The sequence below is a fragment of the Bradyrhizobium sp. USDA 326 genome (assembly GCF_049739485.1).
Lineage (GTDB): Bacteria > Pseudomonadota > Alphaproteobacteria > Rhizobiales > Xanthobacteraceae > Bradyrhizobium.
Map to the genome: position 1 here is coordinate 7,496,607 of NZ_JBMGQA010000001.1, position 111,640 is coordinate 7,608,246.

Annotated in this window: 109 protein-coding genes, 3 tRNA genes and 5 pseudogenes (2 of these 117 only partly in view); 47 read left to right on the plus strand and 70 right to left on the minus strand. The window is 62.9% G+C overall.

Annotation, left to right across the window (positions count from 1 at the left end):
* From ABIG06_RS35605 to ABIG06_RS35630, 6 genes are all read right to left on the minus strand, one after another.
* A protein-coding gene (locus tag ABIG06_RS35605; protein WP_370140345.1) for a PQQ-dependent sugar dehydrogenase crosses the window boundary here: on the minus strand, positions 1-126 show its 5' portion. 1,209 nt of this gene lie to the left of the window's left edge; only the first 126 of its 1,335 coding nucleotides appear in the window; it begins with the start codon at positions 124-126; its stop codon lies off the left edge, out of view.
* On the minus strand, positions 123-575 hold the full coding sequence (locus ABIG06_RS35610; protein ID WP_370140346.1) for a DUF2231 domain-containing protein: 453 nt from the start codon (positions 573-575) through the stop codon (positions 123-125). The genes ABIG06_RS35605 and ABIG06_RS35610 overlap by 4 nt, the downstream gene beginning before the upstream one ends.
* 163 nt (positions 576-738) lie before the next feature.
* A complete protein-coding gene (locus tag ABIG06_RS35615; RefSeq protein ID WP_246790101.1) occupies positions 739-912 on the minus strand; it encodes a hypothetical protein in 174 nt (57 codons plus the stop codon).
* A 128-nt stretch (positions 913-1,040) separates the two neighbouring features.
* Positions 1,041-2,753, minus strand: a complete 1,713-nt coding sequence (polX, locus tag ABIG06_RS35620) for a DNA polymerase/3'-5' exonuclease PolX (protein ID WP_124157636.1) — start codon at positions 2,751-2,753, stop codon at positions 1,041-1,043.
* 168 nt (positions 2,754-2,921) lie between these two features.
* Positions 2,922-4,172: a nicotinate phosphoribosyltransferase gene (locus ABIG06_RS35625; RefSeq protein WP_370140347.1), complete on the minus strand. Its 1,251-nt coding sequence runs from the start codon at positions 4,170-4,172 to the stop codon at positions 2,922-2,924.
* A 40-nt stretch (positions 4,173-4,212) separates the two neighbouring features.
* A complete protein-coding gene (locus ABIG06_RS35630; RefSeq protein ID WP_370140348.1) occupies positions 4,213-4,878 on the minus strand; it encodes a phosphoribosyltransferase in 666 nt (221 codons plus the stop codon).
* Between the two features lie 101 nt (positions 4,879-4,979).
* Between ABIG06_RS35630 and ABIG06_RS35635 the strand changes: the two genes are divergently transcribed.
* The gene (locus tag ABIG06_RS35635; RefSeq protein WP_370140349.1) at positions 4,980-6,047 is read left to right on the plus strand and encodes a hypothetical protein; all 1,068 of its coding nucleotides are present in this window, start codon (positions 4,980-4,982) and stop codon (positions 6,045-6,047) included.
* A 16-nt stretch (positions 6,048-6,063) separates the two neighbouring features.
* On the opposite strand, the gene ABIG06_RS35640 is transcribed toward ABIG06_RS35635, so the two are convergent.
* Together ABIG06_RS35640 and ABIG06_RS35645 are read right to left on the minus strand one after the other, a co-directional pair.
* Positions 6,064-7,092: a ribose-phosphate diphosphokinase gene (locus tag ABIG06_RS35640; RefSeq protein WP_370140981.1), complete on the minus strand. Its 1,029-nt coding sequence runs from the start codon at positions 7,090-7,092 to the stop codon at positions 6,064-6,066.
* A 29-nt stretch (positions 7,093-7,121) separates the two neighbouring features.
* The gene (locus ABIG06_RS35645) at positions 7,122-7,688 is read right to left on the minus strand and encodes an HPF/RaiA family ribosome-associated protein (RefSeq protein ID WP_124157633.1); all 567 of its coding nucleotides are present in this window, start codon (positions 7,686-7,688) and stop codon (positions 7,122-7,124) included.
* 174 nt (positions 7,689-7,862) lie between these two features.
* On the opposite strand from ABIG06_RS35645, the gene ABIG06_RS35650 reads away from it, so the two are divergent.
* From ABIG06_RS35650 to ABIG06_RS35665, 4 genes are all read left to right on the plus strand, one after another.
* The gene (locus ABIG06_RS35650; protein WP_194393317.1) at positions 7,863-8,291 is read left to right on the plus strand and encodes a DUF2267 domain-containing protein; all 429 of its coding nucleotides are present in this window, start codon (positions 7,863-7,865) and stop codon (positions 8,289-8,291) included.
* Between the two features lie 18 nt (positions 8,292-8,309).
* Positions 8,310-8,975 (plus strand): dienelactone hydrolase family protein, encoded by a 666-nt coding sequence (locus tag ABIG06_RS35655; RefSeq protein ID WP_370140350.1) that lies wholly within the window; start codon positions 8,310-8,312, stop codon positions 8,973-8,975.
* 138 nt (positions 8,976-9,113) lie between these two features.
* Entirely contained in the window at positions 9,114-9,542 is a 429-nt protein-coding gene (locus tag ABIG06_RS35660; RefSeq protein WP_124157630.1) for a universal stress protein, read from the plus strand.
* A 160-nt stretch (positions 9,543-9,702) separates the two neighbouring features.
* Positions 9,703-10,239, plus strand: a complete 537-nt coding sequence (locus ABIG06_RS35665; protein ID WP_370140352.1) for a flavin reductase family protein — start codon at positions 9,703-9,705, stop codon at positions 10,237-10,239.
* A 48-nt stretch (positions 10,240-10,287) separates the two neighbouring features.
* Here the strand turns inward: ABIG06_RS35665 and ABIG06_RS35670 are convergent, their stop codons facing one another.
* The 5 genes from ABIG06_RS35670 to ABIG06_RS35690 all read right to left on the minus strand — a co-directional run bounded on the left by ABIG06_RS35670 (position 10,288) and on the right by ABIG06_RS35690 (position 13,987).
* Positions 10,288-10,479: a hypothetical protein gene (locus ABIG06_RS35670; protein WP_124157628.1), complete on the minus strand. Its 192-nt coding sequence runs from the start codon at positions 10,477-10,479 to the stop codon at positions 10,288-10,290.
* 120 nt (positions 10,480-10,599) lie between these two features.
* The gene (locus tag ABIG06_RS35675; protein WP_370140354.1) at positions 10,600-10,872 is read right to left on the minus strand and encodes a hypothetical protein; all 273 of its coding nucleotides are present in this window, start codon (positions 10,870-10,872) and stop codon (positions 10,600-10,602) included.
* 226 nt (positions 10,873-11,098) lie between these two features.
* The gene (locus ABIG06_RS35680) at positions 11,099-11,908 is read right to left on the minus strand and encodes an N-acyl homoserine lactonase family protein (protein ID WP_370140355.1); all 810 of its coding nucleotides are present in this window, start codon (positions 11,906-11,908) and stop codon (positions 11,099-11,101) included.
* Between the two features lie 104 nt (positions 11,909-12,012).
* On the minus strand, positions 12,013-12,402 hold the full coding sequence (locus ABIG06_RS35685) for a carboxymuconolactone decarboxylase family protein (protein ID WP_008557256.1): 390 nt from the start codon (positions 12,400-12,402) through the stop codon (positions 12,013-12,015).
* Positions 12,403-12,442: 40 nt separating this feature from the next.
* Positions 12,443-13,987, minus strand: a complete 1,545-nt coding sequence (locus tag ABIG06_RS35690) for an MmgE/PrpD family protein (protein WP_370140356.1) — start codon at positions 13,985-13,987, stop codon at positions 12,443-12,445.
* 40 nt (positions 13,988-14,027) lie between these two features.
* Between ABIG06_RS35690 and ABIG06_RS35695 the strand changes: the two genes are divergently transcribed.
* The 12 genes and pseudogenes from ABIG06_RS35695 to ABIG06_RS35750 all read left to right on the plus strand — a co-directional run bounded on the left by ABIG06_RS35695 (position 14,028) and on the right by ABIG06_RS35750 (position 26,065).
* The gene (locus ABIG06_RS35695; RefSeq protein WP_370140357.1) at positions 14,028-14,921 is read left to right on the plus strand and encodes an NAD(P)-dependent oxidoreductase; all 894 of its coding nucleotides are present in this window, start codon (positions 14,028-14,030) and stop codon (positions 14,919-14,921) included.
* Between the two features lie 30 nt (positions 14,922-14,951).
* Entirely contained in the window at positions 14,952-16,346 is a 1,395-nt protein-coding gene (locus ABIG06_RS35700; protein ID WP_424578551.1) for an MmgE/PrpD family protein, read from the plus strand.
* Positions 16,347-16,425: 79 nt separating this feature from the next.
* Entirely contained in the window at positions 16,426-17,361 is a 936-nt protein-coding gene (locus ABIG06_RS35705) for a branched-chain amino acid ABC transporter permease (RefSeq protein WP_024341824.1), read from the plus strand.
* 2 nt (positions 17,362-17,363) lie between these two features.
* Entirely contained in the window at positions 17,364-19,133 is a 1,770-nt protein-coding gene (locus ABIG06_RS35710; protein ID WP_370140359.1) for an ABC transporter permease subunit, read from the plus strand.
* Positions 19,120-19,827: an ABC transporter ATP-binding protein gene (locus ABIG06_RS35715; protein WP_370140360.1), complete on the plus strand. Its 708-nt coding sequence runs from the start codon at positions 19,120-19,122 to the stop codon at positions 19,825-19,827. Before ABIG06_RS35710 ends, ABIG06_RS35715 begins: the two co-directional genes overlap by 14 nt.
* A gap of 32 nt (positions 19,828-19,859) precedes the next feature.
* A complete protein-coding gene (locus tag ABIG06_RS35720) occupies positions 19,860-21,092 on the plus strand; it encodes an ABC transporter substrate-binding protein (RefSeq protein ID WP_370140361.1) in 1,233 nt (410 codons plus the stop codon).
* A 30-nt stretch (positions 21,093-21,122) separates the two neighbouring features.
* Positions 21,123-22,349, plus strand: coding sequence for an ABC transporter substrate-binding protein (locus ABIG06_RS35725; protein ID WP_370140362.1), 1,227 nt, complete (start codon positions 21,123-21,125; stop codon positions 22,347-22,349).
* 41 nt (positions 22,350-22,390) lie between these two features.
* Positions 22,391-22,771, plus strand: coding sequence for a carboxymuconolactone decarboxylase family protein (locus ABIG06_RS35730; RefSeq protein WP_008557226.1), 381 nt, complete (start codon positions 22,391-22,393; stop codon positions 22,769-22,771).
* Between the two features lie 17 nt (positions 22,772-22,788).
* The gene (locus tag ABIG06_RS35735) at positions 22,789-23,559 is read left to right on the plus strand and encodes an SDR family oxidoreductase (RefSeq protein WP_370140363.1); all 771 of its coding nucleotides are present in this window, start codon (positions 22,789-22,791) and stop codon (positions 23,557-23,559) included.
* 24 nt (positions 23,560-23,583) lie between these two features.
* Entirely contained in the window at positions 23,584-24,324 is a 741-nt protein-coding gene (locus tag ABIG06_RS35740) for an SDR family oxidoreductase (protein WP_370140364.1), read from the plus strand.
* Positions 24,325-24,348: 24 nt separating this feature from the next.
* Entirely contained in the window at positions 24,349-25,065 is a 717-nt protein-coding gene (locus ABIG06_RS35745) for a GntR family transcriptional regulator (protein WP_370140365.1), read from the plus strand.
* 24 nt (positions 25,066-25,089) lie between these two features.
* Positions 25,090-26,065, plus strand: a pseudogene (locus tag ABIG06_RS35750) (tripartite tricarboxylate transporter substrate-binding protein).
* Between the two features lie 605 nt (positions 26,066-26,670).
* Here the strand turns inward: ABIG06_RS35750 and ABIG06_RS35755 are convergent.
* The 18 genes from ABIG06_RS35755 to ABIG06_RS35840 all read right to left on the minus strand — a co-directional run bounded on the left by ABIG06_RS35755 (position 26,671) and on the right by ABIG06_RS35840 (position 44,308).
* Positions 26,671-27,867: an NADH:flavin oxidoreductase/NADH oxidase gene (locus tag ABIG06_RS35755; RefSeq protein ID WP_370140367.1), complete on the minus strand. Its 1,197-nt coding sequence runs from the start codon at positions 27,865-27,867 to the stop codon at positions 26,671-26,673.
* Between the two features lie 27 nt (positions 27,868-27,894).
* Positions 27,895-28,932, minus strand: a complete 1,038-nt coding sequence (locus ABIG06_RS35760; RefSeq protein ID WP_271529203.1) for a LacI family DNA-binding transcriptional regulator — start codon at positions 28,930-28,932, stop codon at positions 27,895-27,897.
* 117 nt (positions 28,933-29,049) lie between these two features.
* Positions 29,050-29,937, minus strand: coding sequence for an MBL fold metallo-hydrolase (locus tag ABIG06_RS35765; RefSeq protein WP_370140368.1), 888 nt, complete (start codon positions 29,935-29,937; stop codon positions 29,050-29,052).
* Positions 29,934-30,758 (minus strand): aspartate/glutamate racemase family protein, encoded by an 825-nt coding sequence (locus ABIG06_RS35770; protein ID WP_370140369.1) that lies wholly within the window; start codon positions 30,756-30,758, stop codon positions 29,934-29,936. The genes ABIG06_RS35765 and ABIG06_RS35770 overlap by 4 nt, the downstream gene beginning before the upstream one ends.
* Positions 30,755-32,128 (minus strand): MmgE/PrpD family protein, encoded by a 1,374-nt coding sequence (locus ABIG06_RS35775; protein ID WP_370140370.1) that lies wholly within the window; start codon positions 32,126-32,128, stop codon positions 30,755-30,757. Before ABIG06_RS35775 ends, ABIG06_RS35770 begins: the two co-directional genes overlap by 4 nt.
* Before the next feature lie 10 nt (positions 32,129-32,138).
* Complete coding sequence (locus tag ABIG06_RS35780; protein WP_370140371.1) at positions 32,139-33,341, minus strand: acyl-CoA dehydrogenase family protein; 1,203 nt, start codon at positions 33,339-33,341, stop codon at positions 32,139-32,141.
* A gap of 11 nt (positions 33,342-33,352) precedes the next feature.
* On the minus strand, positions 33,353-34,288 hold the full coding sequence (locus ABIG06_RS35785) for a hydroxymethylglutaryl-CoA lyase (RefSeq protein ID WP_370140372.1): 936 nt from the start codon (positions 34,286-34,288) through the stop codon (positions 33,353-33,355).
* Positions 34,289-34,301: 13 nt separating this feature from the next.
* The gene (locus ABIG06_RS35790) at positions 34,302-35,096 is read right to left on the minus strand and encodes an enoyl-CoA hydratase/isomerase family protein (RefSeq protein ID WP_370140373.1); all 795 of its coding nucleotides are present in this window, start codon (positions 35,094-35,096) and stop codon (positions 34,302-34,304) included.
* Entirely contained in the window at positions 35,086-36,252 is a 1,167-nt protein-coding gene (locus ABIG06_RS35795; protein ID WP_370140374.1) for a CaiB/BaiF CoA transferase family protein, read from the minus strand. Before ABIG06_RS35795 ends, ABIG06_RS35790 begins: the two co-directional genes overlap by 11 nt.
* Before the next feature lie 58 nt (positions 36,253-36,310).
* Positions 36,311-37,096, minus strand: a complete 786-nt coding sequence (locus ABIG06_RS35800; protein ID WP_370140375.1) for an SDR family NAD(P)-dependent oxidoreductase — start codon at positions 37,094-37,096, stop codon at positions 36,311-36,313.
* Positions 37,097-37,124: 28 nt separating this feature from the next.
* Entirely contained in the window at positions 37,125-37,934 is an 810-nt protein-coding gene (locus tag ABIG06_RS35805; protein ID WP_370140376.1) for an SDR family NAD(P)-dependent oxidoreductase, read from the minus strand.
* On the minus strand, positions 37,931-39,322 hold the full coding sequence (locus tag ABIG06_RS35810) for an MmgE/PrpD family protein (RefSeq protein ID WP_370140377.1): 1,392 nt from the start codon (positions 39,320-39,322) through the stop codon (positions 37,931-37,933). The genes ABIG06_RS35805 and ABIG06_RS35810 overlap by 4 nt, the downstream gene beginning before the upstream one ends.
* Positions 39,322-40,017, minus strand: coding sequence for an ABC transporter ATP-binding protein (locus ABIG06_RS35815; RefSeq protein ID WP_370140378.1), 696 nt, complete (start codon positions 40,015-40,017; stop codon positions 39,322-39,324). Before ABIG06_RS35815 ends, ABIG06_RS35810 begins: the two co-directional genes overlap by 1 nt.
* Positions 40,014-40,775: an ABC transporter ATP-binding protein gene (locus ABIG06_RS35820; RefSeq protein ID WP_370140379.1), complete on the minus strand. Its 762-nt coding sequence runs from the start codon at positions 40,773-40,775 to the stop codon at positions 40,014-40,016. The genes ABIG06_RS35815 and ABIG06_RS35820 overlap by 4 nt, the downstream gene beginning before the upstream one ends.
* Positions 40,772-41,821, minus strand: coding sequence for a branched-chain amino acid ABC transporter permease (locus ABIG06_RS35825; RefSeq protein WP_370140380.1), 1,050 nt, complete (start codon positions 41,819-41,821; stop codon positions 40,772-40,774). The genes ABIG06_RS35820 and ABIG06_RS35825 overlap by 4 nt, the downstream gene beginning before the upstream one ends.
* 3 nt (positions 41,822-41,824) lie before the next feature.
* Entirely contained in the window at positions 41,825-42,691 is an 867-nt protein-coding gene (locus tag ABIG06_RS35830) for a branched-chain amino acid ABC transporter permease (protein WP_370140381.1), read from the minus strand.
* A gap of 10 nt (positions 42,692-42,701) precedes the next feature.
* Entirely contained in the window at positions 42,702-43,886 is a 1,185-nt protein-coding gene (locus ABIG06_RS35835) for an ABC transporter substrate-binding protein (protein ID WP_370140382.1), read from the minus strand.
* A 107-nt stretch (positions 43,887-43,993) separates the two neighbouring features.
* Positions 43,994-44,308: a hypothetical protein gene (locus tag ABIG06_RS35840; RefSeq protein ID WP_370140383.1), complete on the minus strand. Its 315-nt coding sequence runs from the start codon at positions 44,306-44,308 to the stop codon at positions 43,994-43,996.
* Here ABIG06_RS35840 and dctP point away from each other — a divergent pair.
* From dctP to ABIG06_RS35865, 5 genes and pseudogenes are all read left to right on the plus strand, one after another.
* Entirely contained in the window at positions 44,274-45,293 is a 1,020-nt protein-coding gene (dctP, locus tag ABIG06_RS35845; protein ID WP_370140384.1) for a TRAP transporter substrate-binding protein DctP, read from the plus strand. The genes ABIG06_RS35840 and dctP overlap by 35 nt on opposite strands.
* Positions 45,294-45,304: 11 nt before the next feature.
* A complete protein-coding gene (locus ABIG06_RS35850; RefSeq protein WP_370140385.1) occupies positions 45,305-45,808 on the plus strand; it encodes a TRAP transporter small permease in 504 nt (167 codons plus the stop codon).
* Between the two features lie 103 nt (positions 45,809-45,911).
* The gene (locus ABIG06_RS35855; protein ID WP_370140386.1) at positions 45,912-47,195 is read left to right on the plus strand and encodes a TRAP transporter large permease; all 1,284 of its coding nucleotides are present in this window, start codon (positions 45,912-45,914) and stop codon (positions 47,193-47,195) included.
* 38 nt (positions 47,196-47,233) lie between these two features.
* Entirely contained in the window at positions 47,234-48,757 is a 1,524-nt protein-coding gene (locus ABIG06_RS35860; RefSeq protein ID WP_370140387.1) for a class I adenylate-forming enzyme family protein, read from the plus strand.
* A 70-nt stretch (positions 48,758-48,827) separates the two neighbouring features.
* Positions 48,828-49,088, plus strand: a pseudogene (locus ABIG06_RS35865) (transposase); the annotation flags it as partial.
* Positions 49,089-49,196: 108 nt separating this feature from the next.
* Here ABIG06_RS35865 and ABIG06_RS35870 read toward each other — a convergent pair.
* From ABIG06_RS35870 to ABIG06_RS35880, 3 genes and pseudogenes are all read right to left on the minus strand, one after another.
* Positions 49,197-49,270 (minus strand) — tRNA-Gly (locus tag ABIG06_RS35870).
* A 344-nt stretch (positions 49,271-49,614) separates the two neighbouring features.
* Positions 49,615-49,819 (minus strand): annotated as a pseudogene (locus ABIG06_RS35875) (hypothetical protein).
* A 28-nt stretch (positions 49,820-49,847) separates the two neighbouring features.
* Complete coding sequence (locus ABIG06_RS35880) at positions 49,848-50,033, minus strand: hypothetical protein (RefSeq protein ID WP_370140388.1); 186 nt, start codon at positions 50,031-50,033, stop codon at positions 49,848-49,850.
* A gap of 199 nt (positions 50,034-50,232) precedes the next feature.
* On the opposite strand from ABIG06_RS35880, the gene ABIG06_RS35885 reads away from it, so the two are divergent.
* Positions 50,233-50,613 (plus strand): YciI family protein, encoded by a 381-nt coding sequence (locus ABIG06_RS35885; protein WP_370140389.1) that lies wholly within the window; start codon positions 50,233-50,235, stop codon positions 50,611-50,613.
* Between the two features lie 3 nt (positions 50,614-50,616).
* On the opposite strand, the pseudogene ABIG06_RS35890 reads toward ABIG06_RS35885, so the two are convergent.
* Positions 50,617-51,206: pseudogene (locus tag ABIG06_RS35890) on the minus strand (TMEM175 family protein).
* Between the two features lie 126 nt (positions 51,207-51,332).
* Here ABIG06_RS35890 and ABIG06_RS35895 point away from each other — a divergent pair.
* The 5 genes from ABIG06_RS35895 (at position 51,333) to ABIG06_RS35915 (ending at position 57,469) form a co-directional block, all read left to right on the plus strand.
* Positions 51,333-53,390 carry an ATP-dependent helicase gene (locus tag ABIG06_RS35895; RefSeq protein WP_370140390.1) on the plus strand — a complete coding sequence of 686 codons (2,058 nt, stop codon included), beginning with the start codon at positions 51,333-51,335 and terminating at the stop codon, positions 53,388-53,390.
* 56 nt (positions 53,391-53,446) lie between these two features.
* Positions 53,447-54,427, plus strand: coding sequence for an NADPH:quinone oxidoreductase family protein (locus ABIG06_RS35900; protein WP_370140391.1), 981 nt, complete (start codon positions 53,447-53,449; stop codon positions 54,425-54,427).
* 95 nt (positions 54,428-54,522) lie between these two features.
* On the plus strand, positions 54,523-55,554 hold the full coding sequence (locus ABIG06_RS35905; RefSeq protein ID WP_370140392.1) for an LLM class flavin-dependent oxidoreductase: 1,032 nt from the start codon (positions 54,523-54,525) through the stop codon (positions 55,552-55,554).
* A 382-nt stretch (positions 55,555-55,936) separates the two neighbouring features.
* A complete protein-coding gene (locus ABIG06_RS35910) occupies positions 55,937-56,806 on the plus strand; it encodes an integrase arm-type DNA-binding domain-containing protein (protein ID WP_424578552.1) in 870 nt (289 codons plus the stop codon).
* Positions 56,807-56,851: 45 nt separating this feature from the next.
* Positions 56,852-57,469, plus strand: a complete 618-nt coding sequence (locus tag ABIG06_RS35915) for a hypothetical protein (RefSeq protein WP_424578553.1) — start codon at positions 56,852-56,854, stop codon at positions 57,467-57,469.
* A gap of 108 nt (positions 57,470-57,577) precedes the next feature.
* Here ABIG06_RS35915 and ABIG06_RS35920 read toward each other — a convergent pair whose 3' ends face one another.
* Positions 57,578-57,913 carry a hypothetical protein gene (locus tag ABIG06_RS35920; RefSeq protein ID WP_370140394.1) on the minus strand — a complete coding sequence of 112 codons (336 nt, stop codon included), beginning with the start codon at positions 57,911-57,913 and terminating at the stop codon, positions 57,578-57,580.
* A gap of 339 nt (positions 57,914-58,252) precedes the next feature.
* On the opposite strand from ABIG06_RS35920, the gene ABIG06_RS35925 reads away from it, so the two are divergent.
* From ABIG06_RS35925 to ABIG06_RS35935, 3 genes are all read left to right on the plus strand, one after another.
* Positions 58,253-59,245, plus strand: coding sequence for a hypothetical protein (locus ABIG06_RS35925; RefSeq protein ID WP_370140395.1), 993 nt, complete (start codon positions 58,253-58,255; stop codon positions 59,243-59,245).
* A gap of 115 nt (positions 59,246-59,360) precedes the next feature.
* The gene (locus tag ABIG06_RS35930) at positions 59,361-60,008 is read left to right on the plus strand and encodes a hypothetical protein (RefSeq protein WP_370140396.1); all 648 of its coding nucleotides are present in this window, start codon (positions 59,361-59,363) and stop codon (positions 60,006-60,008) included.
* 179 nt (positions 60,009-60,187) lie between these two features.
* Positions 60,188-60,517: a hypothetical protein gene (locus ABIG06_RS35935; RefSeq protein WP_370140397.1), complete on the plus strand. Its 330-nt coding sequence runs from the start codon at positions 60,188-60,190 to the stop codon at positions 60,515-60,517.
* A 578-nt stretch (positions 60,518-61,095) separates the two neighbouring features.
* Here ABIG06_RS35935 and ABIG06_RS35940 read toward each other — a convergent pair.
* The 13 genes and pseudogenes from ABIG06_RS35940 to ABIG06_RS36000 all read right to left on the minus strand — a co-directional run bounded on the left by ABIG06_RS35940 (position 61,096) and on the right by ABIG06_RS36000 (position 80,504).
* Positions 61,096-61,386 (minus strand): hypothetical protein, encoded by a 291-nt coding sequence (locus ABIG06_RS35940; protein WP_370140398.1) that lies wholly within the window; start codon positions 61,384-61,386, stop codon positions 61,096-61,098.
* Between the two features lie 424 nt (positions 61,387-61,810).
* A complete protein-coding gene (locus ABIG06_RS35945) occupies positions 61,811-62,761 on the minus strand; it encodes a hypothetical protein (protein ID WP_370140399.1) in 951 nt (316 codons plus the stop codon).
* A gap of 541 nt (positions 62,762-63,302) precedes the next feature.
* Entirely contained in the window at positions 63,303-66,608 is a 3,306-nt protein-coding gene (locus ABIG06_RS35950) for a DUF499 domain-containing protein (RefSeq protein ID WP_370140400.1), read from the minus strand.
* A gap of 26 nt (positions 66,609-66,634) precedes the next feature.
* Complete coding sequence (locus ABIG06_RS35955) at positions 66,635-69,535, minus strand: DUF1156 domain-containing protein (RefSeq protein WP_424578554.1); 2,901 nt, start codon at positions 69,533-69,535, stop codon at positions 66,635-66,637.
* A 75-nt stretch (positions 69,536-69,610) separates the two neighbouring features.
* Positions 69,611-73,117 (minus strand): helicase-related protein, encoded by a 3,507-nt coding sequence (locus ABIG06_RS35960; RefSeq protein WP_370140402.1) that lies wholly within the window; start codon positions 73,115-73,117, stop codon positions 69,611-69,613.
* A 73-nt stretch (positions 73,118-73,190) separates the two neighbouring features.
* The gene (locus ABIG06_RS35965) at positions 73,191-74,084 is read right to left on the minus strand and encodes a hypothetical protein (protein ID WP_370140403.1); all 894 of its coding nucleotides are present in this window, start codon (positions 74,082-74,084) and stop codon (positions 73,191-73,193) included.
* Positions 74,085-74,091: 7 nt separating this feature from the next.
* Positions 74,092-74,706, minus strand: a complete 615-nt coding sequence (locus ABIG06_RS35970) for a hypothetical protein (protein WP_370140404.1) — start codon at positions 74,704-74,706, stop codon at positions 74,092-74,094.
* Positions 74,707-74,862: 156 nt separating this feature from the next.
* A complete protein-coding gene (locus tag ABIG06_RS35975) occupies positions 74,863-76,431 on the minus strand; it encodes a UvrD-helicase domain-containing protein (RefSeq protein ID WP_370140405.1) in 1,569 nt (522 codons plus the stop codon).
* 52 nt (positions 76,432-76,483) lie between these two features.
* Positions 76,484-76,687 (minus strand): annotated as a pseudogene (locus ABIG06_RS35980) (UvrD-helicase domain-containing protein); the annotation flags it as partial.
* 3 nt (positions 76,688-76,690) lie between these two features.
* Positions 76,691-76,927 (minus strand): hypothetical protein, encoded by a 237-nt coding sequence (locus ABIG06_RS35985; RefSeq protein WP_370140406.1) that lies wholly within the window; start codon positions 76,925-76,927, stop codon positions 76,691-76,693.
* Positions 76,928-76,948: 21 nt separating this feature from the next.
* Positions 76,949-78,463, minus strand: coding sequence for an ATP-dependent nuclease (locus ABIG06_RS35990; protein WP_370140407.1), 1,515 nt, complete (start codon positions 78,461-78,463; stop codon positions 76,949-76,951).
* A gap of 394 nt (positions 78,464-78,857) precedes the next feature.
* Complete coding sequence (locus ABIG06_RS35995; protein ID WP_370140408.1) at positions 78,858-79,928, minus strand: PIN domain-containing protein; 1,071 nt, start codon at positions 79,926-79,928, stop codon at positions 78,858-78,860.
* 490 nt (positions 79,929-80,418) lie between these two features.
* A tRNA-Tyr gene (locus ABIG06_RS36000) sits at positions 80,419-80,504 on the minus strand.
* 207 nt (positions 80,505-80,711) lie between these two features.
* Between ABIG06_RS36000 and rlmB the strand changes: the two genes are divergently transcribed.
* The gene (gene rlmB, locus ABIG06_RS36005) at positions 80,712-81,542 is read left to right on the plus strand and encodes a 23S rRNA (guanosine(2251)-2'-O)-methyltransferase RlmB (RefSeq protein WP_370140409.1); all 831 of its coding nucleotides are present in this window, start codon (positions 80,712-80,714) and stop codon (positions 81,540-81,542) included.
* Between the two features lie 62 nt (positions 81,543-81,604).
* Here rlmB and ABIG06_RS36010 read toward each other — a convergent pair whose 3' ends face one another.
* A complete protein-coding gene (locus ABIG06_RS36010; protein WP_370140410.1) occupies positions 81,605-82,111 on the minus strand; it encodes a hypothetical protein in 507 nt (168 codons plus the stop codon).
* Between the two features lie 41 nt (positions 82,112-82,152).
* Positions 82,153-82,632, minus strand: a complete 480-nt coding sequence (locus tag ABIG06_RS36015; RefSeq protein WP_370140411.1) for a hypothetical protein — start codon at positions 82,630-82,632, stop codon at positions 82,153-82,155.
* Between the two features lie 282 nt (positions 82,633-82,914).
* On the opposite strand from ABIG06_RS36015, the gene ABIG06_RS36020 reads away from it, so the two are divergent.
* A complete protein-coding gene (locus ABIG06_RS36020; protein WP_370140412.1) occupies positions 82,915-83,388 on the plus strand; it encodes a hypothetical protein in 474 nt (157 codons plus the stop codon).
* 161 nt (positions 83,389-83,549) lie between these two features.
* A tRNA-Thr gene (locus ABIG06_RS36025) sits at positions 83,550-83,624 on the plus strand.
* Positions 83,625-84,125: 501 nt separating this feature from the next.
* Here the strand turns inward: ABIG06_RS36025 and ABIG06_RS36030 are convergent.
* Together ABIG06_RS36030 and ABIG06_RS36035 are read right to left on the minus strand one after the other, a co-directional pair.
* Positions 84,126-84,812 carry a class I SAM-dependent methyltransferase gene (locus ABIG06_RS36030; protein WP_370140413.1) on the minus strand — a complete coding sequence of 229 codons (687 nt, stop codon included), beginning with the start codon at positions 84,810-84,812 and terminating at the stop codon, positions 84,126-84,128.
* Between the two features lie 73 nt (positions 84,813-84,885).
* Positions 84,886-85,605, minus strand: coding sequence for a class I SAM-dependent methyltransferase (locus ABIG06_RS36035; protein WP_124158308.1), 720 nt, complete (start codon positions 85,603-85,605; stop codon positions 84,886-84,888).
* Between the two features lie 364 nt (positions 85,606-85,969).
* Between ABIG06_RS36035 and ABIG06_RS36040 the strand changes: the two genes are divergently transcribed.
* The 3 genes from ABIG06_RS36040 to ABIG06_RS36050 all read left to right on the plus strand — a co-directional run bounded on the left by ABIG06_RS36040 (position 85,970) and on the right by ABIG06_RS36050 (position 87,395).
* Positions 85,970-86,197, plus strand: a complete 228-nt coding sequence (locus ABIG06_RS36040; protein ID WP_370140414.1) for a hypothetical protein — start codon at positions 85,970-85,972, stop codon at positions 86,195-86,197.
* Positions 86,198-86,315: 118 nt separating this feature from the next.
* On the plus strand, positions 86,316-86,840 hold the full coding sequence (locus ABIG06_RS36045; RefSeq protein ID WP_370140415.1) for a hypothetical protein: 525 nt from the start codon (positions 86,316-86,318) through the stop codon (positions 86,838-86,840).
* 300 nt (positions 86,841-87,140) lie between these two features.
* Complete coding sequence (locus ABIG06_RS36050; RefSeq protein ID WP_124157540.1) at positions 87,141-87,395, plus strand: hypothetical protein; 255 nt, start codon at positions 87,141-87,143, stop codon at positions 87,393-87,395.
* A 24-nt stretch (positions 87,396-87,419) separates the two neighbouring features.
* Here ABIG06_RS36050 and ABIG06_RS36055 read toward each other — a convergent pair whose 3' ends face one another.
* From ABIG06_RS36055 to ABIG06_RS36070, 4 genes are all read right to left on the minus strand, one after another.
* Positions 87,420-87,662, minus strand: coding sequence for a DUF6719 family protein (locus ABIG06_RS36055; protein WP_124157539.1), 243 nt, complete (start codon positions 87,660-87,662; stop codon positions 87,420-87,422).
* Positions 87,663-87,911: 249 nt separating this feature from the next.
* On the minus strand, positions 87,912-88,619 hold the full coding sequence (locus ABIG06_RS36060) for an outer membrane protein (RefSeq protein ID WP_370140416.1): 708 nt from the start codon (positions 88,617-88,619) through the stop codon (positions 87,912-87,914).
* Positions 88,620-88,904: 285 nt separating this feature from the next.
* Positions 88,905-89,300, minus strand: a complete 396-nt coding sequence (locus ABIG06_RS36065) for a hypothetical protein (protein ID WP_370140982.1) — start codon at positions 89,298-89,300, stop codon at positions 88,905-88,907.
* 231 nt (positions 89,301-89,531) lie between these two features.
* Complete coding sequence (locus ABIG06_RS36070) at positions 89,532-89,900, minus strand: His-rich protein BRANT (RefSeq protein ID WP_370140417.1); 369 nt, start codon at positions 89,898-89,900, stop codon at positions 89,532-89,534.
* A gap of 250 nt (positions 89,901-90,150) precedes the next feature.
* Between ABIG06_RS36070 and ABIG06_RS36075 the strand changes: the two genes are divergently transcribed.
* Together ABIG06_RS36075 and ABIG06_RS36080 are read left to right on the plus strand one after the other, a co-directional pair.
* Positions 90,151-90,693 carry a tetratricopeptide repeat protein gene (locus tag ABIG06_RS36075; RefSeq protein WP_370140418.1) on the plus strand — a complete coding sequence of 181 codons (543 nt, stop codon included), beginning with the start codon at positions 90,151-90,153 and terminating at the stop codon, positions 90,691-90,693.
* Between the two features lie 105 nt (positions 90,694-90,798).
* On the plus strand, positions 90,799-92,181 hold the full coding sequence (locus tag ABIG06_RS36080) for a serine hydrolase domain-containing protein (RefSeq protein WP_199751236.1): 1,383 nt from the start codon (positions 90,799-90,801) through the stop codon (positions 92,179-92,181).
* A 50-nt stretch (positions 92,182-92,231) separates the two neighbouring features.
* Here the strand turns inward: ABIG06_RS36080 and ABIG06_RS36085 are convergent, their stop codons facing one another.
* Entirely contained in the window at positions 92,232-93,800 is a 1,569-nt protein-coding gene (locus ABIG06_RS36085; RefSeq protein ID WP_124157534.1) for a S10 family peptidase, read from the minus strand.
* A 257-nt stretch (positions 93,801-94,057) separates the two neighbouring features.
* On the opposite strand from ABIG06_RS36085, the gene ABIG06_RS36090 reads away from it, so the two are divergent.
* The 3 genes from ABIG06_RS36090 to ABIG06_RS36100 all read left to right on the plus strand — a co-directional run bounded on the left by ABIG06_RS36090 (position 94,058) and on the right by ABIG06_RS36100 (position 96,089).
* Complete coding sequence (locus ABIG06_RS36090) at positions 94,058-94,837, plus strand: NAD kinase (RefSeq protein WP_124157533.1); 780 nt, start codon at positions 94,058-94,060, stop codon at positions 94,835-94,837.
* 99 nt (positions 94,838-94,936) lie between these two features.
* A complete protein-coding gene (locus ABIG06_RS36095) occupies positions 94,937-95,482 on the plus strand; it encodes a response regulator (RefSeq protein ID WP_011088265.1) in 546 nt (181 codons plus the stop codon).
* 28 nt (positions 95,483-95,510) lie between these two features.
* Positions 95,511-96,089 carry an Hpt domain-containing protein gene (locus ABIG06_RS36100; RefSeq protein ID WP_124157532.1) on the plus strand — a complete coding sequence of 193 codons (579 nt, stop codon included), beginning with the start codon at positions 95,511-95,513 and terminating at the stop codon, positions 96,087-96,089.
* A 114-nt stretch (positions 96,090-96,203) separates the two neighbouring features.
* Here ABIG06_RS36100 and ABIG06_RS36105 read toward each other — a convergent pair whose 3' ends face one another.
* The 4 genes from ABIG06_RS36105 to folE all read right to left on the minus strand — a co-directional run bounded on the left by ABIG06_RS36105 (position 96,204) and on the right by folE (position 99,984).
* Entirely contained in the window at positions 96,204-97,379 is a 1,176-nt protein-coding gene (locus ABIG06_RS36105; RefSeq protein WP_124157531.1) for a DUF2336 domain-containing protein, read from the minus strand.
* A gap of 274 nt (positions 97,380-97,653) precedes the next feature.
* A complete protein-coding gene (locus ABIG06_RS36110; RefSeq protein ID WP_370140419.1) occupies positions 97,654-98,694 on the minus strand; it encodes a transglycosylase SLT domain-containing protein in 1,041 nt (346 codons plus the stop codon).
* Positions 98,695-98,841: 147 nt separating this feature from the next.
* Entirely contained in the window at positions 98,842-99,264 is a 423-nt protein-coding gene (gene hisI, locus ABIG06_RS36115) for a phosphoribosyl-AMP cyclohydrolase (protein WP_124157529.1), read from the minus strand.
* Between the two features lie 27 nt (positions 99,265-99,291).
* Positions 99,292-99,984 (minus strand): GTP cyclohydrolase I FolE, encoded by a 693-nt coding sequence (gene folE, locus ABIG06_RS36120; RefSeq protein WP_124157528.1) that lies wholly within the window; start codon positions 99,982-99,984, stop codon positions 99,292-99,294.
* Between the two features lie 253 nt (positions 99,985-100,237).
* Here folE and ABIG06_RS36125 point away from each other — a divergent pair, with 253 nt between their 5' ends.
* A complete protein-coding gene (locus ABIG06_RS36125) occupies positions 100,238-100,693 on the plus strand; it encodes an iron-sulfur cluster assembly scaffold protein (RefSeq protein ID WP_124157527.1) in 456 nt (151 codons plus the stop codon).
* Positions 100,694-100,814: 121 nt separating this feature from the next.
* Here ABIG06_RS36125 and ABIG06_RS36130 read toward each other — a convergent pair whose 3' ends face one another.
* Positions 100,815-101,708, minus strand: coding sequence for a hypothetical protein (locus tag ABIG06_RS36130; protein ID WP_199751235.1), 894 nt, complete (start codon positions 101,706-101,708; stop codon positions 100,815-100,817).
* 239 nt (positions 101,709-101,947) lie between these two features.
* Between ABIG06_RS36130 and yidD the strand changes: the two genes are divergently transcribed.
* Together yidD and ABIG06_RS36140 are read left to right on the plus strand one after the other, a co-directional pair.
* Complete coding sequence (gene yidD, locus ABIG06_RS36135; RefSeq protein ID WP_124157526.1) at positions 101,948-102,286, plus strand: membrane protein insertion efficiency factor YidD; 339 nt, start codon at positions 101,948-101,950, stop codon at positions 102,284-102,286.
* A 91-nt stretch (positions 102,287-102,377) separates the two neighbouring features.
* Positions 102,378-102,584, plus strand: coding sequence for a hypothetical protein (locus ABIG06_RS36140; RefSeq protein WP_370140420.1), 207 nt, complete (start codon positions 102,378-102,380; stop codon positions 102,582-102,584).
* Position 102,585: 1 nt separating this feature from the next.
* Here the strand turns inward: ABIG06_RS36140 and ABIG06_RS36145 are convergent, their stop codons facing one another.
* The 3 genes from ABIG06_RS36145 to ABIG06_RS36155 are packed head-to-tail and all read right to left on the minus strand — an operon-like array spanning position 102,586 to position 105,429.
* Entirely contained in the window at positions 102,586-103,542 is a 957-nt protein-coding gene (locus ABIG06_RS36145) for a PDR/VanB family oxidoreductase (protein WP_370140421.1), read from the minus strand.
* Complete coding sequence (locus tag ABIG06_RS36150) at positions 103,539-104,060, minus strand: MOSC domain-containing protein (RefSeq protein WP_124157523.1); 522 nt, start codon at positions 104,058-104,060, stop codon at positions 103,539-103,541. Before ABIG06_RS36150 ends, ABIG06_RS36145 begins: the two co-directional genes overlap by 4 nt.
* 55 nt (positions 104,061-104,115) lie before the next feature.
* A complete protein-coding gene (locus ABIG06_RS36155) occupies positions 104,116-105,429 on the minus strand; it encodes an MFS transporter (protein WP_370140422.1) in 1,314 nt (437 codons plus the stop codon).
* Between the two features lie 357 nt (positions 105,430-105,786).
* Here ABIG06_RS36155 and ABIG06_RS36160 point away from each other — a divergent pair, with 357 nt between their 5' ends.
* On the plus strand, positions 105,787-106,344 hold the full coding sequence (locus ABIG06_RS36160; RefSeq protein ID WP_370140423.1) for a helix-turn-helix domain-containing protein: 558 nt from the start codon (positions 105,787-105,789) through the stop codon (positions 106,342-106,344).
* 121 nt (positions 106,345-106,465) lie between these two features.
* Here the strand turns inward: ABIG06_RS36160 and ABIG06_RS36165 are convergent, their stop codons facing one another.
* Positions 106,466-107,668, minus strand: a complete 1,203-nt coding sequence (locus ABIG06_RS36165; RefSeq protein ID WP_370140424.1) for a hypothetical protein — start codon at positions 107,666-107,668, stop codon at positions 106,466-106,468.
* 14 nt (positions 107,669-107,682) lie between these two features.
* A complete protein-coding gene (locus tag ABIG06_RS36170) occupies positions 107,683-109,050 on the minus strand; it encodes an APC family permease (RefSeq protein ID WP_370140425.1) in 1,368 nt (455 codons plus the stop codon).
* Positions 109,051-109,362: 312 nt separating this feature from the next.
* Between ABIG06_RS36170 and ABIG06_RS36175 the strand changes: the two genes are divergently transcribed.
* The gene (locus ABIG06_RS36175) at positions 109,363-110,676 is read left to right on the plus strand and encodes an alpha/beta hydrolase (protein WP_199751234.1); all 1,314 of its coding nucleotides are present in this window, start codon (positions 109,363-109,365) and stop codon (positions 110,674-110,676) included.
* A 50-nt stretch (positions 110,677-110,726) separates the two neighbouring features.
* On the opposite strand, the gene ABIG06_RS36180 is transcribed toward ABIG06_RS36175, so the two are convergent.
* Together ABIG06_RS36180 and ABIG06_RS36185 are read right to left on the minus strand one after the other, a co-directional pair.
* Positions 110,727-111,095: a hypothetical protein gene (locus ABIG06_RS36180; RefSeq protein WP_124157517.1), complete on the minus strand. Its 369-nt coding sequence runs from the start codon at positions 111,093-111,095 to the stop codon at positions 110,727-110,729.
* Positions 111,096-111,185: 90 nt separating this feature from the next.
* A protein-coding gene (locus ABIG06_RS36185; RefSeq protein ID WP_370140426.1) for an MFS transporter crosses the window boundary here: on the minus strand, positions 111,186-111,640 show its end. 718 nt of this gene lie beyond the right edge of the window; the window shows 455 of its 1,173 coding nt (coding positions 719-1,173); its start codon lies off the right edge, out of view; it ends in the stop codon at positions 111,186-111,188.

The window sequence follows — 111,640 nt, forward strand, 5'->3', positions numbered from 1 at the left end:
TTGCTGGATGTCGGGGAGTGTCGGGTTGGCGCCGACTTGCGCACTGGGATCGCCGCTGCCGTCATTGCAGCCGGCCAGAAACAGCAGCGACGAGCACAGCAGCGCGTGGGTGAACAAGTGCTTCATCGCGCAACTCCCACGCCGTGGCGATAGACCATGGCCCAGCCGAGCCAGCCCGTGACCGGCAGGATCAGCACGGTGATCGCGGACAGAACGAGCCCGCTCGGCCACACCGAGGTCCAGGCATCGCGCGTGTGGATCATCGTGTTGAAGATCGCCAGGATCAGCACCACCGCATTGCCGATCAAATGCGGCCAGGCCGGCGCCTGCGCCCGCACCAGCCGGTTACCGAGGAAATCGGTCAGGCCCGCGATGGCCGCCAGCACGCCGAAGATGACGCCGACGAGCAGAAGCCAGGCCGAAAAATCCGCCCACATGATCTCGGCGCTGACGACATAGGCGATGTCGGTCAGCAGCGCCCCGACAAAACACGCGATCGGGATCGGCACCAGCATCGGATGAATGGGATGACCCGCGATCTGCGCGGTGCTGCGCACGCGCACGTCTTCTTGCACGATTGGCCTCGTGTGACCTTTGGCCCCTGCCCGTGCGGCCAACTCAGGCTAGCGATGAAGGTTCCTACCGTTGTGCAGCAAGCCTTGCGCAGACCTCACACGCCGCCCCTGCGCGCTTTTTGTCGCGAGTTTCAGGCCCCAGGGCATGAAACTCGACGCAGCCTCATCCGCTGATCGGCTTGACGTCGATAACATCTCCGTCATCGACGTGGTCCCGAATCGCTTCGAGCTCTGCCGCATTGATCTCAAGCAGCCACTTTCTCCACTCCCGCGGATGTCCCTCCGGGGCGGCGAGTTCGCCGCCCGCCGTGTACCGGTACTTCGCCAGCGCGCCCATGGCCCGTTCCATTGCGCTCCCGTCCCTCAAGGTTACAACGCACCGCATCAGAAACCTCACGTGTTTCAATTATTGATAAGGATTCCACGGCGGCCCGGCGTCACATTGACGGGGATCAAAGAGTCAAATCAGCGCCTCAACCGTCTTCGCAGACTGGACAAAGGCAGCGTATTGATCACGTCGGATGGCCCTAGCCAGCCGCGGCGTGCCTGATCGACACCAAATCGCATGTTGTCGAAACCAGCCACCGCATGCGCGTCGGTCGAGATGGCGAGCTTGACGCCCGCCGATTTGGCCGCATGGGCGTGAATGTCCATGAGGTCCAGCCTGTCGGGATCGGCGTTCAGCTCGAGACAACAACCGCGAGCGGCGGCGGCCGCGACCATCGCCTCGACATCCACCTCGTAGGGTTCGCGCTCGCCGATGAGCCGCCCAGTCGGGTGGGCAATGATGGACACGTGCCCGTTGTCCATCGCACGGATGATGCGCTCGGTCTGCAGTTTGCGAGACATATCGAACTTGTAGTGCACGGCCGCGACGACGATATCGAGCCGCGACAGGATCTTGTCCGGCAGATCGAGGTGCCCATCGGCAAGGATGTCGACCTCCGCTCCCTTGAGGACGACAAAGCCGCCCAGTTTCTCGTTCAGTCGATCGATTTCATCGATCTGCCGGCCCAGCCTTGCGGCATCCAGACCATGCGCCACCGTGACATGTTGGCTGTGGTCCGTGATGGCGATGTAGTCGTAGCCTCTGGCTTTCGCCGCGGCCGCCATGTCCGCAACCGGCGCCGTACCATCGCTCCAGTTGGAATGGACATGCAGGTCGCCCCTGATATCGCCTAGCGCAATCAGCCTGGGAAGCTTACCGGCTCTTGCGAGCGCGATCTCGCCGCGGTCCTCGCGCATTTCCGGCGGAATCGCTGCAAGGCCGAGCTTGCGGTAGATCTCCTCCTCGCTCGCGCCTGCAATGCGCCGCTCGCCGTCGAACAGGCCGTATTCGTTGAGCTTCCAGCCACGATCGTTGGCAAGGCCGCGCAGGGCAATGTTATGCGCCTTCGACCCCGTGAAATACATCAGCGCCGCCCCGTAACTCGCCTTTGGGACGACCCGCAGATCGACTTGAAGGCGAGAGCGAAGGACTACTGTCGTTCTGGTCGGGCCGTGCGCGAGGACCTTGGCGACATTCTCGTACCTGGTAAGCTTGTCGCCGATCGCCGCGCCGCCGTGCGCGGCCACGACAATGTCGAGATCACCCACGGTATCGCGCCTGCGGCGATAGCTTCCGGCAACCGCGATCTGATCCGGCTTGGTACTGCGCAGATAATTCAACAGCGCCTCCGCTTCAGCCTCGGCCTCTGAGAGCTTAAAGCGCCTTTCCGCCTGCGGCTTGGCCAGCGCAGCCGCGAGCTTCTCCTCGCTCTTGGCTCCGAAGCCTTTCAGCTCCCGCAATCGTCCCGACCTGATCGCCCGGCGCAAATCCTCGAGCGAACGGACACCCAGCTTGTCGTACAGCAGCTTCACTCGCTTGGGACCGAGCCCGGGAAGCGCGGCAATCTCACCGAGATCACCCGGCAGCTCGCGCTTGAGCCGGTCGAGCACATCGAATTTGTGCGTCGCGACGATGGTTTCGATCTTGCCCGCGAGATCCTTGCCGATCCCCGGTAGCTCGGAAAGATCCTCGCCTGCTTTCAGCAAACTCGTGATGCTCTTCGGCAGGCGCTCGATCAGACGGGCCGCATTTCGATAGGCGCGGGAACGGAAAGGATTGTCGCCCTTGATCTCCAGGAGCTCGGCGGTTTGGTCGAACATCTCGGCGATTTCAGCGTTCTGAACCGGCACAGGCGCTCTCCATGCCGTAATACGCTAGGCGCACACCGGGCGTTCGCTTTGATCCAGATCAGAAGGACTTGCGGCAGAGGCCTATCTCATTCTCAGGTCGACAGCGGCTGCCATTTGTTGGAGCCGGGGCGCCACCTGGACGGGATACGACGAGCGGCTTTGAAGGCCTTAGAAACCTCTCGGCAATCGTTCCAACTGCGTCCGGGCGTAGGCGCGGATGTCCTGGAGCGGCGGCTGACGCGCGATCGGACGACCCTGTTGCAGCACAGGGACGATCAGGGCCTCTCCTTCTTGAACGTCGTCTTCTGTCGACAGAACGTCCGACGCCATATAGCCGTCGGCATCGTAGCGGCGCCACACCTGCTTGCGGCCGGGCCAGGTCGCCTTGCCGGTCGAACGCTTCCGCCGCGGCTCGCCGGCATATTCCTGCAGCTTATAGGCGCAATCGAGCGCCGGTACGTCGGACGACGTCGCCAGGCTGGTGCCGATCCCGATGCCGTCGATGGGAGCGGCCTCGTGGACAAAGGACAACAACGTTTCTTCCTCGATGCCGCCGCTGACGAAGATGGTGACGTCGTTGAGGCCACCCTCATCAAGGATCTGCCTCACACTTCTCGAGAGCGCCACCAGATCGCCGCTGTCGATCCGCACCCCGCGGATCGTAATTCCGAGCGCCCGCAGCCGCGGAGCCAAGGTCACGACCTTCCTGGCCGCCACCTCGGTGTCGTATGTGTCGATCAACAGCACGAGGTCCTTCGGACGCGCGCGCGCAAACGCTTCGAAGGCGGCCATCTCGTCGTCGAACGACTGGATGAATGAATGCGCCATCGTGCCATAGGCAGGAATCCCGAAGCATTTTTCCGCGAGAACTGTGGCGGTGCCGGCAAAGCCCCCGATATAGCTGGCCCGCGCAGCCAGAAGACCGGCTTCGGCGCCATGGGCCCGGCGCAGCCCGAAGTCAACCAGCAGCTTGTCCGGTGCGAGCAGCGCCATGCGGGCGGCCTTGGACGCGATCAGCGACTGGAAATGCAACACGTTGATCAGCCGGGTTTCGAGAAGCTGAGCTTCGGGGAGCGGCGCCGTGACGCGGAGGATCGGTTCGTTGGCGAAGAACACCGTGCCTTCCGGCATAGCATGAACGTCGCCGCTGAACTGGAAATCGGAGAGATAGTCGATCAGGCGCGCGCTGAACCTGCCGCTGCGGATGAGCCAGCTCAATTCGTCATCGGAAAAGCGCAGACCTTGGAGGAATTCCAGCGCCTGCTCGAGCCCTGCCGCCATCAGGAAATTGCGCTGCGGCGGAAGCTTGCGGACGAAGAACTCGAAGACCGCGGTCCCGGTCTGTCCCGCCTCCAGGTAGGCCTGCACCATGTTCAACTGGTACAGATCGGTCAGGAGTGCGCTTGGTGACGTGTCCATGCCAATCCCGGAAATTCTCGTCTCCCGGCAGCCTGAAAGCTCACGAGGTTGGTGCCGTCGTCTTCTTAGCCGGGAACCGCTTCAGGATTGCGACGACTTCGTCATCGCTGACCTGGCTGAAATCACGGTAGTAGTAGCCGATCGCGCCAAAGTCGCGCGGCGTATCCAGGCAAACGATCGCGTCGACCTCTCCGTGCAGTCGCTGCAGCGTCTCGAGAGGCGCCACCGGTACTGCGAGGATCAGTTCCTTTGGCCCCCGATTTCGCAGCGCCCGGATCGCTGCGAGGGTCGTCGCGCCTGTCGCAATGCCGTCGTCGACGATGATCGCGACCTGTCCCTTGACGTCGGACCGGGCGCGATTGCCCAGATAACGTTCGCGTCGCCTGTCGATCTCGACAAGCTCCTCCTTGCAGATGGCGTCGAACGTCTCCTCGCTCACGCCGGTCAAATCGACGACGTCCTGGTTGTGAACGATGACAGGCTCCTCCCCGTCCACGACCGCGCCCATCGCAAGTTCCGGCTGCATGGGCGCGCCAATCTTGCGCACCAAAACCAGATCGAGGGGCGCTTCCAACCGTTCCGCCACCTCCGCCGCCACGGGAACGCCGCCGCGCGGCAGTGCCAGGACCACGGGATGGCGGTTCTTGTACTTCACCAAGGCTTCGGCCAACTGGCGGCCGGCATCGTTTCTGTCTCGAAACAGCATATCGGCAGATCCGCTTGAATTCGGCTCAGACTATTGCGCAAGCGGCAGGGATCGTTGATCAGCGTCAAACCGTATCGCTGTTCGTTTGGCAATAAGTTGTCATGCTGGAGCGTCAGGACGAAGTTTCGATCGAGGATGCCGCGAACGACAGCATCTCTGCCTTGATCCGCAAGGTCGCTTTCCTGAGCCGACCCGAGAGCTACAGCCCCGTTCCCGACCGCCTTCAGGTGCGCGAGACCCACATGTCCTGGGTCTTCATGGACGGCGCGCGGGTCTACAAGCTCAAGAAGCCGGTGCGCTTTCCCTATCTCGATTTCTCCACGTCGGCTCGCCGAAGGACCGCGTGCCTGGCGGAAGCCAGCCTCAACCGCCGGCTTGCGCCTGACGTCTATCTCGGCGTCGTGCCCCTGACGGAAAGTGCCTCGGGCTACGCGATCGGCGGCCACGGTCCAGCCGCTGACTGGCTTGTCGTGATGCGCCGGCTGAACGAGGATGAAACGCTCGAAGCCATGCTTCGCAGCGTCAAAGCTCGCAACGCCGACGCCGAGCAGCTGGCGACCGTTCTCGCGCGCTTCTATTCGCATGCCCCGCGGGTCCTGATCGAGCCGGAAACTTACCTCGCCTCGCTGCACGAAGCCGCCATCCTTGATTGGCGAGTTCTCCTGAACAGAAGCTTCGGCCTGCCGCATGGCACGATCCTGCGTGTCGCGTCCGCTCAACGGCGATTTCTCGAACAGGATTCTCAAACACTTGTCGAACGGGTCTCGCGAAGGCTCGTCGTCGATGGTCACGGCGACCTGAGGCCGGAGCACATCTGGCTGACGCCTCCTTATTCCATCATCGACTGTCTCGAGTTCAATTCCCGTTTGCGAGCCGGCGATGCATTGGACGAGATCGCGTTTCTGCATCTGGAATGCGAGCGGCTCGGCGGCCGATGGTTCGGTGACGCGATCCGCCGACGGTTGGCACGCACGCTGCAAGACGATCCCGCGAGCGGCGTATTCCTGTTTTATCGAATTGGTCGCGCGATGCTGAGGGCACGCTTGTCCATCGCGCATTTGCTCGATGAGCACCCGCGCACACCCGATAAATGGCCCCGCCTCGCGCGTGCCTATCTCGCCCTCGCCGAAGCCGACGCAAGGCGGCTCGAACGGCTGCTCGTCCCATGATCGAAGCAAGGCTCCGTCAGGCCTGGTACATCAACAGATCGGCCAGAGATTCGTTCTGATGTAGCCGTCTGATGGCTTCGGCGAGCAGCGGAGCCGCCGAGATCACCTCGAGCTTGGCACGCACAGGCCCGGGAGGAAGCCTGAACGGCGGAACGGTGTCCGTGGCGATGATGTGATCGATCGAGACGTCCGCAAGTGTCGTCTCGGCCCCCGGCATGAACAAGCCGTGGGCAACACACGCAACGACGGTTGTCGCGCCATGCGCCCGCGCCGCTTTTGCCGCACGGACCAGGGTTCCCCCGCTGCTGATCAGGTCATCGACCACGACACAGAATGCATCCGTCACATCACCGGCAAACAGGTCGCCGGACACCCGGCCCGAGCTGCGATGCTTCTCGACGAAGGCCTTTCCTATTGGCCTCCGCAACGCCTTCTCAAGAGCCTCGCGCAACAGATCGGCTCGCTTTCCACCACCCAGATCCGGGGACACGACGCTGATTGGCCTGTCGCCTGCGATCGACCTGATCTTTTCGATCAGCAGCGGCGCCGTCGTGAGTGCAACGGAAGGACAGCGAAAGGCGTTCTCGAAGGCAGCTTCGTTGTGGACGTCCAGCGTCACGATCCTGCTCGTACCGACGGCCTCGAACAGGGACGCCAGATAGCGGATGGTCACGGGATCATTATCCTTGGTTCGGCGATCCTTTCGCGCATAGCAAAGATATGGCGTGACCGCAGTCACGCTCGTGGCGCCCGCGTCCTTCAGCGCGCCGACCAAGAACAGCAGACGACAAAGCTTGTCATTCGGGCTTTCGACGGGGCCACCATGAAGACTGTGAACGACATAGACGTCGCAACCGGCCACCACATCGAGCGGACGGATTTTGTGCTCGCCGTCGCCAAAGCTGCGCTCTTCATGAGCAGCCAGCGTGCAGCCCAACGATGTCGCGATGCGCTCGCCCAACTCGGTGCTGCCGTCCAGGGCGAACAGGCGCAGCCGATCGCTACGGGTCAATGCGGTCCGAGGCATCCAGCTACTATCCATCATGGGCACTCCACAATGCGATGATGGAGCACCTAGGTCCGCAAGCCGTGCTTGTTCAGAACCCTGACTGTGCTGGCCTGCGGCCCCTTGTCTCCGAGCTCCTCAACAAAGCTGACTTGCGAGCCAACCGCGATGTTCGCGCGCCCCTCCACAACGCTGTTGCAATTGAAATAAATCTCTTGGCCGTCGGTCCCTTCCAAAAAGCCGAACTCGCCGCTGGGATCGATACGCACGACGGTTCCAACCGGCTCTCCGTCGTGGAGCTTAGTCTGGCCTTGCATCACACGCACCTGGTCCTGCAGCTGCCGCCGCGCGCGCTTGAATGCATCGTCCACCGCAAAGGTGAGATCGGCGTACCGCTCGTCCTCCTTGGGTGTCCGTCCGACATTGACCTCGCGCCCTTCGGGAAGGGACAGCCGGATGCTCACCTGGTACTGACCGCCTGTCTTGTGACGGTTACCGGGGCCTCTCACGATAATGCGGCCCGCTGTCGCTCGACCGTAGCGCTTTTCCAGCTCGGCGATGTGCCCGTCGATCGCAGCTTGCAGCTTCGGGGACGGCATCACGTGTTCGAATTCGATTTGAGCCGGGGTTTGCATGGTTACGCTCCTCCTGTCAGGCGATTAGTCTGAGCACACGATGCGTCCAGAGCTTTGCGCGAGATCAATCCGATGCGACTGGCAATCCAGGTGGGGAACCTTGCGGCACATCAAAGCAGGCCGGCCCGAGCCTGCAGATAATCGCCGACCTGTCTCTGATCCGGGAGCAACATCATGAGCACATCCACGGGTGTGACTGCGTTGGACCATTCGGTCCAGGAAACAAATGTCTGGCTCAAGGCCATCGACGAGCAGCTGGCCCTGGAAAACCGTCATCAAGCCTACAATGCGTTGCGAGCCGTCCTGCATGCGTTGCGCGATCGCCTGCCGCCGGAAGTCGCTGTCAAGCTCGGGGCTCAGCTGCCGATCATGGTGCGCGGCATCTACTACGAGGGCTGGCACATGGCGGCAACGCCGACCAAGGAACGGCACATCGAGGAGTTTGCGGCACATGTCGCCAGGGAGCTTCCGCCGCAGTTCCCCATCACTGCGCTCGGGGCAGCCCGCGGCGTTTACGAAGTGCTGTGGGAGAAGTTGGATCCCGGCGAATTCGAGAAGTTGATGGCCCATCTTCCGGCGCCGCTCAAAAATCTGCAGGGCTGACCGGACCGTGGACGATTCATGAAACGCGACCGATCGCTCGACGTTCTCATTCCGCCGCTGGGGCTGGCAGGAACGCTGACGCTGCCGGAAAAGGCTCGTGGCCTGGTCGCGTTTGCGCACGGCAGTGGCTCGAGCCGGTTCAGCACCCGGAATATTGCGGTCGCGCAGGGACTGAACGCACGCGGCTTCGCGACATTGCTATTTGATCTTCTCGCCCCGCAAGAGGAGCAGGACCGCTCGAACGTCTTCAATGTTGCAATGCTTGGACAACGGCTGGTCGCGGCTGTCGACTGGCTTCAAGGCCTTGAACCTGCGGTTGCCTGTCTCCCTGTCGGATTGTTCGGCGCCAGTACCGGCGCCGCGGCCGCCCTCATCGCGGCAGCTCAGTTGCCTCGCCGAATTGCCGCGGTGGTCTCTCGTGGCGGACGTCCGGATCTTGCCGGCGAAGCTCTGCCCCATGTTCGCGCGCCGACCCTGTTGATCGTCGGCGGCGCCGATCTCGGCGTGATCGAGCTCAACAAGGAGGCGCTCTCCTGGCTTGGCGGACCGTCGGCACTGGAAATCATTCCCAATGCAACGCACCTGTTTCCCGAGCCGGGCGCCATGAACGCCGTCATCGAACATGCCGGCCGATGGTTCGAGCGGCATCTGCAGGCGCCAACGTCAGTCCGCGTCGCAAGCTAGGGGAGAGACCATGCAGCTCCTGTCCAGTGCTTTTGCCGACCGATCGGCTATTCCGCGGCGCCCGGCACGGCCTGAGCAGGATCAGTTCGGTGCCGATCAACCGCCACAGAATGCTCAAAATGCCCAGGGGACTTTCTCATGACGAACATCATGGTGGCAACCGACGGATCGAGCGGCGCATGCCGCGCGATCGACGTGGCAGCAGAGCTCGCCAGAGCGTTGGCATGCGATCTCCTGATCGTCACGGTTGCCGATCGACTTCTGGGGGAAGAGGTTCGCCAACTTCCGCACACCGGAGCCACCGCCGGTGACCTATTGGAAGCGTTGACGGGGCAGACCCTCAAGGCCGCGCAAGCTCGTGCGCGCGAAGCAGGACCCATCCGCATTGAAGTTCGAACATGTTGGGGTGACGTCACGCAATCCCTGATCGATCTCGCGGCCCAGACGTCGACCAAGATGATCGTCGTGGGACGGCGCGGACGCGGCCAGCTGGCAGGCTTGCTGCTCGGCAGCGTCTCCCAGAAGCTCGTCAGCCTCGCTCCTTGCGCAGTCGTCGTCGTTCCCTAAAGCACGATCCGGAAACGTGCGAAGCGGTTCTCCGAAAGGATCATGCTCAAACAATAACCTAAAGCACGATGACGTTTCATCCGAATCTTATCGCGCTTTAGAGCCGAACGGCCGCAAACCGCGTCAATGCTCTCAGGCCGATCGGAAGGTGGCAGCCGGGATGGTTTTTCGACAACGCGCACTTTCGAAGGTCTACCAGCTGATCGAGCCCGGCCCCGTCGTTCTGCTGACGACGGCCAGCCGCGGGCGCCCCAATGTCATGACCATGTCGTGGCACATGATGGTGGAGTTCGAGCCGCCGCTCATCGCGTGCATCGTCAGCGAAGCCAATTTCAGCTTCGCCGCGCTCCGCTCGACTGGGCAAGCCGTGATCGCAATTCCGCCACGCAGCCTTGCCGATACGGTCGCCGGGATCGGCAATTGCTCGGGCCGCAACAGCGACAAATTCGAGCGCTTCGGGCTAACGCCTCTGCCGGCGACCCTGGTCGACGCCCCTCTGGTCAAGGAATGCTTCTGCAATCTCGAATGTCGCGTGACGGACACCAGCATGGTCGCGCGCTACAATCTGTTCGTTCTCGAGGTCCTCCGCGCATGGATCGATCCCGCCCGGAAGAATCCCAAGACGCTTCACCACCGCGGATACGGCGCCTTCGCCGTGGACGGCGCCACGATCAAGACGCAGTCCAAGATGAAGTAGTCGCGCAACGCGCGAGTCCGGAGCAACTCAGGCCGCGGGAGCGATGCTTCAGCGGTACCAGCAATGACCGCGCCGGCAGACGCGATGATGAGGATAGATCCAGCGCGGGCCCCAGCAGGAACGATACCAGTGATAGCCGGTCTCGCCCAACCGGTAGCAGCCGGCCACCGCGCTCGTGGGAGCTAACGCGCCGGTCGCTACGATCACAGCGGCGGCGGCGAACATGACAAGTTTCCGCATCTTGTTCTCCTCGAAGAGCCCAGAAGCGATGTATTTGTCTCGATTAACCGACGTTGCGCGTTGAGTTAAGTCAACCCATGAGAAAGCCTCGCCGCCGCTCGTTCATGGCCCCTCCGGACACTAGACATTATCCGCGGCAGGCGAGTTCAGCGCCAAGGGGCCCATCCGATCATCGCGTAGCGTCGCCAGGCGAAAGGGCAGATTGGAGCGGGTGAAGGAAATCGAACCCTTGTATTCAGCCAGAAAATCTTCGATTTTCTTTGCAGTCTCAATGCAATTCTGACAATTCACGGCTTTTTCGCTCGTTGAGATCGTTGGAGAATTCTTCGTTGTCAGAATGCCGTCGTGCCGGCTGTAGACCCGCAACACGGCGTACGCCTTGGTACGATCCACGACTTCACCTTAGCTCTGAACTTTCGGAAGTGGGCTGGGGATCTCAGCGAAGGGGACCAGTCCGCGCGCTTGCTGCAAGGGGCCCGTCATCTCCACCTAGCGAGAGCCAGCGTTAGCCAGCTAGCTCCAGCAATCGATATCCAATTGGAGCCAAATATCGAAAGATCTGTCCATCACTCTGGGAGAGAAGTTCGACAAGGATGCGCTGCGTGGTCCTCTCGCCGCCCTAGGAATGAGCAGGTCCGGACGGCGCTACATCCAAGCGGACCGCGATACCGTCCAGATCCGGGGTCGGCGCTGGATAATGCATCATGACGAGCGGATCGTGACCTGGAACGATGTGGTCCGCATCGGGCGCTGCGGCGCGCAGCTTGTCGAACCCCACCAGCATGTCGCCGACATGAAACGCCGTCGTAAAGGGACGCTCGCTAGTCAGGTTTTCGTAGAAGTGACTGACGTCGGAAGCGAGCACGACCGGACCGCGGCGCGTGTTGACCCGGACGAATTGAAGCCCGGCGGAATGTCCGCCCGCCGCATGGACCGTCAACCCGGGAGCGATCTCAGCATCGCCATCGTAGAACAGGACTCGGCGCGCATAGCTCAGCCGCACAATGCCGCAGACGTCCTCGACCTCGAAAGAATGCGACAACCTCGGATATTGCATGTAGCAGCCCGTGGCGTAGGCAAGCTCGCGCTCCTGGAGATGAAATCGTGCGTTCGGAAAGCGGTCGAAATTGCCGGCATGGTCGTAGTGCAGATGGGTGAGGACCACGTCCTTGATCTCGGCCGGCTCGATATCGAACGCCCCAAGAGCCTCCACCGGGCAGCGCAGGAATGTCCGCCTGCGCTGCTCCGCAATTTCGGCGTTGAACCCGGTATCGATGACGAAGGTGCGCCCACCTCCCCGCGCCAGCCACATGAAATAGTCCATCGGCATCGGCCCGTCATGCGGATCGCCGCCGATGAAGTGGTCGCTCCGCCTCGCGTCCCGCGTTGCGTAGCGGATCGCAAAGAGTTCGTATTCCGGATCAGCCATAGGGTCTTCCAATTGGGCAGCGGCGCTGCCTAAAGTGCGACGCAATTTTGATAATTGCCATCGCGCTGTTGTTTACGCATGATCGCACTTTTCCGGATCATGCTTCAGGAGCCTGCCGCGTCGACCTCGTTGAAGGCCTCGCGCGCGTTGCGGAAAGCGTCGATACCGGCAGGCACCCCGCAATAGACGGCAACCTGGAGCAGTATCTCCTTGATCTCCTCCTTGGTGAGCCCGTTCTTCAGCGCGCCCTTCACATGCAGCTTCAATTCGTGCGGTCGGTTCAACGCGCCCAGCATCGCGAGGTTGACGATCGAGCGCGTGCGCCGGTCGACGCCGGGCCGGGTCCACAGCGCGCCCCAACAGAACTCCGTGGACCACTCCGCCATCGTTCGCGTGAACTCGTCTGCACCGGCGATCGACTTGTTGACGTAGTCCTCGCCGAGGACCTCTTTGCGAACCTTGAGGCCTTTTTCGAACAGTTCGGTCTTGCTCATGATCGTCCCTTTCAGGTCTTGAGAGATTTAGGTTAGAAATTTATGCGGGCGACGTCGAAGCTGGCCGCAACGATCGGATGAGCTCGGCGACGTCATCCACCGCATCGAGGCGCCAGACCGCGTCAATGACGCGGTCGGCGTTCCAGTCGCTTCGACCGGTCCGTACGGCTTCGCGCAGCTTGGCTTCCAGATCGCGGTCTCCGAGCGGCGCGGCCTGACTGCCGCGCGGCGAGACGACGGTCTCGGTGAAGGCTTCCCCCGACGATAGGCGCAAGGTTACGCGCGCGGCGCCGTCTGGAATGTCGTCATCAAGCTGCGCCCTCACTTTCTGCCGCAGCTGGGCGATATCGGGCTGGACCACCGTCTCGCTTGCAAATTCAGCGACCCCGGCCCTGCCGAGCAGCAAGCCACACGCCACACAATGATGGATACTGACGCGCGCATCGCGCCCGTTGTTGACAGGACGATCGCCGCGGGCAAGCAGCAGAGCCGAGCCCTGGACGGTCACGGCGTCAATCTGGTCGAGCCGCCGGCCGATCTGCTCCCGCAATCTCAGACAGGCATCGATGACGGAATGGAAGACGATGCCGGCAGGATAAGGCTTGTAGGTATTCTTGGCGATCTCCCAGGTCTTGCCGAGACCATCAAGCAGGCGAGCAATATCCGGCTCATCACCCATGGTACGGGCCCAGCCGAGCGGGCCTTCAATGGCGCGCTGGGCCGCCTCATAACCCTGCTGGGCCAGCAATGCAGCAAACAGCCCGTTGCGCGCTGCGTTACCAACGCTGACATTTTTGGCGGCGCTCGGCAGGTTCTCGACATTGCCCGCCGACTGGCTCGCTGCGATTCCAATCGCGTTCGCAATCCCTTCCGCAGGTAGATCCAACAACTTTGCGCAAGCCGCCGCCGCACCAAAAATCCCGCAGGTCGAGGTGATGTGCCAGCCGCGCGCATAATGGCGCGGCGAAACGGCGTTGCCGATGCGGCACTCGACATCCACGCCGAGGACGAAGGCCGTCAGCACCTCGCGTCCCGACAGCCTGCGCGTCTCCGCTAGCGCCAGGATAGGAGCTGCGACCGGCGCTGCCGGATGGATGATTGTCTCCGGATGCGTGTCGTCGAAATCGAGCAGATTGGCCGAGACGGCGTTGAGAAACGATGCGCACATCGCGTCCATCGGCTGCGAATGACCGATGACCGTCGCGGTCGCGGCGCCGCTGAACGGCGACAGGGTCCGCATCGCCGCCATCACCACCGGATCGCGTGCGGAGCCGAGTGCCGTGGCGAAGAAATTCAGAATCGAGCGTCGCGCCTCGCCGCTCTGCGCCTCCACGTCCGCCCACGACGTCGCCGCGACGAAATCGGCGAGCGTCCTGCTCACGCTGGGAATCGGGTCTTGCGGCACGCGGGGCGTCTTCCTCGTTTTTCGGACCTTATGCCGATCCGCGGCAAACTGTCGACCCCAAATGTTATGCTTGACAGCTTGTCTGACAATCATAACAATCCGAACGCTGGCGCGGGGTCCCGCCGCCACAATGACGGCGGCCGTCCAGAACGGCCGGCGAACAGACAACGAAAAGATCAAGACGGCGCACCCTGCTGGGGCGCGCTACAGGGAGTGAACGATGGCGGGAGAGACGCTCGGTGTGATCGGAACGGGCCGCATGGGCGGCCCCATGGCGGCGCGGTTGATGGACGCGGGCTATTCGCTCGTCGTCTACGACACACAGACCGACGCCACGCAGCCGCTGGTCAGGCGCGGCGCCCTCGCCGGCAAGTCGCCCGCGGACGTCGCCTCCCGTGCCGACATCGTGCTCGCCAGCCTGCCGACACCTGACATCGTGAAGGCGGTGACGCTCGGCCAGGACGGCATCAGCAGCGGCAGCCGCGCGAAGATCGTGATCGACCTCTCGACCTCCGGACCAGGCGCGGCGAAGTTCGTCGCGGAAGGCTTGAAAGCGAAAGGCATGACGCTGGTCGATGCGCCCGTGAGCGGCGGCATCAAGGGCGCCGTCAACGGCACGCTGGCCGTGATGGTGTCGTGCCCGCAAGCGACCTATGAGACCGTGCAGCCGATCCTGAAGAATTTTGGCAAGCTGTTCTACACCGGCGACAAGCCCGGCGTGGCGCAGACGGCCAAGCTCGCCAACAATCTGATGGCGGCGGCGGCGCTGGTGATCACGTCGGAGGCCGTCGCCATGGGCGTCAAGGGCGGCGTCAACGCCAAGGTGCTGATCGACATCATCAACGCCAGCAGCGGCCGCAACAGCGCCTCCGAAGACAAATTCCCCCGCTCGGTGCTGCCGGGCACGTTCGATTTCGGATTCACCACCGGCCTTTCCTACAAGGATGTCCGTCTCTGCGTTGACGAGGCCGAGGCCATGGGCGTGCCGATGGTCTGCGGCGCGGTGGTACGGCAGATGCTGGCGATCACCAACGCCAAATACGGCGCGTCATCCGATTTCACCTCGATCGCCAAGGTGCTCGAGGAGTGGGCCGGGGTCGAGATGCGCGGCTGAGCGCAAGAGCCTTTGGGAGAAACACTTGCGATGACGAACGGCCCGACCGGATCCGGCAAGGTATCGCTCGCGCGCCAGATGGCGCGGAGCGCACTTGCTGTCGATCTCGGCGATTTCGGGTCCGAAGTCGTCGCCAAGGCCAAGCTCTGCCTGTTCGACTTCCTGTCTTGCGCTTTCGAGGCCGGCCGTCATCCGTGGAGCCGTCAGGCGGTTCAAATCGCATATGACGGCGGTTGCGCGACCATCATCGGGACCTCGCAACTCTCCTCGCCGGCCGACGCGGCGTTCGCCAACGCCGTGATGGGCCATGGTCTCGTGCGGGAAGACATGCATGCCGCCAGCATTGCGCACCACGGCGTGGTGATCTGGCCGACATTGCTCGCGCTGTCCGAACAGTCGCAGCTGCACGGCTCAAGGCTGCTCGCAGCGGCCATCATCGGCTATGAGACCGGCGCGCGGATCGGCCGCGCGTTGCTGACCTCCGATCTCGCCCGGCTCTATCGTCCGACCGGCCTCGTGGCCCCTCTGGGCGCGGCGCTCGCCGGAAGTTTCGCGCTCAACCTGTCCGAAGACGCAGCGACCAGCGCCATCGCGATTGCGGCCAACACGTCCAGCGGCCTGAACGAGTGGCCGCATGCCGGCGGCTCCGACATGTATTTTCATCCGGGCTTCGCCGCCGGCAATGCAATTAGGGCGATCAGCCTGGCCGCGGCCGGCGCCTTCGGCTCCGAAACGATCCTCGAAGGCGAGGCCGGCCTGTTCGCCGCCTATCGCCGCCAGGCTGCACCCGACAGCATCGCGCTGTTCCCGAATGGCGAATGCGAGATCACGGCCGTCTACAACAAGCCGGTCCCGGCCTGCAATTTCGCGCAGACCGCCGCGCAAGCGGCCCTTCGCGTCTCGCACGAGTTCGCCAACACCGACCAGATCGACCGCATCGTCATTCGCGCCCCCGATGCCGCCGTGCGCTATCCCGGCTGCGACTTCCTGGGGCCTTACCGGAACGCGCTCCAGGCCAAGATGAGCATTCCCTTCAGCGTCGCCGCGACGCTCGTGAGGGGCGAGATCGAGGAAGGCAACTACGCCGGACTCGGCGATGCCGACATCATCCGCCTGGTCTCCGTCACGGCCCTCGAGGCGGATCCCGGCTTCACCTCCGCGTTCCCGGGCAAGCAGGGCGCGGATGTGACCGTGCATCTGCGGAGCGGCCGGACCATCCGGCACACCTTGCCCGACGTCATCGCCGCAACACCTTCAGATATTCGCGCGCGCTTTCGCGCTGCCGCTCACGGAGTGCTCGGTGAGGACCGCGCGCACCGGCTGGAGCAACTCATCGAGACCTGCGAACGGCTCGGTAATGCCGGCGACATCGCAGCGCAATGCCGCCTGGACACGGCGGAACGGGTTTTACGATCGGCATCATAAGAAGTGCCGGAGAGTACGGGGGAAACATGGTCGACTTCGAGACCCGCTTAGGTTCGTCAGCCGCGCGGAGGCGAAGCTGATGGAAGGATTTCTGCAAGCGCTCGCCGCGGGCCTTCTGATCGGCGCCGTCTACGGCCTGATGTGCGTCGGGCTCGGCCTGATCTTCGGCGTCATGCGCGTCATCAACTTCGCCCATGGCGATTTCATGATGCTCGGCATGTACACCGCCTTCTATCTGTTCACCGCCGCCGGCGTTCAATCGTTCTTCGGCAATGCCGTCGGACCGTTCGTGGCGATCCTGCTCGCCGGGCCGGTGCTTGCCGTGTTCGGCTACTTCGTGCATCGGACATTGATATCCCACGTCTCGGGCACGCGCACGGCTTCGCTCGAAGGCGAAGGCCATTACGCCCAGCTCATCCTCACGCTCGGCATCGCGCTGATCCTGCAGAACGGCGGTCTGCTCGTGTTCGGCTCGGTGCTCGCCTCGATCCGCACGCCGCTGTCGAGCTCGGCCTGGGAGCTCGGCCCCTTCTTCGACATGAGCATCTTCCTCAACAAGGCCCGCAGCATCGACATGATCGTTTCGCTGGTCATGATGATCCTGCTTTCGCTGCTGATCACGCGCACGCGGATCGGCAAGTCGCTCCGCGCCGCCGCGGATAATCCGACCGCCGCGACCTATATGGGCATCGACGTCGACCGCGCGCACCGAACCGCCTTCGCGCTCGGCTGCGGCATCACGGCGATCGCCGGCGGCCTCCTCGCTACGAACTATCCGTTCCACCCGTTCGTCGGCCTCGAATACGTCATCGTCATGTATGCGGGCGTCGTGCTCGGCGGCATGGGCAGCATCATCGGCGCGTTCTGGGGCGGCATGACGATCGGGCTCGTGCAGCAGATGTCGACGCTGATCCTGCCGACGCAGTTGCAGAACGCCGCGATCTTCGCCGTCTTCCTCCTCATCATCTTCTTCCGACCGCAAGGCTTCTTCGGGCGGATGGTGGAGAGGACGTGACCATGCGGATCCGATCCTTTCTGCCTCCCCTGCTTTTCACCCTCGCTTATGCCGCGCTCTCGCTCGGCGTCACCAATTCCTACTACCAGCTCATCCTCACGCTGGTGCCGGTGTGGGCGGTGTTCGGCCTGTCATGGAACCTGCTCAGCGGCTATACCGGGCTGATCTCGTTCGGCCACGCCGCCTTCTTCGGCATCGGCGCCTATGCGACCGCGCTCGGCCAGATCTACTTCGATATCTCCCCGTGGCTGCTGATCCCCGTCGCCGCCGTGCTTGGCGGCATCGCCGGGCTCCTGATCGGGTTTCCGACCTTCCGCCTGCAGGGCCATTACTTCGCCCTGGCGATGCTCGCCTACCCGCTCGCCATCCTCTACGTGTTCGAGTGGCTCGGTTTCCAGGAGGTGACGCTTCCGATCAAGCGAGATGCGCCGATCGCCTACATGCAGTTCGCCGATCCGCACGTCTATACGCTGCTGGGGCTTGCGATCATGCTGGCCACGATCGTGCTGACGCAGGTGATCGAGCGCTCCCGCTTCGGCATGGCACTGCTCGCGATCAAGCAGAACGAGGCGGCGGCCGAGGCGGCCGGGATCAATACGCTCGCCTGGAAGCTGCGCGCGATCACGCTGAGCGGGGCCATTGCCGCGGCGATCGGCGGGTTTTACGCGCAGGTGTTGTTGGTCGTGACGCCGCAATCGGTGTTCGGCATGCTGGTATCGGCGCAGGCGCTGACGGTCGCGATGTTCGGCGGCGTCGGCACGGTCTGGGGTCCGGTGATCGGTTCGGTGATCCTGATCCCGCTCGCCGAGATTCTGCACGCCGAAGCCGGGGCGCGCTTCCCGGGCATCCAGGGCGTGATCTTCGGCTTCGCCATCGTCTGCGTCATCCTGCTGGCGCCGGAGGGGCTGTTCTGGAAACTGCGCGATCTCCTGCGCAAGCGGGTCGCAACCAAGGCGGCTGCAACTGACGCGGCGGAAACATCGGCCCCCAACGTCACGGCACTGAAGCCGGCCGCGCGCAAGCGCGCCGCCACCGGCGAAGTCATGCTGGAGGTGAAGAACCTCTCGCGCGCCTTCGGCGGGCTCAAGGCGGTGCAGAATGTCAGCTTCAAGCTGCACCAGAACGAGATCCTGGGCATCATCGGCCCCAATGGTGCCGGCAAGACCACGCTGTTCAACCTCCTCAACGGCTTCCTGAAACCGAGCGAGGGCGAGGTCTTGATCGATGGCCGCAACATGTCCGGCCAACGGCCGCACGTGATCTGCGAGGCCGGCATCGGCCGCACCTTCCAGGTGATGCGACCATTCCTGCGCATGTCGATCCTCGACAACGTCGTGGTCGGTGCCTATGTGCGCGCGCGTTCCGACGACGAAGCCCGCAAGCTTGCCGCCGATGCAGTTGCCCGTGTCGGGCTCTCTGCCGTCGCCGACCGCCTCGCCGGCGAGCTTTCGACCAAGGAGCTGCGGCTGATGGAGCTTGCCCGCGCCATCGCCGGCCAACCGCGCATCCTGCTGCTCGACGAGACCCTCGCGGGCCTCGGCCACGGCGAGGCGGACGAGGTCGTCGCCGTGATCCAGCAGCTCGCGCGCGACGGCATGACCATCGCGATCATCGAGCACACGATGCAGGCGATGGTTCGGCTGGTCGACAGGTTCCTCGTGCTCGACCACGGCGCCGTCATCACCGAAGGCCTGCCGGAGGTGGTGACGCGAGACAACCGCGTGATCGAGGCCTATCTCGGCAAGAAATGGGTGGGCCATGCTGCGAATTGAGGGATTGAGCGCGGGCTATTCGGCCAAACCCGTCCTGAACGACATCTCGATCAATGTCGGCGCCGGCCAGTTCGTCGCGATCGTCGGACCCAACGGCGCCGGCAAGACCACTCTGTTCAAGACGATCTCCGGCATCGTGAGGCCGAGCGGCGGCGCCATCACCTTCGACGGCGTCGACCTCCTCGCCGTGCCGCCGCCGCAGCGTGCCCATCTCGGTATCGCCCACGTCCCCGAGGGCCGCCAGGTCTTTCCCTCGCTGACCGTGATGGAGAACCTGGAAATGGGCGCGATGACCGAGAGCGGCCGGCGCGACTGGCAGAGCAACATCGAGCGCATCTTCGAATGGCTGCCGGTCCTGAAGGAGCGCCGCAACCAGTTCGCGGGCACGATGTCCGGCGGCCAGCAGCAGATGCTCGCGATCGGCCGCGGCCTCGCCTCCTCGCCGAAGCTGTTGATGCTCGACGAGCCTTCGATGGGGCTGGCGCCCTCAACCGCCGACTTCATCTTCGATCGGCTGATCGAGATTCGCCGCCACTCCGGGCTGACCATGCTGCTGGTCGAGCAGCGCGTGGCGGAAGCGCTGGAATCCGCCGACCACGGCTACGTCCTCGAAGCCGGGCATGTCGTGCTCGAAGGCAACAACGACACGCTGCGCGCAGACGATCGCGTGCGCAAGGCCTATCTCGGCATGTGACGACAAGAACAAGCACAAGGGAGCAAACAGAAATGAACAAGACGTCGAAGGGTCTCTCGCGACGGACCGTGCTGTCCGGCGCTGCCGCCGTGGGCCTTGCCGGCGTGGCGCGCGCGCAGACACCGGCCGAGATCAAGGTCGGGCTGATCGTGCCGCTGTCGGGCATCTACACCCGCCCCGGCCAGGTGATGAAGATGGGCGCCGAGATGGGCATCGAGCACATCAATGCGCAGGGCGGCATCAAGGCGCTCGGCGGCGCCAAGCTGAAGCTGGTCGTGATCGACTGCGGCGACACCACCGAGAAGGCCAAGAACGCGGCGCAGCGCATGGTGGCGCAGGAGCCTGACCTCGTCGCGGCAACCGGCGCCTATCTCTCCTCGTTCACGCTGGCGGTCACCGAGGTGACCGAGCGCGCCGAACTGCCGGTGCTGACGCTGTCCTATTCGGACCTTCTGACCGACCGCGGCTTCAAATACATCTTCCAGACCGCCGCCACCGCGAGCCGCCAGTCCGAGCTCGGCCTGCCGACGCTGATGAAGCTCGCCGAGAATGCCTCCGGCAAGAAGCCGAAGACCGTGGCGATGCTGATGGACAACACCGCGACCTCAGTCGCGACCGCCAAGGCACTGAAGGAAAAGCTGTTCGCGCAGGAAGGCCTCCAGCTCGTCGTCGAGGAGGTCTGGACCCCGCCGCTGTCGGACGCGACGCCGCTGATTCAGAAGGTTCGCTCGGCCAAGCCCGATCTGCTGCTGTTCATGCCGAATGCGGTGTCGGACGCCAAGCTCGGCCTCGAGAAGATCAGCGAGTTCGGCCTCGGCCAGGGCAAGATCCCGACGGTGTCCTTCAGCATCACCATCGCCGAGCCGGACATGCTCCAGAGCGTGAGTCCGGAGACCGTTCAGGGCATCATGACCATCGTCGCCAACTGGGGCTCGAAGGGCCACGAGGCGCTGATCGCCGAGCTCAAGGCCAAATACAAGGAGCCCTGGATGACGCAGAACGTCATCTCGACCTACGGCGACATGTGGCTGATGAAGGAAGCGCTGGAGAAGGCCGGCAAGGCCGACCGCAATGCAGTCGCGCAGGCCTTCCGCACCATGGATGCCGGCCTCTCGAAATATTATCCGGGCGGCCAGCTCAAGTTCGACGAGAAGGGCCGCAGGGTCGGCGCTGGCGTCGTCATCGTGCAATGGCAATCGGGCGTGCCAGTCACCGTCTATCCGCCCGAGCTCGCGCAGGCGCAGCCGTTCTGGCCGAAGAAATAGCATCGCGCATTTTCAGGGAGGAGGATTGTCATGAGCAAATTCACGATAAGTCGTCGAACATTGCTTGCCGGCGCGTCCGGCACGCTGATCGCATCCCGCGCCTGGGCCCAGCAGCCTTCCGAGGTGAAGGTCGGCCTCTTGGTGCCGATCTCCGGCATCTACGCCCGTCCGGGAACGGTGATGCGGCAGGGCGCCGAGATGGCGGTGGAGCACATCAACGCGCAAGGCGGCATCAAGGCGCTCGGCGGCGCCAAGCTGAAGCTCGTCGTGCTGGATTCCGGGGACACCACCGAGAAGGCCAAGAACGCGGCCCAGCGCATGGTGGCGCAGGAGAGCGACCTGGTCGCGGCCAGCGGCGCCTATTTGTCGTCCTTCACGCTCGCGGTGACCGAGGTCACGGAGCGGGCCAACCTGCCCGTCCTCACCCTCTCCTACTCCGACCTGATCACGGATCGCGGCTTCAAATACGTGTTCCAGACCTCGGCCACGGCAGGCTCGCAGGCCCGTCAGGCCTTGCCGCAAATCATCAAGCTGGCCGAGACGGCATCGGGCAAGCGGCCGAAGACGGTCGCGATCCTCACCGACAACACGGCCGCGTCGATCGCCTCGGCGAAATCGATGCGCGAGGGCCTGCTGGCAGAGAACCAGCTGCAGCTGATCGTGGACGAGACGTTCACCCCGCCGCTGGCGGACGCGACATCGCTCGTTCAGAAGATCCGCTCGGCCAAGCCCGATCTGCTCTTCTTCCTGCCGACGGTGATCTCCGACGCCAAGCTGCTGCTCGAGAAGATGAACGAGTTCGGCCTCGGCCAGGGCAAGGTGCCGACGATCTCGTTCGGCATCGCCATCGCCGAACCGGACATGCTGCAGACCGTGAGCCCTGAACTGCTCCAGGGCGTCTTGACCTGCGTTGCGAGCTGGGGTGCCAAGGGTCACGAGGCGCTGATCGCCGAGTTGAAGACCCGCTACAAGGAGCCGTGGATGACGCAGAACGCGATCTCCACCTATGGCGACATGTGGGTGATCAAGGACGCGCTGGAGAAGGCCGGCAAGGCCGACAGCGTCGCCGTCGGCGCAGCGCTGCGCACCATGGATGCGGGCCCCTCGAAATATTACCCGCTGGGCGAGATCAAGTTCGACGAGAAAGGCCGCCGCGTCGGCGCCGGCATGACCATCGTGCAGTGGCAATCCGGCGTGCCGGTGACGGTGTTTCCGCCCGAACTCGCGATGGCGAAGCCGTTCTGGCCGAAGAGTTAAGGTGAGCCCTGATACCGCCCGAAAGAGAAACGGAGAACAGAATGGACAAGGCGACCTACGACCGCGGTCTCGAAATCCGCAAAAGCGTGCTCGGCAATGAGTTCGTCGACAAGGCGATCGCATCCGCGGACGACTTCAACCGGCCGATGCAAGACCTCACCACGGAGTATTGCTGGGGCTACGTTTGGGGCCGCGAAGGCCTGACGCGGAAGACCCGCAGCTTCCTGAATCTGGCGATGCTCTGCGCGCTCAACCGGCCGCACGAGCTGAAGACCCACGTCCGCGGCGCGCTCGCCAACGGCGCAACCCGCGAGGAGATCCGCGAGGTCTTCATGCAGGTCGCGATCTACTGCGGCGTGCCAGCCGGCGTGGACGCGTTCCGGAACGCGAAGGAAGTCTTCGCCGAGCTCGACAAGAAATAACGGGGGCGCGGGCTGCGATGAAGGACAAATGGGCACTCGTGACCGGTGCGACGGCAGGCCTTGGCCTCGCCGTGGCCGAGGGCTTGGCCGGCGTGGGCGCAAATATTGTCCTTCATGATCTGGACGCGCCGAAGCAGGCCGCGGAGGACCTCCGTACTCGCTTCGGCGTCGAAGTGATCCCCACAGCGGCCGACCTGGCCCGGCGCGACGCCATCGAGACCATGATGGCCGCCCTGCTCGACCGCTGCGGCGCCATCGATGTTCTCATCAACAACGCGGTCATCAGACATTTCTCGGCAATCGAACAGTTTCCACCCGATCGCTGGGACCAGGCGCTCGCCGTGAACCTGTCGGCGCCCTTCCACCTGATCCGCCTTGCCCTGCCCGCCATGAAGCAGCGCGGCTGGGGCCGGATCGTCAACATGGGTTCGATCTATTCGAGCCGCGCCGTCGAGGACCGCATCGACTACGTCACCACGAAGACGGCAATCCTCGGCCTGACCCGCGCGGTGGCCATCGAGACTGCGCGCAGCGGCATCACCTGCAACACGCTCTGCCCCGGCACGCTGCCGACGCCGGCCATCCTGAACAAGATCGCGACGATCGCATCGAACAGCAATCGTCCGCTCGACGACGTCACCCGCGAATATCTCGTCGAGCGCCAGCCCACGCAGCGCTTCATCGGAATGGACGCCGTCGCGGCCATGGTCGTCTTCCTCTGCGGTCCCGCCGCAAATGACATCACCGGAGCCAGCCTGCCGATCGATGGCGGCTGGTCCATCGCATAATAACATCGGAATGGGAGTGCTGCGATGACTGAACAATCGGGCCAGACCGTCGTCCTGACCGGCGCTGCCGGCGGCATGGGACGTGCCATCACCAAGGCGCTGCTGGACAGCGGCCGCCGCGTCGTGCTCGTCGATCGCGACGCCAAGGCGCTTCAGGAGCTGGCGGTGACGGCTGGCGACGCCGTGTTTTCTATCCAGCTCGACGTCACCGATGCGAAGGCCGTGGATCGCCTGCCGGACGCCATTCCCGGCCAGTTCAGGCCTGTGGATGTCCTCATCAACAATGCCGGACATGACATCGGCGGACGGACCCGCTTCGACATCGGCTCCGCCGACGACTGGGCTAACATCATTCAGACCAACCTGATCGGCCTGATGCGCGTCACGCGTGCGATCCTCCCCGACATGGTCCAGCGCAATGCCGGCCATATCGTCAACATCAGCTCCATCAACGCCGTCCGTATTGTCCCGGATATGGCCGCCTACAGCACCAGCAAGGCGGGCGTGCACATGTTCACCGAGACCCTCAGGGGCGAGCTTGCAGACACCGCGATCCGGGTCACCGAACTCCAGCCCGGCCTGACGCGGACCAACATCATCCTGACCCGCTACCGTGGCGACAGGCAGAAGGAGAAGGACTATTTCGACCAGTTCAGGATGGCGCTCGAGCCGGCCGACATTGCCCGATCGATCGTATTCGCCCTGGACCAGCCCGCTCACGTTCAAATTGCCGAAATGATGATTCTGCCTGTAAACCGGTACTGACTTTTCCCGAACCAGGGCCCGGACATGGAAAGACGTAGCGATTTGCAGTCGACACTCCGCATCGAGGACGTTCCGACCGTCCGGGCGATGGTCGCGCAAAAGCTGCGCGAGGCGATCATGTCCGGGACGCTGAAGCCGGGCCAGCGTCTGGTCGAGCGCGAGCTCTGCGAGATGATGGGCGTCAGCCGCCCTTCGATCCGCGAAGCGCTTCGTGCGCTCGAGGCCGACGGGCTGGTCAATACCGTCCCCCATCGCGGTCCCGTGGTTTCCACGATCAGCCTCGAGGAGGCACGGCAGCTCTACGCGGCGCGTGCGGTCCTCGAAGGCTTCGCCGGCCGCGAATGCGCCAGGCTGCACGATCCGGAAGTCGCTCGCCGGATCGGGGAGGCCCTGACGCGACTGAAGGCAGCCGCGGCCAAGCAGGACCTCGTCGGCTGTCTCGAAGCCAAAACCGACTTTTACGCCGCGCTGATCGGCGGTTGCCGCAACGCCTTCATCGAACGCGCGCTCAAGCCGCTGCACGACCGCATCCAGCTGCTGCGGATCACCTCGATGTCGCAACCGAAGCGGATCAACAAGAGCCTGCGCGAGGTCACCGCCATCTGGCGCGCAATCCAGAGCGGCGATGCGGACCTCGCCGAGCGCTGCTGCGTGGACCACATCAATGCGGCTGCGGTGGCCGCGCTCGACATGATCGAAAAATCGTCCGCGGCCAAGGAGGCGGCGCCTTCCGAGGACTAGAACAATGCCGCCAGGGAGTGTTCGATGCCGTATCTCGTACGATCGCTGTTCCTGTTTTTCCTGCTCACTCCTTGCAGCGCCGCGATCGCGGAGGACTATCCGAACCGCCCGATCACGATGGTGGTGCCCTTCTCCGCCGGCGGGCCTGGCGACGTCATCGCACGCATCCTCGGCAACGCGATGAGCACGACGCTGAAGCAATCCATCGTCATCGAAAACGTCGTCGGCGCCGGCGGCACGCTCGGCACAAACCGCGTCGCCAAGGCCGCTCCTGACGGCTACACGCTGCTGCTGATGCATGTCGGCCAAGCCACGGCGCCAGCGCTGTACGCAAAGCTGCCGTTCGACCCCGTCGGCGACTTCGCCCCGATCGGCCTCGTCACCGACGTCCCGATGATCCTGGTGGCCCGGCCGAACTTTCGCGGCCAAGGACTTGAGCGAGATGATCGCGCGCATCCGCGGCGAAGGTGACAAGATGACCTTCGGCAATGTCGGGCTGGGCTCGGCTTCACAGCTCTGCGGCCTGATGTTCATGAGCGCCACCCATACGAAACTCACGCCGATCTACTACAAGGGCGGCGGGCCGGCGCTGAACGATGTGATCGCTGGTCACATCGACGTCTATTGCGATCCCGCGACCGGACCGACGCCGTACATCCAGTCGATGACGATCAAGGGCTATGCCATCACCAGCAAGACGCGGATCGCGACCTTGCCCGACGTGCCGACCTCGGCCGAAGCCGGGGTTCCCGAATTCGACGTCACGACCTGGTACGGCCTCTACGCGCCGCGCGGCACGCCCAAGCCAGTCCTCGACCGCCTTGTTGGTGCGTTGCAGGCCGCGCTGAGGGACCCGGTCCTGGTCAACCGCTTTGCCGAACTCAGCATGGCTCCGGTCGAGCCCGAGCGCGCGACGCCGGATGCCCTCGAAGGCTTCTTGAAAGCCGAGATCGGCAAATGGGGACGGATCGTCAAAGCGGCCGGTATCGACCCGCAGTAGACCGCCAGCGGCGGAGAGGCGTCCTGTCAGGCCGTGCTTCGACGCAGGCAGGAGGACCGCATTTCGCGCCTTCTATGCTGTCGTGAAGCGTACCCCATCGTGGACAATCGTAGTTTGGCGAGAAAATCGTGCGATTCGTAGCGGGGAAGCGACTCCAACCCCCGACGCCGGTTTTGGTTTTTTCTCACTGCAGCTCACGTGACATCTCGGGATAGACCGACGCTGAGCCCTGCTCGCGAGACTATGCCCAGCCTGCGCACCGCACCCGCTCCCCTCTCGTCAACGCTTTCCGGACATCGCGCGCAGGTCCAACGAAGGACCACCTTACGCTTGCCTCCGACGGATTTTTCTTGATCTCCCGGTGCACATGTCGTGCACACACCGGTCTCTAAGCGATTGAATTACCGTAACTCTCGTTCCAATCCATCATGAGGAAGTTTGAGCTAGGTCCAGCTAGCGGTAGCCACTCGGGTCAAACATCCGCGCGTCCAAATCTACGATCCCCATGTAGGCCAGGTGGCGGAGGGAGTGTCGGTCAATTCTTATCGAACAATCAGGGAAATGTCATTCACGCGCGGCTTGCGCCTCCGTGCGTGCGGTGAATTTCACCGCCGGCGCGTGACCACGCCTGTCGGCGTGGCAAAGCCTTCCAGAGTCCCGATCCGCTTCTCCAGCCACCAGCCGAACTCGGGCGACCAGTCCTCGAAGCGGGCATTGATGCCGAGGTCATGTGCCCAATGGTGGGCGATGTTTGGATTGAACTGAGACTGCCGGCCAACGGCGATAAGATCAGCCTGGCCCTTTGCCAGGATCGCCTCGGCCTGCTGGGCCTCGAGAATGATGCCGACCGCCATGGTGGGAATGTCGGCTTCCTTTCGGACCCGCTCGGCAAATGGCACCTGGAATCCGAGGCTGCGCGGCACCTGGGCCGCGGTGGCGGCTCCGGAGATCCCGCCCGAGGAGCAATCGATCACGTCGACACCGCGCTGCTTCAGTTCGCGCGCGAAGACGACGGTGTCGTCCATGTTCCAGCCCTCGACGGTCCCGTCGACGGATGAGACGCGAACGAACAGCGGCATCGTATCCGGCATTTCGCGGCGCACGGCCTCGACGATCTCGAGCGGCAGGCGCATCCGCCCGGCCCGGTCGCCGCCATATTCGTCAGTGCGCGTGTTGGAGACCGGCGACAGGAACGAGGCCAGCAGATAACCGTGCGCGGTGTGGATTTCGATGGTGTCGAACCCGGCGGCAACCGCCCGCCTTGCCGCAGCCGCCCACGTGCCGACCATTTTCTTGCACTCGGCCGTGGTCAGTGCTCGCGGAGTAAGCCATCCCTTGGCGACCGGCTCGGCCGTCGGCCCGACAGGCTGCCAGCTCTTGGCGCCGGCTTTCAGATTCTCCTCGGTCAGCGGTCCCATGCCCTGCATGGCGCTCTGAATCGAGGCCTTGCGACCGGCGTGACCGATCTGGATGCCGATCGCCGTGCCCTGGCGCTTCATGAACGCAATCAGCGGCTTGAAGCTCTCGGCCTGTTCGTCGTTCCAGATGCCGAGGTCGTTCTCATTGTTCAACCCCGCTTCTTCGACCGCCGTCACCTCGACAAAGACGAGGCCGAAGCCGCCCAGCGCGTAGCGGCCGAGATGGACGAGATGAAACGCGCCGCAGGTATGGCCGGGCTCGCAGCGGTAGTGGACCATCGGAGGCACCACGAGGCGATTCTTCAGCGTCAGCCCGCGGATCGAAAAGGGCTGGAACAGCAACGGCCGAGCCGCGCCGCCGCCATTGGTCACTCCGTCAGTCATTCCGATGCCTCCCTGCAAACCATATTCTTATTTGTTGTTGTCGCGTTTCGGTGGTCCCACCGATGCACGCGGGATGAATTCATTCGGCACGAGAACGCTGCGCGCTTCATGCGAGTTGCCATTTCGAATCCGGTCGAGCAGCATGCCGGCGGCAATCCGGCCGACCTCCGCCTGATCCCACCCGATCACGGCAATCGGCGGCGAGAACAACTCGGCCAGTTCGGAATGACCTGACGCGACCACCGAGACGTCTTCCGGTATCCTCAGGTTGCGCCCCCGTATGGCGCGCAGCACGCCCGACAACATGTCGAGACCGCCGGAAATGATGGCCGTCGGCGGATTGCGCTGGCCGAGCATCGCCGAGGTGAAACGGAATCCCGCGCCGGGCAGAAAGCTTCCGACATGAAGCAGCGACGGATCAGGCTCCAGTCCGCGCGCAGCGTAGGCCTCGTGATAGCCGCGGACGCGTTCGCGCGCGGGGTAAAGGCCGCGCTCGCCGGTGATCAGGGCGATGCGGCGGTGTCCGAGGTCCAGCAAATGGCCGACGGCAAGACGCATGCCTTCGGCGTGATCGGCCATCACGGCATCCGCCCAGGTCGTCTGATCGCGATCGATCAATACGATGGGAATATCGAGGTCGCGAAGGAACGCTTCAAAATCGCCGGAGATCGCCGTGTACGGCCCCATCATCACGCCATCGGCCTGCCGCCGCGACAGACGGCTGAGCAACTCCCGCTCGCGCTCCATGCGGCCTTCCGAATTGGAGATGACGAGCGAAAAGCCCACTTCGTCGAGCACGTCATGGGCGGCCTTGACGAACCCGGCGAGCTGCGGGATGTTGATCTCGCGCAGGATGCAGCCGATCGTATGGGTCGACCCCATGCGCATGCTGCGAGCCACCGCGTTCGGCGAATAGCCGAGATCGTCGATCGCCTTCTGGACCTTGCGACGTATTTCCGGGCGAACGGTAGCGTTGCCATTGAGGACGCGCGACACCGTGCCGGTGGAAACCCCGGCAGCGGTCGCCACGTCGTGAATCGTCAGCTTGCTTCCGCGACTTGTCATCCGCCGTCCGCCATTGATCGCCTGTCGTTGACCATCGTTGTTCGATTCTAGCGTATGATACACGGAATTGAATCCTGGATGGTTATCCGAAGGTCTAGGCTATGACGGGCGCGCCGTTCAGACCTCAAAGGCCCATTGTTCTGCGACCAAACCGTACTTTCCCCCCTCGCGGCGCATGTGGCCGAAGCCCGGAAAATGCAGGTGCATGCCGCCGACCAGCATGTCGTCGGTCACCACCATGTCGAAAATCATCTGCCGCGCGACCGCGGCGGCTTCGGGGTCGGTGTCGAACTCCATCGTCACTTCGGGACGCGTCACCTGGATTTCGGGCACATGGACCGTATCGCCCCAGATCACCATCGAGCTGCCGCCCGACGAGACGACATAGGCGGTGTGGCCGGGCGTATGGCCGGGGATCGGGATCGCCGTCACGCCGGGCAGCACTTCGCCCTTCTTGAAGGTACGGACGCGGTCGGCCGCCATGTAGGGTTTGATCTGGGTGCGTCCGGCTTCGAAATATCGACGGCGGGGACGCTCGGTTGCCTTGGCCATCGCCTCGTCGTTGAACCAGTGATTGATCTCGTTTTCGTGCACGATGACTTCGGCATTCCGAAACAGCCGCTGTCCCGTCGCCACATCCGTCAGGCCGTTGGAATGGTCGGGATGAACATGGGTCAGGAGGACCCCGTCCACCGAGTCCGGATCAATGCCTGCGGACGCGAGATTGGCCGGCAGCCGACCGCAGGCCGGCCCCATCAGGTCGGCAGAGCCGCAGTCGACGAGATAGGTGCGGCCACCGACGCGCAAGGCAAAGGCGTTGACCGAAATGCGCGGCGGAGACGTGCGATGATCGCGCGCCAGGATGGCCTTGGTCTCGTCCTCCGGAATATTTCGGAAGATCGTATACCCCATATCGACGTAGCCGTCGCTGAGGCCGGTGACCAGCACGTCACCGAGCCGGCGATGATAGACACCTGGAACCTGGGTCGCGGACAGATTGCTCATCGGGCTTCCTCTCGAAAAAATCTTGCAACGAGCGCGGGATCGTCGCGACGATGGTGCCAGCTGCGGCCGACGCGAAGGCCGGTCTTCGACCAGAGCCTGATCTGCATCAGCGCGTAGGCCCAGGTAACCGCGAAGACGTCCATCACGGGGGCGCCGGCAATCTCGCGGACACCGTGACGGACAAGGAGTTCGGCCAGCACGCCCTCGGCCGGAATGATCACGTCGGCTCCGCGCCCCACCAGGCGCCCGGCCACGGCCGTGAAGTTGGCGATGACCGGGGCCGGATCGACGTAGGCGCGCGCCAACGCCGGCTCGTCGAGCGCCGGGTCCATCGAAGCGACCTCGAGCACGCGAGCGGCGAGCTTGTGCTTGTCTACCGCGACCTTCGTCATCCACTGCACGGCGGGCGCATTGGAGACCAGCGCCACGTGGCTGCCGAGCGAGCAGCCGACCAGCAACCCGCTTTCCGTGAGCGAGGCGACCGGGATATCGACCGCGGAGCGGATCTCGCGCAGGAACGGCTCGCTGAACGAGCCGATGACGAAGGCGTCGTAACCCTGCTTCTCGGCCTCAATCGCGTAGTCGATGACCCGATCGAGAATCCGGTGATAGGCAAAGGCATTGCCGAGTACCGCCGTTGCCGAGGCACCGCCATACGAGCCGGCCGGGAGCCCGTGGACGACGACCTTTGCGTCATCGCCAAGGATCTCCGCCGCGTGGGCTTGCAGTGCCCGCTTGTAGACATCGAAGTGGTCGAGCTCGTTGACCGACTGATGCCAGATACGCGGCACTGCTGCCTTGTTCGCCGTCGCGTCCGTCATGCGTCGACCCGATCGGCTGTCAGGCGCAGCGAGCGGATCGAGTCGAGCTCCTCCAGATTCCAGAGTTGCTCGAACAGATCAGCGGCTTGCCCACGCTCGAAAACCCGCGTCGCGCAATCGATGAATTTTTCCTTCAGCTCCTCGCGCGACAGCGGCTGCTGCCAGCTGCCCTTGGCGTAAACCACGGGATCGTGCTGCAACACCTCGCCGGACGCGAGCACGACGCTGACCTGGTCGGACGGAGCAAAAGGCTGATCCCCCGCCATAATCTCATTGGTCGTCGTGCAGTGGACTTTCGCAAATGTTGCACCGACATCCGGCCGCGACACAAACTCGTCCGTCAGCTCGGAAAGGCTGACCCGTCCGGCGATTAGCGCCGAAGCCATGGCGAATTCCATGCTGAATTTGGCCTCGAGGCCGGTCTGCGGATTTGTGTTGCGCAGCATCAGCTTCTGCGTGGTGCCGGTGTGGACACGAATTTCCCGCACGTCATCCGGCTTCAGCTTGTGCCGGTTCACCAGACCCAGCATCGCATCGATCGAACGATGGGTCGCATAGCAGGTCGGATACCGCTTCACACAGACGCCGAGCTCCGCCAGGCGCCAGTTCCTGCCGATGTCGATCGTACCGTTCTCGATATTGGGAGCGCCCGACGGCGAATGAGCGCGAAGAAAGCCGGTGCGGTGCTCCAGAACGTCGAGAGATCCGGTGAACCCCTGGTCGGCCAAGCGCGCCGCGAGCACGCCCGACTGCGCGGTCCGGCCGGCATGCAGCGACTTGGTCATGGTGCCAAAATTGGCGACGAGCCCGGCCGCGAGCGAAGCGGCAATGGCAATGGCGTGCGCCGTCTTCTCGCTGTCGAGTTTGCGCAGCCGCGCGCAGGCCGCGGCCGTGGCGAGCGTGCCCATGATCGCCGTCGGATGGAAGCCGCGCTCATGCAGATGGCCCGGCTCCAGCGCGAGGACCTGAGCCCATAGCTCGTATCCTGCGACATAGGCCGCAAGCGCTTCGCTGCCGTTCGCGCCCAGCGACCAGCCCTCCGCCAGGATCGCAGGCACAAGCACCGCGCTCGGATGGCCGGCGATCGCGACGTCATCATAGTCGAGCACATGCGCTGCAACGCCGTTGACGAGCGCGGCGTCGGGGGCCGCCAGATTCCGGCCCGACGGAATTTCCGGCGCCCCGTCGTTTTGCGTCGAGGTGGCAAGCATCGCCGACACGATGCGGACCGGCTGTTCCCGCGCGCCGGCGATCATGACCCCGACGCAATCGATGATGCCTGTCCGCGCGGCCTCCCGACACCTGTCGGGCAAATCGGAAGGCGCGAGGCCCGCAACGAAGTCGGCGGTCTGACGAGTGATATCCGGCATGGTCGTCTCCTCAGTAGGAACGGGGCAGACCGAGCACATGCTGCGCGACATAAGCCAGCACCATGTTGGTCGAGATCGGGGCGGTCTGATACAGGCGCACCTCGCGCCATTTGCGCTCGACGTCGTATTCCTGCGCAAACGCAAAGCCACCGTGAGTCTGGAAGGTCGTGTCGGCCGCTTTCCAGGTGGCTTCGGAGGCGAGCAGCTTGGCGATATTGGCGTCCGCACCGCAGGGTTGTCCCGCCTGGAACAACGCGGCGGCACGCCGACACATCATGTCGGCAGCTTCGAGCTCGGCATAGGCGCGCGCCAGCGGGAATTGGATGCCCTGGTTCTGGCCAATGGACCGGCCGAAGACACGCCGTTCGTTGGCATAGTCGACGCCCTTGTTCAGGAGCCACCGTCCGTCGCCGACGCATTCGGATGCCACCAAGATGCGCTCGGCGTTCATGCCATCGAGGATGTAGCGGAATCCCTTGCCTTCCTCGCCGATGAGGTTGGCGGCCGGAACCTTCAAATTCTCGATGAACACTTCAGTCGTGTTGTGGTTGACCATCGCCTTGATCGGGCGGATTTCGACGCCGTTGCCCTTGGCCTCGCGAAGGTCCACCAGGAAGACAGAGAGCCCTTCGGTGCGCCCCCTCACCTGGTCGATCGGCGTGGTGCGCGCCAGCAGGAGCATGAGATCGGAATGCAGCGCGCGCGACGTCCAGACCTTCTGGCCGTTGACGACATAGACATCGCCTTGACGCTCGGCGCGTGTCTTGAGCTGGGTGGTATCCGAACCCGTGTTGGGCTCGGTCACACCGAAGGCCTGGAGCCGCAACCGCCCCGCCGCGACCTCCGGCAGATAGGTCCGCTTCTGCAGCTCGCTGCCATGACGAAGCAACGTCCCCATGATGTACATTTGCGCATGCGCCGGACTGGCGCTGCAACCGTTGGCGTTGATCTCCTCGAGGATCACCGCCGCCGCGCGCAACGGCAGGCCCGAGCCGCCATATTCCTCCGGAATCAGCGCGCCGAGGAAACCCGCCTCCGTTAGCGCGGCGACGAATTCGGTCGGGTAGCCACTCCGGTCATCCAGCTTCCGCCAATATTCGCCGGGAAAGCCCTTGCAGATCTGCCGCACCGAGTTGCGCAGATCGGAAAAATCCTCACCCAGTGCAACGGTGACTTCCATGTCCGCCGCGTGAGATGCATCGTGATAGTTCATGTCGTATCCTTTCAAGCGGCGACGCTGGCCGAGACGCGGTACGTTTTGGGCAATCCGGCGCGCGCGATCGCGCCGGAGAATCGCTCGCCCGGCAGCCAGCTCTCGACCTCCCGTCGCAAGGCAACGAGCTTTTCGACGTCGGCTCCGGTATCGAAGCCGAGTTGTTCGAGCAGGAACACGGTGTCCTCGGTGTCGATGTTGCCGGTGGCGCCGGGCGCAAACGGACATCCGCCGAGTCCGGCGAGCGAAGCGTCGAACGCACGCACGCCGGCTTCCAGCGCGGCCGTCACGTTGGCGAGGCCGAGACCGCGCGTGTCGTGAAAATGGCATGCGACCGGCAACGGACGGACGGCAGCGATCACGGCCGCCATCAGCCTGCGGACCTGGCCGGGATCACCATAGCCGACGGTATCGGCGACGATGATCTCATCGGCCCCCATCCCGGCGAGCCGTTCGGCGATCTCGATCACCCGTGCTTCCGATACCGCCCCGGAGATGGTGCAGCCAAACGCGGTTGCGATTCCCGCACCAAGCCCGATCCGTGCGCCCGGATGCTGGTCGCGCGCTGCCGCGATACGCGCAAAGTCGATCAGGGACTCTTCGGTACTGCGGCGAACATTGGCCTGATTGTGCTCCTCGCTCGCCGACAGCACGTAGTTCACCGTCGGCACGCCAAGCGCGAACGCCCGCTCCGCACCCTTCAGGTTCGGCACCAGCACCGACGGCCGCAAGCCGGTCATCTCCAGTGCGCCGCGGGCGACCTCCTCCGCATCGGCAAATTGCGGAATGACCTTGGCCGGCACGAACGAAGTCACTTCGATGTCGCGAATGCCGGCGTCCACGGCCCCCTGGCACCAGGCGAGCTTGCGCGCAGTCGGCAGAATGCTCTTGACCATCTGGATGCCGTCTCGTGGTCCGACTTCGCGGACATGGGCTTTCTCGCGCATCGTGCGGTCTCCTCTATTTGCCCTGGAAGTTCGGCTTGCGGCGCTCGTTGAAGGCGAGCACGCCCTCGCGCCGGTCCGCCGTCGGAACCAGCCGGTTGTAGGCCTCGATCTCGAAGGCAAGACCATCGGCAAGCGACATCTGCAGACCGCGATGGATCGCCTGCTTGGCCTGGCGCACCGAGATCGGGCCATTGGCGGCAATGCGATGGGCGATCGCGAAGGTCGCCTCCAGCAATTCTCCCGGCGGCAGCACGCGGTTGACCAAGCCCCATTGCTCGGCTTCGGCGGCGGAAAACGGCATCCCGGAGAGGATCAGTTCCTTGGCGCGACGCTCACCGATGGCGCGCGCCAGATTTTGAGTGCCGCCACCGCCCGGCATGATGCCGAGCGTCACTTCGGTCAGAGCGAAGCGGGCATTGGTCGAGGCATAGACAAAATCGAGTGCCGCCGCGATCTCGCAGCCGCCGCCGTAAGCCGCGCCGTTGATCGCACCGATCACGGGAATCGGGCAGCCCAGCAGCGCGCGCAGCATGCGCTCGAACACGAGGTGCTGCGCCTGCCAGGCGTCGTCCGTCATGCCGTTGCGCTGTTTCAGGTCGCCGCCGGCGCAGAACGCCTTGTCGCCGTACCCCGTGAGGATCACGGCTCGCAGCCCCTCGATGTCGGTCGAGAACCCCTCGAACAGCGCGACCAGATCGAGGCCCATCTGGGTGTTCATGGCATTGGACGCTTCCGGCCGGTGCAGCGTCACCAGCAGGATGTTGCCGTCGCGGCGCTCGACTTTGATCGTCTGAAAATCACTTTGCATTGGCCGCCCCCTTGCTGGCGGGTATCCGATGGACGGCGTTGTGCTGACCGAGCGCTGGTGCCGCGGTCCGCGCGCGGGGCCGCGCACCGTCAAAGGCGAGCGGGATGCCGACGAGTTCGATATCGTCGTCTGAGCAGCGCACCATGATGTCGAGCGCCCGGGTTTGCGGATGCCGGGCAACCTGATCCGTGGTCAGGAGGGGGGCGTTCGGAACGCCGGCCGCATCCAGGATCTTTCCCAGCGCATCGGCCGAATAGCGGCGCACGGTCGACTGGATTTGCGGGATCAGCCGCTCGCGGTTGACGACCCGCGCCGCATTGGTTGCGAAGTCCGGATCGGAAGCAAGTGTCCCGAGGTTCAGCGCGCTGCACAGCTTGCGGAACAGGTTGTCGTTACCGGCGGCGATCATCAGCCAACCATCGGACGCCTCGAAGGCCTGATAGGGTGCGATTTCCGCCGTGCCCGACCCGTACGGCTTACGGACTTCGCCGGACGCCGCATAGCCGGCCAGCGGCGCCGTCATCCATGCGAGACCCGTCTCGTACAGCGAGGTCGCAACGCTGCGGCCTTGGCCGCCCTTGTTGCGCGCGACCAGCGCCGCCAGCATTCCGATCACCGCCCACATGCCGGAGCCCATGTCGACGAGGGAGACGCCGACCCGCACGGGCGGACGATCGCCCTCGCCGGTCACGCTCATGATGCCCGTGCTCGCTTGCGCGAGCGGGTCGTATCCCGGCTTGCTGGCGAGTGGCCCCGTGGCGCCAAAGGCGCCGATGTCGCACCAGATCAGCGACGGCTTGACGGCGCGCAGCGCGTCGGCCGTCAGACCGAACTTCTCCAATATCCCGGGCCGCAGATTCTGGATAACCGCATCGGCCTCGTTCAAGATCAGCGATCTCAGTCTCTCGCAGTCGTCGGGATCGCCGAAGTCGATTGCGATTCCCTCCTTCCCGCGATTGAGACTGTGGAACACGCTCGCCGTACCATTCCAGAACGGCGGTCCCCAGCCGCGCGCATAATCGCCGCTCTTGGGATTTTCGACCTTGATCACACGTGCGCCGAGATCGGCCAGAATGAGACCCGCATAGGGCGCGGCGACGCTGTGACCCAGTTCGACCACGCTAATGCCTGCGAGGGGTTTGTCGACGTCGGCCATCAGATTCTCCCAGTTGACGACACGGCCGCAGCCATGCCGGTCATCATCAAAACAACGCTCATCTTGCGAGAAATCCTCCGTCGACCGGCAATGTGACGCCGGTAATCATGCTTGCGGCTGGGCTGGACAGGAACAGAATGGCTGCAGCGACCTCCTCCGGCTCGGCCAACCGATGCATCGGCGTCGCCTCCATGACATGAGCCGCCTTCACGGGATCAGCTATCATGCCGGCGATGAAGTTCGTCCTGACATAGGTCGGCGCAACCGCATTGACGCGGATGCCATCGCCGACCCATTCGAGGGCAAGCGCGCGCGTCATGTTGACGACGCCGCCCTTGGTCGTTTGATAGGCCACGTTGGGATACAGTCCGCCCGACAATCCCATGATCGATGCCGTATTGACGATGGCTCCGGAGCGTCCGCGCATGGTGCGGGCCGCGACCCTCGCGCAGAGGAACATGCCCGTCAGGTTCACGGCGAGAACGCGATTCCAGCTGTCGACGGACAGCGTATCGGCCGCTTCGCGTACGGCGAGACCGGCATTGTTCACCAGGATATCGACCGGCCCGAGCGTGCCGACCACGCGGGAGAACGCTGCTTCGACGGCCGCCTCTTCGGAGACATCGGCTGTCACGGCCATCGCCTTACCATCGGCATGAACGATCTGCGCCCGGACAGCTTCGGCCTTTGCCGCATCGTGGTCGAGCACGGCCACCGAGGCCCCGGCTTCTGCGAGAAGCAACGCCGCAGCGCGCCCGATCCCGTCGCCGCCGCCCGTCACGACCGCGCACTTTTCCCGGACCAGAAACTGCTCCAGCGGCTTTGGCGCCCTGACTTCGGCCATTTCGTTCATCGCCTCACGCATATCCGGTTCAGGACTTGTCCTGCCCGTTGTCGGCGACCAGCACCGCGCCATTGACGAAGCTGGCGCGGTCGGACAACGCGAAGACGATCAGGTTGGCGAGCTCTTCCGGCGTGCCCCAGCGCGTATTGCGCATCGAATTGTTCTCCGACCAGCGCTTCCGTTCGGCTTCCGCCTCTTCCGGACTCAGATTTCGTTTGGCCAGCTCGCGTTCCCATTTCGCGAAGCGCTCCGGCGTGGTGACGAAGCCGGGAACGACGCAGTTGACACGGATGTTCTGCGGTCCGAATTCGTTGGCGAGGATCTTGGAGAAGCGAATCTCGGCCGATTTTGCCGGCCCCGTGCACGACGACAGGAATGGCGGCATCGTCACCATGATCCCGGTCTCGCCTGCGACATTGACGATGCTGCCGCCGTTCTGAGCGACCATGATCGGAATAATGCGCTGGCAGATCCGGAACTGGGCAAAGAAATTGATCGCCATGCCATATTGCAGTTCCTCGTCGGTCACCTCCAGGAACGGCTTGTAGGTGCCAGTGCCGGCATTGTTGACGAGGATATCGATGCGGCCGAGACGGTCGCGCGCGACCTGCGGCAGTCGCTCGATCTGCTTGAGGTCAGTGACGTCGAGGGAGAAGGTTTCGACCTTGACTCCGGTCGTCTTCTCGACGTCCTCACGGCATTCGGCAAGCGCATCTTCACGCCGCGCACAGACCAGCACCTTGACGCCCTCCTCCGCCAGCAAACGCACGGTCTCGAGACCGATGCCCTTGCTGCCGCCGGTGACGATGGCCGTCTTGCCTTCAAGTCCGAGCTTCATGTCCTGCTCTCTTTGGTTGATCCGGTCAGCCGGTCGAGCAATGCACGGATCGGCATCGATCCACCGTTGCCGGCGGCGGCAAGGACGTCCGCGGCAAGGCGTCTTGCCTCGGCTGCCGGCATTCCCGCGCCGGACAGACGGCTCTCGAACACATCGGCCCCCTGCGTCTCGTCCTGGAACACGAGAATCTTCGGCGCCTCGCGCGAGCTGCGGCGATGGCGCGTGCCATCCTGCATCTCGATCTCCACGGTCGCATCGAGATGCGTGCCGATATCGTCGGGCTCGACCGTCGTCTTCGCGACGAGCGCCATGATCTCCGGATCCTGGCGGTGCTCGATGCCCATCTCGTAGTCCAGCCGACCGTAGCGGAGCATGGCAGCGACCGCGAAGGCGGTGCTGGCCTGGGTCTGCACGGTCCTCGTGAAAGGCCCCTTGAACGACGTGCCGGGATATTCCGTATAGGGGCGCCAGATCGTGACCGTGATCCGCTTCACCAGGGACAGATCGATGCCGTCGCGGTGGACCGCATGGGCCGCGAGCACGGCGGACATGTTGTCGCCGAGGGTGGCGAAGGGTTTGGCCATGATGCCGATCATCGTTGCAGCATCGGGAGCCTCGCGCCATTGGTCGGGCGCGTGCTCGAGGCCGGCAAGCGAACGCAACAGGCCTTTCGGGCCTTCCAGCGCATCCGGCGCACCCTGGACGCCGCGTGCCGCGAGTTCGGCCGCGACGAGGCCACCGTGGGCGGCGCGACCGTTCTGGAGGCGCCATTCGTCCGAGCCGCAACGCACCGGCTCGAGCGTGCCACCGGTCGTGCAGGCCGAGATCGCTATAGCATTCGCGGCCTTTGCAGCATCGAGCCCGAGCAGGACGGCGCCCGCCGCGGCGGCGCCGATGGTGCCGAAGGTCGGACTGGTGCGCACGCCCCGGCCGATGAGACCGCGAGCAACGGTTTCGCCGGCGCCGAGCCATTTGAGGGTGGCATAGCCGGTTGTGAGCGCCTTCAGCACGATGCTTAGCGGCGCGTCCAGCGTCTCGCCCAGCGACACCGCGACCGGCGAAATCAGCGATCCCGGATGGGTCCAGGAATCGTGATCGGTATCGTCCTGGAAATGCGCATGAACGGCGATGCCGTTGGCAAGCACCGCCTCCGACAGGGCCGCCTGCTTGCCGTCGGCCCAGATGCGCGCGGTCCGTGGACCTTGCGGAACCTGTGTCGTCATCGATCGCGCAGCGACGGCCGTCGGCTCGCCACGTGCGGCAACCGCGAGTCCGAGAGAGTCGAGCAGGCAGATGGCGGCCTTGGTCGCGACGTCGGGAGCAAGCTCGGTGGTCGCCGCCGCTGAGGCAAATGCGCCCAGGCGGGCGGTGGCATTCATCGCCGCCATCAGAGATACTCCTCGGCCAGCGCCACGTCGCGAATTTCGTCAGCGGTGCCGCTGCGCCGGATTTCGCCGCCGCGCATGACATAGCCTCGCGTTGCCAGCTTCAACGCCGGGCGAGCCATCTGCTCGGTGACTAGAATGGTCGTGCCACAGTTCTGCATATGCCGGATCGCCTCGCTGATCTGCGCGATCCAGACCGGTGCGAGCCCCAGGAAAGGCTCGTCCAGCAGCAGCAGCTTGGGGAAGGAACTCATCGCGCGGGCCAGAGCGACGATCTGCTGCTGACCGCCGGACAGTTGCCCGGCCGGCTGGTCGGCACGTTCCTGCAGGATGGGAAAGATGCCACAGAGCCAGCTCCATGCTTCGCGCTGGGCCGCACGGCCGCGCCCGCAGGCACCGCTCAGAACATTGTCGGCGACCGACATGGTTGCGAACACGCGACGGCCTTCGGGCGAGTAGCCCATTCCGGCGCGAGCACGCCCATCGCACGACACGGCGCTGATGTCCGCGCCCGAGAAGCGCATGCTGCCGCGCGACGCCGGTACCAGCCCGATCACGGCATTGATCAGGCTCGACTTGCCGGCGCCGTTGGCGCCGACCAGCAGGACCGTCTCCCCTTCGGCAACGTCGATCGAGACGCCACGGATCGCCGTGATGCCGCCGTAGCGGACTTCGAGGTCTTCCACCGCCAGCATCATGCCGCTTCCTCGTCCACCGCGCCGAGATAGGCGTCGATCACGTCCTTCCGCGCCAGCACCTCGACGGGAGCTCCTTCGGCCAGCACACGGCCGGAATCGAGCACCATAATCTTCGGGCAGAGGCGGCGCACGAGATCCATGTCGTGCTCGACAATCAGCACGCCGCAGCCGAGCTCCGTCCTCACATGTCGAACAAAGGCATCGAGCCGGAGGCGTTCCCGCCGCTCCAGACCGGCCGCCGGTTCGTCCAGCAGCAGCACCTTCGGCCGGACCGCGCAGGCGAGAATGAGACCCAGCATCTTCTGCAGCCCGTAAGGCAGCTTGTCGCTCTGCTCGTCGAGCTGCTGTCCGAGCTCGAATTCGTCGATCAACGGTGCGATCGTCTTCCAAATCCGTTCGCCGCCGCCGCTGAAACGTACCGCGCGAGAGATGTTTTCACGGACCGTTGCCGTACGGAAGGTATTCGTCTGCTGAAAGCTGCGGACGATTCCCATGCGGCTGACGGCATGAAGCGGCTTACCCGTCATCTCCTTGCCGTCCAACCGAACATTTCCAGCTGTCGGTGGCAGCATCCCGCAAATGACGTTGATCAGCGTAGTCTTGCCGGCGCCGTTTGGTCCGATGACGCCGAGCACTTCACCGGGCGCGATGGTAAAGCTGATGCCGTTGAACACATGCAGCCCGCCAAAGCGCTTGGAGATCGAAACGACTTCGAGGCGCGCGCCGCCGCGCGTGAGATCCACGGGTTGGACCGTCATTGCAGTGGCTCCATCGCATTCGGCACGCTCAGCGTTGGAGAGGACTTCGGAGAGTAGGACGAAGACGGAGACGACGGCGCCGGTGAACCCAAGCGGACGCCGAGGCGATAGATCGTCCCGGCGATGCCGTCGCGCGCCACCAGAACCACCACGACGATCAGGAATCCGAACAGAAACTGGGAATACTCCCCGCGCAACGCGAAGATGTCCCCCGCCCAGATCAACAATGCGCCGCCGACGATCGGACCAAGCATGCTGCTCTTTCCGCCGATGATCGCATAGGCGATGTAGTTCACCGACGAGAGCGCGCTGAACGACGTTGGATGCGCGGTCAACAGCATGTTGACCAGTGCGAAACCCGCGAGTCCCGACACACCGGCCGCGATGGCAAAGCCGAACGCCTTGTAATGCCAGACGACGAGCCCGAGGCTCTGGGCAAGCAGTTCGTTTTCATCGATGGCCGCGAAATGCTGGCGCAGGCGGCGGGTGACCACCGCGGTGACGAGCGAACCGGCCAGGGCCAGACCGATGGTTACCAGCAGCACCGCCCGGTTGTCGCCGAGCTCGATGCCGAAGAACGTCACGGCAGGCATGCCGACGAGACCGTTGGCGCCGCCGGTCCATCCGGGCGTTTCGAACAGGACCAGTTGCGTTATCTCGGTAATGACGAACGTGACGAGAACGAAGTAGACCCCGGTCAGCCGCAGCACCAGTGCGCCGAGCGGCAGCGCAGACAGTGCCGGCACGATGAAGCTTGCGAGGCTGAGCAGCAGGACATCGGTCACACCATGGCGAAGCCCGAGGATCGCCACCGTATAGCCACCGATCGCCATGAAGGTCGGCACCGCGAAGGTCATCAGATTCATGCGCAGCATGATGTAGACGCTGAAGGCCGCCGTGATTGCGATCAGCATCTGGTTGACCAGCGAATAGACCATCGGATTCTGTGTGATCCACGGGACCACGAAGACGGAGGCGATGACGAGCACCCCCGCCGTCTCGGCGGCGCCTCCGCCGCGTGTCATGGATCGCGCGAGCTGGATCATGGTTCAGGCTCCCCGGAGCCGGTGGCCGAACAGCCCCGAGGGCTTGACCACCAGCATGATCAACACGAGCACGAAAAGCGCCAGCGCGCCTTTCGAGCCGCCGAGATAGACGGCCGAGAACGCCTCCACCATGCCGACGAGGAAGGCCGCCACGGTCGCACCGCCGACGCTGCCGAGGCCGCCGAGAATGACGATGAGGAAGGATGTCGCCAGCACGGGATCGCCGATATGCGGCGCCAGCGAGAGAATCGGCGTGACCAGCGCACCCGTGAGTCCGGCCAGCCCCGTGGCCAGCGCGAAGGCCGCCGGGAACAGGACCGTGGGACGCAGCCCCTGCGCCGTTGCAACGGCGCGATCATCCGCGAGTGCGCGCAACGCACGCCCGAAGTCGGTATGATAGATCAGGCCGTAGACGGACAGGATCGCGACGACGCAGACACCGAGCACTACCAGATTTTCGATCGGCAGATAGAAGCCGCCACCGCGAATGACGCCGGTCAGGGGAAAGCTGAAGGAAGGCGATTGCGGCCCGAACATCACCAGGATGCCGCTCGACATCATCATGTAGAGCCCGAGCGTCAGCATCAGCGTCGCCAGATGATCGTCGATCAGACGGTCCAGCACGAAACGCTCGAACAGATATCCGAGCGCCGTCGTGCCCAGCGCCGCACCGACCACCGCCAGTCCGTAGGGCACGCCGAGATAGGTCACCAGCGAATATGCGAGATAACCTCCAAGAACATAGAAGCCGCCATGCGCGAAGTTGACGACGCCGAGGATGCCGAAGATCAGGGTGAAGCCGAGGGCGAGCAGCGCATACTGCGCACCCAGGCTGATGCCGATGAGGCCGGTGGCGACGAAGCCCTGCACTGGAGAACCGCTACTTGCCGCCGGCCGCTTCGACCCGCATCGTCGGCTGCGGCTTGCCATTGGTCACAAGGCCGACGCCGAAGGGGAACGACAGTTCCTGGTTGATGCCGAAGAACTCCTGCCCGATCCAGTGACCTGCCCCGAGATTCGGATCGCTCACCGGCAATGCGCGCAGCGCTTCGGCAACCTTGGCCGTATCGGTCGTTCCCGCCTTGGCGATGGCCTTGACCACCATGCGAGCGCCCGACACCCACTGGAAGAACAGATTGTTCTCGGGCCGCTCGCTGCCCATCAGCTTCTTGTAATCCTCGGCGATCTGCAGCGTCTTTTCGTCGATGACGACGGGCTCGTACCAGTAGAAGTCCTTCAGGACATCGTCGCCGCCGGCGACACGGGAGATTTCGCCGTATCCCGGCCCGCCAAGGCGTCCGATCGGCCCTTCGAAGCCGGCCTGGCGCAATTGCTTGACCAGGATGCCGGCATCGCCGGGCGGTGACGAAGCGAGATCGACGGCCTCGGGCTTGGCATTCATGACGCGGGTGACGATCGGCCCGAAATTGGTGGTGCCGCGCTGATAGTATTCCTCGGTCGCGGCAATTCCGTTCTTCTTGTAGGCATCGGCATCGACGCTTGCGATGTCCGTGCCGCCCTGGTCGTTCGGGGCGACGAGCACGACGCTCTTGATGCCGAATTTCTGCTTGGCGATCTTGATGATCGGGTCGGCCCAGCCCGAGGGGCCAGGACCGACGTGGAAGACCAGGGGCAATTGCGGCGACAGCGCATCCTTGGCGTAGCCGTTGCCCATCACCAGCATCGAATTGCGCTTGGCAATCGGCTTCACGCCGGTGAGTTCGGGCGAGCCGATCGGACCGAGGATGAACTTGACACCCTGCCCCGCCAGGGCGTTGGCCGCAGCGGCGGCGCCTTCGGCGGTATACTTGCTGTCGATGGCAACGACGTTGACCTTGCACGGCGCGCCGCCGATCTTGATCAGACCGTCCCTGTTGGCCTCCGCGGCGACGAACTCCACCGCGCCTCGCAAGGCAAGGCCCCACTGCGCAGCGGGTCCCGACAAAACGCCAACCACCCCCAACGTCAATTCCTGTTCAGCGGCAATCGCCAGGCCGTTCGAACCGGCAAGCACTGCACCAGCGGCCGCTCCAGACAACAGCAGGTCTCTACGCGTGATCCTCATGACGTTCCCCACCTGATTTTTCTACGGCTGTCTCGCCGCGTTTTTCTGAATGAAAGCTCGCAAGATGGCCTTCGAGACCATCCGCGCTCCACTCAGCGCGGCGCAAGCTAGGCGGAGAAAATGCGGCTGTCAATGAAACGTTTCATTGAAACTGAGCGCGCGTCCGCCAATGCCAAGAAGAAGTCAGCCAAATTTTTTTGCGGAATTCCGCTTTTTTTGCCACGCACAAAACCGCGTCCGATCCTGTCAGCATTTGCCACCCATTCCTCAAACGATCCTCGGACGAAAAACCCGGCCAGATATATGAAACGTTTCACTTGAAACCGCCGGGCTCTCCCGCTACCGTTCAGGCCTGCTGCACAAAAAAAACGATCGGGGAGAAAATCGATGATGCGACGCGCCGTGATGGCCGTGCTTGCCATCTTTGCCGTTCAGTACAGCCAGGGAGCCGCAGCCGAAGCACAATTCAAACTGCGAGCGTCGCTCGACACGTCGGCGACACACGGGCGGACGGTGGCCGTCGGCGATTATCTGAAGAAGCTGCAGGAGAAATCCGGCGGCAGGATCGAAACCGAACTGTTCCACAGCGGGCAATTGTTTCGCGACCGCGATGTGGTGAAGGCGCTGCGTCAGGGCGCCGTCGAGCTCGCGGTCCCCGGCACCTGGGTGCTGACCGCCTTCGTGCCCGATGCCGACGTCTTCCAATTGCCGGCCTTCTACGGCCAGCCCTACCCGGTCGTCTACGCCGCCGCCGACGGCAAGATCGGCGAGATCATCAACAAGCAGCTGGAAAGCAAGCTCGATGTCAGGCTGCTCGGTCCCTGGCTGCAGCTTGGCTATCAGAACACCTACAGCACCAGCAAACCGATCCGCGACTTTGCCGATCAGGCCGGCATGAAGATCCGCAACTCCGGCGGCGCCGGGCAATCGGCCCGCGCCAAATTCTTCAACGCCTCGCCGAACGTGACGGCATGGCCCGATGTCCCGCTGGCGCTCTCGCAAGGCACCTTCGACGGCCTAAGCTCCACCGACGAGAGTCTTGCCAGCGCCAAGCTGTGGGAATCCGGCGTCAAGTACGGATTCGAAGATCACTCGTTCGTCGGGTTCTACGTGCCGATGATCAGCGAGAGCTTCTACAAGAAATTGCCGCCGGATCTGCAGGCGATGGTCATCGACGTCTGGCGGGACAACATTTCGGAGTACCGCCGCAGCATGGAAGCGGCGCAGAGCGAGGCGCGGCAGACGTTGGAGAGGAACGGCATCGTCTTCGTGTCGCCGACCGAAGGCGCTCTTGCGGACGTCCGGTTGAAGATGCTGCCGTCGCAGGACGGCGTCGCCAAGGAATTGCGGATTTCGCCTGCCCTCCTCCAGCAGGTGAAGTCGGATATCGTGACCGCCGGGCATTGATCCGCAATCCCATGATGAAGGTCTGGAACAGGATCGAACTCCTCCTGATCGGGGTTCTGGGCGCGCTCGCGCTGACGGTCGGCACCTTTCAGGTCATCGGCCGCTACGTGAACAAGAATTTCGCGTTCATCTACGGCGAGGAGGTCGTCATCTATCTGACGGTCTGGGCCGTCTTCCTGGCGTCGAGCCAGCTGGTCCGGACCGACGGCCATGTCAGGCCCGACGTCGTCCTGCGGCTGCTGCCGCCGCACGGACAGAGATGGGTCGAAGCTTTCAACTGCTGCGTCGCGATCGCATTCTGCGCCGGCCTCGCCTATTGCGGCTTCGAGGTCGCCGACGTCGCCCGCAGCCTCGACGAACGCAGCATCACCGGCCTCGAATTCCCGATGTGGATCTACTATTCGGCGATCCTGACCGGCGCCGTGCTCATGCTGCTGCGCTACGTCATCAAACTCTACCACCTCGTCTTCCGCTTCGATCCCGCCACCATGATCGTCGCCGTTCACGATCACTGAGCGGACGGCGACGCCTGGGCGCTGCCTGCGGCCAATCTGAATTCGTCAACCAACTGCCGCGGCCCGGACCGGGATGCCGCCAGTTCCAGCGAGAACCGACGCGATGTGGACCCTGCTCTTCCTGCTGATGTTCTTCGGGCTGCTCTGCGCCGGAATGCCGATCTTCCTGGTGCTCGGCCTCTGCGCAGCGGTCCTTTTCGGCTTCAGCGGCCAGCCCATGGTGGCGATTGCGCAGAAGATCGCCGACGAGATGAACTCGAGCACCCTGATGGCTTTGCCGCTGTTCGTGATGGCGGCCGCCTTCATGCGTCGCGGCGGCGTCGCCAAGGCCCTGGTCGACGTCGCGATCGCCTGGTTCGGACAATTGCACGGCGCGCTCGGCCTCGTCACCGTGGTGTCGTGCACGCTGTTCGCCGCCATCTGCGGCTCGTCGGTCGCGACAGCGCTTGCGATGGGCACCATTCTGGTGCCGGCGATGATCGAACGCGGCTATCCCCGTCACTTCGCGCTTGGCGTGGTCGGCGCCTCCGGCACGATCGGCATCGTCATTCCGCCCAGCCTGTCGCTGATCCTCTACGGGCTGATCGCAGAACAATCCGTTCCGCGGCTGTTCCTGGCCGGCATCCTGCCGGGCCTGCTCCAGGCCGTCATGTTCTTCGGCTGGGTGTTCTATTATTCCTATCGCTACGAGCTGCCGCGCGAGCCGGCCGTGCCGCGCGCCAAGCTGATCGCCATGACCCTCAATGCCCTGCCCGCGCTCTGCGTCCCGTTCATCGTGATGGTCGGAATCTATGGCGGGCTGATGACGGTGACGGAAGCCGCCGCCATCTCCGCAACCGTGGCGCTGCTCGTCAGCCTGTTCTTCTACCGCGGCTTTCAGCTCAACCAGACACTTGAGGTCATCGCCGAGGCGATCAAGAGCGCGGCCACGATCATGATCATCGTCGCAACCGCATTGGCTCTCGGCCACTGGATGACAGATTCTGGCATCCCCGCATCGCTGGTGAAGTTCACGCTCGATAACCAGCTTCACCCCTGGCAATTTCTCCTCGCCATCAACGTGCTGCTGCTGGTGCTGGGCTGCTTCCTCGAAGTCGCCGCCACGCTGCTGGTGGTGATGCCGATCCTGGCACCCGCGCTGAATCCGCTCGGCATCGACCCCGTCCATTTCGCGATCGTCTTCACCCACAACATGGAGATCGCCCTGGTTCATCCGCCGGTCGGGCTGAACCTCTACGTGCTGGCGACGATCTCGACGGCACCAGTCACCGAAGTCGTGCGCGGCGTGCTGCCGTTCCTCGGCCTGCTGCTGTTGTGCCTGGCGATCATCACCTACGTGCCGCAGCTCTCGCTTTGGCTGCCCAACCTGGTCTACGGGCCGGGCTAACGTTGATCGTCGAGCGCGATCCGGACATGGAGCAGACGATGAAATCGATCCACTGGAGCTCGGAGTTTGCCACACTTGCACTCCGCTACCGCGAAAGGCCCGCGGTGATCGACATTACCGGCATGACCACTTACGGGGACCTATTTGCGAAAGCCGCCGGCGTCGGACGTGCGCTGACCATCGCCGGCGTCGGTCCGGGCGACGCAGTGGCAACGTTGTTCCGCAACGGCGCCGATGCCGTCGCGGCGACCTTCGGCGTAATGATGGCGGGTGCCGTCGAAGTCCCGATCAATCCAGCGCTCAGCGCAGCCGAACGGGACTATTGTTGCGCGGTCGCCGACGTCCGCCTGCTGGTCAGCGGCGCGGGACTGGCCAGGGACATCGGCGCCGACGGGCCCGCGGTGCTGAATATCGAGAGCGTTGAGCAAGCCACGATCGATCCGGCCGCTTTCCCGCGCGTCGCAGGCGACGCGCCTGCGCGCGTTGTGTTCACGTCCGGTACCACCGGTCGCTCGAAGGGTGCGGTTCACAGTCAGATCGGCCGCTGGACGGCGAACATCCTGCTTCGGGCGAATCTGCCATTCCAGCCCGACGCCGGCAGCAACGTGCTCCTCATGACGCCGTTCTCCCACGGCTCCTCGCTCATGACGCACGCCTACCTGTCGTCGGGAGCGTCCGTGACGCTGCTCGACGGTGTCGCCCCACCGACGGTCCTCGGCATCCTCGAGCGGGGCGAATGCGATGCGATGTTTGCGCCGCCGACCGTGCTCGCGAAGATCGTCGCGGCCGCCGGCGAGCGCAGGTTCTCGTCGTTACGCACGATCTTTTGCGGCACGGCGGTCCTGAAGCCGACGCTCTACGCGCGCGCGAGGAAGATGTTCGGCCCGGTGGTGCGCGTGACTTACGGCAAGAGCGAGGTTTTCAATCCGATCACCGTGCTCGAGGCCAACGAGACCGAGAACTGGTATGCGTCCGGCGGGGATGATGCCTGTGTCGGCTGGCCGGCATCCGGCGTCGAGATCGTCATTCGCAACGAGGCAGGCGAACGCGTTGCGCCCGGAGAGAGCGGCGAAATCCTGATTCGTGCGCAGCACCTCATGATCGGCTACCGCACCGAAGCGGGTTTCAGTCCGCTCGAGGCCGACGAATTCCACGACACCGGGGATCTCGGATATTTCGATGCGGCTGGCCGGCTTCATCTCACCGGCCGCATGGCCGACGTCATCAAGTCCGGCGGCTACAAGGTGGCGCCGGACGAGGTCGAGCGGCTGCTCGCGCCGGCGCTCCAGCCGTCCGAAGTGGCCGTGGTCGGAATTCCATCGGACTATTGGGGTGAGGTTATTCTTGCCGCCGTCGAGAATCCTCCCGTTGACTGGGAAGGACGTCTCCAGGCAGCGGCGAAGACCATGACGGACTACAAACGCCCTCGTCTCATGATCGCGCTTGATGAGCTGCCTCGAAATGGAGTCGGCAAGGTCCTTCGTGGAGCCATCCGCGCTGATCTGCTCTCCCGCTTCAGGATCACAGGTGGCCGGCGGCCACGGCTCGAGCCACGCGACTAGGACGGGATGTGTGTTGCTGCCGGTTTGATGGACACCGAGATCAGGTGTTTCATGAAGCCGGAGGTGGGCGATGAAGAGACGGAAGTTCAGTCGCGAGTTCAAGATCGAGGCGGTCAAGCTGGTTAGGGAGCGTGGGGGTGTCGGTGGCGCAGGCCGGGCGCGACCTGGATGTCCATGAGAACGTTCTGCGCAAATGGGTGAAAGAGTTCGGGTCCGATCGGTGCAGGCCTTTCCCGGCCACGGGCAGATGAAGCCGGAGCAGCAGGAGATCGAGCGGTTGCGCCGTGAGGTCGCCAAGTTAAAGGCCGAGCGGGATATCCTAAAAAAGGCCGCAGCCTTCTTCGCGAAGCAAGCGAAAGGAAAGTGAACGCTTGTTAGAATGAAAATGCGCGGCTTGCCAGAATGTGAAGGCCTTGACGCGCTATGCCATTGAAATCATTGGAGCGGGTGAAGGGAATCGAACCCTCGTATTCAGCTTGGAAGGCTGCTGCTCTACCATTGAGCTACACCCGCATCACGGGCTCCCTAACACGGCCGGGCGGCGGTCTCAACTGCCGAGGAGGTCGCTTTCCCGGCTCTCACAGACTTTGCGGACCGGCCCGGTTCCTCCGAACCCGCTTCCCCTTAACAGCGGCGGCAAGGCTGCCTATATTGATGTTTCCCGAAACCAACGAAAGGAGGTGATCCAGTGTCTTATCTCAAGCGCTGTCACCTCGCTGGGATCGCCCGCTGAGCCTTGACTAAAGGCTTGGCATCGGGGCGCTCTCAGCCCTGGACCAGCGAGCAAGAAATCGGGCGCGACGGGGCCTCCCCGCCGCGCCTTTTCCTTGCGATGTCCTTGTAGCCGGCACGCCGGGTCAGCCGGCGCGAAGCCGCTCGCGCAGCGCGACGGCGGCGATCAGCAGGCGGACGCACCAGGCCACGACGGCGCGGTGCGGCTCCCCGCCAAGCAGCACCGTGAAGAGGCTCATCGGAAGGCCACGGCGCGATGGCCTTTCCCGTCCGCCTCATCAGTGCGAGCAGGAACGGCATCGCCGCGATCGATATTTGCAGGACGTTCATTTTGAACGACCGGCTCGTCGAGGGGGGCTCAGACGCCGCAGATGTTGAGCGCGCGCGGCCGTTTGCCGCGCCGGCTCTCCGCGATCCGCTCGCCGCCGTTCTCGGCCGAACTTCCATAGTAGCGGTGATGGCCGGCCTGGTCATGCAGGTCGGCCGGCTCCGACTGTCCCGCCCGCCGCGCGTCGCAGATGATCTTGATGGTTTGACCCGACATTGCCGCCTCCAGCAAAAAGCTTGTCGTTTGTGGTCCATCAGTCGCGACCAGTTCCGGCGGCGTTCACATGGCAAGGCCGCAATCGGGTTTCAGGACCGTTTCGCCGCTTGCCGGCCACGCAATATTTTGCTTCGGAATTGTCGGCACGGGCTGCCGTGCCACGTCCTTGGGACTTGCGCAGAAAAGAAACGAGGTGACGATGCTGTACGCCATCCTGGCCTATCACGTGGAAGACGAAGTCTTGTCCTGGACGCCGGAGCAGGACGCCGCGGTCGTCGCCAAAGTCATCGAGGTTCAGGCGCCCCTTCGGGCAACCGGGCAGTTTGGGCCGGCGGCCCGTCTGGATGAGACCCGAAAGGCCCGCACCTTGCGGGGCCCCGGCGCGGGAATGGTGCTGGACGGGCCGTTTGCCGAGACCAAGGAACAGCTTCTGGGCTTCCACCTTTTGGAATGCGCCACCGAGGATGAGGCGATCGCGGCGGCGCGAAAGCTGCGTGCCGTCAATCCGACGGCGGTCTACGAAATCCGCCCGGTCAAGCTTTACGTGCCAGCCGATGGGTTCGGCGCAACATCCGGATGAGTCCTACGCGCCCGGCCCGGTCCGCTTGGGAAGGAAGCGTTGGATCACGATGCCGCCGAAAGCGATGAACCACAGGAAGGGTGCGACCTGCGGCGCGAAGACCGCAACGATCGTGCCCGGAATGAACACCAGCAGCGGAACAGCGAGGCCATGATTTCGTTGCGCCAGCCGCCGAGGATCGTCCACCACAGCCAGGCGTTGAGGCCGGCGATCGCGGTCAAATGCAGGCCGTAGAGCACGGCGACGGCACTGCTCATGCCGTAATTGGTGTAGAGGCCGTTGGTGACCGGCAGCAGCACGATCGAGAGCAGAAAGAACAGGTTGAGGATCACGTCGCCGCGGCTGCCGACCGGCTGGCGCGCCAGCCGGCGGTGATGGCTGATCCAGAACACGCCGGCGATGATGAAGCTGAGCGCAAAGCCTATCAGCTTGCCCGAATAGACCCGGGCAAGATCGTTCCAGTCCGGCGCGCTGGTGAACACTGCGGCCTTGGGCAGATCATAGGCGAGAAGCGTCATGCCGACACCGAAAATGGTGTTGCTCAGCGATTCCAGCCGCCGCATCTCGAACTGGTGGGGCTTGAGCTCGGTCATGTCGGGAGCACGTTCTCGGGGTGGAACCTTGGACCGTCTTCCCCTAAATCCTAAACTCGCCCCCGTCCAGCTGCATTGCGATTTGCGCCGGGATCGCCGACTCTCACCCTTTCACCGGGGCGATTCGTGGCGACATATCTGGACACGCTCAATGCGGAGCAGCGCCGCGCCGTGGAGCATGGCGTGGCCGAGGGCTCGACCGTGGGCGGCCCCCTGCTCGTCATCGCCGGCGCAGGCTCCGGCAAGACCAACACGCTGGCCCACCGCGTTGCGCATCTGATCGTCGCTGGCAGCGATCCCCGCCGCATCCTGCTGATGACCTTTTCGCGCCGCGCTGCGGCGGAGATGGCCGGCCGCGTCGAGCGCATCTCCCGAAAGGTGCTCGGCGAGACCAACGCCGCGATCATGCGCGATGCCCTCACCTGGGCCGGCACCTTCCACGGCATCGGCGCGCGGCTCCTGCGCGAATATGCCGAGCGGATCGGCCTCGATCCCGCCTTCACCATCCACGACCGCGAGGACTCTGCCGACCTGATGAACCTGGTGCGGCACGAGCGCGGATTGTCGAAGACGGAGTCCCGCTTTCCGGCCAAGGGCACCTGCCTGTCGATCTATTCCCGCTGCGTCAATGCCGAGATGGAGATCGAGAAGGTGCTGGGAGTGCACTATCCCTGGTGCAGCGGCTGGGCGGCCGAGCTGAAGGGCCTGTTCGCCGCTTACGTCGAGGCCAAGCAGGCCCAGCACGTGCTCGATTACGACGATCTGCTGCTCTGCTGGTCGCAGATGATGAGCGATGCGCTGATCGCGGAAGAGATCGGCGGCCGCTTCGATCACGTGCTGGTCGACGAATATCAGGACACCAACCGTCTGCAATCCTCGATCCTGCTGGCGCTCAAGCCCGACGGGCGCGGCCTCACCGTGGTCGGCGACGATGCCCAGTCGATCTATTCGTTCCGCGCCGCCACCGTGCGCAACATCCTGGACTTTCCGCAGAGCTTTTCGCCGCGCGCCGAGATGATCACGCTCGACCGCAACTACCGCTCGACGCAGGCGGTGCTGGCGGCGGCGAACGGCGTCATCGGCCTCGCCCGCGAGCGCTTCACGAAAAACCTCTGGACCGACCGCACCTCCGGGCAGAAGCCGCAGCTCGTCACCGTGCACGACGAGGCCGACCAGGCGCGCTACATCGTCGAGGCGGTGCTGGCGAACCGCGAGCAAGGCGCGCTGCTCAAGCAACAGGCGGTGCTGTTCCGCACCTCCTCGCATTCGGGTCCGCTGGAGATCGAGCTCACCCGCCGCAACATTCCCTTCGTCAAGTTCGGCGGGCTGAAATTCCTCGACGCCGCACATGTCAAGGACGTACTGGCCCTGTTGCGCTTTGTCGAAAATCCGCGCGACCGCGTTGCCGGCTTTCGCATCCTGCATCTGTTGCCGGGCATCGGCCCCGCGACCGCGCAGCGCGTGCTCGACGGGATGGCGGAGAGCACCGATCCGCTTGCCGTGCTCGGCCGGCTCCCGGTGCCGGCGCGCACCGGCGACGACTGGACCGACTTCGTCCGCACGGTCGAAAATCTGCGCTATTCGGAATGGCCGGTCGACCTCGAACGCGTGCGGCTCTGGTACGAGCCGCATCTCGATCGCATCCATGAGGATTCCGAGACGCGCCGCGCCGATCTGATGCAGCTCGAGCAGATCGCGAGCGGCTATGTCTCGCGCGAGAAATTCCTGACCGAGCTCACGCTCGATCCGCCGGATGCGACCAGCGACAAATCCGGACCTCCCCTGCGCGATGAGGACTACCTGATCCTCTCCACCATCCATTCCGCCAAGGGCCAGGAATGGAAATCGGTGTTCGTGCTCAACGTCGTCGACGGCTGCATGCCGTCCGATCTCGGCGCCGGCACCAGCGCCGAGCTCGAGGAGGAGCGCCGCCTGCTCTATGTCGCGATGACCCGTGCCAAGGACGATCTCCACCTGGTCGTACCACAGCGCTTCTTCGTCCACGGCCAGGCCGCCAAAGGCGACCGCCACGTCTACGCCTCGCGCACCCGCTTCATCCCGGAGCAGCTGGTCTACTTGTTCGAGCGCACGGCATGGCCGAAGGCCGCGCCCGGCGCAGCGCGCACCTCGGCGCAGGGACCGAAAATCGACATCGGGGCGAAGATGCGCGGGATGTGGCGGTAGACACAAGAGGCTGATATCGGCACCTGTCAGGATAACTCGAGCAACAGAGGTCCGACATGAAAGCCGTCGTCGTCGAGCAATATGCCCCCATCGATCAGATCGAGTTGAAGGAGGTCCCTCGCCCGGTTGTCGAGCCTGGGCAGCTACGCATCCGGGTGGAAGCTGCCGGAATCGGTTTCGTCGATGGCTTGAAGATCGAAGGACGCTATCAGACCAAGGACCCCCTGCCCTTCATTCCCGGGACGGAGTTCGCGGGCGTGGTGACGGACGCGCCCGGCGCACCCGGCGGTTATCATCCCGGCATGCGCGTGATGGGGATGACGCGCTCGGGCGCGCTTGCCGAGGAGATCGTCGTCAGCCCCGCAGCGCTCCATCCCCTGCCGGACGGCGTCGCGCCCGAGGTCGCCGCCTCGTTTCGCGCCAATTATCTCACCGCGCTCTATGCGCTCAGTGCACGCGCCTCGCTCTGCGCAGGCGAACAGCTGCTGGTTTTGGGCGCGGCTGGGGGTACGGGAATCGCAGCCGTGCAGATCGGAAAGCTGCTCGGCGCCCGCGTGATCGCGGCGGCATCGACGCCCGACAAGCGTGAGTTCGCTCAACAACACGGCGCCGACGCCGTGATCGACTATACCCAGGCCGGCTGGCGCGACACGCTGAAGGGCTTGACCGGAGGACACGGCGCCGACGTGATCTTCGACCCTGTCGGCGGCGAGATCTCGGTGCAGGCCTTTCGCTCCATCGCCTGGCGCGGCCGTCATCTCGTGGTCGGGTTTGCCGCCGGCACCATCCCCGCGCTGCCATTCAATCTGCCGCTGCTGAAAGGCGGCGCCCTGCTCGGCGTCGACCTTGCGCAGATTCCAACGCGCGAGCCCGACGTGCAGAAGCGCCTGATGTCACAATTGACGGGCTGGCTCACCGACGGCCAGCTGAAGCCCGTGGTCGGCCAGGTCTTCGCCCTCGAGGATTTTCGCGAGGCATTCAAGACGATGCAGGCGCGCTCTGCGCTCGGCAAGATGGTGGTGCGGATCGCGCGGTAGTATCCACAAACGGAAACCGAGCAATTCCGCCCGTGCGCTTGTGACCGGGCCGCGGTCCCTTAGATTTGGCCGATCCTCCCACAGAGACCTGATCGATGACCGCACCGCTTGAATTCGGACTGGATACCTTTGGCGACGTCACGAGAGATGCGTCCGGCGCCATGCTCCCGCATGCGCAGGTGATCCGCAACATCGTGGACGAAGCCGTGCTGGCCGACGAGCTCGGCCTCGACTTCATTGGCCTTGGCGAACACCACCGGGCTGACTTCGCGATCTCCTCGCCCGAGACGGTGCTCGCGGCGATCGCATCGCGCACGAAGCACATCCATCTCGGCTCGGCCGTGACGGTGCTCTCCTCGGACGATCCGATCCGCGTGTTCCAGCGCTTTGCCACGCTGGATGCACTATCAAATGGTCGCGCCGAGGTGATCCTCGGCCGCGGCTCGTTCACCGAGTCCTTTCCGCTGTTCGGCTTCGACCTGCGCAAATATGAGGAGCTGTTCGAGGAGAAGCTCGATTTGTTCGCCGCGCTCTTGTCGCAGCAGCCGGTGACCTGGGAAGGCAAGCTGCGCCCGCCGCTGCGGGACCAGTTGGTCTATCCGCCGGTCGAGAACGGCACGCTCAAGACCTGGATCGGCGTTGGTGGCAGCCCGCAATCGGTGGTGCGCGCCGCGCATTACGATCTGCCCTTAATGCTCGCCATCATCGGCGGCGATCCCTCGCGCTTTGCGCCTTACGTCGAGCTCTATCATCGCGCATTCAAGGAATTCGGCCGCCCGGCCCAGCCGATCGGCGTGCATTCGCCGGGCTACGTCGCCGAGACCGATGCGCAGGCGCGCGAGGAGCTATGGCCCGACTATAAGGCCATGCGCGACCGCATCGGCAAGGAACGCGGCTGGCCGCCGATGGGACGCGACGAGTTCGTCAGCGAGGCCGAACATGGCTCGCTCTATGTCGGCTCGCCGGAAACGGTGGCGCGGAAGATCGCGAAGACGGCGAAGGCGCTCGGCATTTCACGGTTTCAGTTGAAGTACTCGGCGGGAGCTTTGTCGCATGAGAAGCTGATGCGGAGCATCGAGCTCTATGGGCGGAAGGTGGTGCCGATGGTGCGGGAGATGATGGGGTAGCGTGCTTTTGAGACCGTCTCTGTCCGCCTACGCCCTGCGGGCTACGGCGTGACAGCCTTCGCTCACTTCGCGCCACGAACACCTATTGCTGGCTTGCCGAGCCGAAGCTCGCGAAGCGAGCGAAGGCTGGTGGGGGAGGCAGGACTCGAACCTGCGAAGCCATGAGGCGGCTGATTTACAGTTACCGTAGGTCACAAAACTCAGCTCCCGAAGAAGCTCCGAGAGGGCAGTGTTTCGCGATTTGCTTCCCTATAGATTTCAACGCGTTAACTGAGAATCGGCGTCATCTGGGTAAACCGCAGGCGCCTATGTTGACTTGAGTGCCTGAAGGCCATTCTGTGACCCAGCCTTTCCCACCAAGTTGGTGTGACCCGGGGGACAGATGCCAACCTTGATTACCGCCTCGACGCTGAAGGCCGCATTTCGCGACCAGCGCCAAAGCGAACGCTACGACGTTTCGGACACACGGATCAACGGCTTGCAGCTTCGCGTGAAGCCGACATCGGTGCGCTGGTCGGTGCGCGTCCGACTGCATGGCGAGCAGAAGCGCTATGATCTGGGTCCCGCCGTTGAGGGCGATCAAAACATCGAGGGGCTGTCGCTGCCGGGCGCGAGAGCCCGCGCCATGCGGGTCTGTGAAATGGCGCGCAACGGGCACGACCCGGCCACCTTTCTCGCAGCGATTGCCGGCGGCGTGTCGATTGAAACCCAATTGAAAATCAAAGCCGAGAAGCCGAAGCCTTCGTGGACATGGCAGAAAGCCAAGCAGGAGTTCTTGGCCGAGATCAAGCGCTCCCGGCGCGAAGATACACACCGTGATTATCGCGGCAAGCTGCTGCCAAAGGAGCTCGCACGCTTCGAAGACCGGATGGTCAACTGCATTACCCGCAATGAGGTGGCGGCGGCGATCGCGGACGTACACTCGCGTGGAGCCGAGGCCATGGCCGAGGGCATGGTGCGCGTCATTAAGCGTTTCTGGAGCTGGCTTGCGGAGGCCGTCCGGCAAGACCAAACCAATGTAGCAGACGGCGTCATGATGAAATTGTACGCCCCTCCCCGCACCCGCGTCGAAATCGGCGAGCAGGCATTCGATCCGGAAGATGAAAAGGGCGATGCACCGCCAGAAATCGAGATTGGCCGCGCACTGGTGATCGCGCGCCAGGGATATTTCCCGGAGCGCATAGGCCTCGGCATCGAGCTCCTGATCGGTACGTGCCAGCGTCGGCGGGCAATCACCGGCGCCAACAGGTGACGCTTCCGGACTTATCCAGAAGCCAACCACGAGACGGTCTGGTTCGTGCCGCCGTTCTTCCGAAAGAGTGGCACGAAGCGGGGCAAGCGCTCGCACCTAGTGCCCTGCGTCGGCTTCGCCTCGCGCGCCGCAGTGCGCCTCGACAGGCTATCGGACTTCGAGGGCTCCGAAGGCTGGCTGTTTCCGGCCGCCGGACACACAAAAGCCGACCGTCCGCACGCTGAGAGCGGTCTCTTCAACGACTATTTCGCAGCCATGCCGCTTGTCAGCATGTCGCCGCACCGGATTCGCTACGCCTTCGCGACCTACGGCGAACGCGACCTCGGGTTCAAGCCAGGCGAAGCTGCCGTAGTCCTAGATCACATGGAAGGCGTCGAACCCAACGACGTCACGGGATCGTTCTACAGCAGCGATCCGCAAATCTCGCGCAAGAGGCAGATGATGCTGGCCTGGGTTAACTGGTGCGAAAGCTGGGCTGAACGCGCGATTGCCGCAGATCCTCTGCTTCTGGATAGAGATTACATGATGGAGATGATCTTTCGTCTGCGCTACGGCGAGGTGCGACTGGAGCGCCGCATGGAGACCCGAGAGAAGACCGGTTTGCCTCTGTGGGGAGCCGCCGTTACGACAGCTACTGCGGACCTGGCTGAAGCCGCCAAGTAGTCATGTCGTCCCGCCATCCGGCACGCTCAGATGTTTCCATGCACACGTTAACTCGCCGCTGGCAGAGCGTGTAGCCCCGACGAGAGGCTAGAACGGAAGCCCGCGAAGTTAGCATCTCGTTTGAGTAAAAATAAACGGATCGAACAATCCATCGCGATCGTTACGGATGTAGAAGTTGCCACGGCGGGGCTGCTGCCTCCCGCTGTCGCGTGCAGAGGCATGGAGATCTGCTTGCGGATAGGCTGCGGGTCCATCGTCGAGCAGGTCGTCGATCCCGGAGCGCTGGCGCAAGTGAGCAATGGCGACGGCTCCATTTTGTGCGTCCGTGTCGAGAAATGCATCTGATACACCGCGCCCGGTGAGACTCTCGAAATTAACCAGAGAGTCCACCGAGTGAGGTGTGGCTTCGCAACACTCGCTTGACTTTTTCTGCGGCGCGACCATTTTGTCAGAGGCTCCCTGGCACGAGGCCTGGAGATTAGCGCGTACCCGGTGCGTACGCGCTGACGGAGCAGACCCGCGCGGGGTGCCGGCCCCGATTACGCGGAAGGTTGGCCGGAGCAGCGGCCATCATCTTTCTCCCAGTCTTTTTTGGACCGTGCAGCTAGGCGCATCCGCTTGGATCGCGCCACGGCGCGCGGGGGGACGTATTCGCCGGCACCGAGCCCGTCTCTTCTCCAAGCCCATCCCCCTTACTCCTTCGTGTCGCGGAAGCCCTTGGGAGCTTCCGGAAGGACTTCCGGAAGCGGCCAGCTACCGGAAGCTACCGGTAGGAGCCTGAATATGACTTTAGAGGAAGCACTTCAGAAAGTCGCGGAGCTGAAGCCACGCCAGCAGCACAAATATGAAGAGGTCCGTAGCGCCTTTCTGCTGGCACGGGACCAAAAAAGGCTGATGGGATCGACCGCTCGGGTCACCCATGAGGAGGTGCGCCAGCTGTGCAAGGGGCGTTCGACAGGGACGGTCGCGAAATATTTGCTCCTGGTCGAGACGATAGAGACGGCCAACGGCGATGACGACGAGAGCCATCGCCCTGAGCAGGCTTCGTCGGTGAACAATCCGCTGGCCGCCATTGTGAACAAGGCGCTCGACAACCTCCACGCCGCGGTCGCCGCTCTCCCTTCGGCCATCGCCGAGTCAGACGACGCGCTCAGCAAGGAGATTGCGGATCGCTTTCAGGCTCTGCTTGATCACCAGACTGCCAAATCGGAAATCGCCCTCGCGGAGAAGGATGCCCGCATCGCCGACCTTGAATCGGCATCTTACGATTCAGGCGATGAGGCCGAAGAAAGCCAGTCGCAGGTCGACGACCTTACGGCTGCTTTGGCGAGCGCCAAGACCGAACGCGACGCGGCGATCGTGCAAGCCGATGAGATCAGGCAAACCCTTGAGCTCGATCGCACACGGCTTTCCTCCGCTTTGGAACAGATTCAGGCCTTGAAAACCGCCGAGACCACGCTGTCGGCCGAGCTTTCGCAGCTACGGGACGAACGAAAGACGCTTCTCGCCGATGCGGCTCGCGCGGCGGAGCTGGAAGCCGAGCTAACGGTCCTGACTAATCATGCCGCCAACCTGGAGCAGGACGTCAAGCGGCTGCAGGTCATCACCAACGAAGCCGAAGACCGCCATCAGCGCGAACACGAAGCGTTGCGGGCCACCTACAACCACGACCTCGAGCTCGAGCGCCAGCGCAACTCCAAGCGGGAAGCAGAGTTCTTCCGCCTGCTCGCGCGCGCCGTCGACCGCGAGAGCGAAACGCAGGAGAGCCTATCGTGATGTCCGCAATCGGGCTGAACGGAGAGGCATCTGCTGTCCGCCTTCAGCGCCAGGTAAATCGGGCGAACAAAGACTGAGAACTTAACACTCAAGCTTCATGTCAACGGAGAAAACTATGACAAATCGAATGCTTAATCCAATAGCTGCAATGAACGTAATTCACCGGCACCGCGATGCCATCCTTGAAGCGCCTCATGTGCCGGCCGATGGCATACTTAGTGCTGCTTATAATGCGTTCCCGCAGCCAATACGGGCCCACTTACAAGCACTCGCCGGCCTGGGCTATCAGGTCCCGCGACAGACGGGCGACCTTTCCACCTGGCTCCACGACCTTCACGATGCGCCGATTTCCGATAAATACCGCCTAATTCGCCAAGCACTCCGCTCGAACGTGTGGATCCAAGTACCCCGCGAGGTTTCTGAAATTGAGGTGCAGGAGACGGAAGGGTTGTGCGCCCTCGCACCAATGACCTTGATCTCCGTTCAGAGCCCCATCGAGGCGCGTCGGATTCACGTGGTCTCGAAGACTGAGCAGCTGATTTTTCTGCGCGTGACCGAGTACGGCAACAACGGGATCCTGGAGATCCATTCCAATATCTCCGGGCCGCTGGGGGAGCCAAATCCGGTAGGAAGACTGAGCCGCGCGACGTTTGGGGCGGCCGAGTGGATGGCGAAGCCCGGCTGGTGGATCGTACGCGACGGGAACGAAGCCCGAGATGAAGGTGGAGGTGACGCCTCCTTCGACTGTGCGCCATTCGCCTAAGCGAAGAAAGGAACGGCCAGCCGCGACCGTCATGCAGATCAGAAGAGCGAAGCAACAGACAAGCAATCAAGCACAAGAAGAGCGAACAGGTAATGAACAGGTAATCCAGCGGTGGCGCGGGCCTCCCGCGCCAATCCGAGCTTCGCTCGCCAAGGGGCGCTGCCCCTGTGGAACCCCCCATGAGTGAGAAACGACAACGACAGAAGGCGGTCCGCTGCCGAGTGAGCGCCGCCGAAGAAGCCATCCTCAACGCCGCCGCAAGAGCGGTGGAGCAGCCGGTTGCGACGTTTATCAGGGAAGCGGCGTTGAAGGCCGCTAGCCCTGGTCGGACTAGCGAAGGCGTGCAGCCGACTGCACTGACCTTCCGGAATTTTCTCGCGGAGATCCAGAGAATAGGGCTCGCCCTGCGCCGGCGCCATATCGCGCCTGCGGACGCCGAGAGAATAGTCCGCGAACTTCAGCGCCTCCAGATACTCGTTTTGCGTCTGAAGCACCAGGCTGACACGTGATTATCACGACAGAGAAGCACGGTCGACGGAAGCGGGACGGCCAGCGACTGGCCCAGCATCTTGCCAAGACAGAGAACATTTCGGCCGAAATCGCCGAGATTGGCAACTGTCTCGCGCAGACCTTGCCCGAAATGATTGCGATCATGGAGGCGTACCGGGATCCCTCGCCAGCAAGAGCAGCGTTCCACCATTGCACCGTAAATCCGGCGAGGGATTTGTCGCGCGAGGACCTGTTGCTCGCAGTCCACCGATTACGCCGGGAGCTCGATCCCCTTTCGGTCCGTCCCTATGCCATCGTGCTTCATCAGAAGCCACGAGCAAAGGCAGGCGGAGCTCTCGGACACGCTCATTTGGTGCTGTCTCACGTCGACAGCACAGGGAAGGCTCTCGACGATGGCTGGATAAAACTTAGAACCGAGCGCCTCGCGCGCGAATTGGAATATGATCTTCATGACCGCGCCACGCCCCTCCTAGGTCGGCATCACGCCGCAGTGCTCAAGGCATTACGCTCCAACAGACCCGAAGTCGCAGACTGGCTGGTAAAGCATCTAGGTGCCGACCCCGAAAAACCCCGCAGTTCAATATCTGAGCCGGCCCGCAGCCGTGCCAAGACCACTGGGTTCAATCTGCCGGGAGCAAGGGCCATCGTCGAGGGTTGCTGGCACGGAGCGGGCGGGAAACTCGACGCGTTTGTAAAACTGCTCGTAGAAGTGAAGTTTGAGATCGTAGCCGGAGAACGCGCAGGCGTATGGGTAGTCAATGATGCCGAAGGCCATTTCGTGGGCAGCGTGGATCGCATCCTGCGATTGAGGCGCGGCACCTTCCACCGAGCGCTCGTTGCTGCCGATGCTGCAACCTGCGAACCACATCCCTCTAATCCCGCCCCCAGATTCTCACACTCGGCTCCCAAGCGGACCCATATCTCCCGTCTACAGTTGCTCGTGAAGCTTGCTATACTCAGCGGAGAAGCGGCAGCCAGGCAGAATACGCGAACATCGTCCAGGCTTCCGGCACCGCCTAGACCGCGGCCACCAAGAACGGATTTGTGGGGAGTGGGCCAGCTTCCAAAACCGCGCGGTTAGCCCCAGCGGCGTGAGAGGGCGTCGATCGATGGAAGTCGATTGAGCGGCACTCTGGCTCTGTCAAGGGTTACAATCGCCGGAGGCGACGCCGAAGGCGCCCTTGACAGAGCCAGAGCGCCGCTTAGGACGTTCATCATCGATCGACGCCGCGTTGGGCCTCTAAATATTGGTCCGAACATCCCGTCATAGTTGGCAAGTATGACTGAGCGGCTTACGCCGGTGTCGATGCCTTTGCGTGCTGGTCCAATTCCGGACGGAAGGCGCGGTAGAATTGGATTAGACGAGATGAAGCCTCAAACGCGGCTTTCACCTTCGGAATCCCTTCATCAATGCCATTGGCGATAGTGAATTCGGGTGATTTGAGCCTAATCGCGGCAGCCGCCCCGGTCTGGTGCACGGTCATCTTCGGCTCTAGAAATTCCTTAATCAGTTGCTGGAACATGTGAGCAGTCGTATTCGCGAATGTGAGATCGACGCGCCCCTTATCGCCTTTCAATGACACGTAGACATGCTTAGGCATCGTCGGCAAATCGTGAGGTCTAATCGTTATCCACGCCGAATTTCGTGTCAGCTTAAGAGGTTTCAATTCCAAAATCGGAAAGTGATGACTGGCCAGATCGTATGCCGCATCCCAAAAGGCATTCGTTGCTATATCGTCCTCGCGGACCCAGGCGTTTATTCGCTTCGTGCCAGCAGTCTTCAGGAATCCAGCTCTATAAGCGGCTCTCGCGTCACCCTCCGCGTCGAGCATCTCGGCGATCTGTTCAAGTGATATTTGGCGATCGAAGCCATCCAAGTCGTTACGACTTTGTAGGTAGTGGTCGGGTGCGCAAAGCACGAGCTCAAAGTCCGCGTAAACTCCGTCCGATCGATCGCGGTTAGCCCGAAGCCGGTATCTCTGGGCTTGATCGGGTTGAAAATTTGCGTCCACTTTATCCTCAATAAGCAGGCCGAACCGACTTCCATCACCCCGTTGATATACGACAATCAGATCGGATTCTCCCAAGCTGTCGCTCTTTGAGACCCAAAAATTAGCAATGGTCGCGGGTTCGCTGGCAAACTTGGTTAAAGCCTTGAAACGCTCCGCAAAGGCTGGATTGACAGCGAACTCCTCGGCGAGCAAGAGGTCCAAATCACGTTCGTACTTTCGTTCTATCGGCATCCTAACCTCATTGTCAGACATCGCTCCGCTTGATTGTTAAACTTGCTGGCCGTCGCCACGAGACTGCGCCGCGGCGGCGTCTGGGCTAACGTGCCTTGTGCGGGAAGGAGACAAGAATGGGAACAACCTGGAGCCACGACGGGGGCATCTGCCCAGTTTGCGCCGGTCCGGGGCGAGGATCTACAAGATATCCGGCCGCTCTTTGTGAATCCTGCCAAGCATCCCTTAGGGATGAGAATGGACAATCGGTACAGCTCTTCAAAGAAGGTCTTTCTGGAGGCCTCGAAATTAGATTGTCGAATGACACACTCAGATCACCTCGGGCCGAGGACCTTCCGCTTTTTGCGAACGGAATTGAGTGTCGCGCCAGAGAGCATCGGTTTGGTGGAGTAGTCGTTCAGCCAGTTGAGGCCTGGAGGGCTTCCGACCAAGCTTAACATGCCCCGAAGGTGTCCATCCGAATCACAGTTTGCGCTCGTTGGCGTGTCGCGATGCTGAATGCCTTCGATCCTCCCGCCGCTGGTCCACACGATGCTTCTCACTACTCCTCAAAACCCGTGGACTCGGCCTTGAACTTTAGCTGCCGAGCATTGTCGCGAACTACGCTGACCTCGCTTTCCGGAAAGCCGTCCGTTGCCTCAGCCTGGATTTCCAACGTAAGCTTCACCTTTGCGCCTTGGGTACGCTGCAACTCCATGACAACTGCGTTCAGGATTGCATCGAAGGCCTTCACGGGCCGAACCATGTCGATCTCGACCGACCCGTAGAATCGGCGTGGCTTCGTCGGCTTTGCCGGGGCCACCGGCGAACGATCGTTAGCCGGCGTCTCAGGTTTACCTGCTGGTGAGTTGTCTCCCGCTGCTGTTACCGTGCCGTTGCTAGCAGCATCCTGCTTGATTTGTTCGAGCGCCTCTGCAGCCCGCACGAGCACGGCGGACGGCGCCATGATCTCCGGCGGGGTCTTCGCCCAGATTAGGTTACGATAACGGCCGGTGGCTTCGTCGAAACCCTCGGCATAGCCGAACTTCGGATCAAGCTTCGCCACCGCTTCCTGAATTGCTAGCTGAAGCACCACGCCATCGCGCAGCTTCGGCAAATAGACGTAGAAAGAAAACCAATCTATGACTTCCGATATCAGTAGATGCGGTCGATCCGCAGGCCAAATCGCACTTAGGGTGAGCCAAAGGGTGTCCGCGCCGAGTTTTTCGCGCACGATTCCGTCTGTCTTGGCTTTTTCATAGACAGTGACGGGAACCTCTATCCGATCCTTGGCGGTGATAGGATCATGCTCCAGGTCGAATGGCTTGCCGGCGTTTTCGCTCTTCACCGGATAGAAGATGTGGCTCCAGGCGGAGCGAACCGCCTTCTGGGCGGCGTCTTTGTTGATCCTAGCCTTTTCTTTGGCGTCGGTGATCTGACCGCTCGGAAGCTGCTTCTGCAGCTGTTGATCCTCGGCAATCCCCCGCCATGCGATCGCCTTGCGCATCACGTCGCGCGCCGTACCGAGCTGGGCCTCGTCGGCAGCAACAAAGATCAGCGTGTTCCGCTTCTTTCGTTGGGTTGCGCGGCAACGCAGTAGGGTGTCCGCCACTGCGTCAGTGGCAGGCGATTTCGTGGCTCCCTTTCCGGCGTGAGAACTGGCAGGTCCGAGGATGACCAGCGATAAGGCGTCAGCCTCGTCGATTGTGATCGGATCGTCCGGTACGGCATGGACGCGATGGAAGCGGCCCTTTTCCGGGGCGTCGTCGCGCAACACCTGCGCAATGGCCGCATCTACCTCGTGATCCGGCAGCGCCTTAGCCCGATCGTCAGCCAACCGGTTTAGCGTCGGCTGTGTCGAAAACCAGTAGCGGCCGCCTTCCTCATACAGGTATGTTGCCCTTTCGGTGAGTTCGCGCAGCGCCTCGCCGAAAATCGCCAGTTGATCACCGGGCTCGGCACAGGCGAGACGAAGCCCTTGGCCGGTAAGGCCGGCATTGGGTTGACCAACAAGCGGAGCCGAGCAAAGGAAGACAGCTCGCGCCGCCCGCGTTGCCGCGCGGGCCTGCGAGATCCGTCTTGACGGGTTCGCCTCCATTCGTGCCGGCAAAGAGGTCTCACCGTCGACCTCCTTGTCGACCACTGCGCCGAAAGCTGGATCAAGTGGATAAAGCACGCTGGCGCGCACGCGCTCATGCGCGATCGGCAGGCGTGCCGGTGTGATCAGCGGATCGCGCACCTGCGCATGCCAGAGTACGCCGACGACGTTCGCCATGAACCGCAGGACGCCGCGCGTGCGTTGAAACTTATCCAGGCTGGCCCAATCCTTCGATAGCCGATCGAATAACTCGGGGTGAATTGGATAGGACAGCCGCAGCAATTCCTCGTACCGCTTTTCCTTGGCTTCTGGCGGAAACTCGGCCTGATTTTTGCGATAGAGCTCGTGAAACGCCTTGACGGTGTCCTCGCGCGCTTTCTCACCTTCTGCGTCGAGCACCTGAAATAGACGCCTGCGGATGATCTCGTAGGTCTCGTCACCTGATGCAGGCAGCCACGGCGACTGCACGCGGCCGAAAATCTTCTCCAGACGAAGCAGCGCCTCCTTACCTTTCTGGCCGCCTACCTCGGAGTCGCTTTCAGGTAGTGAGCCAACGACGAGCGCATTTGGCACCATCTTCGCGGCTTCCGTGAGCGACTGGATGAATGAGAGAAAGGCCTCGAAACGGTCGTCGGGCAACTGACGCGCAAAGGCGACGAGCTCGTCGAGCAGGATGATAGAAGGCCCAGCGAGCTTGAGCACCTCGACCATGATCTCCGAACCAGGATTGGTTCGCGCGGCTTCGGATGGCGCAACAAGCTTCAAGCCGGCGTCGCCGGCAAGGCGCCAAGCGATATAGCCCCAAAGCGTGTGGAGCTGCGGCCCGTCCTTGAGGTTGAGCGATATGTCGGTACCTTTGGACGAGCCGACGAAGGCTGCCACCTTTGGGCGCTTCCAGGTCTTCACACCAGTCGCCTCAATCAGCGGGGCCAAGCCTTCCAGGCGCTTGAGATCGGCAACCCTAGCCAGGTGATAGACTGCTAGCATCGTGTGTGTCTTGCCACCGCCGAACGATGTCTGCAGACCAATGACAGGATCGCCGCCAGTGCCCGCAAGACGCTGCAGGCTGGTGGTCAGGACACGTTTTAGGCCTTCGGTGAGAAAGGTGATGCGGTAGAAGTTCTCGGGTTGAGCGTAGTCCTCCGTCGCGAGCCCGGCGTCGACCGCGAACAGGTCTGCGGCGAACTCAGCCTCCTTGAAACGGTTGGCGAGCACGTCCGGGTGCGGGAGCGCCACTTCGACCCACGGCTTCACTGATTTCGTGAGAACATCGTCACTCGACAGATCGAGTTTGGGCGCAGGCGGCATCTCAGACGAAGCGGCTTTGACCACAGCAACGCCCGATTGACGCTGGACGTCGTAGAGCTTCTTCAACTCGGCGATCTCGCCAGCCGGTGCCTTCACTAGCTTGAGAAGCTGGTGCATGGCGTCGAGATAGCGCAGCGCCTCGTCATCCTGCAGACCTATCGCAAGATGTGAAATCGCATTGCGGGCTTCCAGCGCCATGGACACAAAGTTGCGCGCCTTGTGTTTGTCGACGCGGCCGAAGGCATCGTCGAACACGTCCCGCCAATTGTCGACGATGGTTTTCAGGAGGCCATAGGCGTCGAGCTTCGCATCCGGGCTGCCCCCCGTCGCGCGGCTCGCGTAATGCAGCCAGTTCGCGCCATGCTTTCCCTTCATGCGTCCTTCGACGAACGGCGACAGTCCCTTCTGAAGATGGAACAGCCCGTCCTGAACGCCGCGCAGCGTTTCCTTCTCGGCTGACATGAAGCGACTTCCCCCAAGTTAAAATCCTAGAACAGTTCTGCCTGTGCCTTAGTCTCCGCCCGGCGGGTACCGGCAGTGGGCGCCAGCTCCTCGAGCTTCGGCCATTCTTGGGCAAGTTCATTGTAAACCAGCGCCTCGGCGGACCAGCCTTTTTGCGACGCGATTTCGTAAAGACGATAGGCGAGTGCACGAGCGTCGGCGGCCTTGGATCCCATGTCCGAGACGAGCCTTGCAGCTGCTTCTCCGCCGCCATCTTCTGCGTTCAGCGTTCGCGCGGTGTGCTGCACGCACTCCCAGACTGTGAGTGCCTTGTCTGTGGCGGGGCTCCAGCCCTTCGGCAATTCCTCGCGCGGGGTCAGCGCCACCTTGCCCTTCATATCCTTGAAAACGCCGGAAGCGAACAGCGACTTGTCGGAGGTGTTCTTGGCGGTGGTTAGAACGATCATATCGCCGGAGGAGCGGGCGTCGAAACCGTAGGAGGCGTACCAAGCGAGCGCTACCTGAGTTTCGGCGTCGAAATTAGTGTCGAGCGCCTGGTCGATCTCCTCCCACACCCGATTTATGAGGGCGAGCGCCGTCTTCACGCTCATGGATGAGTCATCATCCTCCAGCACTTTTGCGTGCCGCGAAAAAACGCCCATGCCCGGTCCGATCACCGACTGTTGCATGTCCACCGGGCCGACTCCGGCCTTGCGGATGTCATCGATGGCCTCGGGCAGTTCACGCTTCAATGCTCGCATGAAATCGGCGCGGGTGATGACAGAGGCATCAGCAGAACGCTTGCGGCAGACAAGGACGATCGAGGAAGCGAGGGCATTTGATCCCTGACCGCGCATACGATTGGCTAGCTCCGTGCGCAACGGCCAAGTACCGTCAACAAGCAAACCCGAACCAATGACCGCTTGCAGGAATGATGCCCACCCCGCTGATGTAATCCCTTCCTCAGAGAGCTCAGATTGCTTGAAGGCATAGTAGATCGCAAGCGGCTCGCTATCCGTCGCCGCCTTGCGCATGGCAGTCAGCGCATCACTCATACCTTGCATAAAGAAAGCTTCAGCGTCGGCTTTCCCACCATGCCTGTATGGCGTCGCCACCAATTCTTCAGCTTTGGGTGTGGCAAGTCGACGAAACAGGTCTGGCCAAATCTGATTTACCGAGTGACGAAGCCAGACGTAGAAGAAATCAGAGAGATCAGCATATCCGATATTGTCGTAGTAGGGCGGATCGCTGGAGATGACGATTGGGCGTATAGGAAAGGAATTCTTCGCTGCATCAATGTTCGCAATTGCTCCTATTCCCGCGTTGTCGAGCTTGCTGAGGACCTCGAAGACGGCAAATGCTGTTCCCGCAATGTCACCGCCTGCGCCGCTCAAGGGGTTCGTTTCAGCGTAGTCCCAAACCATTGAGAGGGCCTGCCGACCGAACGTGTTTCGCATGCGGTCCATCTTGGACTCCCACGCGCAAAGAGTTGTGTTTCGATCTGTAGCTTTGTCGACCGCAAACGCCAAATATGTCGCTACTGCATCCGCGTAGGCGGTCGCGCCATTGCCGCCCTGGTGAAGCGGCGTTTTTTCCTCCTTGAGGCCGGCGACGCGGGCATCGGCAAGAACTTTCTCGCGCGCATCACTCACCAGATCAGCAAAGGTTGTTAGCGCTATAAGCTGACGCGGAGTGAAAAGATCGGCCCAACGCGTAAGACCATACGCTGGCACCCTAGAACCCAAGGCTTTCTCATAAAGATCACCCTCGGGCTCCCATTGTTGCTGAGCACTCGCAGCAATATGCTCATCATCTATCGTTGGAGTGAGGTAAATTCGCCCGCGATTGCCTTCGGCCACAACTGCCATCAGCCGGACTCCAAGCCGTTTCGCTTTTCCTTGCGCACGGTTGTAGTCCTCCGAAATTCCCACGCCACTTAGGAGACAAGCGAAATTGCCTCTCGCCGTCTTCGTTCCCTTCTTCTTCGCTTCTTCCTCCGTCTTGCTGAGCTTTCCCGTCTTCACCTCGAATCGCCATCCCTCCGGTGCTTTTGCGTCGATGATGGGCTCGACCCACGCTTTCTTCCCTTCCTTGGTCGAGAGCATGAAAGATGACACCAGCGGCACCATCGCGCCGTGGGCGGCTGGATCGGGTGACCGCACGGTACGCGCCCACAGCCAAGCGATCACCGTTGCTTCCGATCCGTCCGGCAGTTTCGCTTTGGGGTAGAGATGGCCGATGCGCTTTTCAGCTTCATCGCGCATCCATTGCCCATAATAACGCACGTCCTCGGCTAGGCCCTGTGCGCCCTTGCCGTTCCATTGGCCCCCACGCTGCAGTTCGGCTTGGCCTTTTGGGTTGACCGGCGGTCGCCCCACGAACTTCGGCGGGATTTCCACTAACGCCTTTCCGATCAGCACTGCCACCGGATTGAGGTCGGAACCATAGCCACGTAGCCCCAAGCGCTGTGCTTCCAGCGGGATCGACCCGCCGCCCGAGAACGGATCGTAGACTGGCGGCGCCTTGGCCTGGAGATAGTCGAGGATTGCTTTGCCGTTGCCCTTTGCCGGCGGCTCCTCGCCCAAGCTCCAGGCGACCGAGCGCGCGATTTCAAAACGGGCGGCCTCTATAGCATCGTCAAATCGCGCGCGATCTGCCGGCTTTGAATCCGGCCATTCGACCATCCGTCGGATAACATCGTGCAGCCGCCGGCGCTCGGCATCCTGCGCTTCCTCGGTCGGGAAACGGTCCGGCCAGGCGGACGGATCGTCCACGAGCTGCGAGAAGAGCACCGCCCGGCATGCTGCCAAAGGACGTCGCGCCCACCAAAGGTGCAGGGTCGACGGATGGCCGTGCCGGATAGATTTCTCGCGCGCGGAGGCTGCGTTAATGGCCTCTAGCGGGATCGACACTTCGATGAGCTTCTTGCGTGTGACGCCAGCGGCCATTTCAACCCTTTGAAAACGCAAGGGAAATTAGCCGATGTCAGGCCGTGACGGGCTGGTTCCCCCAGAATCAGGGCCTCAAGAGGGCCCTGATCCTAGCGATAGCAGATCGGCCAGTGCAAAGACCACCGCCGTTTCCGCAAATCCCAGCTCACGGTTGAAAAATCGCCGGACATAGACCGGCTGGTGTGCAAAACCGCGCTCGACTTGAACGATTGCGAGGATGAAGCCGTCTGGTGCGTTGAGAGAAGCCAAGATCTCATTTTTCGTAAGGATCACCTCGCGGCCATCGACGTGCCGCCCTTTCACTTCGAGGAACCGGAGATGGCCTGAATGCGGATCGCTGCTTTCAATATCGTATCCTTTTTTCTCGGCGGAAACGTCACGGGGCTTGTTGCCGAGAGCTCGTTCGGCAGCCATGACGGCATCCATTGCGAGCTTTTCGATTAGCGCGCGCGTAGCTGGATCATCCGAGAAGCCGTCCGCCTGCTGACTAGCAGTGATGGTCATCTGCCTGCTTCTGAGTAGGCCCGCCGGCACGACAAGCGCCGCACCCTTGAGGACCGGCGGCAGGGCTGAAATCTGCCGTTCGCGATCGAGCTCTGCCTGCCGTTTGTGAAGCCGTTCAACCAGGCGTGCCGCTGTGGCTTCAGCGTTTTGAGCGTTGACACGTTGTTCTTTACCAGCGCGCTCCTCCTCTCGGAGCCGTGCAGCTCGCGCATCCCAGTAGTTGATCTCGCGTGTGAGGCGCGTCCTGACCTCGCGTTCAATCTTGTCGATCTCGGCAATACGTCTTCGCTTCACTTCGGCCAGGTGATTGGGAACTAGATTGGCGACAGCATAGGCGAGCGCGCCGTCCTCGACCTTGCCCGAGAACCACGGCGCCCCGAGGTCATCTGTGATCAGCTCCCTTTCTTCAGGCTTGATTGGACGGCAGTCGAGATAAGGCGCTGGCCCTCCATCGATCGCACTCCCGTGTTCCGTCAGATAGATGAATTGAAGGCGCTGAGAAACGATACGAGGATCGAGTGATTTGACAGTGCGCCCGTCGCGTACTGCGTGTTCGAGATAGACGAGGAGCCGCAGGTCAGTGCCGTCGTCGGTATCGTCGACTAAGACCCCGCCCTGCGACAGGAGCGGTTGGAACCGTTCAAGGATAACGTCCACCACAGCATCGAGGAGTGGGTGCCCAGGGCCCAAGAGTTCAGCCTGCGGATGACCGCTAATGAGGTCCTTCTCAAATGTTACGCGCGCGTAGCGATCAAGAATCGGGTCCCCGCGCCCGATGAGGCGGTCGCGCTCCTTAAGAATTGAGGGTACGCGCGTGATTTCAAACCGACCATTTTCGCGCTCTGCCATCCGACCACCGAGCAGCGCGAACGCTTCGCGAAAAAATGCGCTGATGAAATGTGGTTGAAGTCGCCGTGCCTGCGCGCGCTCCATCTCCTCGCGAATGGCCCCGACCACCTTCGGATCCATACCTTCAGAGGTCAGCTTCCGCTCGGCCACCAATCTTTCAATCGCGCCGACGTCGACCGCACCATCCACCACTCGGAAGAGCTCTGCCTTCTTCTCTGGTCGATCACCGTATCGGATTGCATCGACCAACAGATCTCGAAGAGCATGCCCTTCGAACAGCTCTCCAAGAACATCGTAAACCTTGCCCCCGAGTGCCACGCGGGCCTCTTCAAGCTTTTCAAGAAGTCGGCGATAAACCTCACCCTCACGCGTATTGGACGCGCACAGGCTCCAAAGGTGACAGACCTCGGTCTGGCCAATGCGGTGAATACGACCAAAGCGCTGCTCCAATCGGTTTGGATTCCAGGGCAGATCGTAGTTGACCATCAGGTGCGCACCGCGCTGAAGGTTCACGCCTTCGCCTGCCGCGTCGTTCGCAATCATGACACGCACGACTGGATCGGAATTGAACGCGGCAATTGCTGCACGACGGGCTTCCCGCGCGACGCCGCCATGGATCACAACCACCGCTGCCGGATCGCCAATCCGCGCAGTGATCTTCTGTTGGAGGTATTCGAGAGTGTCTTTGGGCTCGGTGAAGATGAGAATCTTTCGGCGAAGCCCGGTTGCAGGATCGACCATAATCGGCTCGTCGAGAATCGATTCGAGCTCGCGCCATTTGGCGTCTTGCCCAGAGAGCTTAAGACGAAGAGCTCGATTTTCGAGGTCGCTCAGGATCGCGATTTCGGCTTCCAGCTCCGCTAGGGTCTGAGCAGCTGTAGCCTGATCGAGAATCTGCTCCTCGGCCTGTTCCGCCTCAGCACCAGGCACCTCATCGATATCATTCGGGTCAAAGGTGGGCAGCGACGCTCCCCGGGTCAAAGTAGAGCTGCCCTGACGCATCAATCTCTCTTCTCGGAGCCGCTCCTCAAGTCGCTTGCGTCGCCGCTCCAACGAGCGGTGAATAGCGGCAGGCGAGGAAGCCAGTCGGCGCTGCAGGATCTGCAGGGCGAACCCCACGTTCATACGCCGCTTATCATCGCCGGTTCGATCGGCCCGGTTCATTTCCTCACGAACATACATCGTGACTGCTTGATAGAGGTCGGTTTCAGCCGGAGACAACGAGTAGCTTGCCGTGTAAGCGCGGCGCTCAGGAAATAGAGGCGTACCGTCGAACCGATAAAGCTCCTCCTTGGTGAGACGCCGCATCATGTCGGAGACATCTGCCTTGTGAACGCCTTCTCGAAAGCGACCCTCGAAACGGTCGGCATCGAGAAGTCCCATAAAGAGCTGAAAATCGGCTTCTTTGCCATTGTGCGGCGTCGCCGACATAAGAAGCAGGTTGCGCGTTCGATTTCCGAGAAGTTTGCCCAGCTTGTGGCGCTGAGTTTCCTTGACCTCGCCGCCGAAATATGAAGCCGCCATTCGGTGGGCTTCGTCACAAATTACGAGATCCCAGTCCGGCGCCGCCTGAAGCTTTGCTTTGAGCTCGTCTGAACGAGCGGCCATATCAAGCCGCAATATGATGCGGTGTTTTTCGATAAAAGGATTGCCGGTGACGGAGGCTTCGGTTTGGTCGCGGGTGAGAATTTCGAAAGAGAGGCCAAACTTTTCGGACAGCTCGTCCTGCCATTGCTCGACGAGACTGCCCGGCGCGACAATGAGGCAGCGCTCAAGATCACCCCGGATGAGAAGCTCCTTAATGAGCAGGCCGGCCATAACCGTCTTACCCGCGCCGGGGTCATCGGCGAGTAAGAACCGCAGCGGCTGGCGCGGCAGCATTTCTCCGTAGACGGCCGTGATCTGATGGGGCAGCGCCTCGATTTGGGAAGCACTGACCGCCAGATAGGGGTCGAACAGGTAGGCAAGTCGGATGCGATAGGCCTCTGAGGCGAGGCGAAGAAGTCCGCCGTCCGCATCGAACGCGTAGCTCCTCCCGAAATCCAAGAATTCGAAGCCGCTCTCTTCGCCTCTGTAGACGAGACGCTCGCCAACCCGGCCATCCACTCGAAAAACGAGGTTCAATGCATCGGGCCCGAACCGAGCGACTTGGACGACCTCCGCCACACCGGCAGGATCGAGACCACGCAGACGCGCGCCCGGCTTGATATCTTCAAACGTGTACATCGGAGATTTTTCCCGACTGGCCGCACCGGTTGGCGGATGCTAGTGGTGCAAAACGTGATCTCGTCCAGACCATCTACTCTCGGCTCCTGATCAGGCGCTCCTGGCCGACACGCACAAGCTCGGCATGCAACTGAACGATTTCGCCTGCGAGGGTGTGAAGCTCCTTCACGACGCGACGGAAGCGCTCCGGCTGCTCATCTTCCCATTCCTCCGGCACAGACCTCCATCCGGGCGTGTTAGCCGGAAAGGTCTCAATGGCGATCACCCGCAGATAGTCTCTCGCTTTCGACCAAAGCGCCTTCCGAGCTGCTTCAAGCTCAGGCGTGATGAACTGGCGCTCTGGCGCGCTCCACCGCGCGTGAAATTCGGAAAGCGGATCGAGCTCGCTATCTTGAAAGAGCCAACCCGCCATGTTGAAGCGATCGATAAAGCCAATGACACCGTCTGACGAGAGCAGCGCAATCAGTTCGTCAAATAGCTTCTTGTCGTGATCCCTAACCGGATCGGTGCCCTGTCTAAACTGCGGGTAATGTCGGAAAAAGACGTCGTCATCTTTGGCCAAATCCTGGGAAATGTCATCCCAAAACAACAGATCGACCTTGAAAACACCTGCCTTGGCCCGCTGCTCAGATATCTCACGAACCTTCTTCTGCAGGACTGCATCGCGCTTTGCCGTGGTGGCGACGTAGAGACGATCCAGCTTTGGCTCGAACGCTTGAGCATTGGCAATCTCGGCTTCGACCGTCGCAAGCGATATGCCGTTCACTGTATTCTTGCACTGAACCCCAAGTTGACGATTGTCATCGTCATGCCCCCAAATATCGACGCCATCCTGCTTCTGGCCCGGTCGCCCATTCCGGTAGAAATCAGACGAATTCCAACGAAGCTTGGCCGCAGCAAGCGTGATGTCCTCGAACTCATCCCAAGACTTGGGAGTTGGAACATTTGATGATGCGATTGTCGGCATGAGAGGTTCACCGCTCCGAGCCGTCCGCTGGGGCCGCAGGATCGGCAGCTTTTACGCAAAGACCGCACACGCGGTACTCTTCTCGCGGCAGTGCCGCGCGTCCTACAAGAAACCGAAACCATCCCGCAATGGCCCAGGGTACATCGCCGAGGAATTTTCGCACGGTGCCATCGCGATCCGTCACCAAAATCTCAACCCCGCCGAATTTGCCAATGCCATAGCCGTCTATTCCAAAGCCCGCCCCCGCGGCAAGGATGTCGGACTCTGAAGCGATTGGGTGCTTACCACGCAACGGACCGGCGTGCTTGTAGGCATTCGCGACTGCACAGACCCGCTCGATACTTCCAGGGCGCGCTGCGCCGTCGATTACGCAAAGCGCAGCTACCGCTTTGCGCACCTCCTCCGGCGAGATGCCGAGGTCGCTGGCTGCTCGATCGGCAAGACCATCGATTGCCAAAGCAACTTCGGCCGCGCGCCGTTTGGCGTGCTGGCCGGCCACGGTCCAATGGGCGGGCTCAGAGTTTTGGTCAAACGCCGCAGACAATTCCGTTTCGGCGCGATGATAGTCCTGCGCAGCAGGGATCACGTTGGTTAAAAGATGGTTGAGAGCGCTCTTCAGCATTTGCGTTCCAGTAATACAATGCAACATAGCCATTCTTGCTGAGCGCATCCAGCGAGGAGTTCTCTCTTTGCGAGGCAAAGCAACTGCCTACGCCAAGGCGCTCACTGGGCAAAGGCTTTAAGCGCGTGGGGTAGCTTTGGTCGCGGTATCGGCCCGCTACGCCTTTTTGGGAAGCATCAACACGCAAGGATCACCTTTCGGCGTCAGTATCGTTGTTTGCACGCGCGCACGCGTGATGCTTACCCGTAAATTTTGCCGCTGCTGACCCATGTCCCCGGTCACCTCGTTGTTGCGCACGATCCGGTCAGGATTTGAGACGATTTTTTTCCCAGCTCGGTAGGGCCAGCCGTCGAAGATGATGACCTCATCGAACTGCTTCCCTTTGGCCTTATGCATGTTCATTACAATAATGCCGCGCTCCGGTCGGCTTGCGATCGCGAAATGCTCCCGTACGAAGGCCTGTCGTGTAATAGCAAGCGCATTTCGGTATGAGCCGTTCGCTCTCCAATCCTCTGACAACTGTTGGCGCAGCACTGTTCCTCGTTCGAGCAAACGAATGTTGCGCGCTTCACCAGCGATCTCTCTGAGCCGCGGACAGCCGCTGTTTTCCAGCACGGAGCGAATCGCAAGCCAGTCGGTGTCGGGGTCACCTCTGAGAACCACAGCCTGTGTCTCAGCAAGAGCTTCCCGCATCGCGTGGAACATGCTCCTCGCGGCCAGTGGGAGGCCGGCCGCCTCCTTTTCGACCCACCGCTCGAATGCGGCGCGTATTCTGTCTGCTTCATCAAGGCTTGTCTTTGAGGGCGTTTCACCGTCCTTGCCACGATAGAACGCACACACCAGCTCGACGGAGCCTTCGAGTCCTGCGGTGCCTGGGACCTGTTGTATTAGATACGAGATCAGTTCGGCGGCAAGAATGGCGGCGTCCATGTCCACGGCAGCCGTATGGCTCAACGGCGGCATCGATCCAAGCCCTTCGCGGAACGAGTCGGAGACGCGACGCGTCATTCGCTTCGTCGGGACCAGGACCGCCACCGTCCAGTTGTCCCGGCCAGCCTTAAACCTCCGCGCGCGCGCCCGTATGGTCTGCCCTCGCAGGGCGGCAAATGCCTGATTCTCATTCGGCTCGTAGCCAACGAACTGTACGCCGCTGTAGCTGTCCTTGCTGAAATTTCCATGCAGAACCTCGTCCGCGAAGGTCGCGATTTCGGTTCCCTTGCTCCGATGATTATCGCCGTTCAGGTCGAACACCGCCGGATGAAATGTGTCCTTGAATTGCTGGAGACGCTTAGCTTCGGCGCCCGCAAATTCGAAAATGCGCTGCTCGGGATCCGCTAGCGCGATTAGCGTGCTACCTGTGCCGAGCGCCTTCACCACGTTCCATTGATCGGCCGTGGTGTCCTGAAACTCATCCAAAATAATCACAGGAAATGCCATCGCCACCAGTCTTCGGACTTTATTGGACGCATGAAGCAGCTTGCCAACATACGGCGCGAACGCACCAAAGCAGACGCATCCCTCCTGCTCGGCAAGGCGGGTCCGCTCAGCCTCTTCGAGCCGCCGCTTCTCGGCGAGCTCGGCGTCGGAGAGCTTTGAATCGGCCTTGTACGCCCGACGTATCGCGGATAGCGCGACGGCCTCGTTTTGCGGCGTCATCAACGTGAGCCGCCGCGGAAGGCCGACCAGATACCCGTGGGTTTTGAGTAGCCGCCCAGAAAAACGCATGGTAGGTATCCACCTCAATCCGTGACCTGGCGTCCTCCGATATCTTTTCATCCTGGTCGATTGCTTCGAGAACCCGCGCGACCGTCGCTCGCGCAAAGCTTAGGAACAAGATTGACTGGGCGGGCATAAGCCCACAGGAAAGGCGCGCTGCCTTCAAAATGGCTATGCTGGTTTTCCCAGAACCTGGCCCTCCCGTTACCAAAAGGTGCCCGTCCGCTCCGAGAATGTCTTCCTGCGTCTGGGTGAGCTTGACCACGAGTTACCCAGCGCCTCCCTTGGAGGCCGCAGGTGTGGCCGGGGGCTGGCAAAACCCCACTAGCGCGATGCAAACGTCGCGAAGCCATTTGGGAATCTCTGCCTCGGAGCATTGCGCAAGGAAATCGGCCAATCCCCAGTTTCCCTTCGACCAGGCGAAGTAATCCTTGAGCGCCTCGCTCGTATTCTTTTTGACGTCGGGATACTTCGCCTTGAGATGCTGCGGCCATTCGAGCGTCACCGCAAACCTCTCCAGAGCGGTTTAAGGCGTGTTCTTGAAGACGAGGTCTTCGAGACCTATCTCGCCGTGCATAAACAGCGCCTTGACCTCGGCCTCGATAACGTCCTTTCGATCGCTGGGTTGTTGGTCGCAAAAGGCGAAGGTTTCTTTCCCGAGGCTCTTGTACAATTTTGCTAGATCGGCGATCTGCGTTTCCGATCCAGCGTCCAAGACCGCGATCCCGAGTGCTTCCAGGGACACGTAGGTCGCGGGTTTCAGCTCGCTAAGTCGCCGCGCTGCCGCAGGCAGCGCCGTTGCCTCGGTCGCGCCTTCCGCTAGCAACACGCGTCGTGATAACAAGCCCTCGCAAAATCGCGTGCGGAATTGCTGCCGATACCGCTTTAGCTTGACGCTATCGGGCAAGACCACCGTCGCCTGCCCGAGTTCGCCATTATCAAAGCGATTAAGAACGACTGTCTCATTAGGCGCGAATTCCTCGAGCACGTACGGCGAATGAGAGGTGAAAATCGTCTGTGCCGACAGCTTGCGCAATTCATGCACGATGCGCTTCTGCGCATAAGGCGGGATGGCGGTTTCCGGCTCTTCCATTGCGAAAATCACGTTCTGCTTGTCCTCGGCGATCTGCGAGAGCATCGCAAGAAGCAGCATGTTGATCGTACCGGTCCCCTGGCGGAAGAACGGTGCAGAATGGGGGCCGTTCCCTGTCGCGATGAATGCTGTAATGACCTCCCGCAAATGCCGTCGCGTGAGCGCTGAAACCCGCAGGTGAGGCTGGATACCCCATTCGCGTGGCACATACTTTTTGAGAGCCGCATCAATGCTGCCCAGCACACCCGATATGCCAAGCTCGGGATCGCTCGCGACGTCAAACGCCGACAGTTCGGCCAGTGTGGCTTCCCACATCTTTGGCCTTATCTCCTTGAGACGTAGAATGATGTCGAGAAGGCTTCCCCGCTCAAGGCTAAGGGCTCGCGTCCCGGTCCGGATCGAACGGAGATAGAGGAAACCGCACTTTTGCTTGTCGTTCTTGGTGAAGGATGCGGGCGCCTCATTCTCGTCAAGGGAGCGCGTGAAATATGTCCGACCCACGAAGTCGTCCTCAGTGGTATCGTACCAGCCGACAAAAGTTACCCGCAGGGCGGGAACGGCGGGCGAGGCATCAAGGCCCTTCGCATCTGCCGCAGTGTATAGAGCTTGCTTGGACGGATCCCACCACTCGACGTAGTCAGCGAAATGAACCTGCTGTTCGTCGGTAAGGCCAGCAACCGTCGCTGTCACGGTAATGCGAGGCGACTTGTGGCTCTCTTTCGCCCCGTCGCCCTCAGTCGAGGCAAGATATTGCCCGAGGTGAAAATCGTGTTCGTCGATCGGTGACGGACGCGACAGCCGGTCGGGTCCAAGGACGAGATCGAGCGCTTCAAGGACTGTTGATTTGCCGACATTGTTGTCGCCAATCAGAACGGCATGATCCGGGAGGAGAAGTGTCGCGGTCCTCACCCCCCGAAAATTCTTAATCGCAAGCTCGTTAACTTTCAAAGCAGCCCCACATGTCCAGAAAATCTCCTACACGCAATGGTTGTCCCAAAGCTCGATGAAATCAAGACAAACCTATGAGAACCACCTTCAAGGATGGCGTTCTAACGTGAGATGACTTCTGACTCCCAAGACTGCTAATTCTTCTGCGACCTAGCCAGGCGTGTCGGCGTCCCAGCAGAGCTGTCATCAGAACTACAAGAGCTGGGGCGAATACGCTACGCCAGCTGCAAGGCCTGCGCATGCAGTGATTCACCAGACAGGTGTCAACGGGGCGAGAGCACTCTTCGGCTGCTGATCGGAGGTCCAGCGGATCAAACAAAGTTCTTTTGCGCTCCACGCTAACGTTTTTTATGCGCTCCATTGCTAGAGGGGACGCGGTGAAACAATTTAGGCATCAGCGCCAGTCCAAATCACTCTCCTGAATCGGAACCCAAATGAAGCTGTCATTCGAAAAGCTGAAGTGTTCAATTGCTTCCGGCTTGCCATCGTCTCCGACTGCGATCGTCATGGCAAACTCCGCTTCGAGTTCGACTTCCTTTTCATCAGAAACCTTATCGAACGGAATTAGGACCTTGTCTTCACTGTCGTAGACGGCAGTATCCCAATCTGGATGGGTAAACGACACCTGGACGTCCATCTTAAGTCTTCCGACGACAAGTATCTCACCCCTGTCTTGGGTCGCATCATAGGTATTCATGTCGATGATCTCCACATTAGTGACGGTGGAATCGTCGATCTCCGCGTCTTCGACATCTGACACTTGCAAGCCCCAATCTGCTACCTCGTCGTTCACGCGCGCGACGAAATCGTCTTTCACTCGATCGAGAAATGATTCGATATCTGGTGCTTCTTCGCGCTTAAGCCCCAGCATTTCGAAGAGATCACCGACGGATTTGAGATGCTTCAGGTGCTTCTCGGCTCTAACTGCCGAGGCAAAGTCACCGTCGTCCGACACAATCACCAGCTGGTCGTTGGGTTTGGCCTCAAGTCGTAGCCGCTCAAAAATGAACCCATCCGGAAACTGATCTTTCTTTGCCTCCCGGCTGAAGACTCCCTTGCCATGGGTATAGGCGTCAAAAACAGCGCTGGGTTTGACCTCGTCCACGGACAACGTCGCGGCCTTCAGTCTCTTGAACATCGCCTCCACTTCTTTGAGATATCGATCGAAGATCTTCGATCTGAGAGCATCGGCCGACAATTCCGGTAAGTCGACGTCAATCGTCCGCTTTACCAGTTTCCTAAATCTGGCTCGACCAACCGCCCCGATCTCTTCAAGGTCATTATTCGTGTGCTTCTTGGCAACTTCAATCTTCGTGAGATCGGTGACAAGAACACGAATGAAGCCAGCATCAACTAGGTCTGACAGCGCATCCATCACCGGTTTGCCTGGCGGCTTCCCAGCTCTTATCACCACGTTTGCATCGAGGAAGACCTTCGGTGGTTTTCTGCGAGTGGAGGAAGGCAAACGGAGCCTCGTTGTCGTTGTATCGGTCGGCGGCATGTGACCGAAGAGTAACTGGCCGCTCGATGCCTGCGCTAACCTGAACGGCACTGCTGTCGGGTGACCAGCACACTACATCGATTCGGATTTCCTCATTGGCGATCGGATCATGATCGTTGTGATATGAGAGCAAAACGTGCGCATCGCCGGGAGCACTCGGTCCCCCGTCCGCAAGGTGAGTGGCGCCGCCATGCTGCCGCTCCTGCGGGTGCTCTGTTGAACCGGTCGCGGCGCCGCAGTCGGTCCCGCGTCCCGGCCGAGCCGTCGCTACGCTGACGCTCCTGCGGCTGCGCTGTTGCAATTACCGATTCGCTCAAGCGCGCTTCAACGAAGCGGATTTGCGAACAAATTCTTGCCGCCTGTGACCCAGTTGTGACCCAGCACGGAATCCAGAGAAATTGGGTGCCGCCAGGCTTCAAGGCGGACTAAAAGTGCAGTGAAATCAGTTTGTTATTGGTGGGGGAGGCAGGACTCGAACCTGCGAAGCCATGAGGCGGCTGATTTACAGTCAGCTCCCTTTGCCACTCGGGACACTCCCCCGCTCGACGGCAGCACAATCGGGCCGGACCTTGCCGGCGGACCGAAGACGGCCATGGAACGTGAAGGCCGCGACAACCCGGATCGGGGCGCGACCGGGCGCGTTTATGGGCGATGCGGTGGGGCAAAGTCAACCGAGGCAAGCAGCTAAAATCGCCCTCGCCGGCATCGAAATTGCCATATTCCGGAACCCGTGACAGAAGCGAGCCCATGAAGGATCGAAAATTCGGCCCCAAGGGGGCTCGCGGCGGAGCTAAGCCATTCAACAGGCCCGGAAAAGCGGCCGGACGCCCGGCTTGGCGCGACCGCGATTCGCAAGGCGACGGCCCCGTCATTCTCTACGGCTGGCACACCGTCACCATGGCCCTGGCCAACCCTCGGCGCCGGATCCGCAAGCTGACGCTGACCGAGAACGCCGCAAGGCGTCTAGCGGAAGAAAACATCGAAACCCGCGTGCCGCCAGAGATCGTGCGGCCGCAGGAGATCGACCGGCTGCTGTCGCCCGACGCCGTGCACCAGGGCCTCCTGGCCGAGGCCGATCCCCTGCCCTCGCCCGACATCGAGACCCTGGCACAGGAAGGCATGGTGCTGGTGCTCGACCAGATCACCGACCCGCACAATGTCGGCGCCATCCTGCGTTCCGCCGCGGCGTTCGCGGTGAAGGCGATCGTCACCACGGCGCGGCACAGTCCCGAAGCGACCGGCGTTCTGGCCAAGGCCGCTTCGGGCGCGCTCGAGCTGGTCCCGACGGTCACGGTGCAAAACCTCGCCCGTGCGCTGACGGCGCTGAACGAGCGCGGCTTCCAGACCGTCGGCCTCGACAGCGAGGGCAGCGAGGACATCAGCGACGTCGCCTTACGCCAGCCACTAGCATTGGTGCTGGGAGCCGAAGGCAAGGGCCTCAGGCAATTGACTCGCGAGACCTGCAGCGTCGTGGCCCGGCTCGACATGCCCGGCGAGATCAAGAGTCTCAACGTCTCGAACGCAGCCGTGCTCGCGCTCTATGTCGGCGCGAGCCGACTTGGGCTGATGAAGCGCTAGCACAACAAAACGCCCGCCCGCATCGCGCGGACGGGCGCCTCGTGGCTCTAGCCGATCAGAGATCAGTAATAGCGGCGCATGGCGCGGTGGCCACCATAGTAGTGCGGGGCGTGGCGATGGGCGTAGCCATAGCGCGGACCATGGCCATAGTGCACGCGCGGCAGATAGCCATAACGCGGGCCGTAGCCATAGCGATACGGACGGTAGTACGGGCGGCGATAAGGATAAGCGGCCGGCGGCGCGACTGCAGCGGCACGATAGCCGTAGCCATAGCCGTAATTGGCGGGCGCGACGACCGCATCTTCACGATAGGTCGGATACGGCGCGAAGGCGCCCGGACCGCTATAGGTCGGGCCCTGGTTGACGTAATAATACTGTGTGGTCGGTTCGGCGAGACGCTCAAAGGCACCGTAGCCGTAGCCGTAGCCGTAACCGCCGCAGCCGGTGTTGCAGCCGGAATAGACCGGCGCAACCGGCGCGCACGCGGTGAAGCCGCAGGCCGCGGCGGACGCGGTGGCGACGAACGTCACGGCAGCTGCCGCAACCAACCCCGAAATCATCTGACGCATTACTCTCTCCTGTTGATTTCCGTTTTTTCGGTTTACGTTTTTCAACCCGGCGGCCTGCCGGGCAGCTCTGTGTGCGGCCGCGGCCGAGGCGGCCGTGGACGCTCGTTGATCTCGGGCGCGTAGATCACCGGCGGAGGATCGACGGGCGGGTCCATCTGCACGGGCAGCGGCGCGGACGACGCACCCCAGCTCTCGTGGTAGCTCTCGGCTGGCTTCGGCAGTTTGCGGTTCGCGGGCGGCTCGACCTCGAGCCGGCCATAGCCAGGCCGCAAGCCCAGCGTCGGATAATAATGACCAACGTTATCGGGCTGCCGCTCTGCGATATAGCGTCCGCCATAGATCGTGGGCTGCACCTGCTGGTTTTTGCCCAGGCCCCAGACGCCCTCGACCACGGCGTAGGACGCATCGATGTTGTTGATGATGATCGGCACGCCGGGACGGCCCGGAACGACGATTTCGGAGTCGGCAAACGCCGTTGCAGGTAGTCCGATGAGAAAGGCGGCGAGCATCACAGCGCGCATGAGAGGATCCCGGTTGTCCGGCGCCAAGCTATCTGATCGCAACACAGAGAGGGTTAAGGCCTGCTCACCAATTTCCGGTAAGCCTAATGCGTAAGGGTTGCGCGCCGCTCAAATGCTGCAAAGCAAGCTAGCGAAGTGTTAACGGCGCGGGCTCCGCCGCCGGAACAGCGCCGCCGAACTCACATCCGTTTGACTGTCCAGCTGCGAAAATCCCAAGGTTGCATCGGAACGTCCTGCGCCGTCAGCGTTTGGCTCCCGTCAACAAAATGGGAGCGAAGAACCATGAACATCAAGCTTCTCGGGGCCACGGCGATTGCAGCTACCATGCTGGCAGGCTCCGCCATGGCGCAGGCGATCGTCACCAATCCCGGCCGCTGCTCGGCGCAATTCCCCAACGCCAACTGCCAGAATCTCGGCCCCGGAAACCCCTACACCGATAGTGGCTATCGGCATCGCCGCGTGTCCTATCGCCAGACCAACGGTGATTGGAATAACGACTGGAACAGGAGCCGCACCGGCTTCTGGCCGACCGACGTCGCGGCGGGCGTCGCCGGCGCCGCGATCGGCACCGCCGGCGCGATTGCCACCGCCCCATTCCGCGCCTGGGACAATTCCTACGCTTATGACAATTCGTGGGACCGTGGCTGGAACAATCGTGGATGGGACACCCGCACCTACGCCCAGCGCAACGGCTTCGTCTGCACGCCAGGCACCTGGTTCAAGGGCGAAGACGGCCGCCGGCACATCTGCCAGTAGGGCAACGAAAGTGAGCGCGATGAATCAGGCGGCCTTCGGGCCGCCTGATTCGTGCCTGCAACAATCATCGCGGGTTCTGGCACTTTCCAACCAAGTCTGATATTGCGACGCGCGGGCGGATAACCGGCGCATATGCCGGCCCCGCCCCGCTTTCAAGCGTCGCCGGCTTAGCTCAGCGGTAGAGCAGCGGTTTTGTAAACCGAAGGTCGGGGGTTCAATCCCCTCAGCCGGCACCATGGATTTAGCCGAGACCGCGTCGTGCCCTGACGCAAGAACCAAGTTATCGGTCCGGCGTTATCCTTTGTCCACAGAGCCGTCTCGCGGAGGTCTGGCGATGGACCCGAATGATCGAGCAGCCTTAGCCCTGTCCGCTGTCGCCCTGGCCATCGCCATTGTGGTTGCATCGACAGTCACGTTGGAGCGCGTCAATACCCGTACCGCCAGCAACGACGCACCTCCCGGAACGGTAGGACTTGCGAGGCCTCACCCGCCGCTGGACCGTGCTCCCGGTGAACCGATACAGACAACAGGAACGCCGTCTAACGCAAGGCAGCGTCCCTGACCGAACACAGGCCGCGCCGGCGCTCGATGCTCCTGCCTCAGCCTGAACTCTTGCTGCGCTGCTCTGTTCGAAGTGCTCGACTCCCGAGCCGCCGATCTCGACCCAAGCATGTTTCGATTGCTCGAACACACTCCTTCAGCATACCAAACAGCGCCGCAACTGCATCTGGCATCGATCATCCGACATCCTCCAGCCGCCACAGCCCGAGGCTCTTGTCGCGCCAGCCACCACCGCCCTCCTCGCAGCGCTCGTTGATCAGCGCGTGCGGCGCGGGCCAGTTGAACGGCGCCTTCTCCATGTTGAGCGCCCGCCAGTCGCCGTCCTCGCAATCGCGATTGTCCTCCCATTCGGGAAAGGTGGTGACCAGCAGGAAGCGCGCGCCGCTCATCCGAAATTGCGCGAGGGCGCGACCTATGTTCGCAAAGCTCAGATGCACCAGGCAGTCCCGGCAGAGAATGATATCCGCACGCGGCAGCGCATCGCGCGTGATGTCGGCGACGAGAAACCGGCCCGGCGAGCCACCGCCTGCGACACGCCGGCGGTTGGCTTCGATCAGCGACGGCACGATGTCGATGCCGGTGTAGTCGATATCGAGCTCAAGCCGGCCAATCCATCCGGCATCACCGCAGGGCGCATCCAGCAGCGAGCGCGCGCCGAGCCGTCGCAGCAATGGAGGCAGCGCCTCGCAGACCGCGCTGGTCGCGGAATCCTCCGAGCCGAGGCCGGACACCGAAGTGGCCGCGCCCCAAAGGTTGGTGCGCGCGATGCGTTCGAATCGTGCGGCAAGATCGAGACCCTCGAAATTCTTACGGTCGGCGAGGAAACGTTGGTGGGCCAGCACGGGAGGACGATTGGAGATCATCGGACGAGCCTCGATCCAAGTCGCGAGCCAGTGTACAGGCGATCCGTCGCCGCCGAAATCGCCTGCCTTACCCTCAAGCCGGCTTCTGCCACTCCATGACGTGGAAGAAGGGCACGCGGCGATGACGGGCGACCTGCTCGGGACTGCCGCCTGTCGGCTGCGGCTCGGCGAACAGACGCAACTGGAGACCGTGATCAAGCAACAGCGTCATGTAGGTGCTGAGCGGACGGTGCCAGTTCTGGATCCGGATGCCGTGCCAGGCGGCCCAGATCGGGCGCTCGTCCATGTAGTGGTCGATCGCGAAGCGCCAGGTGCCCTCCCCGTCACGCGTCCAGCCCTCCGGCTGGCCGGCGGTGTTGAAGCTCGTCAGGTTGGCGATCAGCAGCGTACCGCCGGGGCGCAGCGCCGCCACTATCCTGGCGATCGCCGCATCGAGATCGGGCATGTCGATCAGACTGAGATAACTGACGACCAGATCGAAACGCGCATCAATCTCCATCGTCTCGGCGCGGCCGAGGCGATAATCGCCGTCCGGGTCCAGCTCACGGGCTCGCACGAGCAACGCCTCGGTCGGATCGATACCGATGGTGCGGATGCCGGCGCGCTGCATGATGCGGCAGAAGCGTCCCTCCCCGCAGCCGACATCGAGCGCATTGCGAAAGCCGCGCCCTTCGATGCGCTCCTGCATCGGCGCGTCCAGCACGAAGCGGCGACCATAGTCGCCATCTTGTCCCTGCTCGATGATCCATGCAGCCGCGGACGCAGCCCAGCCGTCGCTGATATCCTCGCTCATAGGCAGATCTTCAGGAATGGATATTGGCCGCGCATCGCGTGGCGCGGCTACTGACCACAGATCGGATCGAAATTCAACATGAGGTAGCATGCGCAGAGGATGCGCTCCATCTCGTTCAAAGAGAAACCAGGATCGCCGCCGGTGCGGTTTCAGCCATCGTGATGACGGCCATGCGTTCGCAATCGAGATGGGATTCTGCTTGCGCCACGGATGGCATCGGCACCGCGGACCCGAGCCGCTGTGCGAGCCATCCAGCGCATGACGACGGTCGGGAATTTCGGACGTCATCGTTCAGGCAGTCGGAGACCGCTGATCCGATCAGGCCGGATCGGAACCAAAGACCTGCGTCACTCGTTCTTGCCCCATGCGGATCAGCGAAGAAAACCGAAATATAGTTCTGCTGGCGACAGTGATGCTGTGCTGTGGCGCCGTGGCCGGCACGTTGACGCTGCTCGAGCCGGCGCTGGGGCCAGACCGTGAAGAGCGCGTCGCCGAGAAAGCCGTGATCGACGTTACCCGGACATCGATCCAGACCCAAGTCCGCGTGGTCGGCGCGCCGTTCGAACCCAACGTCAATCCGCGCGAGCGGTAGTGCTCACCGCGGCAAGGCCTCAGTGCCTTCAGCGGGCCGGCCGTGGACACGCGCCAATTCTTCCGCAAACGCGATCACCTCCGCCCGCTTGTCGGGCGGCAGAGACAGGAACGCGCGGATGAGCCTCAGCCCCTCCACTTCGTCCGACCGTTCTTCTTCTGCAACCATTCGCTTAATGTCGGGCGATCGGGAAAAATATGCAATCCTTTTCGAACCTCCCTTGATCCGACGCAGCCGCTTTGCTGGAATGGCGCTGCTGAGGTGGATCATGAAATGGATCAGGGAGCGCGACGCACTGATTGCGCAGACACTGGCCTTCGTCCAATCGGTGACCGGCGGGAAGGATGACGTCCGTCAGCCGGATGCGCCCGCGGCTGGCTCGACCGTCGCTGTGGAGAGCGTCGCCGTGGAGGCGGTCGCCGTCGAGATCGAGTCGCCGCAAGACCCACTCCCGCCCCGGCCCGCACCTTTCCCGGCGCCAGGGGCAGGCGGCGATTTCCGCACCGAGATGCAGGCCCGCATTGCCGATTTCCGCAAGCATCAGGAGCGCTTCGAGCGCGAGCGTAAGGAATATTGTGCGGCGACCCTGACCAGATTGCGGGCAGCCATCCGCGACGTTTCCGGCCCGCCGGACCAAAAATAAGGCTGCCCGGTCAGGGGCTTACAGCCAGGACCACACCAGCAAGAGATTGGCCGCGCAGGCCCCGAACAGCCCCAGCGCCAGCGGCAGGAGCATGTGCCCGCAGGATGTCTTCAGGTCGCTCGTCATGACGGAAAACATCCGCTGATTCCGGCCGACGAGTCCCAAGGATTCTTTTTTCCGGGATTCAGGACTCGTTAAGGACTCATAGCCGGCGGCACCCGATCACGCCGCCGTGATCGGGCGGCGGGCCGGAACCCGGACCCCGCAAGCTCGTTAACTGGGTTTCCTGGAGCGGGAAGAATGCCCTACGCCCTGTTCTGCAAAGAGGCCCAGATCAGCAAGGCCTATCCGAGTGAGTCCGACGTCTGGAAGCTCGCTCAACGGAGCGGTCTCGTCGTGGACGTGATGGCGGACGACGAGCGCCCGGGACCGCGCCGAGTGCTCGACAATGACTACGAGATCGCGCCGTGCCAGGCAGCTCAGGGCGAGGACCCCGCCAAGAACAAGGCTGAAGCCGACCAGCAGGCGAGGATGGAGCTTGAGCTGAACTCCTGAGTTCCGGCACGAAACCGGAGCGGCTTAGGGCGTGGCGGCCGCCAACGAGGCCTGCTCGCCCGGCATAGCCACGCAGGCCTTACGGCGATGCAGCCCGCGGATGGCGCCGGTCACCTTCATGACCTTGCCCGACGGACAGGAAGCGTCCTTGACGAAGGCCACCTCATAAGGTGCCAGCATCAGAGGCTCGGATTTGAGGATTGTCTGTGCAGAGCACGGCAGGCAGGAGAAACACGAGAGCACCACTGCCGACACCAAGATACGCATGTCCGTCGTCCCACCAGCCCGTAATTGTCATATAACGCGTTCCGGAGCGCGAGTTCCGTAAATCGCAAAAATTATTTTTGCTTTACCCCGGCCCCATGACGCGCGCGAGAAGGCGCGCCAGCCACCGTTTGTAAGCAAATGACGCGCCAGATGGTTCACGCCAAGGAAACGGCTCACGAGCGGAAGGCCCGGCAAACCAAAGGCCAGCTGAGCCGGCCTTTGGTGGGGACTTGGATCGCCCGCTGGGAGTCAGTAGCGGGAGCCTGACGGGCCCCCCCAGCCGAAGCGGTAGTTCACCCCGACCTTGACGGTATGCTCGTCCTCCCGGCCACGAACACCGACGATGTCGGCCGGGCCGGAGGTAAAGGTGGTGCCGCCGAAATTGTAGTACTGGTACTCGGCCTTGGCCGACCAGCTCGGCGCGAACATGTATTCGAGGCCGGCGCCGACGGTATAGCCGTCCTTGTTGTTGCCGGTAGTGGTGAAGGCCTGCGGCACCCCGGCGATGTTCACGCCGAGGCCATTATTGCGCCAGGCATAACCACCCTTGGCGTAAAGCAGCGTCGGTCCCCAGGTGTAGCCGATGCGCCCCGTCACCGACCCGATCTGGTCGGTGTTGGAGGTCACCTGCGTGCCCAGCGGGAAGGTCACACCGTTGTTGTTGGTCGGCAGCCAGGAATACTGGGCCTCGATACCCACCACCCAGTTGGGCGCGAACTGGTAGTCGAAGCCGCCCTGTACGCCGCCCATGAAGCGGGCGTCGCTGGATTGGAAGCTGCTGTCGCCGGCGAACGCTCCACCGACATGGCCGCCGATGTAAAAACCGGTCCAGTTATAAATGATCTGCGGCGGCGTATAGGCCGGAGCCTTGGTGTAGGTGCGCGGCTGCATGTCCGCGGCAGCGGCCGGCGCCGCCAGCGCAAGCACAGCGGCTGCACCCAGCAAAATCGACTTCATGATCATCCCCGTTCTTTCAATTCGACACTCAGGAAACAACGTGGCGTGAATTGGGTTGCTTCGCGGCGATGCCAGAACGTTGATCGTTCGCTACTGTGATGGGGTGGCAACAACGCGCTTTTGTTCCGTCACTTTGCCCTGAGCTAACTGTTTTTGTCGCGTGCGCAAGGCCTGGCGCAACGATTCGTCGCAAGGCAAAACCGCCCCGTTCAAAGCTCGCCGAAATGTGATCCAGCGGCTCCGGCTGCGTCTGTCTAACATCCGGCGATGAAGGCGGGCTTTGCGCTAACGCGTCATCTTTTCCAGTTCCGGAAAGGGAGCGTAAACCGCACCGGCGCAGAGATCGCTGGTGCGGTCGACCACACGGTCCGCTCGGCCGTTGACGAAGATCACAGCCCGCTCCCGCATGGCCTTGTAGCTGCCATCGGTCTCGCGCGGGGTGAAGTGCAGGCAGCTCACATAGAACTGCCGGCCGCCGACCTCGCGCTGCACCGGATCGGCCATGCTGGCGTCGCGCACGCCGACCGGATTGTTGAGGTAGGTCCGCATCAGAGCCAGCGTGTCGCTCCGGAAATTATCGGGAAACGGCTGCGGCCCACCGGCCTGGGTCGCGCCCATCAGCGTTGGACGGTCACCGTCGCTGCCGAAACATGCCGCAAGCGCCAACGGCAATGCCAGTATCACCGCACATCTCGCCAATCGCCCCACAGGCCCCGCTCTCCGCTCGATCCAATCAGAAGCGTTCTAGCCCCAAGCCTGCACGAAGGGAATTCGCTTGCGGCGGCGCAAACAGCGCACCGGCCCGCCGCCGGCGCCTCGGGCTTTCGCACGAGACACTGCGAACGGACCGGGCCTGAAGTCCACGCGCTGCGGCAGGGCAATGCCAGGGATGCCGCCGCGCGGGATCAGCCGTCAGTTGCGCTTGTCTGAAGCCGTCGGCTTGGTCATGTCCGACTGCACCTTCTGCGACTCCTTGGAATGATGGCGATCCTTGTGCACGGTCTTGTGCTCGTCGGTCGTGGCCGCGGCGTTCGCGTTCATCGCCTTCGACTTGGCATCCACCTTGGCGTCGGTGGCCTTGACGTCAGCAGGCTTGAGATCGGCCTTCGCGTCGGCCTTGACGCCGGCGTCCGGTTTCGCGGCGGTGGTCGCCGCCTTGGTCTGGCTCTGGTCCGCCTTGATCACCGGGGAAGTCGTGGTGGTCTTGCCGGCCTCGGCAGCAAAGGCCGGGGCTGCGATCACGGAAGCTGCGAGCAAGGCTGCAGAAATGGTCTTCAACATGGTGGTCTCCTCTTGGAAGGATCTCGAGGCGGCGCCCTCTCGCCTACCCTTCGATCATCGGTGGGAGCCTAGGCGGGGCACATTGAACCCAGTCTGAAGCTCCTTGCAGGCTTCCGTTCATCTCGATGACAAGTTTGTCATCAGTGGCCGGGCGAATAGATCGTGCGAAGCGGGAATGTTTTCGTGCGATGGGTGTTCCGGTCTTCGGGCAATCGTGTAGGATCGCCACGTTCCATACGGGAGAATTTCGATGCGCAAACTCTCAATGCTAGTTGTGCCGGGCCTCGTCGCCATGTCGCTGGCGGCGGCGCCGGTACTGTCGAGCGCCTACGCCGCGGGCAGCGACGAGCCGTCCTCGCCGCCGAAATCGGATAGCTCGTTAAAAAAAGGCAAGAAGAAGAGCTCTTCCGTCAGCGATCCCAAATTCCTCGCGGCCTATCGCACAGCCTACGCCGCGATCTACGACAAGCACGACTACACGGGCGCGATCGACCAGCTGAAGTCGCTCAAGCGCGACGACGTCGCCGACGTCGCCAATCTGATCGGCTATTCCTATCGCAAGCTCGGCGACTACCAGTCGTCGAAGGCCTATTATGAGCTGGCGCTGAAGGACGATCCGACCCACGTCCGCACCTGGCAGTATTACGGCCTCTGGCAACTCGAGCAGGGCAACCGCGAACAGGCGCAGTATCATCTGAACAAGATCGCATCGCTTGCCGGCACCGACAGCTCGGAGTATCGCTCGCTTGCCGCAGCGCTCGACAAGCCGACCGGCGCGACGCTGGTCTACTGAGACATCACATCCTAAAACGAAGCCAACGGGCGCAACCTTCCAGTTGTGCCCGTTCCGCTTTCTCGGCTAGCCTCCGCCACCGATCTTCCTGCAAATTGGTGCGCAATGGACACGTGGCTGCGATCCGCGATCGACTACATCGGCTCCTGGATCGAATTCCAACTGACGACAATCCAGCAGCCGGGTGTCATCGTGGCTTTCGCCCATCGCGGCGAAATCGTCGCCGAGCATGCGTTCGGCCTCGCCAATCTCGATACCGGCGAGAAGCTCACCCCGCGCCACCGCTTCCGCATCGCCTCGCACTCCAAGAGCTTCACCACGGCCGGCATCATGAAGCTGCGCGAGCAGCGCAAGATCCGGCTCGACGATCCCGTGGGCGATTATGTCGGCGGCCTGCATCCGCGCGTCGCCGAGACGACGATCGCGCAAGTGCTGTCGCACAGCGCGGGGCTGACGCGCGACGGCGCCGATTCCGGCCAGTTCATCGACAGTCGCCCCTATCTCGACACGAAACAGTTGCTCGCGGAATTGAAGCTACCGACCGCAATCGAGCCCGGCACGCGCTTCAAATATTCCAATCACGGCTTTGGGCTGATCGGCCTCGTGATCGAGGCCGTGACCAGGGATCCCTATCCGGTCTGGATCAAGCGCGAGATCATCGAACCCGCGGGCTTGCGCGAAACCGAGCCGAATGCGCCGCTTGCCAGGGGCACGCCGTTCGCGTGCGGTCATACGCGCAAAGTCCCGCTGGGCGAACGCTGCGTGATCCCCGGCGACAATCCCGCACATGCGATGGCATCCGCCGCAGGCTTCATCGCCACCGCCGCCGATACCGCCCGCTTCTTCGCGCAGCTTGCACCCAACGCGAGGAAGAGCGTGCTGTCGGTCGCGAGCCGTCGCGAGATGACGCGACACCATTGGCGCATCCCGCAAAGCTTAGAGACCTACTATGGCTTGGGCGTCAATGCCGGCAAGACCGACGGCTGGGACTGGTTCGGCCATGGCGGCGGGTTCCAGGGCTACATCTCCCGGACCTGCTCCATTCCCGCTTGCGAGCTCGCGATCAGCATCCTCAGCAACTCCATCGACGGCGCGGCCCCGTTCTGGATGGACGGCGCGATGCAGATTCTGCGCACCTTCAAGACCCGCGGCGCACCCGACCGCCGCGTGCGCGACTGGACCGGCCGATGGTGGACGATCTGGGGCGCGACGGATCTCGTCCCCGCAGGCAACCGCGTGCTCGTCGCCAATCCACAGTTCAACAACCCCTTCATGGATGCCGCGGAAATCGAGGTCACCGGCCGCGACACCGGCAGGCTCGCCTGGGCGGCCGGCTATTCCAGCCATGGCGAGCCGGTGCGCCGGATCCGTGACAAGCGCGGCAAGATCAGCGACATCTGGATCGCCGGCGCGAACGTGAAGCCGGCCAAAGTCGTCGCGCGCGAAATCGCGCGGAGATACAAGCCGCGCAAACGCCGGCCTCTTTAGTGCGAGCATGATCCTGTCGGAAGACCGCTATGCGCCTTTCCGGAGCGGCGCTATTCCCTGATCATCGCCTCGACCTCGCTGCGGAACGCCTGCCGAGATCCGTCGCGCGAATAGAACATGTGGCCGCCGGGATAGACGACGAACTTCACGCGTTGCGTCACGAAAGCCGGCAGCTGATCGAGCACCCGTTTCGTTCCGAAATAGGGCGTGGCGAGATCGAACAGCCCGTGGCCGACCAGAACGTTCAGCTTCGCATCTGTGGCGAGGATCTGGCGCAGTTCCGAGACGGATTGCGGCGGGGTGATGCCGCGGCCGAAATCCCAGTGGCCCTCCACGGCACCGTTCAGGACTTCATAGGAACCGTCGGGCCGCCAGTTGAGCTTGCGCGTCAGCACGTCGACAGCGGCACTCGTCAGCGGCGCCTGGAGCGCATCGCCGGAAGGATCGCCGAAGCGTGAGCTGCTGGAATCCGGATAGGGATCGAAGCCACGCACGGAGGCGTCGTAACGTCCTGTCACCTTGCCGTTCTTGCGGTCGAACTCGCGGCGGAATTCACCGACGTCGAAGCGGCCGGCGAGCCTGCGGCTCACCGCCTGGTCGATGCCGGTGAGCTCGGCAACCTTGTCGGCCAGGCGATTGGTGGCGTCCTTGTCCGCCTCGCCCTTGACGAGGTCGGCTAAGAATTCGCCGCGCGCGTAAGTCTCGACATCGGCGAGGTCTGCGCGCTTGACCGGCCCCTTGGCCTCGCGCGCCACCGCGACATAGCTCGGCAGCGTTGCGACATATTGAAGAAGGCTGGTGCCGCTGAACTCGCGAAAATCCAGCAACGGCGACACCATGATCAGTCCCCTGACGCCGACGCCGTGCTGAAGCTGCAACTGGCGCACCACCTTAGGCCCGCGGATGCCGCCATAGCTTTCGCCGGCGACGTATTTCGGCGAGGTCAGCCGATCGTGTTTCTCCAGCCAGCGGCGGATCACGAGCGCGATCGAATTGGCGTCACCATCGACGGAGTAAAAGGATTTTCGCGCGTCCTCGCTGCTGGCGACAAAACGGCTGTAGCCGGTGCTGACGGGATCGATGAAGACGAGATCTGTGAAGTCGAGCCACGTCTCCGCATTCGGCTTCACCTCGGGCGAGGCCGAGGGCGACAATGCTTCGCCATCGAGCGGCAGCCGCCATGGCCCGGCCGCGCCGAACTGAAGCCACGCCGAGGACGCGCCGGGACCGCCATTGAACAGGAACGTCACGGGGCGCGTCGCGCGGTCGGCACCTTCGAGTTCGTAGGACGCGTAGGCGATGTCGGCCAGCGGCTCGCCCTTGCCGTCGAACACGCGGATCGAGCCGGCGGTCGCGGCGAAATTGAGGGTTCGGCCGGGCAGATCGAGCGTCTGCTTCGTGGTCGAATCCGGCGGGAGACGGTGCAATTCGGCCGCCGACGGCGACGCCTGCGACGCGCTCTGCGTACCGCCGCCGCGACCACCCTTCTGCCCGGCCGGAGCAGCGGTCTCCGGGGGCGGCTTCGGCGGATCGTCCGCGCGCGCAAATCCAGCAAGCGCGAAAGCCGAGACCGCCAGCACCAGGACCGTTTGACGGAGCGCCGGCAAATTCGTGATCATGATCGTTCTCCCTGCCCGGCTGTGACAGCCGGTGCGGACAGAAAGGTTAGCCCGGAATTGCGACGCTTTGGGGAATCCTTGTCTGGCGAGAGCCTGAACGGGCCGCCCAGGGCTCAAATCACCCGTTTCTGCCCCCAAATCCGGAGCGACAGTCTCCGTTAGCTTTGGAGGGCGGTCCTCCTCGACAATACAGGCCCACCTCGTATAGACGAGCCCGGCGGAACTTACTCGAGCCAGCGGCACCTGCCTGGGAAGCCATGACCAAGCCCTCGCGATACGACCGGATCGCCTTCGTCGCCAGCCCGAGCAGCGAGGCGCAGGCCGCCTTCGGCCAGCTCACAAGGGACTATGGCAATTACGACCCGAAGGACGCCGACGTCGTCGTCGCGCTCGGCGGCGACGGGTTGATGCTCCAGACGCTGCACCAGAACATGCACACGGGAAAGCCGATCTACGGCATGCATCGCGGCACGGTCGGCTTCCTGATGAACGAGTACTCGACGCACGACCTGCGGGCGCGGCTCGAGGCCGCGCATGAATCCGAGATCAACCCGCTCCTGATGCGCGCGACCGACATGCATGACCGGGTGCATCTGCACCATGCCATCAACGAGGTTGCCCTGTTCCGGCAGACCTACCAGGCGGCGCGCTTGAGGATCCTGATCGACGAGCGCGAGCGCATGTCCGAGCTGATCGCCGACGGCATCATGGTGGCAACGCCGGCGGGCTCAACCGCCTATAATCTCTCCGCGCAGGGACCGATCCTGCCGATCAACGCCGCGCTGCTGGCACTGACGCCGATCAGCGCGTTCCGCCCCCGCCGCTGGCGCGGCGCGTTGCTGCCCAACACGGCCTATGTCGTGATCGAGGTGCTGGAGGGCGAGAAGCGTCCGGTAGCGGCCGTCGCCGACCACGACGAGGTCCGCGACGTCCGCCGCGTCGAGGTGCTCTCCGACAAGACCATCTCGATGCGAATGCTGTTCGACCCCGGCCACAGCCTTGAAGAACGTATCCTGCGCGAGCAGTTCGGCTACTGAGCCGCCTGCCGGCCACGCCTCCGCGAGCCCGGCCGCAACCCTTCGTTAACCCCCGGCACGATATGGTTAACGAAGGTTGATCGCTCTGGCCCGGACGTCATGTTTCGCATCGACTTCAACAAGCTGCGCTTCCTCGTCTGCGACGACAATCCGCACATGCGCCGCATCCTGCGGACGCTGCTGCATTCCTTCGGCGCGCGCGAGGTCTATGAAGCCGAGGACGGCGCCACGGCGCTCGAAATGTACAGCCATTACGTGCCCGACATCGTCATCACCGACTGGGCCATGCCGATCTTCGACGGGCTCGAGCTTGCGCAGATGATCCGGCAACCCGAATCGAAGGGCAATCCTTACGCACCGATCATCATGCTGACCGGCCATTCCGAGAAGCGCCGCGTCACGGTCGCGCGCGATGCCGGCGTCACCGAATTCCTGGCCAAGCCGATCTCGGCCAAGGGCCTCTACCAGCGCATCCTCAACGTGGTTGCCAATCCCCGCCCCTTCATTAAGACCAAGACCTATTTCGGGCCGGACCGGCGCCGCAACACCAATTCCGCCTATATGGGCCCGGAGCGCCGCGTCGGCGAAAAGCACGAGGTGCTGCAGCAGCCCTCGCTGCTCGACAAGGCCCGCTCCACCATCTAGCGCAACGTCTTCAGACGAGGCAGGCATCATGGCGAAGAACAGCGCAAAGGACATCGAGGTCAAGGCCTTCGCCACGCACCACGTCATCACGCAGCCCAACCCGCTGCGCAAGGTCCTGCGCCGCGTCGATGAAAAGGACATGGACGATCCGGTCGGCCGCGCCGAACAGGCGCTCGCGAGCCTCTCCGGCGAGTTCAAGGACTGGATGACGGTCGAGGTCCAGAGACTGTCCATCGCCTGGACTGCCGTGCAGAAGGATGGCTTCACGAAGAAGCTGCGCGACGAGCTGTTCCACGCCGCGCACGACATCAAAGGCGATGCGGCGACGTTCGGCTTTCCTTCGGCAGCGGTTATCGCCGAGAGCCTGTGCCGCGTCATCGAGCACGCACCTGATCTGGAAAAGGTGCCGGCCGAGCTGTTCACGCACCACATCAATGCCATTCTCGCCATCGTGCACGAGAACACCAGGCTCGACAGTATCAGCGTCTCCGCCGAGCTCAGCCGCCGCCTGCGCAAGGTCGCCGACGATTATCTCGCCAACGTCAACCGCGACCGGCCCGAACATCTCGAGGTCATCCTGGCCCCGAGCATCGCGCCGGTGGATTAGTAAGGCTCTCTCCTCTCGCCATTGCGAGCGCAGCGAAGCAAACTCGGACTGCCTCCGCGGCGCGATTCTGGATTGCTTCGCTACGCTCGCAATGACGGAGTCTGCGGGATCCGGCTAGGCCGCGATCAGATCGTCGTACACCGTATCGATCGCATCATCCGAGACGAGCTCGTCGCAGAACAGCCGAGCCTCTTCGCGCGCGGATTCGGTGGCAAAGCGGCGCAGCAGCACCATCAGCGGCTCAGTGGCGCCCCGGTCGGTCTCGCAATGGGTAAGCACGCGCTCGACCATGCGCCGGCGCAGCCGCGCCGCGCCGTCGTCGCTATTGACGAAGCCTTGCTCGTGACAGGCATCGAGCGCGACCTGGAAGGCCGCAAACGTCGCCTCCGGAAGCCCGGCGCGACGGAGCAGCGCGTGCAGGCTGTTGCCGCCGCGATCGTGCAGCAGCGCGGAGACGCGCGCCAGCGGCAGATCGGCGAGTTCGGCAAGGGCCGCGTCGAACAGATCGAGATTGCCCGAGAGCAGTGCACGCAGGATCAACCCCGCGGTAAGCTGGCCGGTGATGCGCAAATGCCTGACCAGGCCTTGCATGTCCTCGCCGCGGGAGCGCGCCGCGATGTTCATGGTGGAGCGGTCACGTGCCTCGATCGTGATGCGGTCCGCACGGTCGGCGGTGAGCCAGTTCCGCGCCACGACGAATTGCGCCAGCGTCTGCGAGAGCTTTGCCACCAGCGCCGCGCGCGTTGAGGACGGCAGATCCTCCAGCACCAGCATGGCCTCGCGGATCGCCGCGAGATGGCCGTGGCGCTCGACGATGCGGTCCCAGGAGAACGGAGCTAGCTCGGCGTGGGGATTCTCGATCAGCTCCAGTGCGGCAGCCGCGCAGCCGACCTCGGCGATCGCGGCGCAGACCGACACCGGCAACGCGATGCGGCGGGCCACCGCGCATTGCACCTCCTCGTTGCCGGTCGCGACGATGTCGACAAGGTCGGCGTCGATCAGCAGCGGGGAATGTTCGAGCACGGGCAGCGCAACGGTCGGCTGGTCTGCCGACAATGCCCTTACGATTGCGGGCGGCGCCTCGGTGCTGCGGGCAAAGGCCTCGGCCATCGCCTGCCGCACCAGCGACGAGGGATCGTCGAGCAGCATCAGAAGCGCGCCTTCAGCGGCGATGCGGTCGTTTGCAGAAAGGTCTGAGATCAGCCAGGCCCGGGCCAACGCCCGTGTTGCCTCGGCCCGCTCGCCTGCAGGCGCCGTCCTGATCCAATGAATGAAATGCCGAACAATCATCCTGCTTCCGGCTTACACAACAAACGAAAATGGTGACGGCTCGTCACCTGCAACACAAAATAAACCATGACACTTAACAAAGCGTTCACCATAACTGACTGGTATTATTGACGTTTTGTTAATGGAACAAGACGCCGACCACACGTGCCGCGAGCGCAGCGCCCCGGCGATGCGCTGGTGAACCGGGCCCCCTTCGAGAGCGGCGCACGCGGCATGGGCGCGGCTACACGTTGCAGTGTTTCAGCTGCGGCGCGTCCGGGACATTGAGCGGAGATTAGCTCGAGAACATGCCGCTACGATCGCTGAAGAGATCGAGCGGCTGCGGCGGCCGCACGTCCGGCGTCGCTGACGCGACCGAGGTGAGCGAGGCGTTGTTGCCCCATAATTTCTGCACCGTGGTCGAGACCGGCTGCGTGGCATCCCCGGGCTGATAGATCGAACGAAACACCGGCGCGCTCGGCGCATTGTCCGCGAGCGTCGTCGGCGACGTCGCATTAACGGGGAAGGTCTGAAGATAGACGGCATTGTCGATCGCCGGTGCCGTCGGCTGCACGCCGATCGCGCTCGCGACCTCGGTGGTCGACGGCGTGTCGCCATACATCGCCATCGCGCTGCGCGTCACTTTCGAATTGGCTGCATTGGCGTAGCGCGCGTCGAGCACCGAATAGACTTCGGAGACACTGCGGGCGCGGCCGTCTTTGGCGTAGAAGATCGAGCGATTGGCGGACGCAGCGTTAGGGAACAGCCGCGCACCGACCGCCTGCGGATTGTCCTCGGCATTGGCGATCAGTCTGGCCGCACCGCCGATCCCCATGAAATGCGCCATGTAGAGTTCGCTGTCGGACGGCCTGCGGCCGAGCAGGCCGGTGAGCTTGAAGCTGTTCGACTGCGTCAGCGCCGCCGCCATGTTGGAGGCGGCTTCGGGGTCGTCGCGCAGCTTCATGATCGACCGCTTCATCACGGGATCATCGACGGTATAGGTGCCCGCCGAGGTCCTGGTGATGGCGTCGGCATAGCTGCCGTAGCCGAGCTGGGTACCGGCTTCCTTCACGGTGCCAAGCCAGGTCTGGTCGATGAACTGGTAGAGCCCGTGCGCGGACGAGGTGGTGGCGCCCGCCGTCGGATCGAAATCCGATTCCATCTTGGCCGTGGTCAGCATGTATTGGAAGCTGACGCCGGAGATGTTCGAGGCCTGCTTGATCGCACCGGCGACGCGCGCCCGCGACGGATCGAGGCCGACCGTCTGCGTGGCACTGGAATTGTCGACCGACATGATGAAGTGCTCACCCCACACGGCGTTGAGCGACGCCGGCAATTCGGCGCCCGTCGTCTCACCGTGGGACAGTCATGGTTAATGCGGGGTTAATTGACGCTCCGCGTCATTCCGGGGCGCGCGACAGCGCGAACCCGGAATCTCGAGATTCCGGGTTCGGCTCTTCGAGCCGCCCCGGAATGACGGACGTCATGTCTTATAGACGTCGCTCGGATCGAACAGCCGATCCGCATTGGCGAAGACCAGCTTCGCTCCCCCGCCCTCCGCCTCGACCTTGCGATAGAAGCACGACCGCCGGCCGGTGTGGCAGGCGGCGCCGATCTGCTCGACGCGGATCCACACCGCGTCCTGATCGCAATCGGTGCGCATCTCAACGACACGCTGGGTCTGACCTGAGGTCTCACCTTTTCGCCACAAGGCATTGCGCGAGCGGCTGAAGTACCAGGCCTCGCCGGTCGCGATCGTCTTGCGCAGCGCCTCCTCGTTCATGTGCGCGACCATGAGCACGTCGCCGGTGGCGACGTCGGTCGCGACGCAGGTCACGAGGCCGCTGGCATCGAACCTGGGCAGGAAGGCGACACCTTCTTCGATCTCATGGGAGTGAGCGGACACAGGACCCTCGCGAGTTTACTTGCGAGGTCAGCGCGTCGTGCCTCGCACCAGGGACAGGAAACGGGCCTGCTCCGCGGGGTTGTCGCGGAACATGCCGGTGAAGCGGCTGGTGAAGGTGGAGGCGCCATGCTTGGCGACGCCACGCACCGACATGCAGGTATGCTCGGCCTCGATCAGCACCGCAACGCCGCGCGGTTTGAGGATCTCGTCGATGGCCGCTGCGATCTGCGCCGTCAGGTGCTCCTGGGTCTGGAGCCTGCGGGCGAAGATGTCGGTCAGGCGCGCAAGCTTGGACAGGCCGACGACGCGTTCCACCGGCGTATAGGCGATGTGCGCCTTGCCGTAGAACGGCATCATGTGATGCTCGCACTGCGAGGTGAATTCGATGTCGCGCACTAGGACGAAGTCGTCATAGCCGGCGGTCTCGCCAAAGGTGCGGTCGAGCACCTCGGCCGGGCACTGGTGGTAGCCCTGATAGAGTTCGTCGAAAGCTTCGACGACACGGCGCGGCGTGTCGAGCAGGCCCTCGCGCTCGGTGTTCTCGCCGATATAGGCGAGCAGCGTCTTCACCGCGGCTTCCGCCTCGGCGCGAGCCGGGCGTGGCTGGTCGGCGCGAACGGCGGCCGCGAGGAATTCGGCGGGATCAAGCTCGGCCGGGCGGCTCTCGGGCTGCCGGTCAGAGGGCTTGTTGGGGCGGATGGATTTGATTGCAGCGTCCATATCGACTCCGTTCGACGGCCTCGCGGCCGGAGTGTCACCGGCAGACGGGGCGGCCAAGCCGCCGGACGCCTGAGCAGAACAAATTTCGGCGGAAAGTCCTGAGGTCATAACGCCGGCGGCGCATATCTGGATCACCGCCACCGCACCGCTGGACTATTTTTCCACCAGTTCCGTCCCTATATAGGACCCTGGACGGCGCCCGCCAAGGCCGATCCGGCCCGGAAGTGGCTGTGGACGTGTTGGACTCCATCACATGCTGAACGACATCTACAACAAGCGGATCATCGAACTGGCCGGGAATATTCCGCGCCTCGGGCGGCTGACGGATCCCGATGCCTCTGCCACCGCCCACTCCAAACTGTGCGGATCGACCGTGAAGGTCGACCTCAAGATGAATGGGGACACCGTCACCGACTTCGCGCATGACGTGAAGGCGTGTGCTTTGGGCCAGGCCTCTTCATCCATCATGGCAAGTCACGTGGTCGGCTCGACTGCCAGCGAACTCCGTGAGTTACGCGAAACCGTTCGCAAAATGCTGAAGGAGAACGGTGCCCCTCCCGAAGGCAAATGGGAAGAGATCAAGTTCCTCGAGCCGGTCCGCGACTACAAGGCGCGTCATGCCTCGACGCTTCTCACCTTCGATGCCGTGGTTGATGCCATCGGCCAGATCGAGGCCAAGACCAAGGAGCCGGCCGCGGCGCAGGGCTGACACTCTGATCGTTCCGGGGCGTCGCAGAGCGACGAACCCGGAATCCCGAGATTGCAGCGCGAGATTCTCGGGTGCGTTCGCGCTGACGGGCGCCCCGGAATGACTGCCGCGATTTAAGAGCTCACTTCTGCGCCGCCGCAGCCGGCGCTGCCGCGCTGCCGGTCGGCACCTGGGCTTCCGCCGTCTTGGTCGACTTGGCCGCCTGCTCCGGTTCCGCGCCGAACCTGGCCTGCGTCTTCGGTGCAAGCTCCGCCATTGCCGGCGCAGAGATGTTCACATGCGGCAGAACATCAGCCACGAGGTCAGTCGTGACCAGATTGGTGAGCTTGAGCTCACCGGCGTCGAGCTCGTGCAGGTCTTCCCAGGGCGGAACGCTGAGCGCAAGCGACAGCAAGTCGCCGGCGCCACCCATGTCGAACGTGTATTTGGCGAGCCGGCCGATGTCGCGCTCCACGATCATCAGATCTTGCGCGCTGTAGCTCGCCGCCTTGGCATCGTCGGCCCGGTCGCCCATCCAGATCTGGTGGACCCGGACATGGGCGGCTTCCGGCACGTAGCGCTTCTTGCCGGCAAGCAGCAGGAACACGCACATGGATTCGCAATAGGCCTCCGGCGCGACCGCCGGGCGAGCCGACTGCCCGCCGCGCAGGCTTACGCCAACCGTAGTCAAAAGCCCGAGATTGCGGAAGCGGCGGCCGAGCGTGATCGCGTCATTTACGGACCCGCCGCTCGAATCGAGGACGACGGTCGCGCCCCCGAGCTGGCGTCCGCGCGAGAACTCTTCGAAATCCCTGGGCGTATCAGCGGTGATGATGCCGACCGCACTGATCCAGCCGCGGCAATTCGGCTCGCAGGCGACCCAGCTGAACTTCATCGGCAGCTTGCGCTCTTCCAGGGTGTTACCTGCCCGGGCCGACGACCCGAAAGTCGCGACGGCGCCAGCCAGCGCGACTCCAAAGACGGCGGTTCCCACCAGCAACCAGCCGCGAAGATTGAGCGACGTCAGACGTTTCAAACTGGTCCCTTCCCAAGCCCCAAGCACTAAGCCAAAGCCGATTCAGGCAAGCCCCGTTTTGCGTTCAATGAGTCTACACATGAACGTCACAAAAATGGTATCCGGGGGAATACAGTTCGTCCATAGATACTTGCTGCACTGCTCCCAAAAAGCATGCAAAATATGACGCGTAAACAACAGCTTACGGTTCCCTGCGCCGGAACCGGGCAATACCCGCTTAACGTTGCAGCAAGGCGCACATGAAGCATTCAGCCTGCGGGCATTGTTCCAGCTCCATCGACGGTGTGCTCCGGCTACCGCGCAGATTTGGCCGTGCGCTGATCTGGCTGTACCGCCACACGCTGTCGCCCCTGGTCGGTTACAACTGCCGGCATTTGCCGACCTGCTCCGTCTACGGCGACGAGGCCATCGAACGGTTCGGACTCTGGGCCGGCGGCTGGATGACGCTCGCGCGCCTGCTCCGCTGCAACCCTTTCGGCACGTCCGGCATCGACAACGTGCCCCTCACCGCGCCGCAAGGTGCGCGCTGGTATCTGCCCTGGCGTTACGGCCGCTGGCGCGGGGTCAATGCATCCTGATTTTGCTGCGGTGCTTTGAACATCGCTGTCCTGATCGGAACCGGCACTTTCCGCTCGCGTTGTTTTGATGCTCCCACGGGAGGAAACAACAATGCGCTGGAAAATCAGCCCTCGTTTTCACTTCCGGCCCGGTCCGAACTTCGGTCACGGGGGATACGATCCCAGAACCATCGACCTGCTCGCCATCATCGCCCTGCTCGCGCTCGTCCTCGGCTCAGGTTGGTATCTGGCGAGGAGTTTTGCGACACAGCCAGGAACGACGACGTTCATAGTGCCGAGCCAGAGCGTGCATTGGTAGCTCAGAGGTCCAGCACCAGCCGCTCGGCGTCCGAGCCCGCCACGCAAACCATGAGATAGCGCTCGCGTTCATAGGGCGACAGGATGCGGTCGCGGTGAATTGGCTTGCCTTCGATCCAGCCGACCTTGCAGGCGCCGCAGATCCCGCCGCAGCAGGAGGTCGCAATGTCGATGCCTCCCTCCTGCAATGCGGCCAGCATGGTCTGGCCGGCCCGCACTTCGATCTCGGCGCCCGAGCGCGCCAGTGACAGTGTGAACGGTTTGGCGTCGGGATCGATGACCGGCGGCGGTGCGACGAACCGCTCGATATGGACACTCGTCGCGGGCCGAGCTGCGGTCACCCGCTCGAAATCGTCGATCATGCTTTCCGGCCCGCAGCAGGCGACCATCGTCTCGGATCCGCCCTCTCCGACGAGCGCTGCGAGATCGGGACGGCCGGTCCGGGACGTCCGATGCACGATGACACGGCCCTCTTCGACCAGCGAACCGAGATGCGCGGCGAGCGGCACCTCCTCGCGCACGATCAGATGCAGCGCGAAGTCGGCTTGCTTGGTTCGTTCGAGATAACGCGCCATGGACAAGAACGGCGTCACACCGATGCCGCCAGCCAGGAACACGTAGCGCGCGATGGGAGCTTGGGGCCCAAGTCCGCCGCGTGGCAACGACACGCCGATGACATCGCCGATGCCGATTTCGTCGTGCAGGGCCCGCGAACCCCCGCGTCCACCTGCTTCGCGCTTGACCGCGATGACATAGCGCGTGTTGTCTGCGGGCTCGTTGCACAGCGAATAGGTGCGGACCAGCCCGTTCGGCAGATGCAGATCGATATGCGCGCCGGGCTTGAACGGCGGCAGTTCCCACCGGTCGGGATCGGCGAGCGTGAACAGTTTGATGCCTGCCCCCGCCTCCTCGATGCCGGTGACGACCGTCTTGACCGTCGTGATGGGTCGCACGCTCATGCCGCATTCCGCACGGTGTCGCCGACCCTGACGATGCCGCCTTGCAGGATCTTGCAGTTGAGGCCGGAACGATTGATCAGGGGATCGAAGATCGCCTTGCCGGTGATCTCCTCGATATGCCGGCACGGCACCGACAGCCGCGTCGCTTCCAGCAGGGTCTCGCCCAGCCAGAAGCGGCGGCCGACGAGATGATTCAGCGGCACGCCCTCCACCGTGACGTTACGCCGATGCTCCTCCGGGCCCAGTTCGATCCCGGCGTCGCGCTTCAGCGCAACCAGCGTCTCAAGTTCGAACAGGGTGACCTGCCGGCCCTCTTCCGGCTTGTGCGAGTAAAAACCCTCTTCGTTGCCGATCATGTAGCGGTCGCCCTCGATTCCCTTCCCGGCGACGAGGGTGATGGTCTCGGCCGCGCGCATCGGCAGGAACGCACGCGGGGTGAGATGGAGAAAGCGCACCACTCCGGTCCAACCGAGCTGTGCTGCTTTTTGCGCCGAGCCGGCGCTGACGATATCGAGCATGACAGAATCCTTATCAGAAGCGATGGCGCGCCGCAGGCAGCGGCGCGCCGCGGGATCAGGTCAGTTCCTTGTTCGCCGTCTCCGGCGCGAACGTGGTCGCAGCCGCGGTGATGGCAGCGCAGGCGATCAGCAGCAGCGAGACCGGCCAGGTCGCGCCGCCGCTCCACGCCATCAGAGAGGCCGCGATCAGCGGCGTCAACCCGCCGCTGATCGCCGCGCCGACCTGGAATCCGAGGGAAGCGCCGCTATAGCGCAGCCGCGCGGTGAACAGCTCGGAGTACCACGGCGCTCCGATGCCGAACATCACCATCTGACCGAAGGTGATCGCGACCACGATGGTGCAGATGACGATGGTGGGATCGCGGGTGTCGAGCAGCCAGAACAGCGGGAAAGCAAACAACGCCGAGAACAGGCAGCTTGCATAGAACATGGTCTTGCGGCCGACGAGATCGGACAGCCAGCCGAACAGCGGAATGGCGAGCAGCGCGACCAGCGATGCGGCGAACGCACCGTTCAGCACCACCGCGCGCGGCAAGCCGAGATTGGCGGTGGCATAGGACATCACGAACACGCCGCCGATGCTGGCATAGGCGATCTCGGAGATCTTCAGACCGACCGCGGTGAAGAATGGCCGGCGGTGATGCCTGAAGATCTCGAGCAGTGGTAGGCTTGCGACTTCCTTTTTGGCCTGGACCTGACGGAAGGCCGCGGTCTCCTCCATGTTGAGGCGGATGTAGAGACCGACGCCGACCAGGAAGATCGAGATCAGGAATGGGATGCGCCAGCCGTAAGCCATGAAGTCGCTCTCCGGCAGGCTCGCCACCAGCGCGAACATGCCGATCGCGGCGAGATTGCCGATGGGATTGCCGACCTGCACCATGCTGCCGAGCAGGCCGCGGCGGTGCGTCGGACAATTCTCGACCACCATCAGGACGGCGCCGCCCCATTCGCCGCCGAGGCCGATACCCTGGAGAAAGCGCAATCCGATCAGCAGCACCGGCGCGGCAATGCCGATCTGCTGGTAGGTCGGAAGCAGGCCGATCAGGAAGGTGCCGATGCCCATCACCATGATCGTGATCGCGAGCATCGCCTTGCGGCCGACCCGGTCGCCGTAATGGCCAAAAATCGCAGCCCCGAGCGGCCGCGCCAGGAAGCCGACGGCATAAGTGCCGAAGGCCGCGATGGTGGCGAGCGTGGCGTTGCCGGCGGCGAAGAAGACCTTGTTGAACACGAGCGCGGTCGCCGTGCCATAGATGAGGAAGTCATACCATTCGACTGCGGTGCCGATCACGCTCGACCACACGATCCGTCGCAAGCTCGCCGCCTCGTCTGGCGCTACGTTCAGGGTTACGTCGTCTGCTACGGTCATCGATCTCTCCAAAAGGTACCGGCGCCAGGGAAAAGCAGTTGGTTTGGTCCGTGGCGCCCGTCGGCAACCACGGCGGTAAAAATCGATCATGTTTACTGTTGGAAATCAACGCATCGGAACGCGGCAAATGCCGACGATCGCGGCAATGCGGACGAATTGCACCAATATTCGGCAATTTTTTGCGTTATACCAATTCACCTGCTCACAATATCCGCGCCTCTGCCTGAAATTTCTGCCCATAAGTTTTCTTTTGGAATACACTTGGCGGCGACCGGCGCGGCGCCTCGCCGGCCGCCGGGCTGGCAGTCGGGCGCCATCTGTTGCAAAACAGGCCCGAGCAGTTCGGGAGATTCATGCGTGCTTGACGTCAGCAAAGCCACGGCGGTCGGGGCCAACATCCGCCAGGCGCGGATCGCGAAGGGCCTGACGCTGGACCAGCTTGCGAGGCAAAGCGACCTCACCCGCGGCTACATCTCGCTGGTCGAGCGTAACCTCAAGATCCCATCGCTGGCCGCGCTGCTGCGAATGGCCGCCGCCCTCGAGGTCAATGTCGCGAACTTCTTCGACCCGAACGCCGAGCCGACACCGCGCTACACGCTGTTCCGCCGCCAGGACGGCAATGTGCCGCTGTTCCAGGACACGTTCGGCGTGGTCCCGCTGGCGACCGGTCGCACCCGCAAGATGATGGAGCCTTTTCTGCTGAGCCCGCCGCACAAGTCGGCGACGCGCGCCTCGCATGCGGGCGAGGAACTGCTGTTCGTCGTCAACGGCAAGATCGCGATCAAGCTCGACGGCGAAGAGCTCGTCCTCGGCAAGGGGGACTGCCTGTATTTTTCGGGCGAGACGCCGCACGAGGTCAGGAGCCTCGGCCGGCACAAGGCCGAAGTGCTGGTCGTCGTGGCCCAGAGCTCTTGACGCCCAACCTTCGCAAATCCCCTAAAGCGCGATGAGATTAGGATGAATCGTCATCGCGCTTTGGTTATTGTTTGAGCATGATCTTTTCGGAAAACCGCTGCACACTTTTCCGGAACATGCTCTAGCGAAACCAGAAAAAACGTCCCTGTGACGATGGGACCGACTCCGGCGGCCGCAGCCGCTTCGGGCGCGGCGGCTTCGGCGGCGGCTCGGCGGCCGAACTGGTCTCCGCAGCCGGCGCGGTCTCGCTGCCCGGCACCTTCACCGACAGCAGCAAATTCGATTCGTGCGTCCGCCAGCGGTAGCCGACGCCGAAATCGATCGGCTGGGCGCGCGTAAACAGTTCGGCGTAGCGCTCCTGGTAGCGGCCGGGGAATTCGTCGATCGGCCCGAGATAGCGGCCGAACGGGAAGAACCGCCACTGCCGCGCATTGTAGTTCGCGAGCGGAATGCCGGAATCGTCCTGGATGATGGTGGCACTGTTGGCGAGCAACCAGTCGCGAACGACGGTGAAGTTGCCGGAGTGCAGCAGATAGGACGCACTCTTGAGCAGGCTGTTGCCGGGCCCGAGTGTCTGGCAGAACTTCAGGAAGCCTGCGGCGCGAGCCCCGGAATTGGAGAGATCGGTCGAGAAGTAATACAACGTACGCGCTTCCCCATCGCTGCCCACAAAGGTGATGCGAATGCCGCGCGTGGCGTTTCGTCCCGGATTGTCGTCGCCGACATGCACGCCGCCCCTGTCGTCGAGCGCGATCATCTCGACATTGCGGATAGCCTTGCCGGAGCGGGCGAGGAAGACATAGAGGATCGGCAAGGTGCCGTTGACCTGGTTGGCGTTCAGGTCGACCTTCATCTGCTTGGTAATGAAAAAGGAGAAGCTCAGGATCGAGCCGAGCGAACGCTCGACGTTGTAGAGCGCGGCGGCTACAGAACCTCGCGGCAGCCGCGTCAGGTCGGGCACGGCGCCGACCGGCTCCAGCGCGCCGAGCACGTAGGTGCCGGCCTTGGAATAGAATGCATTGGCGTAGAGGAAATCCGGGCCGCTGAACATGTAGAACATGGTCGGCCGGGGCGCGGCCAAATTGGCGTCGGCCCAGCTGCGGATCTTCGACAGCTGTCGCTGTTCGAGCTGAGCGAAGGCGTTGTCTAAGAACTTTGCATGGCGCTGCCAGCCCGGATCCTTTGTGAGCGGTACCAGTGGCGAGTCGGCCGAGGGCTCCATGCCCGCAAGAAAGCGCGCGGTGTCATCGAAGCCGGCGTCAGCAGCATGCGCGGACGAGACGACCGCAGCCAGCAGGGCGAAGGCGACGGCCGCAATTCTCATGAACTGAAACATCTCTATTCGCGGTGTGATGAATTGCCAGCGGCAACCGGCCGCCTGCGGAAGACAGCATAAATCAACAGGCCCGCGAGCATGACAAGCATCCCTGAGATCGACTGCACCGGCCGTTCAGTCAACAGGTAGTACATCATGAACGTGGTCACGAGCAGGAAAACGAGCGGCGTGAACGGGTATCCCCAGGCGCGATAGGGCCGCGGCAGGTCGGGATCGGTGATGCGCAGCTTGATGACGCCGGCGACCGTGAAGAACGAGCAGAACAGCAGCGCAAACTGGATGAAGTCGAGCACCGCCTCGAAGCTGCGCGTGAACAACAATAGATTGGCGACGGCGAGCTGGAACAGGACGGCATAGGCCGGCGCGCCGCTCACCGATCGCTTCGAGAACACGCGCAGGACCGGAATGTCCTCCCCCATCGTCATCATCACGCGCGGCCCGATCCACATCATCGCGCTGATCGACGAGATCAGGCCGACGCAAATCATGGCGCCGACGATCCGGCCGCCGAGGCTGCCGAAGATGGCGCTGCCAGCGACGCTGGCGACGTCGAGCTGGCCGGCGAGCGCACTCACCGGCGTGGAAAAGAGAAATACCGCGTTCAGCGCGACGTACAACACGAGCACGATCAGCGTGCCCGCAAGCAGCGCGCGCGGCAGGCTCTGCTGCGGCGTGTTCATCTCGCCGATGATATAGGTCGCGGCGTTCCAACCCGAGAACGAATACATCACGAAGACGAGCCCGATCGCGAAGGGCGCGCTGACGATGTGGGCGATGTCACCCGGCTGCGGCGTGAAGGCGATCGGCTGCGGTACGCCGATGACGAAGCCGGCGACCAGGAAGGCGACGATCAGCACGACTTTCAGGATGGTCGAGATCAGCTGGAAGGCCGAGGAGTGCCGGACGCCGGTCAGTTGCACGAGCGAGACCAGCCACACCACGCCGATGGCCAGCGGAATCGGCGGCAGATCCGGGACAACCGATCTGGCGTATTCGCCGAACGCCATCGCTGCGAGCGCAACCGGCGCCGCGAAGCCGACCGTCGCCGATACCCAGCCGGCGAGAAAGCCGAAGGCCGGATGATAGGCGCGGCCGAGGAAATTGTACTCGCCGCTCGAGCGCGGAAACATCGCGCCCAACTCGCTGTACGCGAACACCCCGCACAGCGCGACGATGCCGCCGACGGTCCAGAGCAGCAGGATCGAGAAACCGGACGGGATATCCTTGACCTGAAAGCCGAGGCTGGTGAAGACACCGACCCCGATCATGTCGGCCACGACGATGGCGGTTGCGACCGGAACGGAGATCCCGGCCGCGCCGCCGATCAGCCGGCCCGTCCAGGCTGCGGTTCCCGCATGTGATGCCGTCATCGCGGTCCTTAACCTCAGGCGTCTCGCCTCGTAGGCCGATCGTGCAGTTCGGCCCAGTCAATTCAAGCAGGGTTAACAAGGGTTAAATGAGGCAACGGCAGCGGGTACCAAAACACCGACTAATCGCGCTTTTGGAAGACGACGCCTGGATTTGCCGGATTTCCCGTTCTCCCTCCCCACAATCAGGACACGATTGCATGGTCCTTTTGAGCGTTCCGGATGTGGGGAAGTTACTCCGGACACTTAACGTCGCCTAAACGCCAGTCGGCTCAATTGTCTTAAACATTGCCGCTGGATTGGGGTCATGGCTGGATGGTCGGGGCCGTTCCGAATGTGAGAGCTGACATTCGTGTCGATCGGACGTCGTCCGGTCGGCACGGTCGTGTGCTCCGGGTCGGCCTGATCTCAGTGCCGCTGTCACTTGCGCTGGTTCAATGCGGCAAGGCGCCCGATCCGGCGGCGCTGGCGGCGAACTCGCAAGCGAATGTTCAGGTGGTCGCCAAGACCAACACCCGACAAGTTGCCAGCGCCGACACGTTCGAGGATCGCTTCCCTGCCCCGCAGTTCAGGGAGCGCTTCCCCTCGGCGAGCGAGAGCTTCCTGCAACGGCAGATGTCGGACTTCTCACCCAAACGCGCCGTGCAGCAGCAGCCAGAGCAGGCGCCCTATAAGGTCGCCTCGCTCGCGCCGCAGGTGCCGTACCAGCGCCCACCGCGCGACGACCTGACGACACTGGTCAGCATGAAGTCGTCGGCCTTTCCTTACTTCGGCAACAACCCCGCCTCCGACGCGCCCTTCCTCAACATTTCCAAGGGCGACCGCCGCGGCCACCGCAGCTTTTCCGGTCGCGTGTTCTGGCAGGACGAGACCTACAATGACAGCCGGGTGCTGGTGCACGTGCCGGAGCATTTCGACGTGCGCAAGCCGGGCGTGATCGTGGTGTTCTTCCACGGCAATGGCGCAACGCTCGAGCGCGACGTGCGCGACCGCCAGCTGGTGCCCAAGCAGATCACCGATTCCGGCGCCAATGCCATCCTGCTTGCGCCGCAGATGGCGGTCGACGCCGCCGATTCCAGCGCCGGCAAGTTCTGGCAACCGGGCGGGTTCAAGCGCTTCATGGCGGAATCGGCCGATCATCTCGCCCGCCTCACCGGCGATCCCAACAGTGCGCGCGCTTTCGCCGACATGCCGATCGTGATCGTCGGCTACAGCGGCGGCTTCCTGCCGACGGCTTGGAGCCTGGAGGTCGGCGGCATCAGCGACCGCGTCCGCGGCGTGGTGCTGCTCGACGCCATCTACGGCGAACTGGACAAGTTCGCCTCCTGGATCGAGAGCCATCGTTCCGGCTTCTTCGTCAGTTCCTACACCCGCTACACGGCGCGGCGCGACCGCGAGCTGATGAGCATGCTGCGCCAGAAGGGCATCAGCGTCGCCGAGAACATGGACGGGCCGATTCGTCCCGGCAGCGTGGTGTTCGTCGAGACCGGCGACGGCATCACCCATCGCGATTACGTGACGCGCGCCTGGACGCGGGATCCGCTCAAGGACGTGCTGGTGAAGATGTCGGCAACGCCGTCGCTCGCGCTCACGCGCGTCGCCTCGACCAGTCGATCACCGAGCCGCTAAGCCTGTATTGCTTAAGCCCAATCGGCAGCCGAGCCTTCGCCCGGTCACTATCAGTTCTTGGGCAGCTTCGGAATGCTCTCGGCAAAGCCGTTGAAGCAGGCCAGCCGCTCGTCCTCTTCCTTCAAGAATCGGCAATCGGCGTAGCCCTTGGCCTTCGCCGGCTTCGGCTTCGGCGCCGGCGGGATCACGGCGTCATAGCAGTTGAGGCGATCCTTGGTGCCGTCGTCGATCTCGAGGCAGGCCTGGAGCCGCACGGCGATCGACTGCGGCTTGCCCTTCGCTGCCGCAGCGGGCTTGGCCGCGGCCTCTTTGGGTTTGACCTGCACCAGTGGCTTATCCCCGACCATCGGTGGCTTCTCGGTTTGCGCAAATGCGGAGGCCGAATAGAGCACCGCGGCAACCGCCAGAATCATCCTCATCTCAGTCAACTCTCTTTGGTCCCCATGACGGGCGTTCTAGCGCCCTCGCGCGCGGTTTGCCAAGCGCCTTGCGCAGACCAAACACGGACGTCAGGCCGTGGCAGCGACCGGACGGGGCCGGGTCAGCACCACCAGGATCAGTGCCAGCACGACGAAACCGACCGCGACGAAGCCAAGCGTGTGCAGGAACTCGTGGGCAAACAGCAGCCCACCGATGGCGGAGCCGACGGCCTGGCCGATATAGAGGACCGAGGTATTGAGTGCGACGGTCGCCGATGCCAGCGGCGGCGCAGCCGTGACCAGCCGCACCTGCTGCATCGAATTGGTGGAGGCGAAGCCAAGGCCCCAGGTCGCGACCGCGCCCGTCATCAAGACGAGCGAGCCGGCGCCGAGCGCCCAGCCGGTCATCCCGGCAAGCAGCAGGCAGGTGAACAGCAGCGAGGTGCGATAGGGCCCCGAGGTGTCGACGATGCGGGTCGCGATGACAACGCCAAGCAAACCGCAGACGCCGTAAAGCGCGAACACCATGCCGATCGTATCGGCAC

What these genes read in the sequence shown, in the direction of transcription:
- ABIG06_RS35920 (WP_370140394.1), bottom strand. Translation starts at nt 57,913, where the DNA reads ATGGTCGCGCCGCAGAAAAAGTCAAGCGAGTGTTGCGAAGCCACACCT.
- ABIG06_RS36090 (WP_124157533.1), top strand. Translation starts at nt 94,058, where the DNA reads ATGACCAAGCCCTCGCGATACGACCGGATCGCCTTCGTCGCCAGCCCG.
- ABIG06_RS35955 (WP_424578554.1), bottom strand. Translation starts at nt 69,535, where the DNA reads ATGGCCGCTGGCGTCACACGCAAGAAGCTCATCGAAGTGTCGATCCCG.
- yidD (WP_124157526.1), top strand. Translation starts at nt 101,948, where the DNA reads ATGAAGCATTCAGCCTGCGGGCATTGTTCCAGCTCCATCGACGGTGTG.
- ABIG06_RS35755 (WP_370140367.1), bottom strand. Translation starts at nt 27,867, where the DNA reads ATGACTGACGGAGTGACCAATGGCGGCGGCGCGGCTCGGCCGTTGCTG.
- ABIG06_RS36035 (WP_124158308.1), bottom strand. Translation starts at nt 85,605, where the DNA reads ATGAGCGAGGATATCAGCGACGGCTGGGCTGCGTCCGCGGCTGCATGG.
- ABIG06_RS36010 (WP_370140410.1), bottom strand. Translation starts at nt 82,111, where the DNA reads ATGCGTCAGATGATTTCGGGGTTGGTTGCGGCAGCTGCCGTGACGTTC.
- ABIG06_RS35975 (WP_370140405.1), bottom strand. Translation starts at nt 76,431, where the DNA reads ATGCGTTTTTCTGGGCGGCTACTCAAAACCCACGGGTATCTGGTCGGC.
- ABIG06_RS35790 (WP_370140373.1), bottom strand. Translation starts at nt 35,096, where the DNA reads ATGCAAAGTGATTTTCAGACGATCAAAGTCGAGCGCCGCGACGGCAAC.
- ABIG06_RS35760 (WP_271529203.1), bottom strand. Translation starts at nt 28,932, where the DNA reads ATGACAAGTCGCGGAAGCAAGCTGACGATTCACGACGTGGCGACCGCT.
- ABIG06_RS36125 (WP_124157527.1), top strand. Translation starts at nt 100,238, where the DNA reads ATGCTGAACGACATCTACAACAAGCGGATCATCGAACTGGCCGGGAAT.
- ABIG06_RS35645 (WP_124157633.1), bottom strand. Translation starts at nt 7,688, where the DNA reads ATGCAAACCCCGGCTCAAATCGAATTCGAACACGTGATGCCGTCCCCG.
- ABIG06_RS36070 (WP_370140417.1), bottom strand. Translation starts at nt 89,900, where the DNA reads ATGTTGAAGACCATTTCTGCAGCCTTGCTCGCAGCTTCCGTGATCGCA.
- ABIG06_RS35700 (WP_424578551.1), top strand. Translation starts at nt 14,952, where the DNA reads ATGACGAACGGCCCGACCGGATCCGGCAAGGTATCGCTCGCGCGCCAG.
- ABIG06_RS36155 (WP_370140422.1), bottom strand. Translation starts at nt 105,429, where the DNA reads ATGACCGTAGCAGACGACGTAACCCTGAACGTAGCGCCAGACGAGGCG.
- ABIG06_RS35800 (WP_370140375.1), bottom strand. Translation starts at nt 37,096, where the DNA reads ATGGCCGAAGTCAGGGCGCCAAAGCCGCTGGAGCAGTTTCTGGTCCGG.
- ABIG06_RS35770 (WP_370140369.1), bottom strand. Translation starts at nt 30,758, where the DNA reads ATGACGGACGCGACGGCGAACAAGGCAGCAGTGCCGCGTATCTGGCAT.
- ABIG06_RS36100 (WP_124157532.1), top strand. Translation starts at nt 95,511, where the DNA reads ATGGCGAAGAACAGCGCAAAGGACATCGAGGTCAAGGCCTTCGCCACG.
- ABIG06_RS35785 (WP_370140372.1), bottom strand. Translation starts at nt 34,288, where the DNA reads ATGCGCGAGAAAGCCCATGTCCGCGAAGTCGGACCACGAGACGGCATC.
- ABIG06_RS35885 (WP_370140389.1), top strand. Translation starts at nt 50,233, where the DNA reads ATGCTGTACGCCATCCTGGCCTATCACGTGGAAGACGAAGTCTTGTCC.
- ABIG06_RS35795 (WP_370140374.1), bottom strand. Translation starts at nt 36,252, where the DNA reads ATGGCCGACGTCGACAAACCCCTCGCAGGCATTAGCGTGGTCGAACTG.
- ABIG06_RS35855 (WP_370140386.1), top strand. Translation starts at nt 45,912, where the DNA reads ATGTGGACCCTGCTCTTCCTGCTGATGTTCTTCGGGCTGCTCTGCGCC.
- ABIG06_RS35655 (WP_370140350.1), top strand. Translation starts at nt 8,310, where the DNA reads ATGAAACGCGACCGATCGCTCGACGTTCTCATTCCGCCGCTGGGGCTG.
- ABIG06_RS35630 (WP_370140348.1), bottom strand. Translation starts at nt 4,878, where the DNA reads ATGCTGTTTCGAGACAGAAACGATGCCGGCCGCCAGTTGGCCGAAGCC.
- ABIG06_RS35940 (WP_370140398.1), bottom strand. Translation starts at nt 61,386, where the DNA reads ATGTGGTTCGCAGGTTGCAGCATCGGCAGCAACGAGCGCTCGGTGGAA.
- ABIG06_RS35685 (WP_008557256.1), bottom strand. Translation starts at nt 12,402, where the DNA reads ATGAGCAAGACCGAACTGTTCGAAAAAGGCCTCAAGGTTCGCAAAGAG.
- ABIG06_RS35880 (WP_370140388.1), bottom strand. Translation starts at nt 50,033, where the DNA reads ATGTCGGGTCAAACCATCAAGATCATCTGCGACGCGCGGCGGGCGGGA.
- ABIG06_RS36180 (WP_124157517.1), bottom strand. Translation starts at nt 111,095, where the DNA reads ATGAGGATGATTCTGGCGGTTGCCGCGGTGCTCTATTCGGCCTCCGCA.
- ABIG06_RS35945 (WP_370140399.1), bottom strand. Translation starts at nt 62,761, where the DNA reads ATGCCGATAGAACGAAAGTACGAACGTGATTTGGACCTCTTGCTCGCC.
- ABIG06_RS35935 (WP_370140397.1), top strand. Translation starts at nt 60,188, where the DNA reads ATGAGTGAGAAACGACAACGACAGAAGGCGGTCCGCTGCCGAGTGAGC.
- ABIG06_RS35615 (WP_246790101.1), bottom strand. Translation starts at nt 912, where the DNA reads ATGGGCGCGCTGGCGAAGTACCGGTACACGGCGGGCGGCGAACTCGCC.
- ABIG06_RS36145 (WP_370140421.1), bottom strand. Translation starts at nt 103,542, where the DNA reads ATGAGCGTGCGACCCATCACGACGGTCAAGACGGTCGTCACCGGCATC.
- ABIG06_RS35930 (WP_370140396.1), top strand. Translation starts at nt 59,361, where the DNA reads ATGACAAATCGAATGCTTAATCCAATAGCTGCAATGAACGTAATTCAC.
- ABIG06_RS35725 (WP_370140362.1), top strand. Translation starts at nt 21,123, where the DNA reads ATGAGCAAATTCACGATAAGTCGTCGAACATTGCTTGCCGGCGCGTCC.
- ABIG06_RS35825 (WP_370140380.1), bottom strand. Translation starts at nt 41,821, where the DNA reads ATGATCCAGCTCGCGCGATCCATGACACGCGGCGGAGGCGCCGCCGAG.
- ABIG06_RS36080 (WP_199751236.1), top strand. Translation starts at nt 90,799, where the DNA reads ATGGACACGTGGCTGCGATCCGCGATCGACTACATCGGCTCCTGGATC.
- ABIG06_RS35905 (WP_370140392.1), top strand. Translation starts at nt 54,523, where the DNA reads ATGACCGCACCGCTTGAATTCGGACTGGATACCTTTGGCGACGTCACG.
- ABIG06_RS36050 (WP_124157540.1), top strand. Translation starts at nt 87,141, where the DNA reads ATGCCCTACGCCCTGTTCTGCAAAGAGGCCCAGATCAGCAAGGCCTAT.
- ABIG06_RS35635 (WP_370140349.1), top strand. Translation starts at nt 4,980, where the DNA reads ATGCTGGAGCGTCAGGACGAAGTTTCGATCGAGGATGCCGCGAACGAC.
- ABIG06_RS35910 (WP_424578552.1), top strand. Translation starts at nt 55,937, where the DNA reads ATGCCAACCTTGATTACCGCCTCGACGCTGAAGGCCGCATTTCGCGAC.
- ABIG06_RS35765 (WP_370140368.1), bottom strand. Translation starts at nt 29,937, where the DNA reads ATGAGCAATCTGTCCGCGACCCAGGTTCCAGGTGTCTATCATCGCCGG.
- ABIG06_RS35660 (WP_124157630.1), top strand. Translation starts at nt 9,114, where the DNA reads ATGACGAACATCATGGTGGCAACCGACGGATCGAGCGGCGCATGCCGC.
- ABIG06_RS36075 (WP_370140418.1), top strand. Translation starts at nt 90,151, where the DNA reads ATGCGCAAACTCTCAATGCTAGTTGTGCCGGGCCTCGTCGCCATGTCG.
- ABIG06_RS35745 (WP_370140365.1), top strand. Translation starts at nt 24,349, where the DNA reads ATGGAAAGACGTAGCGATTTGCAGTCGACACTCCGCATCGAGGACGTT.
- ABIG06_RS35695 (WP_370140357.1), top strand. Translation starts at nt 14,028, where the DNA reads ATGGCGGGAGAGACGCTCGGTGTGATCGGAACGGGCCGCATGGGCGGC.
- ABIG06_RS36040 (WP_370140414.1), top strand. Translation starts at nt 85,970, where the DNA reads ATGCGGATCAGCGAAGAAAACCGAAATATAGTTCTGCTGGCGACAGTG.
- ABIG06_RS36095 (WP_011088265.1), top strand. Translation starts at nt 94,937, where the DNA reads ATGTTTCGCATCGACTTCAACAAGCTGCGCTTCCTCGTCTGCGACGAC.
- ABIG06_RS35665 (WP_370140352.1), top strand. Translation starts at nt 9,703, where the DNA reads ATGGTTTTTCGACAACGCGCACTTTCGAAGGTCTACCAGCTGATCGAG.
- ABIG06_RS35820 (WP_370140379.1), bottom strand. Translation starts at nt 40,775, where the DNA reads ATGACGGTCCAACCCGTGGATCTCACGCGCGGCGGCGCGCGCCTCGAA.
- ABIG06_RS35925 (WP_370140395.1), top strand. Translation starts at nt 58,253, where the DNA reads ATGACTTTAGAGGAAGCACTTCAGAAAGTCGCGGAGCTGAAGCCACGC.
- ABIG06_RS36170 (WP_370140425.1), bottom strand. Translation starts at nt 109,050, where the DNA reads ATGACGGCATCACATGCGGGAACCGCAGCCTGGACGGGCCGGCTGATC.
- ABIG06_RS36020 (WP_370140412.1), top strand. Translation starts at nt 82,915, where the DNA reads ATGAACATCAAGCTTCTCGGGGCCACGGCGATTGCAGCTACCATGCTG.
- ABIG06_RS35900 (WP_370140391.1), top strand. Translation starts at nt 53,447, where the DNA reads ATGAAAGCCGTCGTCGTCGAGCAATATGCCCCCATCGATCAGATCGAG.
- ABIG06_RS35850 (WP_370140385.1), top strand. Translation starts at nt 45,305, where the DNA reads ATGATGAAGGTCTGGAACAGGATCGAACTCCTCCTGATCGGGGTTCTG.
- rlmB (WP_370140409.1), top strand. Translation starts at nt 80,712, where the DNA reads ATGAAGGATCGAAAATTCGGCCCCAAGGGGGCTCGCGGCGGAGCTAAG.
- ABIG06_RS35715 (WP_370140360.1), top strand. Translation starts at nt 19,120, where the DNA reads ATGCTGCGAATTGAGGGATTGAGCGCGGGCTATTCGGCCAAACCCGTC.
- ABIG06_RS35970 (WP_370140404.1), bottom strand. Translation starts at nt 74,706, where the DNA reads ATGCTGAAGAGCGCTCTCAACCATCTTTTAACCAACGTGATCCCTGCT.
- ABIG06_RS35810 (WP_370140377.1), bottom strand. Translation starts at nt 39,322, where the DNA reads ATGGCGGCGATGAATGCCACCGCCCGCCTGGGCGCATTTGCCTCAGCG.
- ABIG06_RS35670 (WP_124157628.1), bottom strand. Translation starts at nt 10,479, where the DNA reads ATGCGGAAACTTGTCATGTTCGCCGCCGCCGCTGTGATCGTAGCGACC.
- ABIG06_RS35625 (WP_370140347.1), bottom strand. Translation starts at nt 4,172, where the DNA reads ATGGACACGTCACCAAGCGCACTCCTGACCGATCTGTACCAGTTGAAC.
- ABIG06_RS35740 (WP_370140364.1), top strand. Translation starts at nt 23,584, where the DNA reads ATGACTGAACAATCGGGCCAGACCGTCGTCCTGACCGGCGCTGCCGGC.
- ABIG06_RS35650 (WP_194393317.1), top strand. Translation starts at nt 7,863, where the DNA reads ATGAGCACATCCACGGGTGTGACTGCGTTGGACCATTCGGTCCAGGAA.
- ABIG06_RS35835 (WP_370140382.1), bottom strand. Translation starts at nt 43,886, where the DNA reads ATGAGGATCACGCGTAGAGACCTGCTGTTGTCTGGAGCGGCCGCTGGT.
- ABIG06_RS36045 (WP_370140415.1), top strand. Translation starts at nt 86,316, where the DNA reads ATGAGCCTCAGCCCCTCCACTTCGTCCGACCGTTCTTCTTCTGCAACC.
- ABIG06_RS35720 (WP_370140361.1), top strand. Translation starts at nt 19,860, where the DNA reads ATGAACAAGACGTCGAAGGGTCTCTCGCGACGGACCGTGCTGTCCGGC.
- ABIG06_RS36055 (WP_124157539.1), bottom strand. Translation starts at nt 87,662, where the DNA reads ATGCGTATCTTGGTGTCGGCAGTGGTGCTCTCGTGTTTCTCCTGCCTG.
- ABIG06_RS36030 (WP_370140413.1), bottom strand. Translation starts at nt 84,812, where the DNA reads ATGATCTCCAATCGTCCTCCCGTGCTGGCCCACCAACGTTTCCTCGCC.
- ABIG06_RS35860 (WP_370140387.1), top strand. Translation starts at nt 47,234, where the DNA reads ATGAAATCGATCCACTGGAGCTCGGAGTTTGCCACACTTGCACTCCGC.
- ABIG06_RS36175 (WP_199751234.1), top strand. Translation starts at nt 109,363, where the DNA reads ATGGTCGGGGCCGTTCCGAATGTGAGAGCTGACATTCGTGTCGATCGG.
- ABIG06_RS36060 (WP_370140416.1), bottom strand. Translation starts at nt 88,619, where the DNA reads ATGAAGTCGATTTTGCTGGGTGCAGCCGCTGTGCTTGCGCTGGCGGCG.
- ABIG06_RS35840 (WP_370140383.1), bottom strand. Translation starts at nt 44,308, where the DNA reads ATGGCAAGCACGGCCATCACGGCGCGTCGCATCATCGATTTTCTCCCC.
- ABIG06_RS36015 (WP_370140411.1), bottom strand. Translation starts at nt 82,632, where the DNA reads ATGCGCGCTGTGATGCTCGCCGCCTTTCTCATCGGACTACCTGCAACG.
- ABIG06_RS36140 (WP_370140420.1), top strand. Translation starts at nt 102,378, where the DNA reads ATGCGCTGGAAAATCAGCCCTCGTTTTCACTTCCGGCCCGGTCCGAAC.
- ABIG06_RS35680 (WP_370140355.1), bottom strand. Translation starts at nt 11,908, where the DNA reads ATGGCTGATCCGGAATACGAACTCTTTGCGATCCGCTACGCAACGCGG.
- ABIG06_RS35775 (WP_370140370.1), bottom strand. Translation starts at nt 32,128, where the DNA reads ATGCCGGATATCACTCGTCAGACCGCCGACTTCGTTGCGGGCCTCGCG.
- ABIG06_RS35705 (WP_024341824.1), top strand. Translation starts at nt 16,426, where the DNA reads ATGGAAGGATTTCTGCAAGCGCTCGCCGCGGGCCTTCTGATCGGCGCC.
- ABIG06_RS36165 (WP_370140424.1), bottom strand. Translation starts at nt 107,668, where the DNA reads ATGAGAATTGCGGCCGTCGCCTTCGCCCTGCTGGCTGCGGTCGTCTCG.
- ABIG06_RS35730 (WP_008557226.1), top strand. Translation starts at nt 22,391, where the DNA reads ATGGACAAGGCGACCTACGACCGCGGTCTCGAAATCCGCAAAAGCGTG.
- ABIG06_RS36105 (WP_124157531.1), bottom strand. Translation starts at nt 97,379, where the DNA reads ATGATTGTTCGGCATTTCATTCATTGGATCAGGACGGCGCCTGCAGGC.
- ABIG06_RS35805 (WP_370140376.1), bottom strand. Translation starts at nt 37,934, where the DNA reads ATGAAGCTCGGACTTGAAGGCAAGACGGCCATCGTCACCGGCGGCAGC.
- ABIG06_RS35640 (WP_370140981.1), bottom strand. Translation starts at nt 7,092, where the DNA reads ATGATGGATAGTAGCTGGATGCCTCGGACCGCATTGACCCGTAGCGAT.
- ABIG06_RS36150 (WP_124157523.1), bottom strand. Translation starts at nt 104,060, where the DNA reads ATGCTCGATATCGTCAGCGCCGGCTCGGCGCAAAAAGCAGCACAGCTC.
- ABIG06_RS35710 (WP_370140359.1), top strand. Translation starts at nt 17,364, where the DNA reads ATGCGGATCCGATCCTTTCTGCCTCCCCTGCTTTTCACCCTCGCTTAT.
- ABIG06_RS35815 (WP_370140378.1), bottom strand. Translation starts at nt 40,017, where the DNA reads ATGATGCTGGCGGTGGAAGACCTCGAAGTCCGCTACGGCGGCATCACG.
- ABIG06_RS35965 (WP_370140403.1), bottom strand. Translation starts at nt 74,084, where the DNA reads ATGCCGACAATCGCATCATCAAATGTTCCAACTCCCAAGTCTTGGGAT.
- ABIG06_RS35950 (WP_370140400.1), bottom strand. Translation starts at nt 66,608, where the DNA reads ATGTCAGCCGAGAAGGAAACGCTGCGCGGCGTTCAGGACGGGCTGTTC.
- ABIG06_RS35735 (WP_370140363.1), top strand. Translation starts at nt 22,789, where the DNA reads ATGAAGGACAAATGGGCACTCGTGACCGGTGCGACGGCAGGCCTTGGC.
- ABIG06_RS35960 (WP_370140402.1), bottom strand. Translation starts at nt 73,117, where the DNA reads ATGTACACGTTTGAAGATATCAAGCCGGGCGCGCGTCTGCGTGGTCTC.
- ABIG06_RS35780 (WP_370140371.1), bottom strand. Translation starts at nt 33,341, where the DNA reads ATGAACTATCACGATGCATCTCACGCGGCGGACATGGAAGTCACCGTT.
- dctP (WP_370140384.1), top strand. Translation starts at nt 44,274, where the DNA reads ATGATGCGACGCGCCGTGATGGCCGTGCTTGCCATCTTTGCCGTTCAG.
- ABIG06_RS36085 (WP_124157534.1), bottom strand. Translation starts at nt 93,800, where the DNA reads ATGATCACGAATTTGCCGGCGCTCCGTCAAACGGTCCTGGTGCTGGCG.
- folE (WP_124157528.1), bottom strand. Translation starts at nt 99,984, where the DNA reads ATGGACGCTGCAATCAAATCCATCCGCCCCAACAAGCCCTCTGACCGG.